Origin of the sequence: Bacteroides rodentium JCM 16496, from assembly GCF_000614125.1 — a bacterium.
GTDB lineage: Bacteria > Bacteroidota > Bacteroidia > Bacteroidales > Bacteroidaceae > Bacteroides > Bacteroides rodentium.
On the sequence record NZ_BAKJ01000002.1, the window covers coordinates 115,343 to 204,574 of the forward strand.

The 89,232-nt window shown below is 48.0% G+C and carries 50 protein-coding genes and 19 pseudogenes (1 of these 69 running past the window's edge); 27 read left to right on the forward strand and 42 right to left on the reverse strand.

Translation table 11 applies throughout. The features are described from left to right. Positions 1-888, forward strand: the 3' end of a protein-coding gene (locus JCM16496_RS01200) for a ligand-binding sensor domain-containing protein (protein WP_025831737.1). 1,986 nt of this gene lie to the left of the window's left edge; the window shows 888 of its 2,874 coding nt (coding positions 1,987-2,874); the start codon falls outside the window, past its left edge; the stop codon is at positions 886-888. A gap of 344 nt (positions 889-1,232) precedes the next feature. Here the strand turns inward: JCM16496_RS01200 and JCM16496_RS01205 are convergent, their stop codons facing one another. From JCM16496_RS01205 to dapB, 4 genes and pseudogenes are all read right to left on the reverse strand, one after another. Continuing rightward, the gene (locus JCM16496_RS01205) at positions 1,233-1,895 is read right to left on the reverse strand and encodes a WbqC family protein (protein WP_025831738.1); all 663 of its coding nucleotides are present in this window, start codon (positions 1,893-1,895) and stop codon (positions 1,233-1,235) included. Between the two features lie 88 nt (positions 1,896-1,983). Beyond that, positions 1,984-2,915, reverse strand: a pseudogene (lepB, locus tag JCM16496_RS01210) (signal peptidase I). Positions 2,916-2,983: 68 nt separating this feature from the next. Further along, positions 2,984-4,477 carry a signal peptidase I gene (gene lepB, locus JCM16496_RS01215; RefSeq protein ID WP_025831739.1) on the reverse strand — a complete coding sequence of 498 codons (1,494 nt, stop codon included), beginning with the start codon at positions 4,475-4,477 and terminating at the stop codon, positions 2,984-2,986. 40 nt (positions 4,478-4,517) lie between these two features. Next, positions 4,518-5,282, reverse strand: a complete 765-nt coding sequence (gene dapB, locus JCM16496_RS01220; protein ID WP_025831740.1) for a 4-hydroxy-tetrahydrodipicolinate reductase — start codon at positions 5,280-5,282, stop codon at positions 4,518-4,520. Positions 5,283-5,378: 96 nt separating this feature from the next. Between dapB and JCM16496_RS01225 the strand changes: the two are divergent. The 4 genes and pseudogenes from JCM16496_RS01225 to JCM16496_RS01240 all read left to right on the forward strand — a co-directional run bounded on the left by JCM16496_RS01225 (position 5,379) and on the right by JCM16496_RS01240 (position 11,212). Then, positions 5,379-6,648 (forward strand): annotated as a pseudogene (locus JCM16496_RS01225) (DUF2851 family protein). Positions 6,649-6,804: 156 nt separating this feature from the next. Beyond that, entirely contained in the window at positions 6,805-7,317 is a 513-nt protein-coding gene (locus JCM16496_RS01230) for a hypothetical protein (protein WP_025831742.1), read from the forward strand. Between the two features lie 114 nt (positions 7,318-7,431). After that, positions 7,432-8,121 (forward strand): DUF6250 domain-containing protein, encoded by a 690-nt coding sequence (locus JCM16496_RS01235; RefSeq protein ID WP_025831744.1) that lies wholly within the window; start codon positions 7,432-7,434, stop codon positions 8,119-8,121. Between the two features lie 6 nt (positions 8,122-8,127). Then, positions 8,128-11,212, forward strand: a pseudogene (locus JCM16496_RS01240) (chondroitinase family polysaccharide lyase). 208 nt (positions 11,213-11,420) lie between these two features. Here JCM16496_RS01240 and JCM16496_RS01245 read toward each other — a convergent pair. From JCM16496_RS01245 to JCM16496_RS01265, 5 genes are all read right to left on the reverse strand, one after another. Then, positions 11,421-12,389 carry a tRNA-dihydrouridine synthase family protein gene (locus tag JCM16496_RS01245; RefSeq protein ID WP_128809382.1) on the reverse strand — a complete coding sequence of 323 codons (969 nt, stop codon included), beginning with the start codon at positions 12,387-12,389 and terminating at the stop codon, positions 11,421-11,423. A 9-nt stretch (positions 12,390-12,398) separates the two neighbouring features. Beyond that, positions 12,399-14,435 carry a polysaccharide lyase family 8 super-sandwich domain-containing protein gene (locus JCM16496_RS01250; protein ID WP_025831748.1) on the reverse strand — a complete coding sequence of 679 codons (2,037 nt, stop codon included), beginning with the start codon at positions 14,433-14,435 and terminating at the stop codon, positions 12,399-12,401. Between the two features lie 139 nt (positions 14,436-14,574). Further along, a complete protein-coding gene (locus JCM16496_RS01255) occupies positions 14,575-15,582 on the reverse strand; it encodes a DUF5017 domain-containing protein (protein WP_025831751.1) in 1,008 nt (335 codons plus the stop codon). 48 nt (positions 15,583-15,630) lie between these two features. Continuing rightward, positions 15,631-17,385 (reverse strand): RagB/SusD family nutrient uptake outer membrane protein, encoded by a 1,755-nt coding sequence (locus JCM16496_RS01260; protein ID WP_025831753.1) that lies wholly within the window; start codon positions 17,383-17,385, stop codon positions 15,631-15,633. 24 nt (positions 17,386-17,409) lie between these two features. After that, a complete protein-coding gene (locus JCM16496_RS01265) occupies positions 17,410-20,553 on the reverse strand; it encodes a SusC/RagA family TonB-linked outer membrane protein (protein WP_025831755.1) in 3,144 nt (1,047 codons plus the stop codon). Between the two features lie 280 nt (positions 20,554-20,833). On the opposite strand from JCM16496_RS01265, the gene JCM16496_RS01270 reads away from it, so the two are divergent. Beyond that, the gene (locus JCM16496_RS01270) at positions 20,834-21,103 is read left to right on the forward strand and encodes a hypothetical protein (RefSeq protein WP_025831757.1); all 270 of its coding nucleotides are present in this window, start codon (positions 20,834-20,836) and stop codon (positions 21,101-21,103) included. A 2-nt stretch (positions 21,104-21,105) separates the two neighbouring features. Here JCM16496_RS01270 and JCM16496_RS01275 read toward each other — a convergent pair. Together JCM16496_RS01275 and JCM16496_RS01280 are read right to left on the reverse strand one after the other, a co-directional pair. Further along, positions 21,106-21,327 (reverse strand): annotated as a pseudogene (locus tag JCM16496_RS01275) (helix-turn-helix domain-containing protein); the annotation flags it as partial. Continuing rightward, positions 21,261-22,436 carry a glycoside hydrolase family protein gene (locus JCM16496_RS01280; protein WP_025831761.1) on the reverse strand — a complete coding sequence of 392 codons (1,176 nt, stop codon included), beginning with the start codon at positions 22,434-22,436 and terminating at the stop codon, positions 21,261-21,263. The gene JCM16496_RS01280 and the pseudogene JCM16496_RS01275, both read right to left, overlap by 67 nt. A gap of 194 nt (positions 22,437-22,630) precedes the next feature. Between JCM16496_RS01280 and JCM16496_RS01285 the strand changes: the two genes are divergently transcribed. Together JCM16496_RS01285 and JCM16496_RS01290 are read left to right on the forward strand one after the other, a co-directional pair. Next, on the forward strand, positions 22,631-25,114 hold the full coding sequence (locus tag JCM16496_RS01285) for a polysaccharide lyase family 8 super-sandwich domain-containing protein (protein ID WP_025831762.1): 2,484 nt from the start codon (positions 22,631-22,633) through the stop codon (positions 25,112-25,114). 44 nt (positions 25,115-25,158) lie between these two features. Then, on the forward strand, positions 25,159-27,789 hold the full coding sequence (locus JCM16496_RS01290) for a glycoside hydrolase family 2 protein (protein ID WP_025831763.1): 2,631 nt from the start codon (positions 25,159-25,161) through the stop codon (positions 27,787-27,789). Between the two features lie 538 nt (positions 27,790-28,327). Here the strand turns inward: JCM16496_RS01290 and JCM16496_RS01295 are convergent. The 4 pseudogenes from JCM16496_RS01295 to JCM16496_RS01310 form a co-directional block, all read right to left on the reverse strand. Next, positions 28,328-29,814, reverse strand: a pseudogene (locus tag JCM16496_RS01295) (RagB/SusD family nutrient uptake outer membrane protein). A gap of 29 nt (positions 29,815-29,843) precedes the next feature. Further along, positions 29,844-32,915 (reverse strand): annotated as a pseudogene (locus tag JCM16496_RS01300) (SusC/RagA family TonB-linked outer membrane protein). A 170-nt stretch (positions 32,916-33,085) separates the two neighbouring features. Continuing rightward, positions 33,086-34,643 (reverse strand): annotated as a pseudogene (locus tag JCM16496_RS01305) (sulfatase family protein). Between the two features lie 129 nt (positions 34,644-34,772). Then, a pseudogene (locus tag JCM16496_RS01310) lies at positions 34,773-38,845 on the reverse strand (hybrid sensor histidine kinase/response regulator transcription factor). A gap of 189 nt (positions 38,846-39,034) precedes the next feature. Here JCM16496_RS01310 and JCM16496_RS01315 point away from each other — a divergent pair. Together JCM16496_RS01315 and JCM16496_RS01320 are read left to right on the forward strand one after the other, a co-directional pair. Then, positions 39,035-40,117 (forward strand): phosphotransferase enzyme family protein, encoded by a 1,083-nt coding sequence (locus JCM16496_RS01315; protein ID WP_025831765.1) that lies wholly within the window; start codon positions 39,035-39,037, stop codon positions 40,115-40,117. Further along, positions 40,108-40,842, forward strand: a complete 735-nt coding sequence (locus JCM16496_RS01320; RefSeq protein ID WP_025831767.1) for a carbohydrate-binding family 9-like protein — start codon at positions 40,108-40,110, stop codon at positions 40,840-40,842. The genes JCM16496_RS01315 and JCM16496_RS01320 overlap by 10 nt, the downstream gene beginning before the upstream one ends. A 399-nt stretch (positions 40,843-41,241) precedes the next feature. Here JCM16496_RS01320 and JCM16496_RS24515 read toward each other — a convergent pair whose 3' ends face one another. The 5 genes and pseudogenes from JCM16496_RS24515 to JCM16496_RS01345 form a co-directional block, all read right to left on the reverse strand. Next, the gene (locus JCM16496_RS24515) at positions 41,242-41,367 is read right to left on the reverse strand and encodes a hypothetical protein (protein WP_262482737.1); all 126 of its coding nucleotides are present in this window, start codon (positions 41,365-41,367) and stop codon (positions 41,242-41,244) included. 5 nt (positions 41,368-41,372) lie between these two features. Further along, positions 41,373-42,242, reverse strand: coding sequence for a nucleotidyl transferase AbiEii/AbiGii toxin family protein (locus JCM16496_RS01325; protein WP_025831769.1), 870 nt, complete (start codon positions 42,240-42,242; stop codon positions 41,373-41,375). Beyond that, positions 42,239-42,823: a type IV toxin-antitoxin system AbiEi family antitoxin domain-containing protein gene (locus JCM16496_RS01330; RefSeq protein WP_025831771.1), complete on the reverse strand. Its 585-nt coding sequence runs from the start codon at positions 42,821-42,823 to the stop codon at positions 42,239-42,241. The genes JCM16496_RS01325 and JCM16496_RS01330 overlap by 4 nt, the downstream gene beginning before the upstream one ends. Positions 42,824-42,984: 161 nt before the next feature. Continuing rightward, positions 42,985-43,185 (reverse strand): hypothetical protein, encoded by a 201-nt coding sequence (locus JCM16496_RS01340; protein WP_025831773.1) that lies wholly within the window; start codon positions 43,183-43,185, stop codon positions 42,985-42,987. Further along, positions 43,178-43,495: pseudogene (locus tag JCM16496_RS01345) on the reverse strand (site-specific integrase); the annotation flags it as partial. The pseudogene JCM16496_RS01345 and the gene JCM16496_RS01340, both read right to left, overlap by 8 nt. Positions 43,496-44,056: 561 nt before the next feature. Here JCM16496_RS01345 and JCM16496_RS01350 point away from each other — a divergent pair. The 5 genes from JCM16496_RS01350 (at position 44,057) to JCM16496_RS01370 (ending at position 47,700) form a co-directional block, all read left to right on the forward strand. Then, a complete protein-coding gene (locus JCM16496_RS01350) occupies positions 44,057-45,538 on the forward strand; it encodes a TlpA family protein disulfide reductase (protein WP_025831776.1) in 1,482 nt (493 codons plus the stop codon). 253 nt (positions 45,539-45,791) lie between these two features. Beyond that, on the forward strand, positions 45,792-46,199 hold the full coding sequence (locus tag JCM16496_RS01355; RefSeq protein WP_244440191.1) for a Crp/Fnr family transcriptional regulator: 408 nt from the start codon (positions 45,792-45,794) through the stop codon (positions 46,197-46,199). A gap of 90 nt (positions 46,200-46,289) precedes the next feature. Further along, complete coding sequence (locus JCM16496_RS01360) at positions 46,290-46,616, forward strand: DMT family transporter (RefSeq protein ID WP_025831779.1); 327 nt, start codon at positions 46,290-46,292, stop codon at positions 46,614-46,616. Positions 46,617-46,636: 20 nt separating this feature from the next. Beyond that, a complete protein-coding gene (locus JCM16496_RS01365; protein ID WP_025831781.1) occupies positions 46,637-47,011 on the forward strand; it encodes a DNA glycosylase family protein in 375 nt (124 codons plus the stop codon). Between the two features lie 119 nt (positions 47,012-47,130). Next, on the forward strand, positions 47,131-47,700 hold the full coding sequence (locus JCM16496_RS01370; RefSeq protein WP_128809384.1) for a DNA alkylation repair protein: 570 nt from the start codon (positions 47,131-47,133) through the stop codon (positions 47,698-47,700). Between the two features lie 2 nt (positions 47,701-47,702). On the opposite strand, the gene JCM16496_RS01375 is transcribed toward JCM16496_RS01370, so the two are convergent. After that, complete coding sequence (locus tag JCM16496_RS01375) at positions 47,703-48,230, reverse strand: methylated-DNA--[protein]-cysteine S-methyltransferase (RefSeq protein WP_025831783.1); 528 nt, start codon at positions 48,228-48,230, stop codon at positions 47,703-47,705. Between the two features lie 304 nt (positions 48,231-48,534). Here JCM16496_RS01375 and JCM16496_RS22605 point away from each other — a divergent pair, with 304 nt between their 5' ends. After that, complete coding sequence (locus tag JCM16496_RS22605) at positions 48,535-48,732, forward strand: hypothetical protein (protein ID WP_159102426.1); 198 nt, start codon at positions 48,535-48,537, stop codon at positions 48,730-48,732. A 27-nt stretch (positions 48,733-48,759) separates the two neighbouring features. Here JCM16496_RS22605 and JCM16496_RS01390 read toward each other — a convergent pair whose 3' ends face one another. The 5 genes and pseudogenes from JCM16496_RS01390 to JCM16496_RS01415 all read right to left on the reverse strand — a co-directional run bounded on the left by JCM16496_RS01390 (position 48,760) and on the right by JCM16496_RS01415 (position 57,358). Continuing rightward, positions 48,760-49,410, reverse strand: coding sequence for a FadR/GntR family transcriptional regulator (locus JCM16496_RS01390; protein WP_025831787.1), 651 nt, complete (start codon positions 49,408-49,410; stop codon positions 48,760-48,762). A gap of 1,007 nt (positions 49,411-50,417) precedes the next feature. Beyond that, positions 50,418-51,185, reverse strand: coding sequence for an acyl-ACP--UDP-N-acetylglucosamine O-acyltransferase (gene lpxA / locus JCM16496_RS01400; RefSeq protein WP_025831788.1), 768 nt, complete (start codon positions 51,183-51,185; stop codon positions 50,418-50,420). Between the two features lie 116 nt (positions 51,186-51,301). Beyond that, positions 51,302-52,689 (reverse strand): annotated as a pseudogene (locus tag JCM16496_RS01405) (TolC family protein). 19 nt (positions 52,690-52,708) lie between these two features. Further along, positions 52,709-56,128 carry an efflux RND transporter permease subunit gene (locus JCM16496_RS01410; protein WP_025831789.1) on the reverse strand — a complete coding sequence of 1,140 codons (3,420 nt, stop codon included), beginning with the start codon at positions 56,126-56,128 and terminating at the stop codon, positions 52,709-52,711. Between the two features lie 54 nt (positions 56,129-56,182). Beyond that, a complete protein-coding gene (locus JCM16496_RS01415; RefSeq protein WP_025831790.1) occupies positions 56,183-57,358 on the reverse strand; it encodes an efflux RND transporter periplasmic adaptor subunit in 1,176 nt (391 codons plus the stop codon). Positions 57,359-57,668: 310 nt separating this feature from the next. Here JCM16496_RS01415 and JCM16496_RS01420 point away from each other — a divergent pair, with 310 nt between their 5' ends. Both JCM16496_RS01420 and JCM16496_RS01425 read left to right on the forward strand, forming a co-directional pair. Beyond that, entirely contained in the window at positions 57,669-59,624 is a 1,956-nt protein-coding gene (locus JCM16496_RS01420) for an Ig-like domain-containing domain (protein ID WP_025831792.1), read from the forward strand. Further along, positions 59,539-60,452, forward strand: a pseudogene (locus JCM16496_RS01425) (DUF3108 domain-containing protein). Before JCM16496_RS01420 ends, JCM16496_RS01425 begins: the two are co-directional and overlap by 86 nt. Here the strand turns inward: JCM16496_RS01425 and JCM16496_RS01430 are convergent. Next, positions 60,397-60,840, reverse strand: a complete 444-nt coding sequence (locus JCM16496_RS01430) for a PaaI family thioesterase (protein ID WP_025831794.1) — start codon at positions 60,838-60,840, stop codon at positions 60,397-60,399. The pseudogene JCM16496_RS01425 and the gene JCM16496_RS01430 overlap by 56 nt on opposite strands. A 178-nt stretch (positions 60,841-61,018) precedes the next feature. On the opposite strand from JCM16496_RS01430, the pseudogene JCM16496_RS01435 reads away from it, so the two are divergent. From JCM16496_RS01435 to JCM16496_RS01445, 3 pseudogenes are all read left to right on the forward strand, one after another. Continuing rightward, positions 61,019-62,217, forward strand: a pseudogene (locus JCM16496_RS01435) (glycoside hydrolase family 88 protein). Next, positions 62,214-63,757 (forward strand): annotated as a pseudogene (locus JCM16496_RS01440) (sulfatase family protein). Before JCM16496_RS01435 ends, JCM16496_RS01440 begins: the two co-directional pseudogenes overlap by 4 nt. Positions 63,758-63,904: 147 nt before the next feature. After that, a pseudogene (locus JCM16496_RS01445) lies at positions 63,905-65,934 on the forward strand (patatin-like phospholipase family protein). Positions 65,935-66,073: 139 nt separating this feature from the next. On the opposite strand, the gene cysS reads toward JCM16496_RS01445, so the two are convergent. From cysS to JCM16496_RS01460, 4 genes are all read right to left on the reverse strand, one after another. Next, positions 66,074-67,549 (reverse strand): cysteine--tRNA ligase, encoded by a 1,476-nt coding sequence (gene cysS, locus JCM16496_RS01450; RefSeq protein WP_025831796.1) that lies wholly within the window; start codon positions 67,547-67,549, stop codon positions 66,074-66,076. Between the two features lie 108 nt (positions 67,550-67,657). Beyond that, the gene (locus JCM16496_RS01455; protein ID WP_128809385.1) at positions 67,658-69,553 is read right to left on the reverse strand and encodes a DUF3858 domain-containing protein; all 1,896 of its coding nucleotides are present in this window, start codon (positions 69,551-69,553) and stop codon (positions 67,658-67,660) included. 5 nt (positions 69,554-69,558) lie between these two features. Beyond that, complete coding sequence (locus tag JCM16496_RS25375; RefSeq protein ID WP_500778588.1) at positions 69,559-69,777, reverse strand: DUF3858 domain-containing protein; 219 nt, start codon at positions 69,775-69,777, stop codon at positions 69,559-69,561. Beyond that, positions 69,774-71,546, reverse strand: a complete 1,773-nt coding sequence (locus JCM16496_RS01460) for a DUF3857 domain-containing protein (protein ID WP_244440188.1) — start codon at positions 71,544-71,546, stop codon at positions 69,774-69,776. Before JCM16496_RS01460 ends, JCM16496_RS25375 begins: the two co-directional genes overlap by 4 nt. 171 nt (positions 71,547-71,717) lie before the next feature. On the opposite strand from JCM16496_RS01460, the gene mnmA reads away from it, so the two are divergent. Continuing rightward, on the forward strand, positions 71,718-72,785 hold the full coding sequence (mnmA, locus tag JCM16496_RS01465) for a tRNA 2-thiouridine(34) synthase MnmA (RefSeq protein WP_439644502.1): 1,068 nt from the start codon (positions 71,718-71,720) through the stop codon (positions 72,783-72,785). Between the two features lie 22 nt (positions 72,786-72,807). On the opposite strand, the pseudogene JCM16496_RS01470 reads toward mnmA, so the two are convergent. Then, a pseudogene (locus JCM16496_RS01470) lies at positions 72,808-74,317 on the reverse strand (GH3 auxin-responsive promoter family protein). A 122-nt stretch (positions 74,318-74,439) separates the two neighbouring features. Here JCM16496_RS01470 and JCM16496_RS01480 point away from each other — a divergent pair. Further along, positions 74,440-75,449, forward strand: a pseudogene (locus tag JCM16496_RS01480) (ATP-dependent 6-phosphofructokinase). On the opposite strand, the gene rnc reads toward JCM16496_RS01480, so the two are convergent. Genes rnc through JCM16496_RS01495 form a run of 3 tightly spaced genes read right to left on the reverse strand, consistent with a single transcriptional unit; the run spans position 75,408 to position 77,820 of the window. Continuing rightward, positions 75,408-76,289, reverse strand: coding sequence for a ribonuclease III (rnc, locus tag JCM16496_RS01485; protein WP_025831802.1), 882 nt, complete (start codon positions 76,287-76,289; stop codon positions 75,408-75,410). The pseudogene JCM16496_RS01480 and the gene rnc overlap by 42 nt on opposite strands. 7 nt (positions 76,290-76,296) lie before the next feature. Continuing rightward, entirely contained in the window at positions 76,297-77,562 is a 1,266-nt protein-coding gene (gene fabF, locus JCM16496_RS01490; RefSeq protein ID WP_025831804.1) for a beta-ketoacyl-ACP synthase II, read from the reverse strand. Between the two features lie 21 nt (positions 77,563-77,583). Beyond that, on the reverse strand, positions 77,584-77,820 hold the full coding sequence (locus tag JCM16496_RS01495) for an acyl carrier protein (protein ID WP_004291965.1): 237 nt from the start codon (positions 77,818-77,820) through the stop codon (positions 77,584-77,586). A 98-nt stretch (positions 77,821-77,918) separates the two neighbouring features. On the opposite strand from JCM16496_RS01495, the pseudogene purN reads away from it, so the two are divergent. Beyond that, positions 77,919-78,541 (forward strand): annotated as a pseudogene (gene purN / locus JCM16496_RS01500) (phosphoribosylglycinamide formyltransferase). Here purN and pdxB read toward each other — a convergent pair. Next, positions 78,521-79,569, reverse strand: a pseudogene (gene pdxB / locus JCM16496_RS01505) (4-phosphoerythronate dehydrogenase PdxB). The pseudogenes purN and pdxB overlap by 21 nt on opposite strands. A gap of 109 nt (positions 79,570-79,678) precedes the next feature. Here pdxB and JCM16496_RS01510 point away from each other — a divergent pair. Next, complete coding sequence (locus tag JCM16496_RS01510) at positions 79,679-80,731, forward strand: CDP-glycerol glycerophosphotransferase family protein (protein WP_025831824.1); 1,053 nt, start codon at positions 79,679-79,681, stop codon at positions 80,729-80,731. 3 nt (positions 80,732-80,734) lie between these two features. Here the strand turns inward: JCM16496_RS01510 and JCM16496_RS01515 are convergent, their stop codons facing one another. After that, complete coding sequence (locus JCM16496_RS01515) at positions 80,735-81,580, reverse strand: LicD family protein (protein ID WP_025831826.1); 846 nt, start codon at positions 81,578-81,580, stop codon at positions 80,735-80,737. Between the two features lie 140 nt (positions 81,581-81,720). Between JCM16496_RS01515 and JCM16496_RS01520 the strand changes: the two genes are divergently transcribed. Beyond that, complete coding sequence (locus tag JCM16496_RS01520; protein WP_025831828.1) at positions 81,721-82,758, forward strand: pyridoxal-phosphate-dependent aminotransferase family protein; 1,038 nt, start codon at positions 81,721-81,723, stop codon at positions 82,756-82,758. Between the two features lie 23 nt (positions 82,759-82,781). After that, on the forward strand, positions 82,782-83,294 hold the full coding sequence (locus JCM16496_RS01525; protein ID WP_025831830.1) for an FAD synthase family protein: 513 nt from the start codon (positions 82,782-82,784) through the stop codon (positions 83,292-83,294). On the opposite strand, the gene JCM16496_RS01530 is transcribed toward JCM16496_RS01525, so the two are convergent. From JCM16496_RS01530 to JCM16496_RS01550, 5 genes and pseudogenes are all read right to left on the reverse strand, one after another. Continuing rightward, positions 83,281-84,045 carry a lipopolysaccharide kinase InaA family protein gene (locus JCM16496_RS01530; protein WP_025831832.1) on the reverse strand — a complete coding sequence of 255 codons (765 nt, stop codon included), beginning with the start codon at positions 84,043-84,045 and terminating at the stop codon, positions 83,281-83,283. The two genes, JCM16496_RS01525 and JCM16496_RS01530, sit on opposite strands and share 14 nt — an antisense overlap. Next, positions 84,042-85,094, reverse strand: a complete 1,053-nt coding sequence (locus JCM16496_RS01535) for a glycosyltransferase family 10 domain-containing protein (RefSeq protein ID WP_025831834.1) — start codon at positions 85,092-85,094, stop codon at positions 84,042-84,044. Before JCM16496_RS01535 ends, JCM16496_RS01530 begins: the two co-directional genes overlap by 4 nt. Positions 85,095-85,226: 132 nt before the next feature. Next, a pseudogene (locus JCM16496_RS01540) lies at positions 85,227-86,272 on the reverse strand (glycosyltransferase family 9 protein). Then, on the reverse strand, positions 86,269-86,874 hold the full coding sequence (locus JCM16496_RS01545; RefSeq protein ID WP_025831836.1) for a DUF4254 domain-containing protein: 606 nt from the start codon (positions 86,872-86,874) through the stop codon (positions 86,269-86,271). Before JCM16496_RS01545 ends, JCM16496_RS01540 begins: the two are co-directional and overlap by 4 nt. Positions 86,875-87,147: 273 nt before the next feature. Further along, on the reverse strand, positions 87,148-89,232 hold a 2,085-nt coding region (locus JCM16496_RS01550), incomplete at its 5' end, for a fimbrillin family protein (RefSeq protein ID WP_145973812.1).

Sequence of the window (89,232 nt, forward strand, 5' to 3'; positions counted from 1 at the left end):
CTTCGTATGGAGTATAATGTGAACAATTACGAGACAGCTTCTTCGGCTCTCTTCTCTTACCGGTTGGGCAAGGGGGGCGACGAAGGAGAGTGGAGCGAGTATAGCGAGAACGCCATGAAAGAGTTCACCGGTCTGTATGAAGGCGACTATCTGTTCAGTGTCAAGCTGCTGACGGAGGAGGATGACGAACCTGTGATGACTTCTTTTTCGTTCAGGGTGCTGCCGCCCTGGTATCGCACCTGGTGGAGCCTGATGCTGTACGTGGTCGTCTCCTGCCTGATGCTGTATGCTGTGTATGTGCGGGTGGTGGCCAGCAGGAAGCGCCTGCTGTTGCAGAAAGAGCTGGAACTTTATCGGCAGAAGCAGGCGTTCGAGGAGGCCAGCGACTTGAAAGATAAAAAGATAGACTCCTTGAAAGAGGCCAATCTGCAGGCCGAACTGCAGCATAAGTCAGAAGAACTGGTCCGCACCACATTGAACATTGTGCGTAAGAACGAGATGCTGATGGATATCAAGAAGGAAGTTTTAGGCATCTCGCACGCCGTCGGTGAAGAGAATCTGGTTGCCCTTCGCCGCAAAACACTTCGTTTGCTGGGACACATCGACACGAACATCGAGCACGACGACGATTTGCAGGCTTTCCAGACTACTTTCGATTCGGTGCACCGCGACTTTTTCAGTAGGTTAGAGGAGGCATACCCCGAACTGAACAACAAGGATAAGCTGCTGTGTGCCTATATCAAGATGAATCTGCTTTCCAAGGAGATAGCTCCGTTAATGAATATTTCTCTGCGCGGGGTCGAAATCAGCCGCTACCGCCTGCGGAAGAAGTTGGGGCTGGAAGAAGGGGAGACCCTGCCGGGGTTTCTGCAGAAGTTCAGCAAGTAGGCAACCGATGTGATAGGTGAACGACCCGAGCTGGCCGACCGAACAACCCGGGTCGTTCGATTGGACAACCTTTGCCGTTCGATTGAACAACCCGGGTCGTTCACCTTCCGGATGGTATATTTACCCGGAGAAGCAGAAGAGAGAACAGCCATTGTACCTTCTACCGTTCGTGGTGTAGAGGTGCCTCTCATACATCTCCTGTGTTATTTTGAATTCTATTGATAACACCAATGTATGCTGGGCGCAAAGGTGAAAGAGGTGAAGGATAACAACAACAAATTTATATCTGCCTCTGTTTTCCGTTTCGGGGGAGGCGATGCTTCTGTGCGTACCCTTTCGGACTGCTATTCACAGGTGCTCCGGGCGGCCCGTTCTTTGCAACTTTTCTGCAACACCAGCAGGCTTTCCGGTCCCATATTGAACAGCAAATCCACTATGCTCAGATTAGGCAGGAAACCCAGTTTCTCTTGGAACACCTGGTAATAGGGGTGTGGTGTAAATGCCGTGTCCTCCAGCATAAAGTCTTTCTTGGGGTGGATGCATTCGCGGAAGTCTGTCTCATCCGGAGTAAATTCGGTTCGGTACTCGGAGGTACGTTCCATATCGGGCTGTATGTCTATCAGCGAACAGACCATGTGACACAACTCTTCGTTGAAGTCGGCAAGGAATTCATATCTCTTTTCGTAGAAAGGGCGGAAGTCGTCTTTGTAATACTCAAAGAAAGGGGTATGGTTGTAGGCAGACTCTAAGGCATTCCAGTGCAGGTGCCGCCAGTTGCCGTGGTCGGAAATACGGATGTCGCGCACCGGGCATTTAGGGGAATCGGGCTTGACGGTGGGAATGGAGAGTGCCAGCTCACCGTCCGGTGCGGCAATGGTACAGCGGTTGCGGTAAGTCTGCTTCATATAGTGGTCGTGCTGCTCGATGAATACCTTGTCGTATGCCAGTAGTTTGGTGTAATACTCTACGGGTGCCAGATAGGCGGAAGAAAGAAAAACTGTTTTCATCAATATAATTACGATTTACGATTAGACGATTTACGATTGGAATGACTGTTCATTGTTGTACTTTCATTTTTATTCTTTCGTATGTTTGTCATTCCACCTTTTTCCACATCCTGCCCCATCGGTAACCGCTGAAAGGTCCTGTTCCCTTTTCTTTGGAGAACCAGATGACAGACGCCTTGCCTATGATGTGGTCTTCGGGGACGAAACCGAAAAGGCGGGAGTCCGAGAGATTGATGGCATTGTTGGCACCTACCCAGTAGTAGTCTTTGGTGAAATGGCAGTGTTGCACGGGCTTGCCTTCCACATAAAGGGTGTCGTTCTTGATTTCGGCCTGTTTCTTTTCGTGAAGTACCAGGGTATTTCGCAACAAAGTCTTGTTCCACGGATATACGCGTACGGCTTTGCCTTTGCTGGGGATTATCAGAGGTTTCAGCATCTCCATAGAATCTTCCTTGACAATGGGCTCTATCCAGCACTTTCCGTTCATGGCTTGTTCCAGCAAGTAGTGTTCATAGCGGCTGAAGCTGCGTATATTCTTTGTTGAATCCTGCCCCAATAGTTTGTTGGGAGCGATGGAAAGAATGGACAGTAATGAATCCAGCTGCCGTTCCCGTCCTCGGGGATAGGAATAAAGGAACTTCTGGTCGGGTGCATTCTTCTCGGAAGGAATCACAGAAAAGAGCGAATCTATCAGCAAGGTATCTCCGGGAGTACCGATGCAACGGCTGATAAAGACCTCCCGCCGGTCAATCACGGGTTCTGAAAGATTGGCAGGATTGTTGAATACAAGAATATCCTCTTTCTGCACCGCTCTGTCCGCCCAGCGATGATACCCCACAGCTTCATGAAAGGCAGTCGCAGGCCGTAGCTCCACTTGTCCACAAGAATACGCTCACCCCGGTACAGTGAATTTTCCATGCCGGAAGAAGGGATAAGATAGGAAGTAGCCACACAACCCCGAAGCAACACCACGACGAATGCCACTCCGATTATTGCCATTGCCATCTTCTTACTCTTCATATAAATTGAAAGTTGAAAATTGAAAGGTGAAAATGGGAACTGGCAATTTTCACCTTTCAATTTTCCGTTTATTTAATGCCGTCCACCCACTTGAATATCCGGTTCCAACGTATCTTACCGTCAAACCAGCCTCGGTCTTTGTCCAGTGACAACCATACTACGATAGGCTTTCCTACGACATGGTCTTCCGGCACAAAACCCCAGTATCGGGAGTCGGCGGAGTTATGGCGGTTGTCGCCCATCATCCAGTAGTAGTCCATGCGGAAGGTATAAGAATCCGTCTTTTCGCCGTTGATGTAAATGCCGTCTTCCTTCACTTCCAGTTTGTTGCCTTCATAGGCCACGATGCAACGCTCATAGATGGGCAGGTTATCCTCGGTCAGCTTGATGGTGGCACCTTTGGCGGGAATCCAGATGGGACCGTAGTCATCGCGGGTCCATTGGGTGTAGAGATTCAACGGATACATCTGTCCGGAGAAATCTCCCGGTTCGATGATAATATTACTGATGAGTTTCTTGTTGCCCGAAAGGGTCTCGTACATCTTTTTGGTGAGCGGAAGATGATAGACCGGTGCCAGTCTTCCTTGGGCATCCCGGCGGTCCAATCCCATTTCAATCAGATTCTCTTCCCAGCCCAGACCGTCGGTCATCAGTGTCTGGTCTTCTTTGCTGATACCCAGTTCACGGAACATATCATCGGTGATATAGGGCCCCGTTGTCTGTACAAAGTAGTTGAACTGCATTTCTGTAGGGTTCTCGATGGCTTTGCCGTCGATGTATACTTGTCCTTTCTTGATTTGCAATGTATCGCCGGGCAGGCCTACGCAACGTTTTACATAATTTTCACGACGGTCGACGGGGCGTATGACAATGTCACCGTACATTCTCGGATTGGAACGGATGAGGTTACGTCCGGCATTGTAGTACAAATCATAGACGGTACGTTGCTGTTTGCGTGTCAGACTGTCCATATTCACTTTGTTGGGATACACGCGTTTTCCTTCTTCATAAGCAAGGGTATAGAAGTCTGTCTGCTGGAAATTGGTGGCTACCGTGTCGCCTGCCGGGAAGTTGAACACCACAATATCGTTCAGTTTCACTTTGCCGAAGCCCGGCACACGTTTGTATTCCCATTGGGGCCATTCGATGTACGATTTAGTGTTGAACACCGGCAGCGTATGTTGTGCCAACGGCATGGAAAGCGGTGTATTTGGTACGCGCGGACCATAGCTCATCTTGCTGACGTAAAGGAAATCGCCTACCAGCAAGGATTTCTCCAATGAGGAAGACGGTATCTGATAATTCTGGAACACATAGATATTTACGAAGTAAACGGCTACCAGCGCAAATACGATGGCATCCACCCAACTCATGATGCTGCGTACGGCAGGGTTCTCTGATTTCTTCCAGAACCCCCAGGGTATCTTCTTACTGATGTAGATGTCAAAAATGAAAGGTAGTACAATCAGTCCCAGCCAGCTTTTTACCCAAACCAGAAAGGCAAGGTAGAGCAGGGTGACTATACTGAATTTAATCCATTGGGCGCGTGTTGCTTGTCTCATTGGTTTCAGTTTATGAGTTTATAAATTTATGAGTTTGGGGTTATTCATTCAAAAAGGGAAACAGGTCGTTCATACCCAAGAACCCTTCGTGCTTGGCGGTATATTCGGCAGCAAGAACAGCTCCCAAGGCAAATCCCCTGCGATTCTTGGCATCGTGGGTAATAGTGATGCTGTCGGCCTCGGAATCGTAGCGGATGCTGTGGATGCCCGGTACTTCTCCTTCGCGGATAGAACTTATGGGTAGCTCATTGGCTGCACATTCCGTAGGACCCGAAACAGTCCCGTCGGGAGCTTGGAAAGTTCCTTCTACCCATTTGTCCTTACGGTCGAGATTCTCCAGAATACCTTCGGCAAGCGTGATGGCCGTACCGCTCGGAGCGTCCATCTTGTGGATGTGGTGCGTTTCGCTCATTGTCACATCATAGGCAGGGAACTGGTTCATTATCTTTGAGAGGTACTTGTTGACAGCAGAGAATATGCTTACTCCCAAGCTGAAGTTGGATGACCAGAACAATGTTTTGCCACCTTCGGTGCAAAGCTTCTTCACTTCGTCTCCATGTTCCGCCATCCATCCCGTACTGCCGGATACCAATTTGACTCCGGCCTGGAATGCCTTCATATAGTTGTTGTATGCCACCATGGGATTGGTGAACTCTATGGCAACGTCGGCGCTCTTGAAGGCTGCCGATTCAAAGTCTTCCTGGTTGTCGACATCGATGATGCTTACAATTTCGTGTCCGCGGCCAAGGGCTATCTTTTCGATTTCCTTGCCCATTTTTCCGTAGCCGATTAATGCGATTTTCATTGTTTCTATCTGTTTTTATTTAGTTTATCAACAAACTATAGGTCGCAAAGATAATCTTTTTCTTACATTTGTGCTCAACATTAACGTCTTGTTAACATGGAACAACTACTGCATTATGTTTGGAAGCACAAAATATTTCCTTTGTCAGCACTCCAAACAACCTCCGGCCGGCCGGTAGAAGTGATAGATCCCGGTTTGCCGAACATGAATGCAGGCCCCGATTTCTTTAATGCCAAACTGAAAATAGACGGCACGCTTTGTAGCAACGTCGAAGTGCATACGCAGGCGTCAGACTGGCTGCTTCATAGGCACGACCGTGACAAGGCATATGATACCGTCATTCTGCACGTAGTGGGCGAATCGAATTGTGATGTGTACCGCACGAACGGTGAGCTGGTTCCTCAGATGGTGCTCACCTGCCCCGACACTGTCCGCTTGCGTTATGAAGAGCTTCGGCAGACAGAGATTTATCCTCCTGCTATTCCATCCTTGCCTCCCTTCCGAAGCTGACCGTCCACTCCTGGCTGTCCGCTTTGCAGGTAGAGCGCTTTGAGCAGAAAGCACATGTCATATCCCGGCGGCTCGAACGTTGCAATCATCATTGGGAGGATGTTTTCTTCATTACCCTTGCCCGTAACTTCGGCTTCGGACTGAATGGGGATGCCTTCGAGGCATGGGCAAACCGCCTTCCATTCCGCGCCGTAGACAAGCATCGGGACAGTCTGTTTCAGGTGGAGGCTTTCTTCCTGGGGCAGGCTGGTCTGTTGGAGGAGGACTTGGCAGAGGCGGATGAGTATTATCTGAAACTTCAGAAAGAATTCCGATACCTGCAACATAAGTTCGAACTGCCTGCTCCTATGTCCGTTGAGCAGTGGCGTTTTCTGCGTCTTCGTCCCGATAACTTTCCGCATGTGCGTCTGGCGCAGCTTGCCGGTCTGTATCACAAGGAGCAGGCACTCTTCTCGCGTATCATGGAGGCGGAAACGCTGGAAGCGGTGAAGAAGATACTTGCTGCCAATACTTCCGTGTATTGGGAGGAGCATTTCAACTTCAGAAAGGTTTCACCCCGGAGGGAAAAGCGGGTAGGGGATGGCGCCTTGAATCTGATTGCCATCAATACGGTCATCCCGTTTCTTTATGCTTATGGCCTGCACAAGGCCGATGACATCTTGTGTGACCGTGCCACCCGTTTCCTTGAATCCTTGAAGGCCGAAAACAACCACGTAACCCGTCTTTGGATGGTGCCGGCCTGCCGGTATCTACCGCTGCCGATTCGCAGGCATTGCTCCAACTTCAGAAGGAATATTGTGACAGGAAAGACTGTTTGCGTTGCCGGTTTGGTTACGAGTATTTGCGGCGTAGATGATGGTTTAATGTGCTAATATGGGTAATGTGCCAATGTGCTGCGCTGTGTTTCTGTTATGTCTTTACACCGCAGGTTATTGGCATATTAGCACATTACCCATATTAGCACATTAAATTTTTATCATTATCTTTGCGCATTGAAAAATAATCCGAGTATATGAATGCTATCCGCTTTGTTTTTGGTCTGTTTGCGGCACTCATGCTGACGACTCTCAATAGTCAGGCTGCCGAAGAGGAGGATTTCAAGACATTCCTCCAGAAATTCACGTCCAGTGCTTCATTCCAGTATTCCCGAATCAAGTTTCCTTTGAAGTCTCCCATCGCCCTCTTGAAGGATGACGGTGAGACGGAACAGACTTTTCCCTTCACCCGCGAGAAGTGGGCACTGCTGGACGAGGAAACGCTGAAGGAAGGACGTACTACCGAAGAGGAGGGAGGTACCTATATCTCTCACTTCACTGTCAATGAACCTGCCCATAAAGAGTTTGAAGCAGGCTATGATGAATCAGAACCTTCCCTTCGTGTGGTCTTTGAACTGACAAACGGCAAGTGGTATGTCACCGACTGCTATAACGACTGGTACAACTTCGATCTCCCTATCAATGAACTGGAAGAAACTATTCAGGCGGTACAAGAGGAAAACAAGGCTTTCGAAGAACTTCATCCTTGATGAAGTGGGGGCAGAAATCCGCCTCAATCATTATTTTATCCTTCTTCTGTACGATTTATGCCCCCCTTTTCCCAAAAAGAGGGGTTTCTTTGTACCGTACTAATACATTGGAATATGCGGTTACAACTTCTTTTGATGCAACTTCTCTTATGTGTCCTCCCCGGTATGGAGATGGGCGCTTCCTGCCGGCTTACCGACTGGGTAGTGGAGGATTCTTCCGGAAAAGTGGAAATTACATGTATCGGCGACACGATGGATATTGTATCTCCGGACGGGCTGTCCCTTTGGTATAAGGAACGGTTGACGGGCGACTATGAGATAACCTACCGGGTACAAGTGGTGGTCGGGAATGGTAGCTACGACCGTCTCAGCGACTTGAATTGTTTTTGGGGGGCCGATGACCCCCGGCATCCGGATGACTTCTTTGCCCGCAGTGCATGGCGCAACGGCGAGTTCAAGAATTACAATACGCTGGACCTCTACTATGTGGGCTACGGCGGTAATGATAATGGAACTACGCGTTTCCGTGAATACCATGGAGAGTATTACGGAGTGGACGATGCAAAGATTAAACCCATCTTGAAAGAGTATACCGATGCCGCCCACCTTTTGAAGCCCAACCATTGGTATGAAGTTAAAATCCGTGTGGAGAATGGAGCCACCACTTATGCCATGGATGGTGAAGAGCTTTTCAGCTTACCGGTTGCCGATGGCGAAGGAGACGGCTATTTCGCCTTACGGTTGTGGCAGAACCACGTACGTTTTGCAGATTTCCAAGTAGCAAATATCGATAACCTTAAATAAACAGACATGATGCAATTCAGTAAATGGAAAATAGGAGCGGCAGCGCTCGTTTGCATGTTGCTGCCGGGCAGTGTACATGCACAAATCGTGAAGAATGAGCGCTTGCTTTCTTTTGAGGAGAAGCAGGTTCCGGCGTTTGTCACTACGGCAGCCGGTTCGCAGTTGGGCATTAGCAATGAACATTATAGGGACGGCGACCACAGCTTGAGCTGGACTTTCGAGCCGGGTGCCGCACTGTCTATCAAGAAAGACTTGAAGTTTGAGAAGAAAGACCCGACGGGGAAAGACACCTATCTTTCGGCTTTCATCGTATGGGTGTACAATGAGCAGGCCCAGGACAAGCAGATTCAGTTTGAGTTCCTGAAGGATGGCAAGGTATGCACCTCTTTTCCTTTTGGCATCAATTTCACCGGTTGGCGCGGAGCATGGGTATGTTATGAACGCGATATGCAAGGCACCCCGGAAGAAGGGATGGACGAAATCCGCATTGTAGCCCCCGACGTGAAAGGGAAACTCTTTTTCGACCATCTGATTACTGCCAGCAAGGTGGATGCCCGCCAGCAGACTGCCGACTTGCAGGTACCGTTTGTAAATAAGGGAACCACCAACCATTGGCTGGTTATCTACGAACACTCCTTGTGGAAACCGGACATTCCTTTGACAGACGTGACCGAGGCGCAGAAGCAGGATATACGGATTATGGAGAAACGTTTCCGCGACATGCTCTATACGCCTTCCGCACTGTCGGACAAGGAGATGCAGTCCATCCGTGAGAAGTATGATTTTTATCGGATTACCTACAAGAACGGCAAGGTGGCAGGACGTCCTATCTATTTCGTACGTCACTCCGAGGCATACGAACGTATGGTACCTGATTGGGACAAAGATATGTTCTCCAGGCTGGGGATAGAGATAAGCGACTATTTCAACCTGATGAAACGCGTCGCCATCGCTTACTACAATGCGGAAGATGCGGCGCTGAAACACGAGTTGGAGCAGAAATTCATCGCCATGTACGACAACGCCACCGACCAGGGTATTGCCTACGGCAGTTGCTGGGGGAATATCCACCACTACGGATATAGTATGCGTGGTTTGTTTGTGGCTTATTTCTTGATGAAGGACGTATTGCGTGAGGCGGGCAAGCTGGAAGAGGCGGTACGTACGCTCAACTGGTATGCCATCACCAATGAGGTATATCCCGAACCTGCCGTCAACGGTATTGATATAGATACGTTCAACACTAAGTTGCAAGGCCGCATAGCCAGCATCCTGATTATGGAGGATACACCGGAGAAACTGCAATACCTGCGTTCCTTCTCCCGTTGCTGGACAAAGGCTGCCTTCCTGCGCCGGGACTGGCCGGTTCTTTCAAGCAGGACGGTGCTTGCTTTCATCATTGCAACAATTATCCTGCCTATGCAGTGGGTGGTCTGGACGGTGCCACTAATATGATTTACTTGCTGAGTGGTACCGAGTTCCGTCTGTCCGAGCAGGCACACGAGACGGTGAAGAAAGTGCTTCTCACCATGCGTTTCTATTGCAATCTGAAGCAATGGTCGCTTTCCATGTCCGGACGCCATCCCAACGGGGGAGGAAGTCTGATACCTATCCAATATGCCACGATGGCCATTGCCGGTACGCCGGATGGCAAGCAGAAATATGACCCCGAAATGGCGGCTGCCTATCTGCGCCTGGTTTCCCATACAGCAGCTCCGGACAAGAATGCGCCCGACTATCTGCCGAAGGCTTCTACCCGCCACGAATTGGAGATGAAGAAGTTGCTCGAAGCCCAAGGCTTCCGTCCGGAACCCGACCCGCAAGGCAATCTGGCTTTGGGGTACGGTTGTGTATCCGTACAGCGTCGTAACAACTGGGCTGCCGTAGTCCGCGGACATTCCCGTTATCTCTGGGCTGCCGAGCACTACCTCCCTGCCAACTTCTATGGCCGTTATCTGGCGCATGGCAGCATGCAGATTCTTACCGGAAAACCCGATGAAATGGTTACTTTTGCCACCAGTGGCTGGCAGGAAGCCGGTTTCGACTGGAATCGTATTCCGGGTGTCACGAGCATTCATCTGCCTTTCGACCAGTTGCGTGCCCGGGTATTGAATGTCGATACCTTCTCCGGTATGGAGGAGATGCTCTATTCCGATGAGGCTTTTGCTGGCGGCTTGTCTCAGGCACATCTGAACGGTAACTTCGGTATGGTGCTGCATGAACATGATAAGTATAACGGTTCTCACCGTGCCCGCAAGTCGTTCCACTTCTTTGACGGCACCATTGTATGCTCGGTACGGACATCGAAAACCTGAATACCGAATATCCCACGGAAACCACCGTGTTCCAGCTTGCCGCCATTACTCCCGAAACCCGCCGGTACTGGGAATCCTATCAGAGTGACGGGCAGACTTATATAGACCCCAACGGCGTAGGTTATTACATTTCCAAAGCTTCCCGTCCTGCTGCCCGATATGAGAAGAACTTCCCGCAAGTGACCGTAGGCGAGCGTAGCACCAAACCTACTTCCGGCGACTGGGTGTCCTTGACATTACAGCATGGTAAAGCTCCGAAAGGCGCTTCTTACGAATATGCAGTGTTGCCCCATACAGATGCCGCCGCTTTGAAGGCATTCGCCAAGAAACCCACTTACAAGATTCTCCAGCAAGACCGCAATGCCCACATTGTGCGCTCTCCGGCAGACGGTCTTACTTCTTACGTCTTGTTTGAGACTCCGCAGGCTCTGCCCGACGGCGGATTGTTGCAGAAAGCCGATACATCGAGCCTTGTCATGATACGCGAATATAAAGACAAGCTTCTGCTGACTGTTTCCCAACCCGACCTGGCCTTGTATCGCGGTCCGAGTGACGAGGCTTTCGATAAAGACGGAAAACGTATTGAGCGCAGTATCTATTCACGCCCGTGGACTGACAATGAGAGCCAGGAGATTCCCGTAACCGTTACTTTGAAGGGACAGTGGAAGGTTGCCGAGACGCCCTATTGCAAGGTGTTGTCGGCAGACAAGAATCAGACTGTGTTGCGCTTTACTTGCCGGGATGCTGCAAGCTTAGAGGTAGAGCTAAAGAGGTAGGGAGAGTATAGGTTAGACATTGATACTGAATACCCACAACACCCGGATGTTTTACCCCAAAACATCCGGGTGTTGTGCTATAAAACATGGGGATGTTTTGGGGTAATACATCCCCATGTTTTGGGCGAATACATCCGGGTGTTGTGGGTATCCGGTATAGGAGTCTTAGCCTTTCTATCCTATAGCGAAAGATACTGGAAACGGTTGTTTAATATGTTCCGAGCAGATTGCTTACTGCTGACTGATAGTTTGCCAGTTTGCTGGTCTTATGGATGGTCTTTCTCGCTTTGCGGTCTCCGTCCGGTAACAGATACTCCCAGAAACTTTTCATTTTCATTAATAGCTGTGCCTCACCGCCTTGCAGTAGCTCTTGATAGGCGTTGAAGACCTCGGTGTGTAGTTGTCCCACTTTTTTCGCCATTTCATCGGAAGAAATCGGGGTTCCTTGCTTGTATTCCAGCGCTAGGGCAGGATTGGCGAGCAGCCCGCGACCGATGACGATGCCTGCCAACTGGGGGAACCGTGCGGTGATGGAACGGATATCTTCCGCGGTATGCAAGTCTCCGTTGTAGAACAGAGGGTGGGTGCACTCTTTGTAAAAAGCTTCAAATCCCTCCAGGTCTACCTCTCCTTTGTATTGCTGCTTGCCCAGACGCGGGTGCAGGATGATGTGTGCGAGGGGGAGTTCGTTGAACAGCGGTAGCAGGGCAAGACACTCCTCTGCCTGCTCCCAACCCAGGCGCAGCTTCACGGAGAAACGGATGCCGGGATGCCGGTCGACGGCTTCGGAGAGCAGCGCCTTCACCTCTTCGGGATAGGGCAGCATGCCGGACCCGTTGTGGCGCCGGGCCAGCATCGGAAAAGGACACCCCAAATTGATGTCTGCTTCCCGGTATCCTTTTTCGATGAAAAGGGACAGTATGTGCTCCAGCTTGTCTGTATCCGGAGCAATGAGCTGGGGGATGAGGTGCAGGCCCGGGTTGTTGTCCGGCTCAATGTCGCGGACATCTTTCCGCCGGATTTCTCCATGCTCCATGCGTACGAAAGGAGAGTAATAGGTCTCTATGCCGCCGAATATGCGTGCATGCGCCCGCCGGTAGACGGCATCTGTGTATCCTTGCAGCGGGGCGAAGTGGATGGGTAATGTGTTTTCGTTCATGGCTGCAAAGATACACATTTTTTCTGCTTAAAAAGCTGCGCAACTCTTTCCTGCTTCTTCGTTTTGTGGCATGTGGAGCAATATTTGCTTGGTTTGCCCGTTTCTGTTCAGCGTTATTGTTATCTTTTCAGGGTTTACCGACTCGCAACGCGGATTAGCGGCATGTATTTTCCCTTCTTTCTCTTTCCATAAGAGGACACAGGGGGTATCTGTTGCAAGGATGTCGCCATTGTTAAGTTTCAGTTCCCCTGGTTGGTAGAAGATGGCTTCTGTTATTCCCAATGTTTCATGGCGTACGGCTTGTACCTTTTCCGTATTGGCGAGTATCTTTATCGGTAGTGTATTGGCATATTTGGCAGCGGTAGACGGAGTTGAGATTCCGGGACATACCACGTAGGCGTACTTGCCTTGCTGCGGACGGATGCCGTGATTGGCGTTCAGGCTGAACAATGCTGTGTCGCAGGCTATTTGATATTTGGCTTGAGGCAGTAGGCTGAAGTAAGCAGTCTGTCCATGGAGCACCCAGTCGGCAGTGGTTTCTACAAAACCGTTCTTCAACGTATGTGTTTTTCCGTTTGCCATGTATTGCACTTTTCCGTTGCGGTTGCACTGGTTGAGTGTGGTGAATACCTCAGCTTTTCCTCCGGTGTTGCAGATGCCTGCGCCAAGGCATACAAATTCGTCATCGAAATAGAACCAGGCTTTGTGAGCTTGTAATTCGCGGCGGTCCAGAATCATGCCACAAGCTCCATAAAGACTGTCGCTGACACCTCCGGCAAAACTGTTTCCGTTATTGCCGCCTTCACCCCAATCGGGGATGGGAAGGGGGGCATTGTCTTGCTCGGCAGTAATGCCGGGATATTGGCGGTTGTTGAAGACCTTAAAGAAATTACCGTCATACTCGCGTCCGGTGACAAAAAGATAGTTTACTCCGTTGGAGGCGTAATAGTTGAACTCACCATCACCGTTGCCGGCCTCATTGCCTACGGTACGGGTGGAGGTCATGCGTGAACTGGCCATATAATTGTTGCGGCGGTGCACCATGTAGTCGAAACGCCAGAACATACGGTTACCTGTCAAGCTGTTGTCTCCGCCGATATGTTGCAGTGCTTGCTTCATGTTGTTGCGTGCATCGGAGTTACTCAACTTGCAGATTCTTTCGGCCAGAACTTTTATGGCAGAGGAGTATTGGTTGCTGCTGATAAAGCGTCCTGCATTGTTGGGGTCATGCTGCTTGTTGTAGAATATCCATTGTACGCCGTCGGTGAAAAGGCGTTGCAGTAATTCCAGTCCGGGACTTTGGAAGCGGGTATCCTTGCAGAGTTCCAGATAAGCGAGGGTGGAGTTCACGAATTCTTTGCCGTAACTGGTGAAGTAGAGTTGTCGCCCGTGGCCGCAATGCTGTCCGAAGAGATAATCGGGCTGGATACCTTCGGAGGCTTGTATGGTGAGCAGTTGCGTCATCCGTTCTTTGAAGTCTTCCATTTGCGCCTCGTTTTTGGTCAGGATGCTGGCTGCAAACGAGCCCATGATGATGTCGGCTCCGTTGGCCCCCGTCATGTGCGAGGGGGCTGCATGTTCGTAGCTCCAGCGCAGGTATTTCATGGTTTTGTCAAAGAGTGCCGGGTCTTCGCCGATTTCACGGCTCATCAGCACTACACTGGTGGATAGTTCTTTGGGATAGGGAATGTAGCGATACCACCAGTTTTTGGCTTGATGGTTGGTGTTTATCCAGAAACGGAGCGCTTTGAGATAAGACTCTTTCAGCGTTTTGTCATGGTAGAATGTGTTTTGTGGATGTTGGTAGGCACAAGCCAGGATGATGAGGTTTTGTACATGCTTGCGGGGGGAGCCGTCGGTAGCGCGATAGTCGAGGGTGACGAATGCTCCTTCGGGAGAAAGAGATTTAACCAGTCCGTTGACGGTCTCTTTCGATGGGTTCCGGTCGAGATACTTCTCGTACATACGATTGTAGATGGTCTCGAAGTCGGAGGCATAGGCATGGATTCCTGTCAATATGCACAAGGCAATTGCTGCAATGAGTTTGATGTGATGGGTTTTCATGTTGGTATTCTTTGCTGTATTAGAGGATTTATGAATCAGGGAAGAGCCTCGCGGTTCCTCCCTGACAAAGTTAATTGATTAAGGTCTATAAAAAATATTTAAGGTTAGAAGTTTTGTGTTGATAGACCGTTTTACTTCATTATTCGGTTACAATCACTTTATATTCATGTACCACGGAGGACTCTTGTTTGTAGTTTCCATTGGTACCTACAAAGGTAGCGGTATAGGTACCTGGAGTACTATAGGTATATTGATAAGAGTCAAGACTTTGGGTAACATTCTTCAATCCGGTGCCTGCATCGGGGGAACATGCATTGACCACAAACAGATTGGACACCAGCCAACTGTATTTTAACTCGGTGTTGGCACTGGAACTGTGAATGAAGAAAGCATTCATATCTTTGAAATTCCAGATACCGGAGGTGTTATTGGTAACTGTACCATAGGCACGGTTAGAGGTCATACCCTTCTGGTCGCTCAGGTTGTGGCGGTGCAACATGTTGATGGGGGTAAAGCCGAACGAGTTGGCGGTGAAAGCCGTTTCCTGTCCGTTGGTCATCTTGTTCACAATCTGCATATTGCCGAAGGTGAATTTGGATTGTGTGGCCGATTTGTCTTGACCCCGGTAGCAGATGGCCACAGCGATGCGTTTGCCTAAATAGGGCTTCATGTCCACTTCAAAATTTTGTGCCTTTGGAGTAGTGGGGAAGTCGGCTGCCGGAATCAGGGTTTCCCAAGCGTGCTGTTCCACCAATACGGAGTCTGCTTCAAAGTTGCCCTTCTCCAGTCCCGGGAAATCGGCAGACACATACATGGTCAGTATGTTTTCCGGTTTTCCATATTGTGGAGTCAGCTTGAATTTTAAAGTTGAAGTTTCTACCTCATTTTCGTCCACTGTGGTACGTTCTCTGTATTTATATTCTTTTCCGGCTTCACCGCTGTAGAAGGTGAGGAAGTCCGGATTGCCGTTGAAATGGAACTCTACTGGAGTTCCACTTTTTACGGTAATGGTCTGGCCGTCGAAACTTACACCGTCTCCGGTTGCCACGTTTACATTCAGTTCGGCATCTTTAGTAAATTCACTCTCGCAGGAGGCGAGGGCGAAGGTTGCGATACTGACAGCTATCAATAGTTTATTTAGTTTCATAATATAATTCATTTATTTGGAATGATTATCCTTGTTTCACTCACTCGATTACCAACCCGGATTGTTTTGGGTGATAGCTTTGTTCACAGACATTTCACTATCCGGTATTGGGAAGTAATTATAAGCGTCTGTTATCTGGAAGAAGGTGTAGACACTATAATTGGGTCCTGTAGCCCAATTGGCATTGGCACCTTGAAGGGCGCGGGGAGCCAGCTCATTCATGTTTTTTACATATTCACCCCAGCGGATAAGGTCGTAGCGGCGAATATGTTCAAAGCAGAGTTCCATGGCACGCTCATCTTTCACTGCTTGGCGGAAGGCTTCTTTGCTGAGACTGCCTTCTTCGTAGGGGGCGATACCGGCACGGTTACGCACGTCGTTCAAGCATTTGTAAGCCAGTGTAGTGGGCGAAGCGTTGACTTCGTTCTCAGCTTCGGCCACCATCAGCAGTACATCCGAATAGCGTAGCAACGGGAAGTTGAGTGAAGTGTAGTTCTTATTCTTTTTGATGCCGTATGCTTCATATTCTCTACGGTATTTTCCGCAAGCGCGTGAGTAATTCTTTTCAGAGTCGGCTTCACTCTTTTCATAGTCGCCGGTCTTTTTGGCAGCGTCACCTTGGCCGTAGCTATAGGATACATCCCAATACTGTTTTTTTACCTCTTCCATTTTGCCGTACTCAAACTGGCGTCCCGTAATGCCTTTTTTGCTTACGGCCTCTACATATTCGAATGGTGCAATGCTCCAGTTCATGCGGTTGATGTCGCCGTTCTCCTTGTAGAGCTCATACAGTTTAGGAGTCGACCAGAAGTAGGCATAACCGAATCCGGGGTCTTTGGCATCCAACAGGGATTGGTCGGTAGACTGGTCCGGACATTTGATGCCTATCAGGTTTCCGATACGTCCCTCTGCTCTTACTTCGGAAGTATAGTCACCGGCAAATTCGGCTTCCCATATACTTTCATTGGCTGTAGTATTGTACCGGTTAGAACAGAGGTCGATGAATACGTCCCAGTAGTTGGCTGTCAGGCTATGTCCTTCGCCCATTACCTTTTGTGCGTATGTGCTGGCTTGTTTGAAATAATTTTGAATGGCTGTAGCGTCTCCACTGGTGTTGTCGCGGAAGTGCTCGCCGGCACGGAATAAATAAACGCGTGCCAAGATGCCCCATGCTGCGGAACGTGAAACGTGTCCTGGCTTATAACCCAGTTCTGCAGCGGTGGCAAGCCCTTCGGCACACTCGGAAATCTCAGTGGTGATGAAGTCGTAGATAGTCTGCTTGTCTGTACGGGGAATATCGAGCCCGGTCACGCTACTTGTCGAAGTGGTTTTGAAAGGAACGTCTCCCCAGCCTTGTACGAGCGTAAAATAGTAGTAAGCGCGCATGAAACGTGCTTCTGATGTATATTGCAGACGCAACTTGTCGGATATATCATCCGTCTTATCTATGTTCTCCAAGAATGTATTGGCACGGTCGATACCGGTATAAAGTGTTTGCCAGAGGTTGCTGAACTGTGGTGAGCTTGAATTGGCATTATTACATGCAATGGCACCGCTGGTTTGCGGATTACGACCGCCACCGTAGTGGGACAAATCGTCGGCACCCGTCATGAACATATACTCGTTTCCGTAGAAGTTCTGTGAGGTCAGTGGAGCGTATACAGAGGTCAGGAATGAGAGAGCTTCTTCCGCATTATTAAAGTAATTGTCGGGAGTCAGCTTGGTCGGTTCTTTGTCCAGGAAATCGCAGGATGCCATTGCCAGACAAGCGAAAGATAATATAATTGTTTTTATTGTTTTCATATATATTCCAGTGTTTTAGTGGGGTTAGAAACCTAAGTTGATACCGAAACTTACGGAGAGTGCACGCGGGTAAGACGAAAAGTCAAGGCCCGGAGTCAAGCCTCCGCTACGAATAGATACTTCGGGGTCGTAGCCGGAATAACCGGTAATAGTCCAAAGGTTTTGTGCTGCTACGTAAAGACGTGCATTGTCAATCTTATATTTCTTCAAGAAAGTCTTGGGTACGGTATAGCCCAGCGTCACAGTTTTCAGTCGCAGGAATGAAGCGTCTTCTACTACGCGTGAAGAAATCACGAGATTGGAACTTGAGTTGGTAGCTGCCGGAATATTACTGTTCGGGTTTTCTGGTGTCCAACGGCCGGTATAGCTGGCATATTGATTCAACTCACGTTTCTTCTGGAAGCCGCTGTCGAAGAACAGGCGGTTGGCGTTCAGTACATCGTTACCGTAGCTCCATTGGAAGAATACGCTCAGGTCGAAGCCTTTGTATTCGAAATTATTGGTGAAGCCACCGGTATGGATGGGCAGACCGCGTCCTATCATGGTACGGTCGTTGGTATCGATGACGCCGTCACCGTTCAAGTCTTTGTACTTGGGCATGCCGGGCTGTGTATTGCTTTCGCTTACGTAGTGGGGGATGTTACCCTTCAGCGTGTAGCTGCTGCCGCTCTTGTCAAAATCATCATATTTGTAGGTGCCTTCGTAGATATATCCGTAAATCATACCCATCGGCTGGTCTATCTTGGCAATATAGTTGGGCTGGCTGTTGAAGTTTTGGTCAAACTTGGCAATGCTCAACAAACTGGTTTGGTTTTCAGCAAGTTCCAATACTTTGTTTTTATTGAAGGAGATATTGAAGTTACTGCTCCATTTGAAATCCTTATTGTCTATATTCACGGTGTTCAACGTCAATTCAATACCGTCATTGCGTACTTTACCGATGTTTTTCATGGCTGTCAGATAACCTGAAGAGTAGGGCAGGGTGGCATCCAACAACAAGTCGCGGGTAGTCTTACGGTAGAGGTCGGCGGTGAAGCTGATACGCTCATCGAAGAATCCCAGGTCAAGACCTAAGTTCCACTGTTCGGTAGTTTCCCATTTCAAATCTTCATTAGGCAAAGAGATAGGAGCTACACCCACATTTCCGTTGTTGCCGTCAAAAGGATATACGGTGTTGGTCATGCTGGTGGTGGCATGGCTCTTAATCATATCCAATAAGGCAAGGTAGTCATATTCACCGATACGGTTGTTACCTGTAAGTCCCCAGCTCAGACGGATTTTACCGCTTGACAGCCATTTTTTGTAATCCTTCATGAAGTCTTCTTCGGAGAAGCTCCACGCCAGTGAGCCTGAGGGGAAGTAGCCGTAACGGTTTTTCTTGCTGAATTTGGAGGAACCGTCTGCACGGAACGAGGCTGTGGCATAATATTTGGATTTGTAGTTGTAGTTCACACGTCCCAGGTAAGACAGCATAGACCAGGAAGACAAGGTAGATGTGCTCTTGTCGAACGTTCCTTGGCTCATGCCGGCCATGCCCAGCGATTCGTTGGGAATCTGTTTCATACGTAATGAATAATACTCATAGTCGGAGTTCTGCAACGTCACACCGAGCAGTGTATTGAGGAAGTGCTTCTTTTTAAAGTTGGTCTGATAGGTCAGGATGTTTTCGTTCAACCATGTCAGGCGTTGTTGGCGCACCACTTCTGCATTCACTTTGTCAGTAGAAGTAGGACCACCGTAACGGGTCTTGGAGTTGTTGAAGGTATCAGTATGGCGGTTGTCATAGGTCCATCCTCCGGATACTTTCAGCTTGAGTCCTTTGATGAACTCGTATTCCACATAACCATTCAATTGGAGATTGTTGACGTAGTACTTGCGATAGGCGTTCTTCAGGTCGGCGATAGGATTGAAACGATAGTCGTTGGATGCATCCACATCATCGTCCACAAGGTCGTTCAGCAAAGAATCAAGAGATTTGCCGGGATAATTGACCGGGCGGTATCCCCATACACTATAGAAAAGGTTGTTCATACCGGAGTAAGAGCTTGAGGAAGGGGAAGAACCGCTCTGGATGGAACGCGAGAAGTTGCTGTTGAAGTTTATGGTCAGCTTGCCACGCTTCACCAGGGTGTTCAGACGGCTTTGCAGGCGCTCATAGTCGGAGTTGAGCAAGATACCGTCTTGGTTGTAGTAGGATAGGGAGGCATTGTAGCGTATACCTTCCGAACCACCGGTAAGACGAACGCTATGGTTCTGTTGCCAGGCTGTGCGGAAAATTTCGTCCTGATAGTTGTTCTGGGCGATGCCGCGATAGTCATCCAATGTCCATTGGTGACCTTCGTATAACGGGAGGTATTTCTCAGTGGCACGGGTAGGGTCTACTTCGAGTTGCAGCTTCACGTAATCGTACGCATCCATCATATCCAGCTTTTTGGTGACGGTAGAGATACCGAAGCTGCCGTCGTAGGTGAGCTGGGGTTTGCCCACTTTTCCTTGTTTGGTAGTGATGATGATGACACCGTTGGCACCACGGGCGCCATAGATGGCTGTGGCAGATGCATCTTTCAATACATCGGTCGATTCAATATCACTGGGGTTGATGGCAGCCGCCACGCGTGCATCTTCCACGGGGAAGCCGTCAATGATGTAGAGGGGGGTATTGTCTTGGGTCAAAGAGTTGTTACCACGAATGGTAATGGTCATCGTTCCACCCGGCATACCTTCACCCGAACTTACATTTACACCGGCAATACGGCCACCCAATGTCTGGTCGAAGGATGCGGAAGGTGTCTTGAGCAGGTCGCTCATGTTGACTTTGGATACAGAACCTGTCAAGTCTTTCTTACGGACTTCCTGGTAGCCCACAACCACCACTTCTTCCAATGCCTGTGCATCTTCCAGCATTGTGATGTTGAATGTCTTTTGGTTGCCTACTTTGATTTCTTGGGTTTTGTATCCGATAAAAGAAAATTGAAGGATGTCGGAAGGTTTCACATTGTCCAGCTTGAACTGTCCTTCCAAGTCTGTAGTAGTTCCGTTGGTGCTTCCTTTCACAACAACGCTGACACCGGGAAGTTCTCCCATGGCATCAATAACTTTACCGCTTATTTGCCCTCCCGTTTGCGCGTGTAGAGCAAATACGCAGCAGCAGAGTATGGCAAGTAGCATAAAGGTTACTTTCTGTCTCATAAATATTAATTTAATTAGTTATTAATAAAGGTTGTTTCTTCGTTTTGTACTCACTTTAGAGTTGAATCACATCGCAAATGTAGGAGGTGAAATATACAAATGCATCAATTAATAGTTCGCAAAAAGTACGAATTCGTACAAAACTTGCGAACTATACCACTCTTGTACTTTTATTCTCTTTCACTTTGGTCCTTTGATTCTAGATTTTAATTCTGAGGTCAGAGTTTTCGGAATCGGGTGTACAAGGAAAGGGGGAAAAGTGCAAAAGGGTATTCGCAGGGCTGTTGAAGTCTGTTCCAAGGTTGCGGACATGTATCCCAAGCCTTGGTTTCTCTATCCCAAACCTTGGGATAGAAAAACCAAGGCTAAGGAAAACTTCCTGTCGGTATGTTTGGGAACTTTGCCTTATGTGCCCAGGAAGTTTTTCCTTTATATCCAGGAAGTTTTTTCCTTTATAAGCAGATGCCGGGATGTGGCTTATGCCGTTCCGCAGTCCAAGGTGAAAGCGGTGAAGGATAGAAACGGGTGATTTTATTCGCTTTCCTTCGTTGTTTCTTCCGTTGTTTCCTTTGCCGCCTCTTCTCCTTTGCGGTAGGCCGGCGGGCTGACGTGGTAAATGTCCTTGAAGCATTTGGAGAAGTGGCGTGGCGAACTGAAACCGATGCGGTCTGCAATCTTCGTGATGTTCAGTTCCGGGTTGTTGCGTGCCATGGCCTTTTCACGGGCAAAGACGTTGGGGTTTTGATGGGAATCACCATATTCCAAGAACGGGATGCATTTTCGAACCCTCCGGGCCCGTCCATCGTGGCGAAGAAGATGTAAGCCGGCTTTCCGTCCTTGAAGAGGATGAAGGGGCGTTCCAGTTGTCCTTGCTTCTCCACACTGCCGTCTTCCCACTCCACAGTGAGCGAGTAGGCTTTCGGGTCTTTGTCCACAGTCCATTGGATGCCGTCTTTGGAATGTGCCATGACGCCTCCGCCCCGTTCGCCGGTAAACTTGGCTACATGGTCTTTGAAGATGGCATGATAGCCGTCTGCATCTTTCCAGAGGAAAGGGTCTTCCGCTTCGCCCTGACCGTCTACTTCAAAGATGGGACAGTCATTGTTCAGTACTCGATAAGGGCCTTCTATGGTAGGGGCATAAGCCATTCCGAGGCTCATGGCCGAGTGCAGGTAACCGTTCGTGTAATGTCGTCCCTTGAATATCATCATCACCGAACCGTCTTCTTGAATGATAGGCGAGGGGTTTGAGGTCAGAAAACTGTAGAAAGTATTGGGTTTGGTCTTCAAGATGGGTTCGTCCAGGCGTTTCCACGGACCGTAGGGCGAGTCGGCAACGGCCAGTCCCACACGTTTGTTGGCGCGGGCAACGGTACACCAGGGGCTTTCCAGGGTGAGTTGTTCGTAAGTAGGGTCGGCAAAGGGGTGGGTGGAACCCATATAAATAAGGTAGTATTTCCCGTTCTGCCTCAAAATGCGTGGATTGTGTGTGGAACGTCCGTCCCAGTATTGCGCACCACGGGCAGGGAGGGCCACTTCGCTGAATCGGTAAGGTCCTTGCGGCACCTCGGATATGGCATGTACAATTTCCGAGGCTACCATCCATCCCGGATGGAACGGCAAGTTCTTGGGAAAGCGGGAAACGAACATATGGTACTTGCCGTCGTCTCCTTTCACTACCGAACTTCCCCAGGCCCAATAGCCTTCGCACTCAAAAGCAGGTGTACGTGGGGCTTTGTCCAGGTGATGAAACAGTGGGTTTTCCGACTTCTGTTTCAGTTCTACCAGATTGTCCAGTTTCTGGGCAGAAGACGTTATGGCTATGAAAGCGGCAAAGAGAAAAAGCAGATGATATCTTTTCATGGGGAGTGTTGTTAATAAGGTTATTATGATGAAACAAAGATAGCCAATCTTTTTATGCCTGCTGCCGCATTCAGCCGGTTCCGTACGAAAACTGCATCTGTTTTGTATGATTGCCGTCATTTTCTCCCTTTGTCTTTCATTATATTTGCTGAAAATATAATCGGACATTATACAATAACCAATACGATTCTAATATGCAGAGAAACCTTATTCTGACCATTCTCGGCCTTTGCTTGGCCGCACCTGCTTTTCCGCAGGAGAAGGAAACACAGTTTGCTTTCAATAATTATCACCGTTACTACAACGAAGCCCGGCAGCAGGGGGATGCAGAGAAAGAGAAGTCCATCGAGGCTTTCCGCGCTTCCTTTGCGCAGCATCCTTACCGTTATCATTCCCTGGACACCCGGTTGAGTGCGCAGGAGTGCCTGGCACAACTCACTGCCGACGGTATCTTTTCTGGTTTAAGGGAGCAGGAAGAGCAATTCCGCAAAGAGAATGCCTTTCAGAAGCCTTACTCCAACCCGCAGGCCGAAATAGGCTTGTTCGTTGCGGATGCCTTCAACCGTATCTGGAAAGTTGCGGATGCCTATCGTAAAGGTGAACTGACAGAAGAGCAGGCCTTGTCCGACAAGGTGCTGAAGGCGATTCTGCATTACGGGGGGATTGAGGCAGGCCGTCCCAATGACGGTCCCCGTTTTCATGCATCCTGCTTTGCCATACCTACGGCAGCGGTCAATACTTATTTCTGCTATCTGAAACAGATGGACGATGCTGAAGGCGGGAAAGGCGGCACATTGCTGCAAGAGGCATGTGATATGTTGAAAACCATTGCCTTACAAGCCTGGACCCAACCTCTCCGCCACGACGAAACCGATGGAAATGTAGTTTCCATTTCCCGTTTCCGCAACCACGTGTGGTGGGTGGGCGGCAATGCATTGGCCTATCGTTCCCTATTGCCCGTGGCCGCCATGTACCGTTCCATTCCTATGATAGACTTGCTGGCGGAAGTTTGCCAGCGCGGTATCAGTATGACTTCCCAAACTACGTATTCCGATGCTTTCTGGACTGAGGGATTCACTGCCGACGGGGCAGGTTGGGGACATGGAAAGCAATGCCTGATTTGGGGCTATCCCATTGACGGGACTTCCAATGCACTTAAAATGCTGAATATGCTGAAAGGCTCTCCCTGGGCCAAGAACCTGGAACGGGATAATGTGCAGGCGCTTCTTAATTTCCTGCGTGGCGGTGCCTGGTATTATTATAAGGGATATCGCCTTCCTTGCCTGGACCGTGGCTCGTATGTATATAATCCCACAGAGCTTTCTATCCCTTATGCCGGAATGCTGGATAATCTTATCGGCAACTGGATGGACTCTTTCACCCCCGAAGAGCAGCGGGAACTGTTGCAATTGCAGCAAGAGGTGAAGAAGAATCGCATCATGATGGAGGCGTATGCTCCGGGCGTCTATTCCGGTACCCGTTGGTTCTTCAACAACGACGACTTGATAAAGAAGACCCCCGACTATCATATCACGATTAATATGGCCTCTGTCCGTTGTGACGGACTGGAGAGTGCCGCCAGTTTTGCCGATGCCTACAATTTCTATCCGACGGATGGAATGACGTTGTTCCAGCGTAGCGGCGATGAGTATTTCCGGATTATGGGCGGTTGGGATGTCACCGCTTCCCCGGGTGTGACTGCACGCGAAGGCATGGACAAGCTGGTTCCTGTAGAGAATTGGCGTGGTTATTGCAGCAGGAGTAATTTTGCTGCCGGTGCTACGGATGGCGGGAGTAATGCCGTTGCAGGATATATCTTCGAAAAGATGAACGCTTCTGCGAAAGAGGGTGTGAACGACAAGGGGAACAGTGAGGGCTTGAACGAGGTTCTTTATGGTTTCAAGGCATATAAGTCTTATTTCATTCTGGGAGATTACATGATAGCCTTGGGAGCAGGCGTGACCAATAATCGCCCGGAACTGGACGGGGAGATTCGCACAACCATCGACCAGACGGCTTGGACGGATGAAGTTTTCTCGATAAAAAGGGGAAAAATGGAGCTTGTCGCTTCCGGCACCCACTCGCTTTTGTCGGCAGATGGTACTCCCCTCTGGCTGGTGCAGAAAGGCAAGTTTGCCTATCGGATACTCCCCGAATATACCCGTGAAGCATTTGTTGCTTGCGAGACTCGTCCCACAGATTGGGTGAAGCGGAACAAGGTGAATGAAAAGAAACAAAGCTTGCCTTCAGAAGCCAGAATCCTCCGTCTGTGGGCAAGTCATGGGCAGCGTCCGGTTGATGATACCTATGGCTATGTGGTTTATGCAGGCCGGCAGATACCGTCGGATGAACTGCCGTTCCGGGTATTGCAGAACGATACGCTGGTGCAGGCGGTCTGCTCTGTGGACGAGAAGGTGGTGGAAGCTGTCTTGTATCCCGGCAATAAAGGTTTGCAGGCAGAAGGTTTGTCTCTTTCCGCCTCTGCTCCGTGTGCGGTGTTAATAAGGGAAGAAGCAGGGGAGATTGTGGTTTCTGTCACCGATGCTTGTATGAATGCGGCCCTGAAAGAGATTCGGATTGTTTTCAATGGAAGGGAAATCAAGGTACCTATGCCGCAGGGGATGCTTTGTGGAAAACCGGCGGTAATACGTGTGGATAAATCGGCGAACCGTGTATAGCCTATTGCGCTCTTGTTAATCTAATTATCATTATTAATCATTGTATGAAAAAAGACTTTTTATCTTTACTGTTGTGTTTTGTTGCCTCGTTTGTTATGGCTGCAAAGAATAACCCCGTATTTTCTACGGCGGGATTTTACGAACTGAGTGGAACCGGTCGCGAGGTCTTCTCCATGAACCTGGCATGGCGTTTCCATAAAGGTGCTCTTTCGGGAGATGCTTTTGCCGTGGATTATGATGATTCGGAATGGAGGGGTGTCCATCTTCCGGACGGGCTTGAATACCTTCCGCTTGATGCAAGCGGTTGTGGAAACTACCAAGGCGAAGCATGGTATAGGAAGCATTTCAAGCTTGAGGGCAATCTTGTGGGCAAGAAACTCTTTCTGCACTTTGAGGGCATTATGGGAAAAAGCAAGGTATGGGTGAACGGAAGGCTGATGACCGAACATTTTGGCGGTTATACCCCTGTCATTGTGGATATCACCGGAGTGGCACAACCGGGCAAGGATAACGTCATTGCCGTGTGGGCGGATAACAGCGACGACCCCATGTATCCTGTGGGGAAGAGCCAGGATTTGCTCGACTTCACCTACTTCGGTGGCATATACCGCGACTGTTGGCTGATTGCCCACAGCCCTTTGTTCATCACCGATGCAAACTATGAGGACGAGGTAGCCGGTGGGGGTGTTTTCGTCTCTTACGACAAGGTTGGCGAAAAGAGCGCGGAGGTTCATGTAAAAACCCATATCCGCAATGAAAGCGAGGCCTACAAGAAACTGCTTGTGGAGTATGTTCTTCGCACTACAGACGAGAAAGAGGTTGCCAAGCAGGAAGACAGGCTCTCTGTCCGCCCGGACAAGGCTGTGTATTCCAAAGCTGGATTCAATGTGGCAAACCCTGCTCTATGGAGTCCCGAAACTCCCAATCTTTATTACTTGGATATCAGGGTGAAGGATGCGATTACCGGAAGTGTCATAGATGGTTACAGAAAGCGCATCGGCATCCGGAGCATCGAATTCAAGCAAGAAAAAGGACTTTGGATCAACGGGAAGCCCTATGGAAAGATAATGGGTACCAATCGCCACCAGGATTTTGCTGTCTTGGGCAATGCTGTTCCCAATATCCTCCAATGGAGAGATGCCAAGAAGCTTCGCGATGCGGGCATGAAAGTGATACGTACACACTATGTCATCGACCCTGCCTTTATGGATGCTTGCGACGAACTCGGCCTTTTCGCCTTGGTCGAGACTCCGGGATGGCAGTTCTGGAACGATGCGTACGAATTTGGTGAAAGGGTCTATATGGATATCCGCAACATGATACGCATACATCGTAACCATGCTTCCTTGTTCTTTTGGGAACCGGTGCTTAACGAGACCCGTTATCCTGTGGAGTTTGCAAAGAATGCCGCACGGATATGCAAGGAAGAATATCCCTATCCATACAGCATAGCGGCGTGTGACGATGCTGCCGCAGGCGATGAGTACTTCGACCTTCTTCTTCGCCCCACGGCCGTACTTAAACCGGGCAAGACTTATTTCACCCGTGAGTGGGGCGATAATGTAGACGACTGGAATGCACATAATTCGAACAGCAGGACGGCGAGGGGATGGGGAGAAATGCCTATGCTTATCCAGGCTGCACATTACGCGGCTTGGTATGAGAAGGTTTACAAGCAGGCTCCGCAGGTGGTGGGCGGATGCTTCTGGCACTCGTTCGACCATCAGCGCGGGTATCATCCCGACCCCTTCTACGGTGGCATGATGGATGCTTTCCGCCAGCCCAAGACTTCCTATTATATGTTCATGTCGCAGCGTGAAGCCGAAAAGGGGAATATCATAGCCGAAACCGGGCCTATGGTATATATAGCGCATGAGATGACCCCGTTCTCTCCTGTCGATGTCACGGTTTATTCCAACTGTGATGAAGTCAGGCTTACCGTGTTCGAAGGTGGCAAACAATACACCTATAAAAAAACTGCCGGTGACAGAAATCTGTCTCCAGTGATAACCTTTAAAGACGCTTTTGACTTTATGGCTTGCAAGAAGCTTGCCCGTGCAAACAGGCATAAGGATTGCTATATGCTTGCCGAAGGCATCATAGGCGGCAAGGTTGTGGCTACACATAAGCGCGCTCCTGCCGAACGTGCCAGCCATCTGCGTTTGCGGCTCGACAATGAAAATACGGTTATCAAGGCCAACGGTTCGGATGCCGTGGTAGTCGTGGCAGAGATGGTTGATGCAAAAGGTAACGTAAAACGCCTGAACAACAGCTTTGTCAGGTTTGATGTAAAGGGCGAAGGCCACTTGATGGGCGACGGCATTTCGGGTATCAATCCGCAACAACTGTCGTGGGGCAGTGCGGCAGTACTGGTTTGTCCTACCACAAAAGCCGGAAGGATTACCGTTACTGCTTCTGTGGAGTTTCAAGGCTCGCAACGTCCTATGGGCGGTGAGCTTGTTATTGAGACCGTGCCGGACGACAAGAAGGAGATATACGATGTCGAAGAGCTGGAAGCCGTGGACGATACGTCAAAACCTATAATGAAGGTAGAGCAGGCAAATGTTTCCGATTTGGAAAAAGAAAACGTCCGATTGAAAAGGGAACTTAACAGTTTGCGCCTAAAGGAAGTTGAACGCCAGCAAACGGAATTCGGGGTCGGTATAAACGACTGATTGAACGGACGCTCACTGATATTGTTTTGTTATTTATGCGAATCAGCGGTTGAATCCTTCTTATTCAAGGCTGTCCATCATCGCTGCATGAGTCATGTTATCCCTAGCTTGCGGATGTGTATCCCAAGGCTTGGTCTGTCTTTCTCCATGCTTTGAAATATTTTAGTATTGATTCCCAACACTTTTTTTTATAGGGTGCCGGCATCTTTCTTATTAGTATCCAACGACATGGGATATAGTGCGGATTCGCAAACACCCATATTCCCAACGGTTTGTCAACTGCTGATTCGCATTATTATATCAGTATAACATTTCAAAAGCTGTTTACTGAAGTTCATAACACTTTGTGAAATTGAAGAGCATAGCGGGACTGGTGAAAGGTGAAGGATGAAAAAGGCAACAAAATAACTCCCGATATTGATAGATAAGTAAAAAGGGAAGAACCTCACGGTCCCTCCCTTTTGTACATATCAAATTGATTAAGGTCTATTTGATTTCTTGATAAATAAGGTTAGAAGTTTTGTGTCATTACGTTCTATTAATAGCCGGGGTTGTTGGTCCACTGTGCCAGGTCAATCTGCTGGTAAGGTACCGGGAAGTAGTAATGGTTGTTTCTTTGGAAGAGAGAACCATTCCATGTTTCAGGTCTGACTTCATTGACTTTTTCCAGACGGACTAAGTCGAACCAGCGTTTCATCTCGGCAAAGAGCTCCCAACCACGTTCGTTGAATACGGCTGTTGTAAAGGCAACAGGGTCGGTAGTGGTTGTCAATTGGTTGTCTGCATAACCGGCACGTTTTTGTACCTTCTGAATAGCATCCAAGGCTTGTGCATTTACGCTGTTGGTTGCACGAGTGGAGGCTTCGGCATACATCAACAGGACATCCGCATATCGGTAGATGCAAGTGATGCCGTTGGATTGTGCACTCTTGCCAGCTGCTCCATTGTCATAGTCGTAATATTTGGAGATGGCTGGAAGTTTGTCGGCACTTTCTTGATAAGTGACATGCCCGTTTTTCGTATTCCATTCTGTCATATAATTCCATTCTTTACGTGCATCGTCAGGATAGTTCAGGAAGAAACTTTCATTGGCATAGTAATCAGACCAACCAGCGGGGGAGAAATCGCTCGGATAGTAAGACTTGCCATAGTTACTTGCTGTTTTCAGCTTGGCATTGTGGTGAAGTGCGAACATTACTTCGTTAGCTTGTTCCTTATTTGCCTCTTTCCACAATTCAGCATATTCCTCAGTCAAGTGCAGACCGGAATTGTCAATGATATCCTTGGCTGCTTCGGCTGCCAGAGAATAGTATTCCTGTCCTCTCTTCAAAGGCCAGCCTGCCATAGTCATGTAAGCATCGGCGAGGCATGCTTTGGCTGCCCATTTTGACGGAGTGGAGCTAAAGCCTGAACGGCTGGTAGCGGGTAACAACTCTACTGCTCTTTGCAGACTTGGAATGATAGCCTGGTCATAGATGTCAGCAACTGCACTTCTAGGCATGGTAGTCGTAGCGTCTTCTGCTTTCAGGATTAGGGGAACATCTCCGTACATGCGTGTCAGGTAGAAATAGGAAAGTCCGCGAAGGAAATAAGATTCTCCTAAAACTGCTTCGAACTGTTTAGCTTTGGACGGGTCTGTCGGAAGTACGGTCTTATTGATATACTTGTTGGCATTGTGGATGATGTATAAAACAGTGGCCAGGTACCGCTGAAATCGGCGTCATTGCCTGTGACACTCGGCGTCAAGTTATAGTAATTGGCTAACGGGTTGTTGGCTTTTGCCGCACGGTAGGTAATATCGTCCGCACATACGTTGATACGTTGTAAACGGCAGTTGAATCCATAGTTGCCCCCCCACAAGTCGAGATAAAGGGCCGAGGTGGCTTGTTGCAGAGCTGTTACATCCATTCTGGCGATGAATTCCTCTTCTGTGATAAAGGATTGGGGCTCTTGTGTCAGGTCTACACAAGAAGTCGTTAGCAGCATACTGCTGGCGATTGTTGCTATATATACTAATTTTTTCATATTGTTTTCTTGTTTTAATCGGGTAATCATTAAAATGCAAAGTTTAAACCAATCATGTAATTGCGGCTGTTAGGATATGCTCCCCAATCTACACCCTGTGTCAACGGACTGCCATAGTTGCTTCGGGATCCAGACCTGAATAGCTAGTGATGTGGAAGGGGTTTTGGATAGAAGCATATACACGCAGGTTGGTGATACCAAGTGACTTGCATGCCAATTCGGGCAACGTATAACCTAATGTGATGCTCTTCATCTTAATGAAACTTCCGTTTTCTACGAAACGGCTGCTGAAGATTTTATCTTCTTTACCTCCATTAACAAAACCGGGAACATCCGTATTGGTATTGGTCGGTGTCCAGCGGTTCAAGAAATCACGCATGGGAGTAACAGCGGCCATGTTTTGACCGTTAACTATGTTGAATCCCATCTGGTGAGTAGCATTGTAGATATCGAATCCGTGGAAGCCTACCATAAAGAATGAGAAGTCGAAATTTTTGTAGTTGAAAGTGTTATTCCAACCCCAGTTGAATGTCGCTGTCCGCAGCCGATGATTCCTTGGTCTTCGGAATTGATGACACCGTCTTTATTCGTGTCTCTGTATTTTGAGTTACCGGCTTCACGCCATATACTTTTCCGTTGGTTTCTCCGGTAGCATTGCCATTGGCATCGATAAAGGGAGCGTTTACTTCATCTTCTTGCCAGACACCATCGAAAGTAAATCCCCAGAATGTTCCCAGCTTTTCGCCTTCAATCATCTGGAACAATTCATTTTGATAATTACCGGCTTGTTGTTGGCGATGATTGGGAGTCGGTATCTTCTTGTAGGTACCTTTGTTGTGTGACAATGTGAGGTCGGTGTGCCAGTTGAAATCTTTTCCGGTAACGGGGTCTGCGCTGATGGTGAATTCAACACCGGTATTCTTAATCTCACCTGCGTTCATCAATAATGAAGGATAACCCATATGTGCCGGTTGTGCCAATTCCAGCAAGATGTCTTTAGAAAGTTTGTTATACCAATCGGCTGTCAGGCGAAGACGTCCGTTGAAAAGTCCCAAGTCGATACCGATATTTGTCTGGTCATTGCGTTCCCATTTCAGATAGGGGGCAGCCGGGCGACCTACTTTGTAAGAGGTTGTACCATCACTGTTTCTTACCGGAATCAGCTGTGAGTAGATACGGTATGCTCCAACAGCTTGGTTACCTACAGAACCATAACCTACGCGAAGTTTCAGTTGGTCGATAAGGCTGTTGTCTTTCAAGAATTCTTCTTGTTTGATGTCCCAAGCCAAAGCTGCTGAGGGGAAATAGCTCCATTTATCTGCCAGGCGTGAAGAACCATCGGCACGGATGGAGGCTGTAACCATATAGCGGTTCATGAATACATAGTTGACACGCAACATACCGGACATCAATGTGTTGATGATGCGTTCAGAACCAATCTCTGAAAGAGAAGCATCAGACCATCCTAAATTGTTTTCACCGATTCTGTCGATGTAGTTCAAATTGTAGGCAGTGCTGACATGGTTGTAGTTATTGTCATAAGATTGCTCGAACACGGCTGTTGCATTGATACGGTGGTTCTTGTTGAACTCTTTTACATAGCTCAGCGTATTGGTATTCAGCCAAGAATTGTTCCAGTAGCTACGTGCCTGACCTTGTGTCAAGCCGTTCTTGAATGCACTGTAGCTTTTCTCATTTTGAACGGAAGTATTCAATCTGTTATCGAATACAACGCCCATTTGTGAACGGAAACTCAGACCATCCATGATGTCGAACTGGACATATCCTTGGATTTTGTTGCTCAGTGTCTTATTGGAATTGCTGGATTCCCAGATGTGTCCCATCGGATTGTAAGTGGCTGAGCCTTCGAAGAACGAGTTGTTGTAGTCACCGTCTTCGTTTTTAGGGGCAATCGTGCTGGGGAAATACATGGCTTGTTGAATCAGACCGTCGTATTGGCTGATGCGCGGAGCTGTATTTTCTTTATAGAATCCATAAAGGTTCAAACCGGCTTTCAGCCATTTCTTTATCTTGGTATCTACTTTCAAACGCCAGTTGTAGATGCTGCTGTCTGATTCTTTAATGATACCTTCATTGTCTTGATAGCGCAAAGAGGCAAGAAAAGTAGTCTTTTCACCGCCACCTGCGATAGAGAGTTCATAGTTCTGAGTAAGAGCAGTGCGGAAGATTTCTCTGGAGTAATCATATCCTGCCGTACCATTCTTGAAAGCAGCCAATTGTTCTGCGTTGTAAAAGTGATTATCTTCATAACCGAAATATTCCTTACCATAGTCATTAACCAGGTTGGCATATTCATACGGAGAAAGATTATCAGCATACTTGGCTACAGTCTTGATGTTGGCAAATGCGTTGAAAGATACGGTCAATTTGTCCTTGGAGGGATTCTTGGTAGTAACCAAGATTACACCGTTTGCACCGCGAGAACCGTAAACAGCTGTTGCGGATGCGTCTTTCAATACTTCGATAGATTGGATATCGGAAGGATTCAATGACTGAAGGGAACCACCGATGAACCCGTCGATAACAACCAAAGGACCGGTTTCTGCTGTGATAGAGTTGATACCACGTACGCGGATGGTATTGTCTTCAGTAGGATTACCGGAACCGGAGAGAACTGATACACCGGCCATACGTCCCTGCAATGCATCGGATACATTACCGGTCGGGGTGTTTTTCAATGCATCTGCTGCTTTTACAGAAGCAACCGCACCGGTCAGGTCACTCTTACGTTGAACGCCATAACCCACTACGACAACTTCCTGCAGCAATTGGCTGTCCTCTGCCAGTTTTACGTCGATTTTGGTCTTTCCGCCTACGGCAATCTTTTGTGTCTGATATCCGATATAGGAGAATACGAGAGTTGCGTTTGCAGGAACATTGGGAAGGGTGTAGTTTCCGTCAATGTCTGTGATACATCCGTTACTTGTTCCTTCCACCTGGATAGAAGCACCAATCACCGGACCTAAGTTGTCAGTTACTGTACCTGTTACTGTGAGATTCTGTGCAATGGCCTGCGTGGCAAATAGGACAGAAAGCAACATAATACCTAATGCTTTAAAAAAGCTGGATTCCTGTTTCATAAATATTAATTTAATTAGTTATTAATAAAGGTTGTTTCTTCGTTTTGTACTCACTTTAGAGTTGAATCACATCGCAAATGTAGGAGATGGAATATACAAATGCATTAGTTAATAGTTCGCAAAAAGTACGAATTCGTACAAAACTTGCGAACTATACCACTCTTGTATTTTTATTCTCTTTCACTTTGATTCTTTGCTTCCTTCACCTCTTCCAGTAGGGCAGAGAGCGTTTTTACCTTGTCCGGATGGGCTTCTGCCACATTGTCTTTCTCGGACGGGTCAATGGAAAGATTGTACAGTTGAGGTTGCGGGGCGTTTCCCATTTCTATTTTTGTCCAATACTCCAGTGCCGGCTTGTCGCTGGGCTCTATGTATTTCCAGTCTCCTTGGATAATGGAGAGTGTATTGTCCAGATTCTGTTGTACGATGTAGTCACATCCGGCAGTATCGGTTCCCAGGAAGTTGTTGAGCTGGTCGCGGCTGTCGGGAGCGATGCCTGCTTCCAGCGGATGGTTCAGCAGGGCGGCGAATGAAGCGTATACATCAATCATGGAGAAGAGGGCTTGTTGTTTGCCGGGTTTGATGCCATTGGGCCAGCGTACAATGAAGGGAATGCGGGTACCGGCATCGAAAGCGCTGTATTTCCCACCACGGTAGTGCTTCATGGGAGTATGGCCGTTCAGCAGTTCGCGTGCCTGGTCTTGGTAGCCGTCGTCTATGACGGGACCATTGTCGCTGCAGAAGACGAAAATGGTGTTGTCGGCAATGCCGAGGCTGTCCAGGGTGTGCATGATTTCACCCACGGTCCAGTCCAGCTGAAGGATGACGTCGCCACGTACGCCCAAACCGCTCTTGCCGGCGAAACGTGGATGTGGCACGCGGGGAACATGTACATCTTGCGTACCCATATAAAGGAAGAAAGGTTCGTCTTTATGGGCTGTGATGAAGTTCTTGGCCTTGTCTGTAATCACGTCGGCAATGTCTTCGTCTGTCCAAAGGGCGGATTTACCGCCGGTCATCCAGCCGATACGGGGGATACCGTTGATGATGGTATTATTGTGTCCCTGGCTGGGTTTCATCTTGACGAGTTCGGGGTTTTCGAGACCGGTAGGCCAGTCACCGACCTTGTGGTCGTAGCTCACGGTGATAGGGTCGTTGGGGTCGAGGCCCACTACATGTCCGTTCTCTACAAAGACGCAGGGAACGCGGTCGACGGTAGCGGGGATGATGTATTCATAGTCGAAGCCGATGTCTTGGGTGTTCGGTTTGATGGAGCGGTTGAAGTCTGTACCGCCTTTAGGACCCAGGCCGAGGTGCCACTTGCCCACTGCTGCAGTGGCGTAGCCTTCTTCCTTGAACATATCGGCCATAGTGACGCAGGCGGTATCGATGATGAGTTCGGAATTGCCCGGAGCAATGCCGGTATTCTTCTGTCGCCAGGGATACATGCCTGTCAGCAGGCCGAAGCGGGAAGGGGTGCTGGTGGAAGAAGTGGCATAAGCGTTGGTAAACTGCATGCCTTGTCCGGCAAGGCGGTCGATGTTGGGAGTGCTTACTTTGGAGGCACCGTAACAACTCAGGTCGCCGATGCCCAGGTCATCGGCAATCAGATATACTACATTGGGCTTCTGCGGAGAGCGCTCCGGAGTATTGCCTTTAGATTGGCTTCCGCATCCCGCTATCAGCTGCACCGGGAATCAGAGACCACAAGGGGGAAAAATGCTTCATAGTTCTTTGACTTTAGATTTTAATTCTGAGGTCAAAGGTAAGAGGTTTTGTGGAATTGGGTGTATAAGGAAGTACAAGGGAAGGGAGAAAAAGTACAAACCGTATCGTGCGATGGCTTGATGTACAATATTAAGATGTCTCTTCACTGTCTTCCGTACTTTCCTCTCCTCCATTCTCTCCTTTGCGGTAGGCCAGCGGGCTGACGTGGTAAATGTCCTTGAAGCATTTGGAGAAATAGCGTGAAGAACTGAAACCTATCCGGTCTGCAATTTCAGTGATATTCAGTTCCGGATTGTTGCGCAGCATCAGAGCGCCTTTCTTCAGACGGATGGTCAGGATAAAGTCGTTCGGAGTTTGTCCGGTGATGGCCTTCAGTTTGGTGAACAGATTGGTGCGTGCCATTGCCATTTCACGGGCAAAGACGTTGACGTTGAACTCCGTATCGTCCAGATGTTGCTCGATGACTGCCATGGCGCGGTCCAGAATCTCCTTGTCTATGGGGTTGGTGGCAAGCATCTGTGCGAAGGCTTGCGGCTGCTTGCTGAACTTTTCCTGCAGAAGGATGCGCGAGTTTACGAGGTTGTTGCAGCGCGAAATCAATAGATTGGTGTTGAACGGCTTGGTGATATAATCGTCCGCACCGATGCGCAGTCCCTCGATGTTCTGTTCGATGGCAGTACGTGCCGTGAGCAGTACCACGGGAATGTGGCAGGTGTTGAAGTCACTCTTTATCTGTTTGCACAGTTCCGTTCCCGACATGTTGGGCATTACTACATCGCTGACTACGATATTGGGCATTTCGCTGCGTACCAGTGCAAGTCCTTCCGCTCCGTCGACCGCAGTCAGCACTTCGTAGAAGGGCTTGAAGATACCTGCCAGCATGTCACGGATGGAGTCGTTGTCTTCCACTATCAGGATTTTTGCATCCGGGAGCCGTTTGATGGGAGCATTCTCTTCCAGCTCTGCCTTGAGCAAGGCATCGTTTTCCGGTTTGGGAATCTCTATCTGTTGCACGCTGTCTGCATTCTTATTTATTTGCTCTTCGCTGAACAGCGCGTTCCCCAATTGCAGGTTTACGATGAAGCTGGTGCCTTTGCCCAGTTCGCTTTCCACACGGATGGTGCCGTGATGGAGTTCCACGATACCCTTCGTCAATGCCAGGCCGATGCCCGTACCCGTCTTGCTTGCATCCGTAGAGTCCATCTGGTCTATTTGGTAGAAGCGGTCGAATATCTTGTCCACTTCCCGGGCATCTATGCCACTGCCGGTATCGGTCACGCGGATGACGGCATTGTTGCCTTCGGTCTTGATGCTGAGGGTGATACTGTCTTCTGACTTGGTATGCTTGATGGCGTTGGACAGCAGGTTGTTTATCACTTTCTGCATCTGTTTTTGGTCATACCACACTTCGAGGCTGTCGGTTTCCTTCTCGAAGTAGAGGCTGATTTGTTTGGTGCTGGCATATTCCAGGAAAAGCAGATAGTTTTCGTATAGGAAGTTCACGATGTTGTGCGGACTTACCTTTATCTTCATGTGCCCTTGTTCCTGCTTGCGGAAGTCGAGCAGCTCGGTGATGAGTTCCCGTAGCTGGATGCTGTTCTTGTAAATGCTCAATACCTTATTATATATGGCAGGCGTGAAGTTCTGGAGTTGCATCAGCGTTTCCACTTGTGCCACGATGAGCGTCAGCGGGGTACGGAATTCATGGGAGATGTTGGTGAAGAAACGTAGCTTTGACTGGTTCAGAGCCTCTACATCACGGATGTGCTTCTGTTCGTACTTCAGTGATTCACGCAGCTTGATTCTCGACTTGTAGGTGCGCACCAGATACCAGAGCAGGATTCCCGTCACTATCAGGTAGATAAGATAGGCAAGGGGAGTCTTGTAGTAGGGAGGCAACACGTGTATGGTGAGGTGGACTTGCGGACAAAGGCTCTCGTCTTTTCCATTGGGCTTTATAATCAGGTTGTAGGTTCCGGCGTTCAGATTGGTGTAGGTGATGTTGCGCAATCCACGGGCACTGTTCCAGTCGTTGGAGAAGCTTCCAGCTTATAGATGATGTCGTCTTTGTTGGCGGCTACATAGTTGGAAGTGGCGAACTCTATGCTGAACATGGACTGTTCGGCGTTGAGTGTAATCTCGGGGGTGCAGTACAAGGCTTGCTGCAGGATACCGGTCTCATCTCCCACTTGTATTTCCGTTCCGTTCACGAAGAGGCGGGAGAGGATGATTTTGTAGGGTTTCGGCGTGAAGTTCAACTCCATTTCGTGGAAAGAAATCATTCCCTGCGTGCCTCCCAGGAATATTTCTCCGTCACGGGTCACGCAAAGGGCATTCTCATTGACGGCAGTCATTGGGAAACCGTTTTCGGCACTGTAGTTCAGGAATGCCTTTTGCCGGTAGTCGAAGATGGAGAAGCCTTCGTTGGTGATGAGCAGCAGTTTGCCGCTGGTGGGGGATTCCTGCGTCTCGTAGATGCAGTCGCTGGAAAGGCCGTTCTTCGCTTGGTCAAAGTTCTCGAAGTCGTTGCTGGCAGGGCGGTATAAGTCCAGTCCGCTGCCCGAAGTGGCGAACCACAGATTGCCTTTGCTGTCTTGGGTAATGTTGTTTACATTGTTGTTGCTGATGCTGTGTGGGTCGGCAGTATCATGGCGGTAGTTGGTCAGTTTGCCGGTATCGAAACGGTAGCTGAACACACCTTCGCCCGTGGCTGCAATCCAGAGCGTACCGTTGCTGTCGAAAGTGACATCTGCCACCATCTTGATTCTTTTGCCTTCTTTGCTGTCCTGGAACAGTTGTTGGCATTTCCCGTTGGCAGGGTCGAAGAGGCAGATTCCGTTTTGTGTGGCCACTACCAGCTGGTGCTGATAAGGCACGATGTCGCGGATGATGTCGGAAGGCAGGGTTTCCGGATTGTCTGCTTCCATGCGGTAGTGTGTGAATCGGCCTGAGTGTATGTCCAGTCTGTTCAGTCCGCCCAGATGGGTTCCTATCCAGATGATGTCTTTGGAGGCATCATAATAGAGAGCCTTGATGTTGTTATGGGAAATACTGTTGGAACCGCTTCCCGGGCGGAACCATTTGAATTCACGGGTACGGCGGTTGTAATAGTTCAGTCCGCCCCCTTCGGTGCCAATCCACAGATTGCCGTCCTTGTCTTCGATGGTGCGGCCTACAACCGGATTGCTCAGCCCCTTCTTTTCGATGGGCGAATACATATAGCGGCTGTATATCTCGTACTCGGGGTTGAAATAATTGACACCGCCAAAGTAGGTTCCCAGCCACAGCGTTCCCTGGTTGTCCTTTACGATGCACCAGATGGAAGAGTGTGTCAGTCCGTCGCTCTGGGCATCACTGGCAGTGTGGTTCTGGAAGAGTCCCGTACTTTTGTCATACCGGTTCAACCCGTTGAATGTCCCAATCCAGATGTTTCCCAGATTGTCTTCACAGCAGGCTCTCACGAAGTTGGAAGAGATACTGTACGGGTTCTTTGCGTCGTATTCAAAGATTTCGATAGTTCCGTCGGTCTTTACATGGTGCAGTCCTTCTTCCCAGCTGCCAATCCATAACTCGCCTTCGCTGTCTTGGTATATGCTGGTGATGTTGCCTTTCTGGATGGGGTGGGTCAGCTCGTTCTTGTCCAGTTGCAGGCGGTACGCTCCGTCGGTGGTCGTTCCAATCCACATTTGTCCGTTGTCCAGATGCATACAGCAGATTTCCAGATTCTTTCCGGGAAGCTGGTAATAGAGGTCAAAGTTTCCGGTCTGCTCGTTATAGCGGTAGATTTCATTCTGTTTTCCGATGAAAAGGGCCTCTTTGTAATATATGCTGTGCACATTTCCTTGCAGCAGGGTGGTGAATCTTTGGGTGGCGAGATTGAACTCGGCTACTCCTTCCGTACAGAGCAGGTAGATTTTTCCGTTACGGTTGCCGGCCATGCGCAGCACGGTATTACAGAAAAGGCTGTAAGGGTCGTTCTTCTGCAGCTTATAGGTTTGTATGTCTTCTCCGTCATAACGGTTCAAGCCTTCTCGGGTTCCAATCCATAAGACACCGTTTTCATCGATGTAAAGGCTGTTCACGGAGAATTGTGACAGACCGTCGTCGGTCGTCAGATGGTTGAAGGTGATGTTCTGCGCCTGCAGGGTTACAGCAATCATGCTTACTGAAACAAGAAGCAACCGGATGATAAACGTTCGCACTTTTCGGGTAGTTTTTAAGGTTTCAGTTACAAATATAGGTATATTTTGTACAAGACTTCTTATTTATTAGGCGGTTTTTGCGGTTATGTTTGGATAAATGTATAATTTTGGAAGCGCGCCGAACGATACTTGCCTTTTGATACAAGGCAATCGGCGTATCTTTGTAAACAAATTAATTCATTAATTATCATGAAAGACCTTTTATCTATTGTATCTCATTTTCAAATGCAGGGTACGGTTCGTGAAATCAAGCCTTTAGGCTCAGGCCTGATTAACGATACGTACAAAGTGACCACCGTTGAGGCCGGTGCGCCGGACTATGTTCTGCAACGTATCAATCATGCCATTTTCCAGAATGTAGAGATGTTACAGTCTAATATCGAGGCTGTGACCGGGCATATCCGTAAGAAGCTGGAAGAAAAAGGAGAGGCCGATGTCGAGCGTAAAGTGCTTCATTTTATCCCCACGGCCGAAGGGAAAACCTATTGGTATGACGGTGAGAACTACTGGCGTATCATGACTTTTATTCCCCGTGCCAAGACTTACGAAACGGTGAACCCCGAATATTCCTATTATGCGGGAGCTGCCTTCGGTAATTTCCAGGCTATGCTTGCCGATATTCCAGATACATTGGGCGAGACAATTCCCGATTTCCACAACATGGAGTTCCGCCTGAAGCAACTCCGTGACGCTGTGGCTGCCGATGCGGCGGGACGTGTGCAGGAGGTGCGGTACTTCCTGGATGAGATAGAGAAACGTGCCGATGAAATGTGCAAGGCAGAACGCTTGTACCGTGAAGGCAAACTGCCCAAACGGGTATGCCACTGTGATACGAAAGTGAACAACATGATGTTCGACGAAGACGGTACGGTGCTTTGTGTTATCGACCTGGATACGGTGATGCCCAGCTTCATCTTCTCCGATTATGGCGATTTCCTTCGCTCTGGTGCCAACACGGGGTTGGAAGATGACAAGAATCTGGATAATGTGAACTTCAATATGGAAATATTCCAGGCATTTACCAAGGGTTATCTGGAATCGGGCAAATCCTTCTTGTTGCCGATAGAGATTGAGAATCTGCCTTATGCGGCTGCCTTGTTCCCATACATGCAGTGCGTACGCTTCCTGGCAGATTATATCAACGGTGATACTTATTATAAAATCCAGTATCCGGAGCACAATCTTGTGCGTACCAAGGCTCAGTTCAAACTGTTGCAGAGCGTGGAGGAGCATACACCGGAGATGAAAAAATTCATTGACTCATGTATCTGAAAAAGTATTTAATGACGATAGCGGCAGCTCTTTGCATGCTGCCGCTGTCTGCAATTAATCCCCAAAATAGTAAAATGAAAGAATTGAATGTAAAGAAAGTAAGTGTGGCCAATATACCGGTAGAGTCGGTTCCGGCTCTTCTGGATGAAGAGAAGGTGGCGTTTCAGCCCGTAAACACAGTGAATTGGGCTGCTTTTCCTTATACTCCCGATGTGGAGTTCCGCATAGCGCATACGGAAGATGCCATTCTGCTGCATTTCAAGGTAAGGGAAGCGAGTGTACGCGCAGTTGCAGGCCACGATAACGGTCCGGTCTGGGAAGATGCGTGTGTAGAGTTCTTCTCTGTGCCTGCCGGTGACGGAGTGTACTACAATATGGAGTGTAATTGTGCCGGAACTCTGCTTATCGGTGCCGGTGCCGGACGTGGAAACCGCCAGCATGCCCCGCAAGAGGTGCTCGATAAAGTACAGCGTTGGGCTTCTTTGGGACGTGAGGCTTTCGAAGAAAGAGTAGGTGAGTGTGCCTGGGAAGTGGCCCTGGTCATTCCTTATTCCGCTTTCTTCCTGCATGACATTACTTCGCTGGATGGAAAGACGCTCCGTGCCAATTTCTATAAATGCGGCGACAAGCTCCAGACTCCCCATTTCCTTTCCTGGAATCCGATAGGTCTGGAGAAGCCGAACTTTCATTGCCCGGAGTTCTTCGGTACCCTGCATTTCGAGTAGTAGTAGAACAAAAAGTTACTCAACCTGCCCTCACCACTATCACCGCTTTCCTGAAACTCCCTATTCATCGCCCTTTCAAGGGTGAGTGAGAGCAAATAAAAAGGGTGAGGGCAAATTTTACCCTCACCCTTCCGGGCGTACCCGGTTGCTTCCTGCCTCTCTTCCCGTCTTTTATAGGACAAGACAGACCATTGTCTACAGAAACAGTATAATAAATACCCTTTATATACTTAATCCGTTAGTTCACAACACTGAACAGTTTGTTCCAGCATAGAGAACACTTTGTTTCAACAACGAAAAACAATTTGTTTTCATATAATGGAACGAACTGTTTTGTTAAGGGAAACAAAGTGTTCTCTATAATGAAACAAAATGTTTTGCTTGTTGAAACTAGAAGTTTCACACCGAGAAACAAAGTGTTTTGTTGAGTTCGAGTTCCCGTGCCATTTGCACCTGCTTGTCTGACAAGTGATGTCTCTTTTGGGCTGTCAGCCATTTATCAAGTTGTGATCTGTGTGTTGCCATGCTACTTATTGTCCCTTATATTTTTCCCAGAGGGGAAACAGCTTTTCTTTTATCAGGTGGATAATCGTTTCGAAATCCGGTTCCGTCTTTCCTATTTTCTTCATGAACCCTTTCCATAACATTTGAAACCGGGGGTTCGTGGAGAAATCGTCACTAAACAAGGGATGATTCTCCTCATATACAGTTCCTCTGTTCTTCAATGTGGCATGAATGGCTTTCTCCAATAGTACATCGTCTATCGCTTTATCATATAATAAGGTATACAGGTCATAAAAATCTTTCATGCGACTGTTGTTCTCGGACAATTCAATCATAGCCTGGAATTTTTCTGCCACTACTGTTTCGAGGGAATAGGCCATTATATTGACGGGAGGCAGGTCATCCAATAATAGGGGATATTCCAGTTCCTGCGGATCGGGAGTAATGATGTCACCAAAACCGATATCCATTGCTATTTTCTGACGAGCGGTATCCAACCGGGCTGTTACGTGCAGCCGGATGCCTTTATAAATGCGGTTCTCGTTTATCTCTTCCGTTTCGAGGGTAGTCGTATCGAAATGGATTCCGTCCTTTTCGCAGGTTATGCCGCATATTTCAGAGAAAGCTTCCTCTATAATCTTTTTGTCATTGGCTATGCTGTGCCCCAGAAAATCTATATCCAGTGTCGGGCGTGCTTTAAATTGTTCATGGGCATAAAGTAATGCGCCACCTTTCAGATAAAAACGATGCTTGTATTTACTCTGTGCCAGCCGGTATAAAAGGCGTTCCTGCACATAACGTATCAGCAATGGCTGGTAAGGCAGCCCTTCCGCCTTCGACAGATTCAGGAGTTTCGCCTTTACGGATTTACCGTAGTCTTTGTTTTCTTTTGTCATAGTTGAATTTCCAGATAGTTATTAAGTATTCCGGCTATCCGCATGGACTTGGCATAACTTGTCAGCCGGGTGATATTACGTTCTTTACGTGACAGATAATTCCTCAAAATCTCGGAACTGACATCAATACCGATTTTGTTACGGTTACGAAGGGCATCACAGACCGATTTTTCCATATCATAGATAGATACCTCGATTCCGTCTATCTGTTCGCGCTTAATGCCGATGGTATAGATGGAATTGTCCCAATAATTAAGGATGATGGGGGGATAGTCAGGCAAAATGACTTTCCGTTTTCTTGGTATGGCCACATAAAAACCTTGCGGTATCTGTGTGGTAAGTCCATAGTGTGCCCATGCGGAATAAAGGCACAACACCCCTTCGGGTACTATTTTGTCAAGGTCGATCATAGTTCCCGCCATTACATCCTCTATGCAGTACACACCCGGTTTCAGACGGATTATCTCACCCGATTTCACGGCTTCCAGTAGCCGGTAATACAGATAACGGTTGCCGATGATCTCCTTGCGGGTGATATATCCTCCGTGCTGTTCTATCAGAAGTCTCAATTTATCATCCATATTATTCTTGTCTTATGTGTACAAATATACGGCATTTATCTTTTAGTGCCGTAGTTTTGTACATGTTTTCTTTTGAATATACCGGATAGGCAAGAGTATGGGCAGGCGGGTCGGACTTGTCCGGGTGTCTGTCCATACTTTTGCCCTTTCCTGAAAAACGGCTATGTTTGTGCCTGTTCACCTTCATTACCGCCTAACGGGTGTTTGAGTGCCGGATCATTCTCAATGCGTATCAGTTCATTCTCTACAAGTTCCACAATATCCTGCTTGATTTGCCGGTAATTTGCCCGTATCTGCTCTTCCATTGTATCATTGCCGTTCTCGTCCAAAGCTGCTGATTTCGGGAATGGGTTGATCGGCAACCAGTCTACGGTAAGTGCTTTCTGCCTTTCCTTTACCTATCTTTTCTATACAATTCAAGTTGCTCTCTGAAGAGTGGCATAAGAGTGTGATAATCATCCTCAAAACCGACATAGCGGTTATAGACTTTCTTGGCGATGACAAAACTGTTATGATCGCAAATGTACTGATATTGTTTTGTAATTTGCGCCTTGATGTTGTCAAGCTCTTGGTTCAACGTACAGGCTTCTTCGGATTTGCCTTTTGCCCGTTGGCCTTCACGTCCCACAAAGGAAGGGACACTTCTCTCTTGCAACAGCCTTGAATATTCATAACTCAACTTGTTTTAGTTACAAATTTAATTGTTGTTGAGTTATTTGAGGTTATGCAAAAGTAGGCAACATGCTGAAAGATAATCTGTTAATCTGTACTTGGTGGCATATTGGAGGAAGTTACGATTTGGTAACTAAACTCCCGTCCAAATGTGCTTTTCTTTGCTTCCTTTTTACCGCCTCACTAAAAATAATGTTTTAGAGCCTGTTTAAATTTTGCTCTGCATTGTTTTGAGAGTTTTTTGCAGATGTTTTTCTGTTTTTAAGGGGAGTATAGCGGGCTATATGACGAATAGAAACGGAAAAGCAAACCGAAAATAAACTCAAAGAAAGCAGAGCAAAATTTAAACAGGCTCTTATAACTATTTTATTTTTAGCATGGTTGCGTTATCTTTGCACATCTTTTGAAAATACTTGGTTTCGTAAACAAAAACACTTTGAGATGTCCATCTTCTAAATAAAAACATTATTTTTGTAGTACATCAGGCTATAAGTTATATGAAAAAGCCAATAGTTCTCCTACTTTTCATTTAATATCATCACAAATTAAAAAACTATACTTATGAAGTATATATGTATTATTCTTTTTTGGGCAATAAGCATTTCATCCTGCCAGCAGCGTCAAGCCGTCAATGAGAAATGTGAGAAGAATATTATAGTATGTTTCGATCATTACCATCCTAAACCATACAAGACACCGGGAGGAATGAGGCACGTGCCGATGCCTGAAGTTCTCTATACTGATAGTATGGGAACCCTTGTGGAATACATGCCCAGTAAAGATTTCGATACCCTAACCATCTATTCCACCGAACATTTCAAGGAGTTGGGTCTAAACTATGGAAATTTTGAGTTCAACTACTACCCATTAATACAAGGAGATACCGTTATTATTTCCATGGATAGCCTTAGCTACCCCATTTTAAGCAGCAAGCATCATCCCGAATATAGCAGAATCTATAACATGAACTATAAATTGCGGAAAGGAAGAACACACTCTGGTTTAGAAGCAAAAACATGTTTGGGAAGCGACTGGGTACGGATTGCTCAAACCATTGACGTGATACGAGCAAATAATTGGACTTCATTACTGATGGATTACTGCCCTTTGGATTCATTACAATCCATGTTCGACAGTTACAGGGAAAACTATATAGATACCATCAAATCCTTTAAAGAACAGCAACTTATCTCAAGCGAGGTATACGACCGTTATCAATACTTGCTCAGGCTGAAAGAATATGAATCCCGGCGAATGCTGAATGAAGACACCGCCTTCTACCGCCAGATGGAGCCCGAAATATCTGACAAATATATCCGTTATCCCTCCTACCGTGAATATCTGGACTACTACCTATGGTTTTTCAATCAGCATATTCCGACAATACGCAAATCCCAGGGAGGAAGCAAAGACTGGCGTCAAACCTTCGATGAACTATCTCCGAAACCATTTCAGCCAAAATCCAAACAAGTCCTGCTTGAACGCTGCATCAAAGAAATCGGTGAAAACTTTTCGGCACAAGACGTAAACAGCTATCTTGATAAATATATCCACATCACCCAAGACACTCTGCTGTTCAATAGGATAAGAGACCAATACAACTTGTCTGCCGACGCCAGCCGGTTATTGCTGAAGGACATTCACGGAAAGCCGGCTAGCCTGAACATATTGCTGGAAAAGAATAGGGGAAAGGTCATTTATGTGGATTTCTGGGCAAGCTGGTGTGTGCCCTGCCGAGAGGAAATGCCTCCCTCGGCAAAGCTGAGGGAATTGTACAAGGGGAAAAATGTGGCATTCATCTATCTGGCTTTCAACGATAAGGAAAGTAGTTGGAAGAAGGCGGTAGAACAAGAGGGCTTATCAGAAATACCAAATAATTTCTTCATCACAAATTCAAAGAACAGCAAAATAGTAGAACAGTTAAAGTTGCAATTAATTCCCCGGTATATCATTTTTGATAAACAAGGCAATCTTGTTGAAATGAATGCTCCAAGACCAAGTGACCAACAAGTGACAGCGACGATAGACAAGTATTTAAAATAAACTGAAAAACAATAAAAAAGTGCCGTTCATCATTCCACATGAACGGTGCTTTTAGTAATTTTATCCCCCATAGTTGTTTTATATATAATATCTTACAGAATGAATATCAATGATATAATAAATAGCATTTACAGATTACCCCCAACTTCCCTCGATACATTGGTTGCTTCGGTATCGGAAGTGGAATACCTAAAAATTTCATTTACATCGGGAAAATAAGAAGGAGACAAAGTCTTATTTCATAAAAAAAGGAATCGTTCGGGCATATGCACATAAGGATGACAAGGAAATCACATTCAGGTTCGGCCAGGAAGGAGATCTTATATTTCCTTTACAAACTCTTTTTGCTGGTCTGGGAGAATATGCCACAGTAGAACTATTGGAGGATTGTGTTTTGTATGAAATTGATTTGGAGCGGTTGCAGGATTTATATCAGAACGATATACATATAGCCAATTGGGGACGCCGGTATGCGGAATGTGCTTGTATTAAGTCGGAAAAATTGTTTATAGCACGGCAATTCAAGACATCATTGGAAAGGTATCGGGAACTTGTAAATGAATATCCGGACATAATACAGCGGGTACAATTAGGTATAATTGCCTCTTATTTGGGTATTTCCCAAGTCAATTTGAGCCGCATCAGAGCCCGGATAAAATGAATTTATCAAATGTAAAATCGTTTTTTAAAACATGTAAAGAAGAAACAAACCGCAAATGCCGAAATTTGCACCCCAAAAAGAATTAAAGTTATGAATTGGTTTCTTTTAGTGGTATCCGGGTGCATCGAGCTTGTTTTTACCTTTTGCCTGAGCAAAGTGAGCAAAACTGTCGGATTTGAAAAAGGTTTGTGGTGCATAGGCACGGCAAGTGCCATTGCACTTAGTTTGTACATTGTGACTAAGGTTCTGAAGACTTTACCTATCGGCACTGCTTATGCCGTCTGGACGGGTATCGGTGCTGTCGGCACGGTTCTGATAGGCATCCTCTTTTTTAAGGAACCCGTAAGTTTCGGAAGGCTTTTCTTTATCTTTACGCTGATAGTATCTATCATAGGTTTAAAGGTCGTATCTTCCTGAATGATAAAAGATGAAATAATATGACGGAACAAAACTTTCCATTGTACGAAGAGACCGTTTCTATTCTTAAAAAGAGAGATAAGAAGTTGGCTTGGTTGATGGAGCGGGTAGGCCCGCTTTCACATACTGACCTCAAGGATGATTTCCTTTTCTTCATAGAGCAGGTTATAGGACAGATGCTTTCTATCCAGGTAGCCGACGTGCTTCCATACGAGGATGCCACCTTTTTGGCAGCTTACAAATGGCTCTACCGTACCCGGAATGTGAAACCGGAAGCGGTCAAACGGCGTTGCCGGAAATGGTCGCCATACTCTTCCGTGGCTGCTATGTATCTATATACTGCATTCGATGGAAAATTAATCGCAACGGAATCGCCTAAATTGAAAGAGTTATAAAATGGCACGGTTATCTGCTCAAGTGCATAAGTTGATGGGCGAATTGGATGAAGCTGCTGACAGCCGGACTGCTTTTCGTTCCAGATCAAACAGAATAGGATGCGTGGGGCTGATTTTTTATAGGCCTCAAAGTTGCGGAAATAAGGAAGGTGGCCGAACGGTACGCCCATATCTGTTTGGATGAGATAGAACAGTTGCTCTTATCGGAAGTACATGAACATCGGATGTGTGCGCTTATCATACTCAAAAAAAGGTTCAAACGGGGAAACGAACATGAACGGGCAGAGATTTTCGAGTTCTACATCAACCACACGGACTGTATCAACGATTGGGATTTGATAGACAGCTCCTCTCCCTATATCGTGGGCGAATACCTGCATGATAAACCATGCGACGTATTGTACCGGTTAGCCCAAAGCGATTCGCCTTGGGACAACCGTATCGCTATGATGGCGACATACACGTTTATACATAACGGCAATGTTGAGGATACATTCCACCTTGCTCTCTCCTTGATGAAAAGCCCTCACCCTCTGGTACAAAAAGCCGTAGGATGGATGTTGCACGAAGCGGGTAAATACGACCTCATTCGGCTCAGTCTCTTTATCGATAAATACCGGCAAGAAATGTCACGTGTCATGCTTCGTATTGCCGCCGCCGGCTTTCGAAAAGAAATACGTAGAAGTTGAATCTACCATAACCCGGACTCCACCGTTTTAGAACATTCCAACTCCAATAATCCTTTTTTTGCATCAAGGCCACCTCCGTATCCCGTAAGTTTATGGTTGCTGCCGATTACCCGGTGGCAGGGAACAAAGATAGAGATAGGATTGGTGGCATTGGCCGATGCGACCGCACGCACAGCCTTCGGGTTATGGATGCGGCGGGCAAGCTCGCCATAAGAGATGGTCGTTCCATAAGGTATTTTCATCAGTTCTTCCCATACGGTGCATTGAAATTCCGAGCCGGTAAAGACAACGGGGATGTCAAATATCTTACGGTGTCCGGCAAAATATTCTTCGAGTTCCCCGATTGCCCGTTCGATGATGTCGGAAGTTCCTTCTTCGTACTTCGCACTCAGATGCCGTTGTATGCGGCGGTCTATCGTACTTCGCCGTTTCTCCACCGCCCAGTCGCAAATACACAGCTTGTCGCCGTAAGAACCGACAAGCATCTCGCCCACGGGCGATTGATACCGTGTAATCTTTATAGTTTCCATATTGTTCTGTTTATTGTTATAATATTCTTTCATACATATTTTGCATGGCCTATATCCGGCCTTTTCTTCTGTTTTCATCGTACTTATTGTTGGTCGGTGCATAATCTTTCATCCCTACCTTTTCTATAACCTCGGCAAGTCTTTTATAGTAGAACAGAAATGATTTGCGAAAAAAACGGAGTAACTTAATTCTCCTCTTTTCTTCGCAAACCAATTCTGTTCGACTATATCCCGCTTTTTCAAATAGGACACCTCTGTCTCGCCATAGATAAAAATATCACAGTCGGCCATCAGTATGCTTATTGTGGAAATATTCGTTGGAGTCTGCCGGAGCCTCATTTCGATTGGAATCGCTATATTCCCTTATGACGGAAGCGACGGTGATCCGGTAATTTTCAAAAAGCCTTTCGCGCCCTTCCTGCTGGCTCATACGGTGATGAAGTTCATTGCGCCACCTTCTAACGGCTTCTTCATTCTCCCTTCCGTATTCTTTATTATTTGATTGTTATATTTTTAGTCGTTTCTTGTCCTATGGCTCTTCTACAATCTGTGTTGCCATCTTTCGGGCGTTCTTCAAATCACCTGCAATGATGTATCTCGATAACTTCTCATGAGAAGATTGTGAATTTATGAAGCAATCCGTACCATCGTAAATGCGTGTGAACTCCGAAAGCAGATGCAGGGAAGCGGAACGGTAAATATCTGCCAATATTCGATTGTGGGTGGCATCGGCAATCGCGATATGAAAATTCAAGTCGGCTTCGATACATTCTTTCAACAAGCCGCTTTTTGCATTTACTTTTCTTGCTTCAAGAGAAGACTGCATTCGTTCTATATCTTTTTCTGTTCTTCGTGCCACGGCTTTCTCCACAATTGCAATATCCAATATTTTCCTCACTTCGTCGAGTTCCGTTCGGTCGGCAATACTCATATTTATATTGCCTCCGTTCGCATCGGATGCTTCGGCGACAAATGTCCCCGAACCTTGCCGGACTTGTACAACGCCCATATTTACCAACAACTTTACCGCTTCACGGATGCTCGACCTTCCGACTTTGAACGTTTTCATCAACTCCGGTTCGGTCGGAAGTTTGTCCCCGATTGTATAAACTCCTTCCGCAATCTGTTGTCTCAACTGTTCGGCTACTATATCTGCCAAAGATTTCTTTTGTATAATCATACATCCTCTCTTGTTTTATTCATCATATCATCAGATGATTTGCAAAAGTATATGTTTTTATCTGACAGGCAAAATATTCGGTGATAATATTTTGAGATATATCTGTAGGGAAATCACGACTCTTTCATTTATGACTATAATTCCCCGAACGTCCGGTACCCGTCCTACAAAGTGGCACTTTGGCTGATTAGTATAGAGGTTTAGCCAACCCACATAAAGGTTTATCTCCTTTCATTTGTCAGAGTCCGGTGTTTGAGCCGTCAGACTCCGGACTCTGTCGGCTCAGGTACTGGTGTCTGACGGCTCAAACACCGGACTCTGTCAAAGTGTATAGTAGAACAGAAATGACTTGCGAAAAATACGGAGTAACTTAATTCTCCTCCTCCGGGGAGGAGGAGTACCCGAAGGGGGAGGTGGTAGCGATACACACTGTACTATTTTTCATTGCTTTATGCTCCCTACACCCCGCCCTTTGGGCACCCCTCCTCCCCGGAGGAGGGGAATTAAGTCACTCTCTATTTCACCTCTTTTCTTTGCAAGTCATTTTTGTTTGACTATATTTCCCATTTCCTGCATCTCCCTTCATCTTTTCATCCCTCAGGGCGCTGTCAAGAAATAGAATTGTATGAAAGGAGGACTGAAAGGACGTGTATGGAGCATGCATTCATATATTTTCGCCGATGAAAACGGGCTTTTTGCTTATATGAAGGGAGGAACGGACCGACTGAAAAAGCTTTAATGTGTAGTGAAAATGCACTAATGAAGGGACACGGTGAGGATGAATGGAGGTCTCTCCATGCCTTCTTCATCCTCCTTTCATACGGTTTGGCTTCGTTTCCGACACACTCAAACATCCTTCACCATAAACCGTTGTCAGCCAAACGGTTTTTTATAAAGGTGAAGGATGTGAAGCTTGGTTTGCTTGATTCAAACTCAGGAATGAAGGAGCAAGGAACAAGGCAGATACACTTGCGGATTCTGCGTGATTCGTGCCCGAAGAAGGGTGTTTACTTCACGATTCCTTTGGAATTCTTGATGAAGTTGATGATATTGTGTATCTCGTCACTCATCGGCACTTGGTCTTCAATCTTCTGCAAGGCATCCTGCACGCTGAAGTTTCCCTGGTATACCAGACGGTAGGCATTTACGATATGGCGCAATATGCGTTCGGTCACCTGGTGCTTGTGTTGAAGCACAGCAGCGTTGATACCGTGGTATTCTGCCGGATTACCGTTCATGATGATATAGGGCGGCACATCCTTTGATATGCGGCAACCAGCTTGAATCAGTACCCAATTTCCAATGTGGCAGTATTGGTGCAGAATGACGTTGCTGCTCAGAATGGTGCAGTCGTCTATCTGACATTCTCCGGCTACGGTAGTCTTGATACCCAGTACGCAATGGTTGCCTATCTGCACGTCGTGGCAGAGGTGTACACCATCCATCAGGTAGTTCTCATTGCCGATGCGGGTGGCGCTTCCTGCGTGGGTGGCACGGCTGATAACCACGTTCTCGCGGATGTCGTTATTATCACCGATAATCAGCATGCTGTCCTCTCCCGTATAGTGGAAGTCTTGCGGTTCGGCTCCCAGAACGGCATTGTGATGCACCTTGTTCCCTTTTCCCATGCGGGTACCGTGCAGAATTTTTGCCCCCGACATAATAATACAGTCATCACCGATTTCCACGTTCCCTTCGATCAATGCAAAGGGCTGGATGGTTACATTCTTGCCGATTTTTGCGGCAGAATCTACATAAGCTAACGGACTAATCATAATATTAAAATTAAGAATGAAGAATGAAGGATTAAGAATACGAATGAAGAATACACCGTAGTACCTTGTACAGTGTAACTTGATTCTCCATTCTTAATTCTTCATTCCTAATTAATTTACTTCTCTCTTCCTCCTCCAAGCGCTTGATACAGACTGATGACTGCCTGCATGCTGCTGAAGGTGTCGGATACTTCTGCAAGCTGTGCGCTGAGATAAGACTGCTCGGCAGACAAGACTTCCAGATAGGTCGACGTGCCTAAGTTAAACAATTCTTTTGTATCTGAGGCAGCTTGGCGGGCAGAATTTACCTGAATAGTGCGTGAAACGGCTTTGTCCTTCTCCATTTGATACAGATGCAGGGCGTTACTCACTTCATTTCCGGCATTCAGCAGGGCAGTTTGGAACTGAATCTTAGCCTGCTCCTCTTGTGCCTTGGCTTGTTTCAGACGGGCAATGTTGGCACCGCGATAGAACAAGGGCTGCGTCAGCGAACCGATGGCAGAAGCCAGCAGTTTGCCCGGGTTGACGATACCTGCACCGGAGTTATTGGTCCAGCCGGCCGAACCGCTCAATGTAATCTGCGGATAGAAAGCGGCACGGGCGCTATTGGTGTTATAGTAGTTGGCAGCCAGTGACATCTCGGCAGCTTTCACGTCCGGACGGTTGGATAGCAACTGCAAGGGGATACCTACTGAAAATTCCGTAGGAAGCTGCTGCTCTTCCAGCACACCGCGTGTGATGCTCTGTGCCGGTTGGTGTAACATCAGGCAGAGGGCGTTTTCGGTTTCGCGTATGCTCTGGCGTATGTCGGGCAGTGATGCCATGACTTGAGCGTAGGCAGTGCGGCTCTGTTCTACGGCAGCAGAAGTGGTTCCGTAGATGCCTGCATCTTTCATGGCCTGCACGGTCTCCAGGTTCTTTTTCAGAATCTCGACGGTGCCTTCGGTGATTTGCAGTTGGCGGTCCAGCATCAGCAGGGTGTAGTACATGTTGCTACGCCGGCGATGACTTGCGTCTGAACGGCTTGTTCGTAGAATTGCGTCTGCTTCAAGCTAACCTTTGCTTGTCGCTTCGGGTTCAGCAGTTGACCGAAGAGGTCGACTTGCCAGCTTGCGGTGACGGGCAGGGAGTAGATTTGTGTAGCCTTTCCCTTGTCCCAGCTGCTGACGGTTCCTTGCGGAGACAAGGCAAGCGTCGGAGCATAGGCAAGACGGGCAGACATCAGTGCGGCTTGTGCCTGCTTCACGTTCAAGGCGGCACTGTGCAGGTCACCGTTGTCGGTGAGTGCTTGCTCGATAAGTGCCTGCAGCTGCGGGTCTGTGAACACTTCTCTCCAAGGCAGATTACCGAAGTTGGCTGTATCTGCGGCTAATGTATCGTTCACGGACGCCGTGTCGCGATACAGTCCGGCAGTTGTTATGTCTTCGGGTCTGTCGTATGATTTGTAGATGTGGCAACTGCTCAATAAAGCAGTTGCGCACATCAGGCATATTATTTTCTTCATAATCGCTAATCGTTAATCACTATTTTGTATATTGTTCAATCTCCGGTTCTGCATCCGAGTTGTCCACATCTTCCCACTCCATCGGCTTGAATTTCTCCTGCAGGTACTGGAATGCCACGAACAGTGCGGGCACTATGAAGATTTGCAGAATCATACCGATTAACATACCGCCGATGGCAGACGTACCCAGCGTACGGTTACCGTTGGCGCCCGCACCGGAAGCAAACATCAGCGGAAGCAGGCCGACAATCATTGCCAATGACGTCATCAAGATAGGACGCAGACGGGCTGCGGCACCCAATACGGCTGCCCAGGTGATGCTCATACCCATTCTGCGACGTTCGAGGGCAAACTCTACAATCAAAATGGCATTCTTGGCCAACAGACCCATCAACATGATGAGGGCAATCTGCATATAGATGTCATTGGACATCGTGCCCAGAATCATCTTCAGTGCCGGGATGCTGCCCAATGCACCTATACCGCCTACGAATATAAAGCTACCCAGCAGACCGAACGGTACGGACAGCAATACGGATAAAGGCAGGATGTAACTTTCGTACTGGGCACTCAGCAACAGATAAACGAATACGAAGCACAGTATGAAGATGAGTCCCGTAGTGCTGCCACTCGTTTCGGCCTCTTCACGCGCCATACCTCCCAGCTCGTAACCGAAACCGGCAGGCAGATTTTCTTGTGCCACTTCGGCAATGGCTTGCAGGGCCTGACCGGAAGTGTAGCCTGATGCGGGAGCCACCATTACCTTCATGGAGGTGTAGAGATTGAAACGGCTGATGACGTCAGGACCATATACTTTCTTGATGGAGATGAACTGCGTGATAGGTGCCATCTCGTTGCCGTTGCGCACCTTGATGCTTTGCAGTGTTTCCATATTCTTGGTAGCGTCAGGTTCGGCTTGCACCATTACGCGGTACATCTTACCGAAGCTGTTGAAGTTGGAAGCATACAAACCACCGTAATATCCCTGCAAGGTAGTCAGAATGGCACTGGGGCTGATGCCGGCTTTCTTACAAGCGGCAGCGTCAATGTCCAGCTGGTATTGCGGGAAGTGGGGGTTGAAGGAGGTCTTGGCAGAGTTGATTTCCGGACGTGTTTCCAGGGCAGCAGTATAGTTGTTCACCACGTTGAAGAAGTGGTCCAAATCACCACCCGTCTTGTCCTGCATGTTCAACTCGATGTCGCTTGAAGCCGAGTAACCCGGAATCATAGGCGGCGCGAAGAACAGTACCTGTGCTTCCTTGATAATCTTTTGGGCACGCATGTACAAAGTGGCGTACACAATCGTGGAGTTCTGCATCGTGGAGCGTTCTTCCCAGTTCTTCAGCTTGATGATGAGCGAACCGTAGGAGGGACCTTGACCGCCCAAGAAGCTATAACCCGAGATAACGGTACGCGACTCTACGGCAGGGTCTGCGGCAACCAAACTGTCCACACGGTTCAAAATCTCTTGTGCGCGTTCTTGTGAAGTGCCCGGAGGCAGTGTCACAGCACCCATGATGGTACCGGTGTCTTCGTTGGGCACCATACCGGTCGGGGTTATCTGCATGAATATGCCCAACAGTACGATAGAGCCGATAACCAGTCCTGCCGACAGCCAGCGTTTCTGGATGAAGAACAGCACTCGTTTCTTATACTTGCCCAGGATACCGTTGTATGAGTCATTGAAGGACTGTTTGAACTTGTCGGTAGTCATACCTGCCAACGCCAGCACACTGATGATAATCATCAAGCTGCACAGAAGGGGGTGTTCGCTGAAGCTGAACAGACCGAAAATCATGCCCAGAATAGCTATCGTCACGAAGAGCAGCGTAATACCCGGACGCATCAACCGACCGAGAGAGTCGGCATAGCGGGCAATCATAATCTTGCGGGCTTCCTTGGCGGCAACGCCTACACGCTCTTTCAGACTTTCGTGTCCACCGTTGTGAGGTTTCAGGAAGATGGCGCACAGCGCGGGACTCAGGGTCAAGGCATTCAAAGCCGAGAAACCGATGGCAATCGCCATGGTCAAACCGAACTGACGGTAGAAAGTACCTGCCGTACCTCCCATGAAGCTCACGGGGACAAATACGGACATCATGACCAGCGTAATGGAGACGATAGCGCCGCCCAACTCACTCATGGCATCGATGGAAGCTGTACGGGCCGATTTGTAACCCTGGTCCAGCTTGGCATGGACACCCTCGACGACAACGATGGCATCATCGACCACAATCGCAATGGCAAGCACCATGGCCGAAAGGGTCAGCAAGTTGATACTGAAGCCAATCAGTTTCAATACAAAGAAGGTGGCAATCAATGCCACGGGAATGGCGATGGCGGGAATCAACGTGGAACGCATGTCTTGCAGGAAGATATACACTACGATGAACACCAGGATAAAGGCTTCAATCAATGTCTTGATTACCTCATGTATGGAGGCGAAGAGGAAGTCGTTGGCACTCTGTGCAATGTTTATCTTCAAGCCGGCGGGCAGTTTGCTGGAATAGTCGTCCAGCAGGGCCTCGATATCCGAGATGGTCTGCGTGGCATTACTGCCTGCCATCTGGAAAATGATACAACTCACGGCTTTATGCCCGTTTACCATATTGTTGAATCCGTATGACAGACGGCCCAGCTCTACACTTGCTACGTCCTTCAGGCGGAGTATTTCACCGTTCTCCAAAGCCTTGATGACAATGTTCTCGAACTCCGTAGCCTGTTGCAGACGTCCTTTGTAACGCAGGGTATACTGGTAGGTTTGGTTACCGCGCTCACCCAACTGGCCGGGAGCTGCTTCGATGTTCTGTTCGCTCAAGGCGGCAACCACATCGTTGGGGATAAGTTTGTATTGGGCCATTACATCGGGCTTCAGCCAGATGCGCATGGAGTAGTCTTGTCCCAGCACCATGGCATCACCTACACCGTTGATACGTTTCACCTCAGGGATAAGGTTGATGTTGGCGTAGTTTTCCAAGAACTCGATGTTGTACTGGTCTTTCTCATCATAGATGGAGAATACCATCAACATGGAGGTCTGACGCTTACGGGTGGTTACACCGATTTTGGTAACTTCGGCAGGCAGCAAGCCTTGCGCCATGGAAACGCGGTTCTGCACGTTTACCGCTGCCATATCGGGGTCGGTACCTTGCTTGAAGTAGATGGAGATGTCGCCCGAACCGCTGTTGGTGGCGCTCGAACTCATATACATCATATTTTCCACACCGTTAATCTGGTCCTCCAGCGGAGCGATAACGGAGTTAAGCACCGTTTGAGCATTGGCACCTTGGTAAGTCGCACTTACCGATACGGTGGGAGGTGCAATGTCCGGGTATTGGGTGATAGGCAAGGTAGCCAGACCAATAACTCCTAAGATTACTATCAGGATGGAAATTACCGTTGATAGTACCGGACGGTTAATAAATCTATCTAGTTTCATTTCATGAACAATTAAGGAATTAAAAATTGAAGAATTTTTTTATTTTTCATTCTTTCATTGAAACGCAGTCTGAATATTACCTTCTTTCTGGTCTTTCAGAGCCTTCTGGTATTCGGCTTCCTTTTCGGCAGGCGTGATGGGCGTGATGGACTGTCCGTCTTTCAGGTTCTGTACTCCTTCGATAACGATTTTATCGCCTGCTTTCAAACCTTCCGTCACGTAATAATACTTGCCGTCGTCTAAGCTGAACACTTTCACTTCGGTATTTTTCAGCGTATTGTCCGGTTGCAGTACGAAAACGAACTGCTTGTCCTGGATTTCGGTAGTGGCGGACTGTGGAATCATGATGATATCATGCAGCGGGTTGGGGAATACCACATTACCGGTGCTTCCGCTACGCAACACGTTGTGCTTGTTGGGGAAGAGGGCACGCATAGTTACCGAACCGGTAGTCTGGTCGATGACTCCGCTGATTGTCTCCACGCGGCCACTGTCGGCATACATGGTTCCGTCGATGAGCTGCAACTGTACATCCGGCATCTTTTCCAGAATTTCCTTGATGCTGCCGCCTTCACGAATCTGTGACAAAAGTTGGCGTTCGGTCATGGAGAAATAGGCGTACATTTCGGAGATGTCGGCAACGGTAGTCAGCGGGCTGGCTACGGAAGGACTTACCAAACTACCCACGCGGTAGGGAATGCTACCTACTACACCGTCACTGGGGCTGGTTACACTGGTGTATGACAAGTTGTTCTTGGCATTGACCAATTGGGCATTGGCTTGTGCCAGTTGTGCCTTTGTCTGTGCCAGCTGGTTTTCGGCCATTTGCAAATCGTAGTCACTGATGATGTTTTTCTTGTTCAGTTCACGTTTGTTGTTTACAGTCAGTTCTTGTGTGTTTACGGCAGCTTTGGCTGTTTCAACAGCAGCTTTGGCCGAATTTACGGCTGCCTGATACTGTACGGGGTCTATGCTGAACAAAACTTGTCCTTTGCGCACTGTTGCGCCTTCGTCCACGTGCAATTTTGTGATGAAACCGCTTACCATCGGGCGGATTTCTACATCTTGTTTACCCTTGATAGTAGCAGGGTAGCTGTTTGTCAAGTTGGCAGTGGTAGTTTTTGCCTCAATCACTGCAAATTCGGGAGCTTTGCCCGTTCCTTTGTCGCCTTGTCCGCAACTGCTGAGCAGTGCCAGGCAACATGCCAATAATACTAATCTACTCTTCATACTCTTTTTTTGTTCTCTGTATAATTTTATATTCTTCTTTTTTTCGATTTTTGAAAGGCGTTTTTTGTGTGCAATTCATGATTTAGAAATAAGGCAGGAAAAAGAAAACTGAATACTCCTATTCAGTTTTCGTCTGCAAAAATATTCTTTTCTTAGTATATAAGGTGTGAAACACTTCCTTTTTTAACTATGTTTCATACATAGATGAGAACGAAAGGACATTTTTTGATTAAAATACTGTAAAGCATACCGCTAATTGGCAGATAACCTTTATTTTTGCAGCATGTTAGAACGTAAACGCCATACTAAAATGAAGCCGCTTTTCCGCAGGTTGTTGGGGGGTGTTGCCATCGCTGTCGCGCTGTATTCTTGTGCCAGTGTGGGCCGCATTGAAGGAGGACCTTATGATGAGACTCCTCCGCGTTTCATTTCCGGTACTCCCATGCCCGGTGCACTCCATCACAATAAAAATAAACTTTCCATTGAGTTCGACGAATTTATCAAGCTTGACAAGCCGAATGAGAAGATTGTAATATCCCCTCCGCAGGTGCAGCAGCCCGAAATTAAGTCTAATGGGAAGAAGGTGGTCATCACCTTGCAGGATACATTGAAATCCAATACCACTTATACATTTGATTTTGGTGATGCCATCCAGGATAATAATGAGGGGAATCCCTTGGAGAATTTCTTCTATTCTTTCTCTACGGGCGACCGTCTCGACTCTATGGCTGTGGCCGGTACAGTACTGAATGCGGCCAATCTTGAACCGGTGAAAGGAATGCTGGTCGGTCTGCATGCCAATCTGGCCGACTCCGCTTTTACCAAACTTCCTTTTGAGCGGGTGGGGCGTACGGACAGTCGCGGACGCTTCTCTATCCGTGGAGTGGCTCCCGGCAAGTATCGCATTTATGCCTTGCAGGATGCCGACCAGAATTTTGCCTATTCCCAGCCGACGGAAGTGATAGCTTTCAATGACTCTATCATCATTCCTTCTATGGAAGAGCGCATGCGCCAGGATACGACCTGGATAGACTCGCTGACAGTAGATACGATTGTAGAACGTCAATATACCCACTACCTGCCGGATGATGTCCTGCTGCGTGCTTTCAAGGAGCTTTCCTTCTCGCAACGTTTCTTGAAGGCCGAACGGTTGACTCCGGAGAAGTTCTCGCTTTATTTCACTGCTCCGGCAGACACGTTGCCTTTATTGAAAGGATTGAACTTTAATGAGGAAGATGCGTTTGTTATAGAACAGCCCACCGGTAGGAACGATACGATTCATTATTGGATAAAGGATTCTCTGCTCTATAAGCAGGATTCCCTGAAAATGAGTATCACCTATTTGTATACGGATAGCTTGAAACAACTGGTACCCCGTACCGATACTTTGAATGTGCTGGCGAAGTTGACATACGACAAGCAGCAGAAACAGAAGCAGGAAGCGAAGGAAAAGGAACGGAAAGAGCGTGAGAAGAAAAAGAAGAAGTTGAAGGAAGGTGAGGTGGAAGAGCCCGAACCGACGGAATTCCTGGCTGTAGATGTGTATGCCCCTTCTGCAATCGATGTATATGATTATCTTACTCTGTCGTTTACGGAGCCGGTGGCAAGCATAGATACCGCCGCTTTCCATCTGAAACTGAAAGTGGACTCGTTGTGGCAGGATATCCCGTTCGACTTTATGCGCGACTCTTTGGACTTGAAGCGTTATAATCTGTTTGCCGAATGGGCACCCGGCGAAAGCTATGCATTTGAAGTGGATTCTGCTGCCATACGCGGGTTGTACGGGTTGTCCTCCGACAAGATAAAGAAGGACTTCAAGGCCAAAAAGCTGGAAGAGTACGGGCAGATATTCTTTAATGTGCATGGAGCGGACTCTCTGGCTTTTGTGGAACTGCTGGACGGTCAGGACAAAGTGCTGCGCACGGTGCCGGTGTTGGATGGAAAAGCCGATTTCTATTTCCTCAATCCGGGCAAATATGGAGCGCGGCTGATAAATGATACGAATGGAAATGGCGTCTGGGATACGGGAAACTATGCCGAGAAGCGCCAGCCTGAAATGGTTTACTATTATCCGATGGTTCTGGAGCTTAAAGCGAACTTTGATTTGACCCAGGAATGGGATATTAAGGCCAAGTCTCTGGATAGGCAGAAACCGGATGAACTAAAAAAACAAAAACCAGATGAAGAAAAGAAAAAGCAAAACAGGAACAAAAATAACCGCAGTGGCAATAGCAGCCGCAACAGTGGTAGGGGCCATAGCTATTAGGCGGAAGCAATTGTTTATTCTATTGATGGTGGGAGCGGTCTGCTTGGGAGCCTCCCAGTCTGTTCAGGCCCAATGTACTGCAAAGAATGAAGCTTTCCAGTCGGGCGAGCATGTCATGTACGATTTATATTTCAATTGGAAGTTCATTTGGAAAAAGGTGGGGCTGGCAAGCCTCACTACCAATGCCACGACTTACCATTCCGAGCCTGCATTCCGCTTTAACCTGCTTTGTGTAGGCAGTAAAAAGACCGATTTTTTCTTCAAGATGCGTGATACGCTGACTTGTTATGTCAGTGATAGGTTGGAGCCGCTCTACTTCCGTAAAGCGGCGGAGGAGGGAAGCCGCCATACGGTGGACGAGGCCTGGTTCTCCTACTCGGACGGACTGGCGAATGTAAAGCAGAGACGCACTTGGCACAATCCCGTGCGTGAGGCTCAGGAGATGGAATACAGTGATAGTCGCTGCATCTTCGATATGTTGAGTATTTTGGCGCAGGCGCGCTCATACGACCCTAAAGACTACAAGGTGGGGCAGAAGATACTCTTTCCCATGGCCACGGGACGCAAGGTGGAAGAGCAGACGTTGATTTACCGCGGCAAGGAGGAGATCGAGGCAAATAACGACACCGTTTACCGCTGCTTGGTATTCTCTTTCGTAGAGTACAAGAAAGGTAAGGAGAAGGAGGTCATTACCTTCTTCGTATCCGATGATAAGAACCACCTTCCATTCGCCTGGACATGTATTTGAATTTCGGCTCGGCCAAGGCATTCTTCAAGAGTGTCCGGGGTAACCGCTATCCGATGACGTCTGTGGTAAGGAAAAAGTGATGTTATCCCCTTTTCTAAATACACTGGATTCGAAAGTGGCAATCAGTTTCCCTTCCTGGTTGGTGACGTCAATCTGGTAATATCCGGTGGTGCGACCGATGTAGCGTTCGCGTGCTTCGGCATACAGCACATCGCCCAGTCCGCTACTGCGCAGGAAGGTGATATTGGACGAAAGAGAGAAGGCCAGTGTTCCGTGGGAGTTGGCTGCTGCAGCCAGTGCCAGGTCGGCAAGGGTGAAGATGGCACCCCCTTGCGTGCGGCCTCCCGCATTGAGATGCTCTGCTGTGATAACCAGGCGTGCCTTGCTGTATCCTTCCTTTATTTCTATCAGTTCTACGCCTGCATTCGTGGCGAAGCGGTCGTCCTTAAAAAACTCTTGTGCGGTCATGGGAAGTAATGATTAATAGTTGATGATTAATGATTAATAGGTGGAAAATATGTGTTTCCGGACGCAAAAGTAACGATTTTAGCCATTAATTGAATTATTTAGGCGGGTCAAATCTGTACACTTGTCCTACTTTTGCAGCAGGAAAAATCATAAACTCTTAATAAATAAATCCCTTATTATGAAAACAGTCCTCACTACATTGGGAATCTCCCTCCTTGTATTGGCAGGTTGCGCAGGGCAAAAGCAGGCTGAAAGCAACTTTATCCAAGAAAACATTGATAATGCTGTGGCTCAGGAGACAATTCAGACAGACATTATCGAGAAATCCGGTAAAATCCTTAATCCCCGCACCATTGATAAGGATGGGAACATTGTCTATGTGCCTATCGACGATTGGTGTTCCGGTTTCTTTCCCGGTAATATCTGGCATATGTACGAGTTGACCGGTGACCAGAAGTGGCTGCCGCTGGCAGAGAAGTATACCGAGGATTTGGATTCGGTACAATACCTTACCTGGCATCATGATGTGGGCTTTATGATTGGCAGCAGCTACCTGAACGGATACCGTTTTGCGGGTAAGGAAGAGTACAAGCCGGTCATCATACAGACGGCCAAATCGTTGTCTACCCGTTTCCGCCCTGCAGCAGGCGTACTTCAGTCATGGGATGCAGACAAGGGGTGGCAGGCTGAACGTGGTTGGAAATGTCCCGTTATCATTGATAATATGATGAACCTCGAGCTACTGTTCGAAGCTTCCAAGCTGTCCGGCGACTCTACTTTCTACAACATAGCCCGGAAGCATGCCGATACGACTATGGCTAACCATTTCCGTGAGGACAACAGCTGCTATCATGTGGTGGATTATGATCCCGAAACCGGTGAAGTCCGTAAGAGACAGACTGCACAAGCTATGCCGATGAGTCTGCTTGGGCACGTGGACAAGCCTGGGCCTTGTACGGCTATACCATGTGCTATCGCTATACACACGATGCCAAATATCTGGAGCAGGCTGAAAAGGTATACAACTTTATCTTCAACAACAAGAATCTTCCGGAAGACTTGGTTCCCTATTGGGATTTCGACGCCCCCAATATCCCGAATGAACCTCGCGATGCTTCGGCAGCTGCCTGCACGGCGTCTGCCCTTTACGAGCTGAGCACTTATCTGCCGGATAAGGGATACAAGGAAACCGCCGACCGGATTATGGAAAGCCTTGCTTCTCCTTCCTACCGTGCCAAGGTAGGTACCAACGGCAACTTCATCCTGATGCACTCTGTGGGCAGTATTCCTCACGGTGCGGAGATTGATGTACCGCTGAACTATGCCGACTATTACTTCCTGGAAGGATTGATGCGTAAAAGAGACTTGGAAAAATGAAAACTCAATTAAATATTTTGTTAGGTGGTTTAGGCTTGTTCGCCTTGCAGGGCTGTAAAGCCCCGCAGGCGGAACAATCCGTCCAGCCGAATGTCATTTACGTGTTTCCTGACCAATACCGTAACCAGGCGATGGAGTTCTGGGGCCAGAAAGGTTTTCGCGAGAAAGTGAACTTTCGGAATGACCCGGTGCACACCCCGCGCCTGAATGATTTTGCCCGGGAGTCGGTGGTATTGACATCTGCCATGAGCAACTGCCCGTTGAGCAGTCCCCACCGTGGTTCTCTGTTGACGGGAATGTATCCTAATAAGAGTGGTATTCCATTGAATTGCAATTCGAGCCGTCCCATCAGCTCCCTGCGTGAGGATGCTGTGTGTGTGAGCGATGTTTTCTGCAATGCCGGATATGACTGCGCCTACTTTGGCAAACTGCATGCCGACTTTCCTACCCCCAACGACCCCGAACGTCCCGGACAGTATGTGGAAGACCGCGTACCTGCATGGGATGCCTATACGCCGAAAGAACGTCGTCATGGGTTCAATTACTGGTATTCTTACGGTACCTTCGATGAACACAAGAATCCGCATTATTGGGATACGGAAGGCCGTCGCCACGACCCGCGCGAGTGGTCGCCGTTACACGAATCGGGCAAGGTGGTGTCTTATCTGAAGAACGAGGGGAATGTACGCGACCCGAAGAAACCTTTCTTCATCATGGTAGGCATGAATCCTCCCCATAGTCCGTACCGTTCTTTGGACGACTGTATGGAGGAAGATTTCAATCTCTATAAGGACCAGCCTCTGGACAGCTTGCTCGTCCGTCCGAATGCCGACTCCAAGATGCCCAAGGCAGAGAGTGCACGCTACTACTTTGCTTCTGTGACGGGTGTCGACCGTGCTTTCGGTCAGATACTCGATGCCTTGAAGGAACTCGGACTGGACAAGAATACCATTGTCGTGTTTGCCTCCGACCATGGAGAAACCATGTGCAGCCAGCATACGGAAGACCCGAAGAATTCCCCATACTCCGAGTCCATGAACGTTCCTTTCCTGGTGCGTTTCCCCGATAAGATTAAACCCCGCGTGGACGACTTGATGCTTTCCTCGCCGGATATCATGCCTACCTTGTTGGGCCTTGCCGGCCTTGCCGACTCCATTCCGACCGAGGTGCAAGGACGCAACTATGCACCGCTTTTCTTCGATGAAAAGGCAGATATTGTCCGTCCTACCGGTGCTCTTTACATCCAGAATCTGGATGGCGAGAAGGATGCGGAAGGATGGTCCGTTCCTATTTCCCTTCATCGCGCGGCTTTAAGTCGGCACGCTATACGCTGGCGCTCTACATTGACCGCAAGGATCATAAGTTGAAGAAGAGCTTGTTGTTTGACGATGAGAAGGACCCGTATCAGATGAATAACCTTTCTTTGGAAGAAAACCAAGAAATTGTAAAAGACCTTTGCGCAGAGATGGGTAAAGTATTGAAAGAGATTGATGACCCTTGGTATAAGGAAGGCATCTTGAAGGATATGATACCTTATTGATTGGATATAGGTTATAGATAATCCTCCATAAATTGCTTGAACGTTTTTTGTGACCCGCTTCGACTGATAGTGAACTATTTGTCGGAGCGGGTTGTTTGATTCAGAATGGAATAAATTTACCAATACGTATTTAAGCAAATGATGGAGATGAAGTACAGATTATGGGCTTGTTTGTTGTTTTTGCCGATGGTCCTTTGGGCGTCCGGGCGTCCGAAAGTGGCTGTCGTACTCAGTGGGGGTGGCGCCAAAGGGACGGCGCATATCGGTGCTCTGAAAGTAATTGAAGAAGCGGGTATCCCTATAGATTATGTGGTGGGTACCAGTATGGGGGCCATTGTGGGAGGTTTGTATTCTATCGGATATACCCCGCAACAATTGGACAGTATGGTGAATGCCCAGAACTGGAAATTCTTACTCTCGGATGCCCCCAATCCTAAGGATGTGTTGTTGGACGACCGGTTGAAGTCGGAGCGCTATGTACTCTCTATTCCGTTTTCTTTGAAATCTGCCGCTGTTTCGGATGCGGGTATCATAAAAGGAAAGAACCTGGCACGTTTGTTCTCCACGTTGACAGAAGGTTACCAGGATTCCGTGGATTTTAGCCGCCTTCCTATTCCGTTTGCCTGCGTGTCGGAAAATCTGGTGAATGGTAGTGAAGTCGTGTTCCATGAGGGAATACTGGCCACTGCCATGCGTTCCAGCATGTCCATTCCCGGTGTGTTTGCCCCGGTAGACCTGGATGAAATGGTGCTGGTGGACGGTGGAATGGTGAATAACTATCCGGTAGATGTGGCGCTTGCCATGGGGGCCGACTACATTATCGGGGTGGATGTGCAGAGTCCGCTGCTTAAGGCTTCCGAGCTGAAATCGGTGAAAGACATCTTCGGACAAATCATTAATCTGCAAGGAGAGAAGAAATATCGTGAGAATCTGCGTAATACCGACGTACTGATAAAGGTGGATGTCTCCGGCTATTCGGCTGCAAGTTTCACTAAAGAGGCCATCGACACTCTGATGGTGCGGGGAGAACGTGCTGCATGGACAGTTGGGACGGACTGCTTGCCCTGAAACAGAAGCTGGGGCTTGCAGACGATTATCAGCCTCGCCGTCCGGGGCCTTTCCACTTGCCCGGCGTGGCTGTTGATAGGGAGATTCCCGTTGATTCCCAGATAGCCGCCCCTGCTGTGCGGGAGAACAAGCTGAATGTCGGTTTTCGCTTTGATACGGAAGAACTGGCGGCGTTGCAGGCAAATACGGACTTCTATTTCGGTCGGCAGCGCGAGTCGTTGGTCAGCCTTACTGCCCGTCTGGGCAAGCGTACACTGGCACGACTCGGATATAGTTACCAGTGGGAGGGTGGATGGCAGGCGGGACTTGCCTATCAGTTCGACTATAAAGATATGAATATTTACAATGAAGGCAAACGGGCGCTGGATTTGACTTTTACACATCAACTGGTCCGTATGGGGGCGGCGAAGGATTGGAACAATATTCAGGTCAGTCTGGGTATTGACTTTGATTACTATCACTATCATGATTTGCTGTCGCTCGACCCGTTAGCTTCGGCACTGTTTGAAAATTCGTCCTTATTCAGTTACTTTGCCGGACTTGTGTTCAACAACTTGAATGAGAGGAGCGCCCCTACAAAAGGCATGTCGTGGGCGGTATCCTACCATCTCTATACGGATAACTTCTTCCAGTATAAGGACAACAATCCTATTTCTGTTTTCGATGCCCGTTGGCAGGGATGTTTCTCTCCCTCGAGTAAGTTCACTGTCACTCCTTCGTTTTATGGACGCGTATTGTCCGGAAGCGGTAATTATCCTTTTGCCATCATTAATATAGTGGGGGGAACCATACCGGGGCGCTATATGCCACAGCAGATACCGTTTACGGGCATCAACCGTGCGGAACTGTCACAAGCCGCACTGCTGGTTGCAGGGATGAACCTCAGACAGCGTATCTTGAAAAACCAGTATATATCAGTGATGGGCAGTTATGGGCGAAACTCCGGGGAGTTTCATCAGATTCTTGACTCTTCCGAATCGGCTGATATGGCAGGGGTAGGCATCGGCTATATGTACAAAAGTTTTCTGGGACCAGTGGAGATACAGTTGAATTGGTCCAACCAGACGAAGAAAGTAGGGTGGTATGCAGGGTTCGGATTCGTATTCTAACGAGGATATATCAAAATATTACATGGATTTTGTTTTCAGACAAAAGAACAGAAGAACAAGAGAAAAATATGTTCTTTTGTTCTTCTGCCTAAAACTTACCCCAATCTGTATGATTCTGCGGTGAGTTATGATACCTTCATTATTTATTCAGCTTCCATTCGCTTCCGTCCTTACCGTCCTTAATCTCGAAACCGAGTGCGGTGAGTTCATTGCGGATTTTGTCGGATGTAGCCCAATCTTTGTTGGCTTTTGCCTTTGAACGCTCTTCCAATAGCATGTCCACTACTTTGCCGAAGGCGGCTTCACGCTCTTCGTTGGAGGCGTTGTCTTCTTGTAATCCTAAGATGTCGAAGCAGAAGAGGTGGAAGGTTTCCTTCAATTTTTTCAGGTCTTCGGCTGTGATGGAATCGTTTCCAGCCAAGATATTGTTTACCATCTTGGCGCCGTCGAAGAGGTGGGCGATGACAATCGGTGAGTTCAAGTCATCATTCATGGCTTCGTAACACTTGGCACGCAGGGATTTCACGTCTATGGTGGAGGTTGCAGCAGGGGTAATCTTGTCCAGTCCATGTACAGCATCCATCAGTCTTGCCAATCCCTTTTCGGCGGCTTGCAGCGCTTCGTTGCTGAAGTCTACCGTACTGCGGTAGTGGGCTTGCAGGGTGAAGAATCGGATGGTCATTGGGCTGTAGGCTTGCTCCAGCATGGGGTGCGTGCCTTTGAAGAGCTCTTCCAATGTGATGAAGTTACCATAAGACTTACCCATTTTCTGTCCGTTCACGGTCAGCATGTTGTTGTGCATCCAATAATGTACCATATCTTCTCCTTGGGAAGCTACGGATTGTGCAATCTCGCATTCGTGATGCGGGAAGATAAGGTCCATACCGCCACCATGAATGTCGAAGTGCTCGCCCAAGTATTTCTTTCCCATGGCTGTACATTCGGCGTGCCAGCCGGGGAAGCCGTCGCTCCACGGGGAAGGCCAACGCATGATGTGTTCCGGTTGCGCACATTTCCAAAGAGCAAAGTCTGCGGGATTGTGCTTCTCGCTCTGTCCGTCCAGTTCGCGGGTGGTGTTGAGAACATCATCCAGGTTGCGTCCGGAGAGCTTGCCGTAGTGATGGTCCTTGTTGTATTTTTCTACATCGAAATAAACGGAACCTTCACTTTCGTAGGCATATCCGTTCTTCAATATCTCCTTAACAAGTTCTATCTGTTCGATGATGTGGCCGCTGGCATGTGGCTCGATACTGGGAGACAGCACATTCAATGCGTCCATCGCCTTATGATAGCGGTTGATGTAGTACTGTGCCACTTCCATTGGTTCCAGTTGTTCCAGACGGGCTTTTTTCGCAATCTTGTCTTCACCTTCGTCGGCATCGTGCTCCAGATGGCCCACGTCGGTAATGTTACGGACATAGCGCACCTTGTAGCCGATGTGCGTCAGGTAGCGGAACAGCAGGTCGAAAGTGATGGCAGGGCGTGCATGTCCCAAGTGCGGGTCACCGTACACGGTCGGTCCGCAGACATACATGCCTACATGCGGTGCATGCAGCGGTACGAACAGCTCCTTTTTTCTATTTAAAGTGTTGTAAATGGTCAGTTGATGTTCCATAACAGTTGAGATTTTGTTCTTTTGAATGCACAAAGTTACAACAAATAATTTATTAATCGGTTCTCTTCGCAGATGCTTTTCCTTTTATTACCGGAGTATTTGTTGCGTTTACTCCTTTTTCCGGATAATAATCTTCGAATTATATTGCTTTGCTGCCTCCTTTCTGAATTCAAGGAATTTGCCATATTCTTCTTTGGGATATCTGCCTCGTTTCATGAATAGTCGGTGAACGATATGTATATTGTTTTCGACGGTCTGCAGAGAGGTACTGAAGGTCCCGAAGGCTGTCTCTTGCCGGGTGGTGGTGGGCAGTGACTCTATTGTATAGCCGTCTGGCAACTGGATTTGTATGGAATCAGTATCTACATATCCATATTCTATCAAAATGTCTTGTGTGCGTTCTGCACTTTCATTGGAAGTATAGAAGCTACGGTGGAAAATATTAGTCGGCAGGAACAGACGCTTTCCGGTCTGGCTGCCGTACTGGTTGCTGCTGATGTTGTAAGAGATATCCATGGAGGGCATCTGCTGTTTCTGTTCATTATAGCGGATATTGTCCACTTCTGCCTGCACAAGGTTGATGCTGGAGCGCAGATAGTCTTTCTGTTTGTTGGGTGGTATGGTGTTCAGCCCCCAATTGTCCTCATACTGGAATAACCGTGAGCGTTGGCATACGTCGATATAAGCTTTGCCGTCAGGTGCCAAAACAATTATTGCTTTGTTCACTTGCGTGCAGAGTGAGTCTGCGTAAGTGGGGAGGCGGTGAAGTATGCCTCCCTCGGGCTTAATCAGAAGTGCATCGTGCCCGGCAATGGAGTGGTGGACATATCCTAACGGCAGTTTTGGATTGGTACATTCCAGCCATAGTGTATCACCGGGTAAAGGTACCTGCAATATAACGTGATTGGCTTGATTGGCACTGGCAAAGTCGGGCAGGAAACGTTCGTTGTCGGTACTGATGACAGTGTAGTAGGAGGGTATTCCGAGGGCTGAAAGCATGGCACGGGTATAGTTGGACAGCCCTTTGCAATCTCCGAACCCCGTACGGTGTACGTCGGCGGCAGGCATCGGTTGAAGCCCTCCGATGCCCAGTTGTATGCTGACATAGCGGGTGGTGGAAGCCAGATAATCATAAATGGTCTGTACCCGCTCGCGGTCGGTTTTGCAGTCTGCGGTCATTTCCTTTAGTTTCTGTATAAATTCCTGCGGCAAATAGTCCCTATCTTTTAGCAGAGTGTATTGCCATATCCCATAGTTCTTCCAACTGTCCATCCTGCCGGAAGTTTTGTCGAAAGTGAATGTTTCGGGGACAAAATATACACGTGGTAACAATTCATTGAGCTTTGGGCTGAACGGTTCTCGGCTGATAGGAGGCAGATTATTTATAAGAACTTGGGTTAGCTGCTTGCCGTCTTCGGTAGGCTGTTGGCTGATGTCTGCCTGGCAGTTTATGGCATGGTAACGACAAGGAACACCGGAGGGCGTCAGCAGGCGGTAAGATGCGCGGATTACCGCCTGATTGTACTCTTGCTGCGGCAGGAAGGTAGGCAAGCCTATCAGTCCGCCCGTATATTTCTCTTCCCATTCATAAGTGATGGTGAAGGGATATTGTGAGGGAGCGTACATGTAGAAATAACGGTAGACATCGCTTGCCAGCTCGGCCGAGTATTCATTGCTTTGCAGATCACTTTTCTTGAGTTTGCGGATAACCTTGCCGTTGCTATCGGTCACTGTACCCGAGAATTTCCGCAGAGAAGAATACTTTTCGTTATAGGCGCTGTGGAAGTTAGCCGCACCCTTCCCTTTTTCATTGAAGACGGTGACTGTTCGCCGTTCTTTGCACACAGCATCTGCAGGTGAGTTGTAAATCACTTCCGTTTCTGCATTTTCCACTATGGAACAAGCATTTGGGTATAAGTTTTTTTGTGCATTGGCCGGGATATATTGTAACGCCAGAAACAAAACCAGACAGACGGTCACAATCTTTATCATGTATCTATTCATTTCTCTCAATTCTTTTTCAGGACCATCATTGCATTGTTTTTTTTAGCTAATTGCTCCCAGAATGTTTTCAGTTCAGAATAACTGTCTGGAGCATATAAGAGTTGGCTTAGGCTAAAAGTATATCTTATGTTAACCTGACGACCTTTTTGCACGATATAGTAGAGGGCAGACATTTTTCCATCCGAAGTGACTATTTTGTTGCTTTCAGGCAGCTCATCAATCACATAGCCTCGGGGATGGTAAGATTAATCCCTATGTTCAGCGATTCAGGATAGGCGAATTCCACCGGTAGTCTCCGTTCTGACTGCTTGAACGGGGATTCTGATATGTGCAGGAAGACGAGAGGGTTGACATAGATATAGGAATCGTTGATTGTAACTTGTTTTTCAAATTCCATGGTTTCTTGTATAGTCGGGGAGAAACTGTGTAACTTTGTGGCTGTGTAGCTTTTAATTTCTATATTTTCGCGGTTGCAGATTCTTTGGATAAAGTCCAGGCTGTCTTTAGACGTACGGAATTCTTTTCGTAAATCGGCAGTGCTTTGCCCGCTATAACTTGTCATGCGTTTTCCGGTCAGTTTTCCATCCGGCGAAATGGTCGCCTGGATAGTGCTGCGCGTGAAGTTTTTGTAGATATTCTGCAGGTTTATCCACTGACTTTGTTGAGGTTTCAGCAAGCGGGCTCGGTTGGTCATCAATAACGGGGGCAATACGTTGATGTATCCGTCACGTACGGATGCATCCAGGTAGACAAGTGTACTGTCAGTATCGGCAATGCCTACGATGAATGTGGATAATTTCTGCAGGCTGGGATGTGAATAGGGTATCATGGGCTGGTCGCGGCGGCTCATGACTATCGGGTATGCATCGATACCTGCATCTTTCAGCATACTGATGAATAGAAAGTTTATGTCGGCGTTGCTGCCCGTACCATCTTTTAAAATCTGTCGGGTGCTTTGTCCGTACAAGGCATATTTTTCGTTCCATATCACCTTGCTTTTCAGCAGGGTATAGATGGCACTGATTTTCTCTGCAATATTATCAATTTGTTCCAGATGCAAAGCAGCCATTTCCTCTTTGAATGGATTACTCATTTTCAGTCGTCCACCGAAGTCTTGGTCATCTGATAGTAGTTGTTCTATTTCTTCCCATGTCTGTGTGAAGTTCTTGTAAAGCATTCCGGGGAAAGCATAGCCTTGCAGTTCCAGGTTGACTTGGGCAGAATAGTTCTCCGGACACCACACATAGGCATCATCTTTGATGGCGGGTAATTGATGGCCTATGAATGTACTGTGTGAAGCGTTACATTGTAATAATTGCGCGTTGATGGTGAAACTTTGGTTTACTCGTCCCTGCTTTGTTTCCAGATGTTCCATACCGTGAGTATCAATGTTGAACTTGAAGTATTCGGGTATGGTGACTTCGAATACAGTGTAGAAGACTGGTATGTCATCTTGTGCCTGCCAGTCGCGGATGTGATAGTACAAGTCTGATAATATTTTGTACTCGTATTCGATGACTGTACCAATCTTGACTTGTGGGATGGAGAACTTTATTTGTTGATAAGAATCGTTCAGCCTTTCTTCGAATACTTCCTCTCTCTTCATCTTGGTGCGTACCATTTTCCCATTTTCCATATTGTAGGCATAGGCACTCAGGCCGGAAATGGTTTCTTTGACTGTCCGGTTGCTTTTCGGCTCGTAAAATGGGATGGTGACATTGGCATATGAGGTACCTTCATCTTTTAATATTTTGATGCGTGTTTTGTAACTGTATGTTATGCTAAAGTTCTCCGATAGCCAGTTGTAGTCTACCAGAGTCTGTTTGTACAAAACAACGGCTACCGCACTGGAATCGGGTACGTAACTGGTCATTGTAAGTTCTTCTGTGGTTGGTTTACCGAATTTCGGATTCGGGATGAGGTTTTCGGAGGCTTGTGCAAAAAGATAGCAATTATAAACAAGCAAAGAAAGGAACAGTACGGCGTTTTTCATATCTATTGTCTATTAGCATATATACAAAGATAATCATTATTTATTTCAGTTGTTTAAATAAAACCGATTAATTTTTGTTTATCAGCTTATTGGCTGTTTTTTATATTTGAGTTGGTTGGCATTGCCAAAACAAGTATCTTTGTTATAGTTTATATAGAGAGATAATGACGCATGGATACAGTGTTGATGGAAGCTGGTAGAAAAGTTATATTGGGCATGAGTGGCGGCACGGATAGTTCCGTGGCCGCCATGAGGTTGCAGGAAGCCGGTTATGAGGTGACTGGCGTGACTTTTCGTTTTTATGAGGCAGGAGATGAGACCGGGTATCTGGAAGATGCACGGGCTCTGGCCCTGAAGCTGGGGATGAAACACATTACCTATGATGCACGCGAGCTTTTCCGTTCGCGTATTATCCGCTATTTTGTGGAAGAGTATCTAAGGGGGCGCACTCCCGTTCCTTGCACGGTATGCAATAATGAGCTGAAGTGGGCGCTGTTGGCTAAAATAGCCGATGAAAAGGGGATTTATTGGATTTCTACCGGACATTATGTGCGTAAAGTCTTGTCCGGAGGAAAGTATTATATAGCTCCTGCCGCAGATAAGGACAAAGACCAGACTTTCTTTCTGTGGGGATTGAAGCAGGACATCCTGCAGCGTATGTTGCTTCCGATGGGGGATATTACGAAAAATGAGGCGCGCTCGTATGCGGCGGAGCGTGGTTTCGGGCAGGTGGCTGCGAAGAAAGACAGTATAGGTGTGTGCTTTTGCCCTTTGGATTACCGTTCCTTTTTGAAGCGTGAGGTTCCTGAAACACTATTACCCGGTAAAGGTAGATTCGTCGATGAAAAGGGAGATTTCTTGGGATGGCATGAGGGCTATCCGTTTTATACCGTAGGGCAACGTAGGGGCTTGGGTATCCATCTGAACAAGGCTGTTTTTGTGAAAGAGACAAGAGTGGAAAGCAATGAAGTCGTTTTAGCTCCGCTCTCTTCCCTCTACAAGCAGGAAATGTGGCTGGGAGAGTGGAACCTGGTGGAGAACAACTGTGTGCTGGGTGCAGACGAGGTTATTGTGAAGATACGCTACCGTAAGCAGGCAAACCACTGCAAGGTAAGCCTTACAGTGGAGGGACTGCTGCATGTCCACCTGATAGAGCCGTTGGAATCTATTGCGCCGGGGCAAGCAGCGGCTTTCTATGATGAAAGCGGGCGGCTGCTGGGCGGTGGAATTATTTTGTGATAAAATCTGCTTTTATATTTTGCTATTCATTCAGCTTCAGCATTTCTTCTATGTATTCCCTTGTATTGCTGAGTCGGGGCACTTTATGTTGTCCGCCGAGTTTCCCCTTGCTATCCAGCCAGTCGTGGAAGAGGTTGGGACGGGCAACGATGATTTCCAGCGGTTGCAGCGCCAGATCATTCTGCCTTTTAGCTTCGTAGTCGGAGTTCACCTCTTTCAGGGTATCGTCCAATACTTTGGCGAACTTCTCCAGGCTGTCCGGCATTTGTGCAAACTCTATCAGCACTGGTGGCGGCATTTGGCGTTCCGGTCCATAAAGACTGGGGCGGCAGAGTAGTCTATGACCTGTGCACCGGTCTCGGCACATGCCCTGGCAAGTCCTCTTTCCGCATTATCCACAATCAGTTCTTCGCCGAACGCGTTGATAAAGTGCTTGGTACGTCCGGTGATGACGAACTTATAGGGATTCTTCGATGTGAACTTCACCGTATCCCCAATCATATATCGCCACAAACCGGCAGAAGTGGAGATTATCATGGCGTAGTTCTTGTTCAGCTCCACCTCCTCGAGGCAGTAGATACGCGGATTCTCCTTGCTACATCTTCCAGCGGGATGAACTCGTAAAAGATACCGTAGTCAATCATCAGCAACATGGCAGGGTCGGCAGGGTCGTTCTGCGTGCCGAAGTAGCCTTCGGAGGCGTTATAAGTCTCTACATAATGCATCTTGCTGCTGCGGATCACGTCTTTGTATTGCTCGCGATAGGGAGTGAAGGCAACGCCGCCGTGGAAGAATACCTCCAGGTTGGGCCATATCTCTTCAAGGCTCTGCTTTCCCGTCTTTTCCAGTATATGTTTGATGAGTACAAGCATCCAGGACGGTACGCCGGAAAGGTTGCTGACGTTTGCATGGATGGTTTCGCGGGCAATAGCCTCCATCTTGGGTTCAAAATGCTCCATCAGGGCTGTCTGCTTGCTGGGCACGCGGACAAAGTTTACCAGTGGGTTGATATTTTCTATGAGGATGGCAGAGAGGTCGCCTACAAGACTGTGGTTGGTGTTCAGGTTGGGAGCGTGGCTGCCTCCAAGGATAAGCCCTTTACCGGAAAAGAAACGACTTTCAGGATTCTGTCCCAGATAGATGGCAACGGCATCCCGGCCTCCCTTGTAATGCGTGTCGTGCAAGGACTCCCGGCTGACGGGCAGGAACTTGCTCTTGTCGTTGGTAGTACCCGATGATTTGGCAAACCAACGTATTTCCGAGGGCCAAAGCAGATTCTGCTCACCGGCACGCAGGCGGGTTACATAAGGCTTTACTTCTTCGTAAGTTTGTATGGGAAGGCGCTTCTTGAAATCTTCATAAGTACGGATAGAGGCATAGTCATGCTTCTTCCCCCATTCCGTGTTTGTGGCTGTCCGGACGAGGCGTTGCAGTACAAGCTGTTGCAATTCACCGGCATGGCTGGTGTATTGTTCGATTTCTTTCAGACGGGGAGCAAAATACACCTTATTCAGAAACTTTGTAATATTCATCGTTCTTTGTGAAATCTTATTTTAAACCGCAAAAATAATCTTATTTATCGGCATCTCTATCTTTTTTCTCTTTTTTTTCTATCTTTACGGACTTATAGAACAATAATCCAAACAAAAATGTCATGAGAATAGGTATTTTGACTTCAGGAGGCGACTGTCCCGGCATCAACGCTACCATTCGCGGTGTATGCAAAACAGCTATCAACCATTATGGAATGGAAGTAATTGGCATTCACAGCGGTTTTCAGGGGCTGCTGACCAAGGATGTGGAGTCGTTTACTGAAAAATCCTTATCCGGTTTGCTAAACTTGGGCGGTACGATGCTCGGTACTTCACGCGAGAAGCCCTTTAAGAAGAACGGCGTGATGTCCGGTGTGGACAAACCGGCACTGATAGCGCGGAATATCGAAGAGATGGGACTTGATTGTGTGGTCTGCATCGGTGGGAACGGTACGCAGAAGACGGCCGCCAAACTCTCTGCTATGGGGCTGAATATTGTGTCTGTACCTAAAACCATAGACAATGATATTTGGGGAACCGATTTTTCCTTCGGATTCGATTCTGCCGTCAGCATTGCTACGGATGCCATCGACCGGCTGCACAGCACGGCCAGCTCGCACAAACGGGTGATGGTGATTGAGGTGATGGGGCACAAGGCAGGTTGGATAGCCTTATACTCCGGTATGGCAGGCGGTGGTGACGTGATTCTGATTCCGGAGATTCCTTACGACATCCATAGAATAGGTGATACCATTCTGAACAGATTGAAAAAAGGTAAGCCTTACTCTATCGTGGTCGTTGCCGAGGGCATACAGACCGACGGACGGAAGCGTGCAGCCGAGTATATCGCTCAGGAGATAGAGTATGAGACGGGTATTGAGACCCGTGAGACTGTGTTGGGTTATATTCAGCGTGGCGGCTCACCTACACCTTTTGACCGTAACCTTTCCACACGTATGGGCGGACATGCCACGGAACTGATTGCCAACGGGCTGTTCGGCGGATGATTACCTTAAAGGGGAATGAAATAGCTTCTGCACCGCTGGAGGAGATTGCGGGCAAGTTGAAACTGGTGACGGAAGACAATGACTTAGTTGTCCAGGGACGCAGGATGGGAATCTGTTTCGGCTAATTTTTCTTGTGAGGATTCTTCAACAGCTTCTGCCATGGGATTTTCTTCCGTGGCGGTTTCTGTTGCATGGTTTCGCTCCTTGGCTGTCTGGACTTCCTCCTTGAAAGCTTCATCTCCTTTGAGTTTTTTCAGTGCCATCCGGGCTGCATTCTGTTGCGACTCCTTCTTGGAATAACCGGTGCCGGTGCCTGCCGATATCCCTTCGATGCGGACTTCGGTGTGGAACATCGGGTTGTACTCTTCGTCGAGAAATTGCTCGATAAGCTCGAAAGACACCTCCATCTTGTTCTTCTGGCTCCATTCGATGAGTTTTGACTTGAAGTTGACCTCTTTGCGAGACATCTTGTCGAGGTCGATATAGTTTTGGAAAATCTTCTCTTCCATGAACTGCTTGCAGCGGTCGTAGCCCTGGTCCAGATAAATGGCGCCGATGAAGGCTTCGAATGCATTGCCGTACATGTAGCTGTTGTGGGATGAGGAGCGGGTGGAGTATTTCACCAGTTTGTCCAGTCCGATTTCCACGGCCAGTTTGTTGAGCGTTTCCCGCTGTACAATTTTGGAACGGGTATTGGTAAGGAAACCTTCGCGGCGTCCTTCGAAATGGCGGTAAACAATGTCTCCTACAATGGCGTCGAGGATGGCGTCGCCCAAGAATTCAAGCCGTTCGTTGTTGATGGGACGCCCTTTTTCGGAACGCAGTGAAGTGGATTTATGCAGCAAAGCCTGCTGATAAACCTTGATGTCACGTGGAAAGAAGCCGAGAATTCTGTAAAAACAAAAATAAGACTCTCTATCCTTGCGGAATAAGAGCCTTATTTTATCTATTTGGTTACGTAACACGACCTTATTATTCTGCGTATTTCTTGAAAATGACACACGCATTATGACCACCGAATCCAAAAGTATTGGACAAAGCTACGTTCACTTCGCGCTTTTGTGCTTTGTTGAACGTGAAGTTCAGGTCATAGTCGATGTTTTCGTCGTTATCACCCTCTTCGTGGTTGATGGTCGGAGGAACAATGCCATTCTTGATGGCGAGGATGCTTGCAATGGATTCTACCGCACCGGCAGCGCCCAGCAGGTGACCGGTCATGGATTTTGTCGAACTGATGTTCAACTCATACGCATGCTGTCCGAATACCTCTTTGATTGCTTTTGCTTCCGAAATATCACCTACGGGAGTAGATGTACCGTGAACATTGATATAATCTACTTCTTCGGGCTTCATTTCTGCATCTTCCAGCGCATTCAGCATCACTAACTTGGCTCCCAAACCTTCGGGGTGAGAGGCTGTCAGGTGATGAGCGTCGGCAGACATTCCTACACCGGCAACTTCCGCATAGATTTGGGCACCGCGTGCCTTGGCGTGTTCCAGTTCCTCAAGAACGAGACAACCGCCACCTTCACCCATGATGAATCCGTCACGGCTTGCGCTGAACGGACGGGATGCAGTTTCGGGAGAATCATTGCGGGTTGACAATGCATGCATGGCATTGAAACCGCCTACACCGCAAGCGGCGATGGCAGCTTCCGAACCACCGGTTACGATAGCATTGGCCTTACCCAGGCGGATGAGGTTGAATGCATCGGCAATGGCATTTGTGGAAGTGGCACATGCAGAACAAGTTGCGTAGTTGGGACCATGGAAACCGTACATGATGGAAATCTGTCCGGCAGCAATGTCCGAAATCATCTTGGGGATGAAGAACGGATTGAACTTGGGACCCATTTCTTTACCGTTCAAGGCATAGTTGCCTGCTTCTTCTTCGAATGTACGGATGCCACCGATACCGGCGCCGAAGATGACACCGATTCTGTTTAAATCCTCATTTTCGACGTCAAGCCCAGAATCACCTACCGCTTCTTTGGCTACTGCAATGGCATATTGGGTGTACAAGTCCATCTTGCGAGCCTCTTTGCGATCCATATATTTGGTAGCATCGAAGCCTTTTACTTCGCATGCAAACTGAGTCTTGAAAAGCGATGCATCGAAATGAGTAATAGGTCCTGCTCCACTAACCCCATTCACAAGATTTTCCCAAAATTCGGGAACACTGTTGCCAATGGGAGTAATGGCGCCGAGACCTGTTACTACAACTCTTTTTAATTCCATGTTATAAACGAATGGATAAGATTACTTAGCGTGTTCTTCGATGTAAGATACAGCATCACCTACAGTACCAATCTTTTCAGCCTGGTCGTCGGGGATAGAGATACCGAATTCTTTTTCGAATTCCATGATAAGTTCTACAGTGTCAAGAGAATCAGCTCCCAGGTCGTTAGTGAAGCTAGCTTCATTAGTAACTTCTGATTCTTCTACGCCCAATTTATCGACGATAATCGCTTTCACTCTTGATGCAATTTCAGACATAACTTTAAGTTTTTAATTAATAATTAGTTTTATTTCTTTAATTTTGCGGTGCAAAGGAATGAATATTTATCGTTCCTCGCAAATATTTGATGAATTAAATGCACATTTTTGCACATTTTTCACGGTTTTGTGCAGTGATTGGAGGGGTTATGGGAAAAAATATCGCAGTTTTAGCATCGGGAAGTGGTACGAATGCCGAGAATATTATCCGCTATTTCCGGGAAAAAGGTTCGGCACGTGTGGCTCTGGTTTTGACTAACCGGCAGAATGCGTTCGTTTTAGAGCGTGCCAAGGGGCTGGGAGTGCCTTGTGCTGGTTTGCCAAGAGCGATTGGGAAAGTGGAGAGCTTGTTTTGTCGACGCTTCGCGAGTATGATATTGATTTTGTGGTATTGGCAGGATTCCTGGCACGTGTGCCGGACAATATTCTGCATGCTTATCCCAGCAAAATGATAAATATACATCCTTCGTTGCTGCCTAAGTTTGGTGGAAAGGGAATGTACGGCGACCGTGTGCATGAGGCAGTGATTGCTTCCGGCGAAAAGGAAAGCGGTATTACCATCCATTATACGAACGAGCATTATGACGAAGGCGGCATTATCTGCCAGCAGAAATGCCCCGTACTTCCGGGCGATACGCCGGAGGAGCTGGCGCAACGCATCCACCGGCTGGAGTATGAGTGGTACCCGCGGGTGATAGAGTCATTGGTGACCGCTTTGTAACATAAAGGTATAAGCTTCTTTTTCTCTTCTTAACGGATAGTCTCCCCGCAATTTTTCAAATTGTTCGGGATGTGTTTTCAGTGCTTCGCTGTCCCTTCTCGGGTCATACATTTGCAGATATGCTTCTGCCAGGCTGCCGGCGGTAATAGTCGGTCGGGTGGGGAAGCGATGCGGTAGTCGGCTTTGATGTGAAAGAAACGGCAAAGGGCATCCAGGGACATACGGGTGGCATTGGCTTTTCCGTCGGCTGAATAACCGGCTATATGGGGAGTTCCAAGGAACACTCTATTTAATAAGGTAAAATTGATATCAGGCTCGTTCTCCCATACATCAATGATGGCATCGGAAATCAGTCCGTCTTCTAAGGCATTCAGGAGTGCATTGGTTTCAATCACTTCTCCACGTGAGGTATTGATAATGACGGGACAGCGTTTTAATGACCGGAAGAAAGTATGGTCTGCCAAATGGAATGTTTTGTATGGCCCTTCCTTGTATAAAGGTACGTGGAAGGTGAGGATATTACATTCTGCTGCGAGTGTTTGCAAGGAACTGAAATCGCCCTCTCCTTCCTTGTCTTGGCGGGGCAGGTCATTCTTCAGGACACGCATGCCCAGTTCTTGCCCTACTTGGGCTATTTTGCTACCCACATTGCCTACGCCGATGATGCCTAATGTCAATTCGGACAGTTGTACTCCTTTGAGCTGTTGCAATAACAGTAAGGCTGATTGCACGTATTGGGCTACGGATGCTGAATTGCATCCGGGGGCATTGGTCCAAGCGATGCCTGCTTCACGGCAATATTCCGTATCTATATGGTCGAAGCCTATGGTGGCGGTGGCAATGAAGCGGACTTTACTGCCTTCCAGCAATTCCTTGTTGCAGCGGGTACGGGTACGTATAATCAGTGCATCGGCATCTTTCACCAGTTCCGGGGTGAAATCCTTGCCGGAGACGTAAACCACGCTGTCGGCTATCTTTTCGATGGCCTCCCTGATGAAGGGTATTTTGTTGTCAACGATAACTTTCATGATGTTTTTCCATTGTTTTAATGCTTGCAAAATTAGGAATAAAACGAATGATTGAAGATATATTGAAAAATAAAGTATATCTTTGTTTGGTAATAAATACAAAAAGGTCATGCGTATTGTTTTGTTTTGTGAAAATAAGTATGCTGTTGATATACTGAATCCTATTCAGTTGGAAGCGGTGCAGGAAGGCGGGAATACTGTACTATGGTATGTGCATAGGAAAAAAATACCGGAGTTCCCTTTAAAGGATGATGTTCGGTGGACAAACAGTATGCAAGAAGTCTATGATTTTCAGCCGGATGCTATCTTTGTCCCGGGCAATATAGTCCCTTATTATCTACCGGGAGTGAAAGTGCAGATATTTCATGGCTATGCAGCCGAAAAGAAAGACCATTGGATTATTCGCCGTTATTTTGATGCTTATTTTACACAAGGACCTTATTTCACCAAAGAGTTTACCCGGTTGTCAAAGAAATATAGAGATTTTGAGGTGTTGGAGACCGGTTGGACACGACAGGATTGGATAAAAACGCATTTGCACGATTTTGATGAAGAAAGAAAGAAACTGTTGCAAGAAAGCGGAAAACAAAAAATTGTGCTGTATGCACCAACCTTCTCACCTTCGTTGACCTCATTGCCTCATATAAAAAAATCATTGATGGAGTTGGCTTGTCGGAGGGATGTCTTGTTGCTGTTGAAATTCCATCCCCTGACGCGCAAGGATTGGGTGCTTGAATATAAGAAGCTGGCAGGGGAACTGGATAATATTATTTGGATAGACGATTTCAGTGTTACGAAATATATGCTGATGGCCGACGTGATGATTAGCGATACTTCGTCTACCGTTTATGAGTTTTTGCTACTGAACAAGCCTGTCATCACCTTGCGTACTATTGCGAAAGATATCTATTGGAAAAACATAACAAACCCCGCCTCTTTGTGTGATGCCTATGATGAAGTGCTGTGCGATGAAACAGTGACGGCCCTGCGGCAGTGGGTTGTAGACAATTACGACCCTTATCTCGATGGTCGGGTGGCCCATCGGATGCTTGAAGGTGTGCGTGATTACATTCGTCGTCATGGAGTTCCTTCTTGCCGTTCCTTGAATCTGTGGCGGAAATATACTAGTATTAAAACCTTTGGCATGGTGAAACGCCGATAGCTTTTATTCTTGCCGGGAGTTCTTTTTATGCGTTTTGATATATCTTTCGTAAGGGGTTTTTAAATCCAGATATCTGAAGTTGACGGGAGGGTGTTGTTTGGGTATTTCCATGTAGTTCCCATAGCAATGGGCCAGATAGGCTTCCGGTTGTTGTACTCCGTTGAATATTTTTCCTTCAAAAGAAATCGGGGAGGGCGTTCCGTATACTTCTTTCGGAAGTATTCCTCTGCTCCGTTTATTGTCATGGTCAGCAATCAAAGGGGAAGTCTCGTAGTCATACTCTTTCTGGATGCGGTCCAAGGTCTTATGTAGCCATGCCGATGAAAAGAGTTTGTGGTATAGCTGTATATATATGGAACGTATGCCTTTCCCATGTTTGTATGGGTTCACTAAATTGTAGTACATTATCTTCTCGATAATCCTGTATTTGCAATAATGGATGTATTGTTTGATGGGATTTGCAGTCATGCCATCCAAAGGGAAGACATCTATGGGCACTCCGCCTATGTAGTCGAAACTTCTGCGCAGAATATATGTAGTCCTTTTGTCTTGGATGCGTGCAAACTGATACGGGTAATGCGCCTCTTTGTCCCCGCTTACCAGTTCGTATTCGGATGGGAGCCATTCGTTGGCATGAGCGATGAGTTTTTCGTAATCTTTTCGGGGGAGCGCGATGTCTGCGTCGTCATCCCAGGGGATAAATCCTTTGTGGCGTACGGCTCCCAACATAGTCCCTGCTATCAGATAATAGCGCAGGCCATGCTTTTGGCACACCGTATTGACGGCTGTCAATACATCTAGCAGCACAAGCTGGAGTTCACGCGTATTTTCTTCATTTAAGGTTCCCATTTTTCCCTATATATAACATTCGTTTTACAAAAATATGGAATTATTATGATATAATCCTTTCTTCTAAAGCAAATTCTTGTATTTATTGTATCTTTGCTCCATGTTTATCTATTGGTTGATATTTTAAAAGAATCATTGTCATGAAGTCTTATGTTTTTCCGGGAGATATTGAAGAGGATATCCGGTTGATAGCCGCGCAACCTATCCCCTATATGCGTACCGCTGATTTTTCCAGGTTGGTAAAGGAGTCGGAAGATATGCTGTTGTCGCTTATCCATTGTCAGGGTGGAAGGGTTATACCTTATACCGCATCAGGGACGGGGGCAATGGATGCGGTTGTGGCAAACTACGTCCCTCTGCACGGGAAGGCTTTCATTGTGGCAGGCGGCTCTTTCGGCTATCGTTGGAAAGGGCTTTGCGAATATTACGGATGTCCCAAAGAGGTTTTTGAGGTTCCTTTTGCCGAAGATATGGATTATGAAGCCTTGGATAAAGCTGTGTCAGAATCGTTGCCCGGAGTGCTTTTGTGCCAGCATCACGAAACGTCTACCGGCCAATGCTTTGATTTGCAGAAAATATCAGCTGTCTGTCAGCGTTATGGAGTCAGTCTGGTGGTAGATGCCATCAGTTCCTTTCTTGCCGACCCTTTGGACATGGATGCCTTGGGAATCGACATTTGCATTACGAGCAGCCAGAAGGGGTTGAATATCTCGCCGGGACTTTCTTTCCTGGTTCTGTCGGAACGCCTGAAAAGCATGTCGTTTGCCTCTAAAGGATATTACTTCGACTTTGCCGAGAACCTTAAGAATCTGGAAAGGGGGCAGACGCCTTATAGTCCTGCGACTACGCTTTTCATGCAGTTGCACGAACGTTTGAAGCGGGATGTAGCGCTGGGTGTTGACAAGATAATCTCTACTGTTCGCCAGAGGGCTTTGTACTTCAGGGGCTTGTGTGCCCAGAATGGTTGGGAGGTTCCGGCAGAGGTTCCCTCCAACTGCATTACCGGCTTCTTTGTTCATCGCAATGGAGACAAGCTGTTTACCGAACTGATGAAGAAAGGCATTTACATCATGCCCGGTGGTACGCCCCATTATTTCAGAGTTTCTCATTTGGGGTTGCAGACATTTCAGGAACTGGATGAGCTTGCAGCCTGTATCAAAGAGATAGAAAGTGCTTAATACTTAACAGAAGAATACATATTATGGAAAATGCAAAAATAAGGGTCTTTACTTCCGGTAGTTTTGACTTGTTCCACATCGGGCATCTGAATATCCTGGAAAAGTCGGCGGCATTGGGAGACGAACTTATAGTAGGCGTCAGTACGGATGAACTTATAGAAAAGTACAAGGGCATGAAGCCCATCATCCCTTTCGAACAACGTTTCCGCATCGTCAGTTCCATTAAATGCGTGACAAAAGTGGTGAAGCAGGTGAAGTTGACCGAAATTGCCCAGTTGCAACGGGAGCAGATAGATATTGTGACTATTGGTGATGACTGGAAAGGCAAGTACCTGGAAGGGCTGGAATGGATGAAGTCGCAACCGGGCAAGCAAGTCGTTTACTTCCCTTATACTCCGGGCGTCAGCACCACTACCATTAAACGGAAAATCATTGATTTTACCACTCAAATCGTGGATGCCGCCATGCAGCGCGAAGCGGAACTTGATTATAATTGGGCGGAAGACGAAAGAAAAGAGAATCCTACTTTTTCTTGAAATGCCCGAAAAACGCTTTGCGCCGTCGCCATTGCTTGTCGTGCTTCACCTTGGCGGCAATGGCTTCGCAGGCGAAAGGCTCGACCTCCCATCCGCGGCACCGCGCATATTGGCGTACCACGTACTCATAAACGTCCATACGTCCCGTGAAGCGGGTCAGGTTTTGTATGCACTGTTTGCGCGAGGGCGACTGGCCTGCCGGTGCAAAGCTCATCCGGTTGATGTCGATGAGGGTGAACGCATAGGAGTTGCCGCTCTTCCGGTAGAGCACATTGGTCGAGTTTAGGTCGTGGTGCAGAATGCCTTTCAGGTGCAGCGTGGCGGCAAAGGATGCAAAGTCGTCTGCAAGCATCCTGTCAAAATCTTCGGGCACGTTCAGACGCTCGTTTATAGGGGGCGAATCGTCTCGTTCGGTTACATAATATCCGTATTTGTACAGACCATTCTTCCATTGTTCCCGATAGGCTATGTTGCAGGGAGTGGAGACTCCCCTTTGGTGTAGTTCCATTGCGTTGCGGAAAGCCCGTTCGGCTTTGCTTTTGCGGAAGAAACTGTATATGATTCGCTGTGGCCAACGGAGTGAGTGGAACTTTTTCACGACAACAAGCGTTCTGTCGTCCAGACTGAAGCTTTTTATGACGTTGCGTGCCGAGTACACGATGTGCCCTTCTTCCTCAAACCGTTGGGGAAGCTGCTCTACGAAATTTGCTACGGACGGATTGTCCTTGTATCGGGGATTCAGTTTCATCATGGCTTTTCTGAAATTAGGATGGATTGTCCTGAACAGCATTCTTTCAGCTTCTGCTTCCATTTGAACAGGTTGCGTTCGATGGAGTAGTGATAGAAGTTGTGCCAGTTCTGCATGGAGTGGCAAGGCTCTATTGTCACTTCCTTCTTGGGCAGACAAGGATTCAAGGTGTCGCACAAGGCGGCTGTATAGTTAAACATGTTGTACTCTTCGAGCACACGCTCTTTGCACTCCTTCAGCACGGGCGCGGCGTTTCTGTATCTGTCTTCACGGATGCAGCGGTCTATCAGGTTCACTGTCCCTTCAAAGTTGTGTATGTCGATAGGCTGGAAAGATTCCTTGGGGAAATAGTCGTCCAGGTTGGTGCATCCGTAATAGAATGGAAACGTTTCGCAGAGGAAGCAGTCGGATATTTTTTCGGTCCAGTAATATCTCTGTGAGGAGTTCTCGATGGAAATGTGGTATTTGTAGGGGGCTAACACATCCCATTTGTCATCGAAGTCGCGGTAACCCCTTCCGAACACGTCAAGCCGGTCTCCATAATATGCTTTGAGCTTTTCTACGAACTTGATGCGGTCTATGTGGCCCTGCGTGAAGTTCTTGTTGCTGGTGATTACGGAAATCAGCTTGTCTTTTTGCGGAGTGGCGGCACTTTTCAGTCCGTCGTAGTCCTTGGAGTAGATGCAGCCGTTTGCCGTTTCCCTGAAGCCCACATGCCAGGGCAGTATGGCGGGGCCCAACCGCAAGTCGGGGTGCCTGGTCTTTTCCTGGCACGAGCACACTACGCCGAACTGTTTGATGTAATTCTGCGGATAAACCAATACGGAGCGCGGTTCCGTGGTGAGCAATATGGTGTTTTCGGGAGCCACGAGGCATGTTTGCGGGTGGCGGATGCCTTTTCCCTGTATCACCCAGAAGTCGGGGTCTTCAATCTCTTCGCCAATATAAAATCGATACCTGCCGTCAGAGGAAACGCAGTTGTGTCCGGCTGTCTGGCGGGGCATGATTGTTCCTAAACCTTCCCGATAGGGCGTGAATTTGACTTTATACATTATTGCTTTGTTTAAGATAATACCGGTTCTGTGCCATTTTTCTGCCGCAATGGCTCAAAGAGGCGCAAAGATAGGAACATAAGTTGACTATACAAAATGTGCCGTGCTAAATGTGTGCTGTACTGCTGTGCTTTACGCCTGTCCGGGCGCATCGACTATAGGCCGTATGCGCTGCATTATCATTTCGGGAGTAATCCGGGTGAGGCAGGCGTAATCCTTTCTGCGGCAAGGCTTGTTCCCGAAGATGGAGCAAGGCCGGCAGGGAAGGTCGGTCTGTATGGCGTTGTCGATGCTTTGTCCCCATCCCATGAATCCGGCGTATGGATGCGTGGCACCCCATACCGACACGACAGGTGTGCCGGCGAGCGAGGCAAGGTGCATGTTGGCCGAGTCCATAGATACCATGACATCCAGGTGCTCATCAAGGCAAGTTCTCCCTTTAGTTTCAGCTTTCCGGCTACGGACAGTACGTTGTCGGGGCTGTTTGCCGCCCATTGTTCCAATAGTTCATTTTCGGCTTTCCCGCCTCCGAAGAGGAAAATCCTCCAGTCGCTGTTTGCCGACAACTCGTGTATGAGGCGCAAGGTGGTTGCCTGGGGCAGCTTTTTGCCGTTGTGGGCTGCAAAGGGGGCGATGCCTATCCAATGTTTGCCGTCGGGGATGCCCGTCACCTGGCTGAAAAGGGCGCAGTCCGCTTTTCCCTTTTCAAATATGGAGCGGAATGCCGTCTGTACCGGATAGCCCAGTTTGCCGAATACTTCTTCGTAACGGTCGAAGGAAGAGGGGAGCTGCTTCAGTGCTTTGCGCCGAGGTTCTGTCAGGGCACGTTTTTCCTTGCGTCCTTTGTCTATGTGTGCCACCTTTGCACCGGTCCATCTGAAGAGTGTCCGCAGAATCTTGGTGCGGAGCACATCGTGCAGGTCTGCTATGGCATCGTAGTTCCCCTCTCTTTTCAGCTCCCGGAACAGCCGGTACAGTCCTGCCGCACCTTTGTACCGACTTAAGTCCACCCCCTTGAAGTGGAGGTTTGGGGGTGATTCCTCAAACAGAGGCAGCACAAAGGGGCGGCTCAACATCGTGATGCTGACATCGGGATATTGCCTGGCCAGTGAAACAAGCACCGGCACGGTCATTGCCACATCGCCCAGGGCGGAGAACCTGATAACAAGCAGCCTCATTTCTTTCCGTAGAGTACAGGATTCAGGCTGGGGTCGTTGTACATCTTCATCTGCTTGTATACTTTCATGTACTTGCGTCCGGATTCTATGTCGGCTATTAATTGTTCGATGGCAGTAGATAAATCCGTCTGCTGCTCAAGCAGGATGTTCAGTTTGGACAGGCACTGGTCGTGGTGTTCGGGTGTGGTATCGGTGCGTTCCACTTCCTGGCGCATGTGGTATATCTTCAGTGCCAGGATAGACAGGCGGTCTATGGCCCATGCGGGGCTTTCCGTATTGATTGTGGCATCGGGCTTCACTTGTATATCTTTGTATTTATCAAGAAAATAGCTGTCTATCAGTTCTACCAAATCCGTACGGTCCTGGTTGGACTTGTCTATTCTTCTTTTGATGTTCAAGGCTTCCTCCGGCTCGATGTTCGGGTCGCGGATGATGTCTTCCAAATGCCATTGGACGGTGTCAATCCAGTTTTTCAGATAGAGATAATATTCAATACTTTTCAGGGGATAGGAATTCCGGATGGGGGTGTCTACGTCATTCGTCTTGTGATAGTCGAGAATGGACTCGGTAAAGATACGATTGCCAAGCGTGGTAAAACTCATAGCTGTAAGGATTAAATGTTATTATTTTACAAAGCTATGCAAAGTTTCTTAGATATGCAATTATTAGTTTCCTTTTTGCATGGCTTCGGTCACGGTTCTTTAAAAGAGTCCGCGTTTTCTGCACGACAGGATGATAAGGTTGCATACACTTTCTTTTAGGCACGGATTTCGCGGAAAGGGAAAAGGGAAATCTGCGTTTTCCGCGTAATTCCGTGCTTAAGAAATATCATAATGCAAGCAGGTGCAAGCTTCTCGGACAGTCTGGGGAAGGGGTTAGTTTCCGGAGGTGTGCGAGTCCGGGCAGGGGGTCATTTCGGTGATTCCTTTATTTGTACCGTTGTCATATCCAACGATGTACTGCGTGGCGCTCTTCGTGCCGTCGGCTTCATACAAGGTGCCGCCTGCGGTGCAGCAACTGTAGATGGCTTTATTTTTGGCTATATCTCCTGTAAGGAGACCGCCGATCTTCCAGAAATTACTCGTTGCTGTCGTTTTGTGTATATTCCCGCTGTTTTTGCATAGGTGCATGTCTCCCTCCAAGCTCCCGCAGATTCCTCCCATGACGAATCCGAAGCCTGCTGCCTGCTTCACGTCACCGCTGTTGGTGCAATTCGTGATGTCGGTGCGACAGAGGCCTATAATGCCGCCGATGTAGGAACTCTGTTCGGCAGGACTTACTCCGGTGACGTCACCGCTGTTGGTGCATCCGGTAATGAAGGCGGTGGAGGATGACGGTATGCTAGCTGCTCCTGCAATGCCACCGGTGTAGCTCGTGCCATTTTGTACACACTCCGTGCCCTTTACGTTTCCGCTGTTGGCGCAGTCGGAAACGCTTCCATTATATAGAAAGCCTACGATGCCGCCGATGTAATTCTCTCGATAGTCAGTTGCATTGTATTTCCCTCCATCAATGCTCCCGCTGTTGGTGCAGTCGGTTATCGAGCCGCCTTCGCAGTAACCCGCTATGCTGCCTACAAATCTGCTGCTGCTGTTTTCGCTGTATGTCACGTCAGCCTCCATGTGCAGGTTCTTCACTGTTCCATAGCTGATGTATCCGAAGAATCCGAAATTGTTTGGCGGGTTGTTGGCGTCTGCCTTCAGCTGTCCGCGGATGGTTTTGTCGTTGCCGTTGAAGTTGCCTTTGAAATAGTGGTCGGTGTTTCCTATCGGTGCCCATGTCGTTGTATTTATGGTGAGGTCGGCATTGAGCTTGAAGTATTTGCTTGATTGGTTGTTGGTGTTCACCATGTCGATGAACTTCTTCAAGTCCGCTGCGTTGTTGATGAGGTAGGGGTCTGATTCGCTTGTTCCGCTTCCCGATAGGCTGGCAGATGCTTTTGTGTCCTCTGTCAGTGCCATGGCAGGAGGCATCTCGCCGCCACCCATATCTATTGTTTCATCAAATCCGTCCACCGTGACGCTTCCGTCTATCCCCATTGTGTTCTGCCCCAAGTTCAGGGCCAGTGTGTATTTCTTGTTTCCTGCAAAGGTGATGGCGCTGTTGTGTGTGTAGGTATAGCTCGTGCCGGCGATGGTTGCTGTCACTACAAAGCTGTTGCTCGCTACTTTTTGCGGTATCACGATGCACTCGTACACAGCCTCTGCTTTGGCATTCAGGTTGGTGGTGCTGGCTGCGGTGTAGCTTTCGTTCCGTGCCGTGATGTCTGTTGCCGGGTTATTTGCGGTGATTTCCGTCAGCGGCGTGGCATCTGCCGGCTTGAAAGTTGCCTTCAGCTTGGTGCCGCCCACGGTGAGGGCAGTGATGGGGTTGGTCGCCTCGCCGCCTCCCTGCGCCGTACCGATGTTTACGGTAATGTTCAGCTTGGCAAAGGCATGCTTCATGTTCACCACCACTTTGCCGTCGTTGCTGATTTGTCCCTCGGTGGGATGGCTTGGGTCTATCACCGTGGCAGGCATGTAGAGCAGGTCGCTGGCCTTTACGTTCTCGTCGCTGATGCTGCCGTCTGTACTGGTGCTGCTGCTTTGGTTGGCGAGTACGCTTACCTCTTTGCCGCTGTCATAGGCATCTTTCGTCCATGCCTCCCAGCCGCTTGCCGTCTTCTGTGCCACGGCGCTCACTTGTGCATTCGCCGTCTTCCAAGCTATTTCCGAGGTCTCGGCAGTCCAATTGCCGTCCTCTCCCTTGGTCATCTTCGTGAAGTAGTCATAATCCGTGGTGGTTCCCCCTTCGTCCGTCACCCGGAAGTAGAATTCCGTCAGGTCATCGGTCTCCATTTCCGCACGGGTCTCCGCTTCCATCACTTGTGTGGTCACCCGGATGGGTGTCCCTTCCAGTGAGCCGTTGTTTGCGGTCGGCTCGTCCTGGTTGTTGCAGGCTGCCAGCATGATGCCTGCCAA

Excerpts from the sequence above, each read along its gene's own strand:
- JCM16496_RS01285 (WP_025831762.1), top strand. The coding sequence starts at position 22,631 with ATGCAGAGAAACCTTATTCTGACCATTCTCGGCCTTTGCTTGGCCGCA.
- JCM16496_RS01515 (WP_025831826.1), bottom strand. The coding sequence starts at position 81,580 with ATGGGAACCTTAAATGAAGAAAATACGCGTGAACTCCAGCTTGTGCTG.
- JCM16496_RS01375 (WP_025831783.1), bottom strand. The coding sequence starts at position 48,230 with ATGGAAACTATAAAGATTACACGGTATCAATCGCCCGTGGGCGAGATG.
- JCM16496_RS01250 (WP_025831748.1), bottom strand. The coding sequence starts at position 14,435 with ATGAAAACCCATCACATCAAACTCATTGCAGCAATTGCCTTGTGCATA.
- lepB (WP_025831739.1), bottom strand. The coding sequence starts at position 4,477 with ATGAGACAAGCAACACGCGCCCAATGGATTAAATTCAGTATAGTCACC.
- JCM16496_RS01320 (WP_025831767.1), top strand. The coding sequence starts at position 40,108 with ATGTATCTGAAAAAGTATTTAATGACGATAGCGGCAGCTCTTTGCATG.
- dapB (WP_025831740.1), bottom strand. The coding sequence starts at position 5,282 with ATGAAAATCGCATTAATCGGCTACGGAAAAATGGGCAAGGAAATCGAA.
- JCM16496_RS01315 (WP_025831765.1), top strand. The coding sequence starts at position 39,035 with ATGAAAGACCTTTTATCTATTGTATCTCATTTTCAAATGCAGGGTACG.
- JCM16496_RS01235 (WP_025831744.1), top strand. The coding sequence starts at position 7,432 with ATGCGGTTACAACTTCTTTTGATGCAACTTCTCTTATGTGTCCTCCCC.
- JCM16496_RS01430 (WP_025831794.1), bottom strand. The coding sequence starts at position 60,840 with ATGACCGCACAAGAGTTTTTTAAGGACGACCGCTTCGCCACGAATGCA.
- JCM16496_RS01530 (WP_025831832.1), bottom strand. The coding sequence starts at position 84,045 with ATGATGAAACTGAATCCCCGATACAAGGACAATCCGTCCGTAGCAAAT.
- JCM16496_RS01245 (WP_128809382.1), bottom strand. The coding sequence starts at position 12,389 with ATGTGTATCTTTGCAGCCATGAACGAAAACACATTACCCATCCACTTC.
- JCM16496_RS01360 (WP_025831779.1), top strand. The coding sequence starts at position 46,290 with ATGAATTGGTTTCTTTTAGTGGTATCCGGGTGCATCGAGCTTGTTTTT.
- JCM16496_RS01350 (WP_025831776.1), top strand. The coding sequence starts at position 44,057 with ATGAAGTATATATGTATTATTCTTTTTTGGGCAATAAGCATTTCATCC.
- JCM16496_RS01290 (WP_025831763.1), top strand. The coding sequence starts at position 25,159 with ATGAAAAAAGACTTTTTATCTTTACTGTTGTGTTTTGTTGCCTCGTTT.
- JCM16496_RS01460 (WP_244440188.1), bottom strand. The coding sequence starts at position 71,546 with ATGAAAAACGCCGTACTGTTCCTTTCTTTGCTTGTTTATAATTGCTAT.
- cysS (WP_025831796.1), bottom strand. The coding sequence starts at position 67,549 with ATGGAACATCAACTGACCATTTACAACACTTTAAATAGAAAAAAGGAG.
- JCM16496_RS01390 (WP_025831787.1), bottom strand. The coding sequence starts at position 49,410 with ATGATTATACAAAAGAAATCTTTGGCAGATATAGTAGCCGAACAGTTG.
- JCM16496_RS01280 (WP_025831761.1), bottom strand. The coding sequence starts at position 22,436 with ATGAAAAGATATCATCTGCTTTTTCTCTTTGCCGCTTTCATAGCCATA.
- mnmA (WP_439644502.1), top strand. The coding sequence starts at position 71,718 with ATGGATACAGTGTTGATGGAAGCTGGTAGAAAAGTTATATTGGGCATG.
- JCM16496_RS01255 (WP_025831751.1), bottom strand. The coding sequence starts at position 15,582 with ATGAAACTAAATAAACTATTGATAGCTGTCAGTATCGCAACCTTCGCC.
- JCM16496_RS01265 (WP_025831755.1), bottom strand. The coding sequence starts at position 20,553 with ATGCTACTTGCCATACTCTGCTGCTGCGTATTTGCTCTACACGCGCAA.
- JCM16496_RS01325 (WP_025831769.1), bottom strand. The coding sequence starts at position 42,242 with ATGACAAAAGAAAACAAAGACTACGGTAAATCCGTAAAGGCGAAACTC.
- JCM16496_RS01510 (WP_025831824.1), top strand. The coding sequence starts at position 79,679 with ATGCGTATTGTTTTGTTTTGTGAAAATAAGTATGCTGTTGATATACTG.
- JCM16496_RS01365 (WP_025831781.1), top strand. The coding sequence starts at position 46,637 with ATGACGGAACAAAACTTTCCATTGTACGAAGAGACCGTTTCTATTCTT.
- lpxA (WP_025831788.1), bottom strand. The coding sequence starts at position 51,185 with ATGATTAGTCCGTTAGCTTATGTAGATTCTGCCGCAAAAATCGGCAAG.
- JCM16496_RS01545 (WP_025831836.1), bottom strand. The coding sequence starts at position 86,874 with ATGAGTTTTACCACGCTTGGCAATCGTATCTTTACCGAGTCCATTCTC.
- JCM16496_RS01455 (WP_128809385.1), bottom strand. The coding sequence starts at position 69,553 with ATGAATAGATACATGATAAAGATTGTGACCGTCTGTCTGGTTTTGTTT.
- JCM16496_RS01535 (WP_025831834.1), bottom strand. The coding sequence starts at position 85,094 with ATGTATAAAGTCAAATTCACGCCCTATCGGGAAGGTTTAGGAACAATC.
- JCM16496_RS01205 (WP_025831738.1), bottom strand. The coding sequence starts at position 1,895 with ATGAAAACAGTTTTTCTTTCTTCCGCCTATCTGGCACCCGTAGAGTAT.
- JCM16496_RS01230 (WP_025831742.1), top strand. The coding sequence starts at position 6,805 with ATGAATGCTATCCGCTTTGTTTTTGGTCTGTTTGCGGCACTCATGCTG.
- fabF (WP_025831804.1), bottom strand. The coding sequence starts at position 77,562 with ATGGAATTAAAAAGAGTTGTAGTAACAGGTCTCGGCGCCATTACTCCC.
- JCM16496_RS01260 (WP_025831753.1), bottom strand. The coding sequence starts at position 17,385 with ATGAAAACAATAAAAACAATTATATTATCTTTCGCTTGTCTGGCAATG.
- JCM16496_RS01525 (WP_025831830.1), top strand. The coding sequence starts at position 82,782 with ATGGAAAATGCAAAAATAAGGGTCTTTACTTCCGGTAGTTTTGACTTG.
- JCM16496_RS01330 (WP_025831771.1), bottom strand. The coding sequence starts at position 42,823 with ATGGATGATAAATTGAGACTTCTGATAGAACAGCACGGAGGATATATC.
- JCM16496_RS01495 (WP_004291965.1), bottom strand. The coding sequence starts at position 77,820 with ATGTCTGAAATTGCATCAAGAGTGAAAGCGATTATCGTCGATAAATTG.
- JCM16496_RS24515 (WP_262482737.1), bottom strand. The coding sequence starts at position 41,367 with ATGGCAACACACAGATCACAACTTGATAAATGGCTGACAGCCCAAAAG.
- JCM16496_RS01410 (WP_025831789.1), bottom strand. The coding sequence starts at position 56,128 with ATGAAACTAGATAGATTTATTAACCGTCCGGTACTATCAACGGTAATT.
- JCM16496_RS01520 (WP_025831828.1), top strand. The coding sequence starts at position 81,721 with ATGAAGTCTTATGTTTTTCCGGGAGATATTGAAGAGGATATCCGGTTG.
- JCM16496_RS01420 (WP_025831792.1), top strand. The coding sequence starts at position 57,669 with ATGAAGCCGCTTTTCCGCAGGTTGTTGGGGGGTGTTGCCATCGCTGTC.
- JCM16496_RS01415 (WP_025831790.1), bottom strand. The coding sequence starts at position 57,358 with ATGAAGAGTAGATTAGTATTATTGGCATGTTGCCTGGCACTGCTCAGC.